The sequence below is a fragment of the Leptolyngbya sp. NIES-2104 genome (genome assembly GCF_001485215.1).
In the GTDB taxonomy this organism is placed as follows: Bacteria; Cyanobacteriota; Cyanobacteriia; order Leptolyngbyales; family Leptolyngbyaceae; genus Leptolyngbya.
On record NZ_BBWW01000001.1, the window covers coordinates 4697519 to 4812861 of the forward strand.

General features: G+C 47.4%; 109 protein-coding genes and 1 other RNA gene (2 of these 110 running past the window's edge). 70 read left to right on the forward strand and 40 right to left on the reverse strand.

All coding sequences use genetic code 11. The features are described 5' to 3' along the window. The 3 genes in view from NIES2104_RS22615 to NIES2104_RS22625 are tightly spaced (each overlapping or abutting the next) and all read left to right on the forward strand, a layout consistent with a single transcriptional unit that may run on beyond the window. Positions 1–712, forward strand: the 3' portion of a protein-coding gene (locus NIES2104_RS22615) for a metal ABC transporter substrate-binding protein (RefSeq protein ID WP_192843619.1). The gene continues 284 nt to the left of window position 1, outside the view; only the last 712 of its 996 coding nucleotides appear in the window; its start codon lies off the left edge, out of view; its stop codon occupies positions 710–712. Then, positions 709–1431: a metal ABC transporter ATP-binding protein gene (locus tag NIES2104_RS22620; RefSeq protein ID WP_059000512.1), complete on the forward strand. Its 723-nt coding sequence runs from the start codon at positions 709–711 to the stop codon at positions 1429–1431. The genes NIES2104_RS22615 and NIES2104_RS22620 overlap by 4 nt, the downstream gene beginning before the upstream one ends. Beyond that, positions 1394–2272, forward strand: coding sequence for a metal ABC transporter permease (locus tag NIES2104_RS22625; protein ID WP_059000513.1), 879 nt, complete (start codon positions 1394–1396; stop codon positions 2270–2272). Before NIES2104_RS22620 ends, NIES2104_RS22625 begins: the two co-directional genes overlap by 38 nt. Here the strand turns inward: NIES2104_RS22625 and NIES2104_RS22630 are convergent. Then, positions 2258–2851, reverse strand: coding sequence for a hypothetical protein (locus NIES2104_RS22630; RefSeq protein ID WP_059000514.1), 594 nt, complete (start codon positions 2849–2851; stop codon positions 2258–2260). The genes NIES2104_RS22625 and NIES2104_RS22630 overlap by 15 nt on opposite strands. Before the next feature lie 108 nt (positions 2852–2959). Between NIES2104_RS22630 and NIES2104_RS22635 the strand changes: the two genes are divergently transcribed. The 4 genes from NIES2104_RS22635 to NIES2104_RS22650 all read left to right on the forward strand — a co-directional run bounded on the left by NIES2104_RS22635 (position 2960) and on the right by NIES2104_RS22650 (position 7316). Beyond that, entirely contained in the window at positions 2960–4123 is a 1164-nt protein-coding gene (locus tag NIES2104_RS22635; protein WP_059000515.1) for a glycosyltransferase, read from the forward strand. 93 nt (positions 4124–4216) lie between these two features. Then, entirely contained in the window at positions 4217–4927 is a 711-nt protein-coding gene (locus NIES2104_RS22640; RefSeq protein WP_059000516.1) for a sugar transferase, read from the forward strand. A gap of 339 nt (positions 4928–5266) precedes the next feature. Continuing rightward, positions 5267–6343, forward strand: coding sequence for a GDP-mannose 4,6-dehydratase (gene gmd / locus NIES2104_RS22645; RefSeq protein WP_059000517.1), 1077 nt, complete (start codon positions 5267–5269; stop codon positions 6341–6343). Positions 6344–6365: 22 nt separating this feature from the next. Further along, the gene (locus NIES2104_RS22650; RefSeq protein ID WP_059000518.1) at positions 6366–7316 is read left to right on the forward strand and encodes a GDP-L-fucose synthase; all 951 of its coding nucleotides are present in this window, start codon (positions 6366–6368) and stop codon (positions 7314–7316) included. Positions 7317–7360: 44 nt separating this feature from the next. Here the strand turns inward: NIES2104_RS22650 and NIES2104_RS22655 are convergent, their stop codons facing one another. Then, the gene (locus NIES2104_RS22655) at positions 7361–8779 is read right to left on the reverse strand and encodes a thioredoxin-like domain-containing protein (protein WP_059000519.1); all 1419 of its coding nucleotides are present in this window, start codon (positions 8777–8779) and stop codon (positions 7361–7363) included. A 9-nt stretch (positions 8780–8788) separates the two neighbouring features. Next, positions 8789–10648 carry a hypothetical protein gene (locus tag NIES2104_RS22660; RefSeq protein ID WP_156427024.1) on the reverse strand — a complete coding sequence of 620 codons (1860 nt, stop codon included), beginning with the start codon at positions 10646–10648 and terminating at the stop codon, positions 8789–8791. Between the two features lie 198 nt (positions 10649–10846). On the opposite strand from NIES2104_RS22660, the gene NIES2104_RS22665 reads away from it, so the two are divergent. The 9 genes from NIES2104_RS22665 (at position 10847) to NIES2104_RS22700 (ending at position 20100) form a co-directional block, all read left to right on the forward strand. After that, positions 10847–11353 (forward strand): MAPEG family protein, encoded by a 507-nt coding sequence (locus tag NIES2104_RS22665; RefSeq protein ID WP_059000521.1) that lies wholly within the window; start codon positions 10847–10849, stop codon positions 11351–11353. Positions 11354–11826: 473 nt separating this feature from the next. Then, positions 11827–14082: a photosystem I core protein PsaA gene (gene psaA / locus NIES2104_RS22670; RefSeq protein WP_059000522.1), complete on the forward strand. Its 2256-nt coding sequence runs from the start codon at positions 11827–11829 to the stop codon at positions 14080–14082. 20 nt (positions 14083–14102) lie between these two features. Next, positions 14103–16304: a photosystem I core protein PsaB gene (gene psaB, locus NIES2104_RS22675; protein ID WP_059000523.1), complete on the forward strand. Its 2202-nt coding sequence runs from the start codon at positions 14103–14105 to the stop codon at positions 16302–16304. Positions 16305–16429: 125 nt separating this feature from the next. Beyond that, positions 16430–17353, forward strand: a complete 924-nt coding sequence (locus NIES2104_RS22680; RefSeq protein ID WP_059000524.1) for a hypothetical protein — start codon at positions 16430–16432, stop codon at positions 17351–17353. A 53-nt stretch (positions 17354–17406) separates the two neighbouring features. Further along, positions 17407–17649 carry a hypothetical protein gene (locus NIES2104_RS22685; protein ID WP_059000525.1) on the forward strand — a complete coding sequence of 81 codons (243 nt, stop codon included), beginning with the start codon at positions 17407–17409 and terminating at the stop codon, positions 17647–17649. Next, a complete protein-coding gene (locus tag NIES2104_RS22690; RefSeq protein WP_059000526.1) occupies positions 17646–17909 on the forward strand; it encodes a type II toxin-antitoxin system RelE/ParE family toxin in 264 nt (87 codons plus the stop codon). The genes NIES2104_RS22685 and NIES2104_RS22690 overlap by 4 nt, the downstream gene beginning before the upstream one ends. A gap of 96 nt (positions 17910–18005) precedes the next feature. Further along, a complete protein-coding gene (locus NIES2104_RS22695; RefSeq protein WP_059000527.1) occupies positions 18006–18992 on the forward strand; it encodes an endonuclease/exonuclease/phosphatase family protein in 987 nt (328 codons plus the stop codon). Between the two features lie 115 nt (positions 18993–19107). Then, positions 19108–19257, forward strand: coding sequence for a hypothetical protein (locus tag NIES2104_RS32470; RefSeq protein ID WP_192843620.1), 150 nt, complete (start codon positions 19108–19110; stop codon positions 19255–19257). 3 nt (positions 19258–19260) lie between these two features. Then, entirely contained in the window at positions 19261–20100 is an 840-nt protein-coding gene (locus NIES2104_RS22700; RefSeq protein WP_059000528.1) for a hypothetical protein, read from the forward strand. 100 nt (positions 20101–20200) lie between these two features. Here NIES2104_RS22700 and NIES2104_RS22705 read toward each other — a convergent pair whose 3' ends face one another. The 6 genes from NIES2104_RS22705 to cax form a co-directional block, all read right to left on the reverse strand. Continuing rightward, positions 20201–21679: a GTP-binding protein gene (locus tag NIES2104_RS22705; protein WP_059000529.1), complete on the reverse strand. Its 1479-nt coding sequence runs from the start codon at positions 21677–21679 to the stop codon at positions 20201–20203. Positions 21680–21785: 106 nt separating this feature from the next. Further along, positions 21786–21965 (reverse strand): 30S ribosomal protein S21, encoded by a 180-nt coding sequence (gene rpsU, locus NIES2104_RS22710; protein ID WP_017291035.1) that lies wholly within the window; start codon positions 21963–21965, stop codon positions 21786–21788. A 145-nt stretch (positions 21966–22110) separates the two neighbouring features. After that, the gene (locus tag NIES2104_RS22715) at positions 22111–23370 is read right to left on the reverse strand and encodes a hypothetical protein (RefSeq protein ID WP_059000530.1); all 1260 of its coding nucleotides are present in this window, start codon (positions 23368–23370) and stop codon (positions 22111–22113) included. Positions 23371–23660: 290 nt separating this feature from the next. Beyond that, on the reverse strand, positions 23661–23807 hold the full coding sequence (locus tag NIES2104_RS33575) for a hypothetical protein (RefSeq protein WP_263971016.1): 147 nt from the start codon (positions 23805–23807) through the stop codon (positions 23661–23663). Between the two features lie 4 nt (positions 23808–23811). Further along, complete coding sequence (locus tag NIES2104_RS33580) at positions 23812–24039, reverse strand: group 1 truncated hemoglobin (protein ID WP_263971017.1); 228 nt, start codon at positions 24037–24039, stop codon at positions 23812–23814. Positions 24040–24108: 69 nt separating this feature from the next. Then, positions 24109–25212, reverse strand: a complete 1104-nt coding sequence (gene cax / locus NIES2104_RS22725) for a calcium/proton exchanger (RefSeq protein WP_059000531.1) — start codon at positions 25210–25212, stop codon at positions 24109–24111. A 438-nt stretch (positions 25213–25650) separates the two neighbouring features. Here cax and NIES2104_RS22730 point away from each other — a divergent pair, with 438 nt between their 5' ends. Further along, positions 25651–28155, forward strand: coding sequence for a DUF3536 domain-containing protein (locus tag NIES2104_RS22730; protein WP_072218119.1), 2505 nt, complete (start codon positions 25651–25653; stop codon positions 28153–28155). Between the two features lie 426 nt (positions 28156–28581). Further along, complete coding sequence (locus NIES2104_RS22735) at positions 28582–28896, forward strand: helix-turn-helix domain-containing protein (protein ID WP_059000532.1); 315 nt, start codon at positions 28582–28584, stop codon at positions 28894–28896. 73 nt (positions 28897–28969) lie between these two features. On the opposite strand, the gene NIES2104_RS22740 is transcribed toward NIES2104_RS22735, so the two are convergent. After that, the gene (locus NIES2104_RS22740) at positions 28970–29950 is read right to left on the reverse strand and encodes an endonuclease/exonuclease/phosphatase family protein (protein WP_082690065.1); all 981 of its coding nucleotides are present in this window, start codon (positions 29948–29950) and stop codon (positions 28970–28972) included. Positions 29951–30533: 583 nt separating this feature from the next. Between NIES2104_RS22740 and psbA the strand changes: the two genes are divergently transcribed. Beyond that, the gene (gene psbA, locus NIES2104_RS22745; protein ID WP_058999974.1) at positions 30534–31616 is read left to right on the forward strand and encodes a photosystem II q(b) protein; all 1083 of its coding nucleotides are present in this window, start codon (positions 30534–30536) and stop codon (positions 31614–31616) included. A gap of 52 nt (positions 31617–31668) precedes the next feature. On the opposite strand, the gene miaA is transcribed toward psbA, so the two are convergent. Next, on the reverse strand, positions 31669–32613 hold the full coding sequence (gene miaA, locus NIES2104_RS22750) for a tRNA (adenosine(37)-N6)-dimethylallyltransferase MiaA (RefSeq protein WP_059000534.1): 945 nt from the start codon (positions 32611–32613) through the stop codon (positions 31669–31671). 124 nt (positions 32614–32737) lie between these two features. On the opposite strand from miaA, the gene gyrB reads away from it, so the two are divergent. Together gyrB and NIES2104_RS22760 are read left to right on the forward strand one after the other, a co-directional pair. Beyond that, on the forward strand, positions 32738–34660 hold the full coding sequence (gene gyrB / locus NIES2104_RS22755) for a DNA topoisomerase (ATP-hydrolyzing) subunit B (RefSeq protein ID WP_059000535.1): 1923 nt from the start codon (positions 32738–32740) through the stop codon (positions 34658–34660). Between the two features lie 4 nt (positions 34661–34664). Next, positions 34665–35291: a Uma2 family endonuclease gene (locus NIES2104_RS22760; RefSeq protein ID WP_059000536.1), complete on the forward strand. Its 627-nt coding sequence runs from the start codon at positions 34665–34667 to the stop codon at positions 35289–35291. Here NIES2104_RS22760 and NIES2104_RS22765 read toward each other — a convergent pair. Beyond that, positions 35285–36061, reverse strand: a complete 777-nt coding sequence (locus NIES2104_RS22765) for an RNA methyltransferase (RefSeq protein ID WP_059000537.1) — start codon at positions 36059–36061, stop codon at positions 35285–35287. The genes NIES2104_RS22760 and NIES2104_RS22765 overlap by 7 nt on opposite strands. An 83-nt stretch (positions 36062–36144) precedes the next feature. On the opposite strand from NIES2104_RS22765, the gene NIES2104_RS22770 reads away from it, so the two are divergent. Continuing rightward, positions 36145–37740: an ABC transporter substrate-binding protein gene (locus NIES2104_RS22770; protein ID WP_059000538.1), complete on the forward strand. Its 1596-nt coding sequence runs from the start codon at positions 36145–36147 to the stop codon at positions 37738–37740. A gap of 245 nt (positions 37741–37985) precedes the next feature. Here NIES2104_RS22770 and NIES2104_RS22775 read toward each other — a convergent pair whose 3' ends face one another. Continuing rightward, positions 37986–41441 (reverse strand): HEAT repeat domain-containing protein, encoded by a 3456-nt coding sequence (locus NIES2104_RS22775; protein ID WP_059000539.1) that lies wholly within the window; start codon positions 41439–41441, stop codon positions 37986–37988. Positions 41442–42058: 617 nt separating this feature from the next. Here NIES2104_RS22775 and NIES2104_RS22780 point away from each other — a divergent pair. The 6 genes from NIES2104_RS22780 (at position 42059) to NIES2104_RS22805 (ending at position 47733) form a co-directional block, all read left to right on the forward strand. After that, positions 42059–42433 carry a hypothetical protein gene (locus NIES2104_RS22780; protein WP_059000540.1) on the forward strand — a complete coding sequence of 125 codons (375 nt, stop codon included), beginning with the start codon at positions 42059–42061 and terminating at the stop codon, positions 42431–42433. Positions 42434–42628: 195 nt separating this feature from the next. Then, a complete protein-coding gene (gene wecB / locus NIES2104_RS22785; protein WP_059000541.1) occupies positions 42629–43753 on the forward strand; it encodes a non-hydrolyzing UDP-N-acetylglucosamine 2-epimerase in 1125 nt (374 codons plus the stop codon). A gap of 86 nt (positions 43754–43839) precedes the next feature. After that, positions 43840–45186, forward strand: coding sequence for a 16S rRNA (cytosine(967)-C(5))-methyltransferase (locus tag NIES2104_RS22790; RefSeq protein WP_059000542.1), 1347 nt, complete (start codon positions 43840–43842; stop codon positions 45184–45186). Beyond that, positions 45179–45592: a TerB family tellurite resistance protein gene (locus NIES2104_RS22795; protein WP_059000543.1), complete on the forward strand. Its 414-nt coding sequence runs from the start codon at positions 45179–45181 to the stop codon at positions 45590–45592. The genes NIES2104_RS22790 and NIES2104_RS22795 overlap by 8 nt, the downstream gene beginning before the upstream one ends. A 165-nt stretch (positions 45593–45757) precedes the next feature. Next, a complete protein-coding gene (locus NIES2104_RS22800) occupies positions 45758–47047 on the forward strand; it encodes a dihydrolipoamide acetyltransferase family protein (protein ID WP_059000544.1) in 1290 nt (429 codons plus the stop codon). A 134-nt stretch (positions 47048–47181) separates the two neighbouring features. Next, a complete protein-coding gene (locus tag NIES2104_RS22805) occupies positions 47182–47733 on the forward strand; it encodes a Uma2 family endonuclease (protein WP_059002022.1) in 552 nt (183 codons plus the stop codon). A gap of 89 nt (positions 47734–47822) precedes the next feature. On the opposite strand, the gene NIES2104_RS22810 is transcribed toward NIES2104_RS22805, so the two are convergent. Both NIES2104_RS22810 and NIES2104_RS22815 read right to left on the reverse strand, forming a co-directional pair. After that, on the reverse strand, positions 47823–48008 hold the full coding sequence (locus NIES2104_RS22810) for a hypothetical protein (protein WP_059000545.1): 186 nt from the start codon (positions 48006–48008) through the stop codon (positions 47823–47825). A gap of 157 nt (positions 48009–48165) precedes the next feature. Beyond that, a complete protein-coding gene (locus NIES2104_RS22815) occupies positions 48166–49467 on the reverse strand; it encodes a CCA tRNA nucleotidyltransferase (RefSeq protein ID WP_082690066.1) in 1302 nt (433 codons plus the stop codon). A gap of 183 nt (positions 49468–49650) precedes the next feature. Between NIES2104_RS22815 and NIES2104_RS22820 the strand changes: the two genes are divergently transcribed. Both NIES2104_RS22820 and NIES2104_RS22825 read left to right on the forward strand, forming a co-directional pair. Further along, on the forward strand, positions 49651–49899 hold the full coding sequence (locus NIES2104_RS22820) for a Ycf34 family protein (protein WP_059000546.1): 249 nt from the start codon (positions 49651–49653) through the stop codon (positions 49897–49899). Positions 49900–50005: 106 nt separating this feature from the next. Next, complete coding sequence (locus tag NIES2104_RS22825; protein ID WP_059000547.1) at positions 50006–51394, forward strand: tetratricopeptide repeat protein; 1389 nt, start codon at positions 50006–50008, stop codon at positions 51392–51394. Between the two features lie 221 nt (positions 51395–51615). Here NIES2104_RS22825 and NIES2104_RS22830 read toward each other — a convergent pair whose 3' ends face one another. Further along, positions 51616–52530 (reverse strand): class I SAM-dependent methyltransferase, encoded by a 915-nt coding sequence (locus NIES2104_RS22830; RefSeq protein ID WP_059002024.1) that lies wholly within the window; start codon positions 52528–52530, stop codon positions 51616–51618. A gap of 180 nt (positions 52531–52710) precedes the next feature. On the opposite strand from NIES2104_RS22830, the gene lexA reads away from it, so the two are divergent. The 4 genes from lexA (at position 52711) to NIES2104_RS22850 (ending at position 55834) form a co-directional block, all read left to right on the forward strand. Continuing rightward, positions 52711–53331, forward strand: coding sequence for a transcriptional repressor LexA (lexA, locus tag NIES2104_RS22835; RefSeq protein ID WP_059000548.1), 621 nt, complete (start codon positions 52711–52713; stop codon positions 53329–53331). A gap of 247 nt (positions 53332–53578) precedes the next feature. Further along, positions 53579–53797 carry a hypothetical protein gene (locus tag NIES2104_RS22840; protein ID WP_059000549.1) on the forward strand — a complete coding sequence of 73 codons (219 nt, stop codon included), beginning with the start codon at positions 53579–53581 and terminating at the stop codon, positions 53795–53797. Positions 53798–53866: 69 nt separating this feature from the next. Then, the gene (locus NIES2104_RS22845) at positions 53867–55207 is read left to right on the forward strand and encodes an AmpG family muropeptide MFS transporter (protein WP_263971018.1); all 1341 of its coding nucleotides are present in this window, start codon (positions 53867–53869) and stop codon (positions 55205–55207) included. A gap of 63 nt (positions 55208–55270) precedes the next feature. Then, on the forward strand, positions 55271–55834 hold the full coding sequence (locus tag NIES2104_RS22850) for a phycobiliprotein lyase (RefSeq protein WP_059000550.1): 564 nt from the start codon (positions 55271–55273) through the stop codon (positions 55832–55834). Positions 55835–55964: 130 nt separating this feature from the next. On the opposite strand, the gene NIES2104_RS22855 is transcribed toward NIES2104_RS22850, so the two are convergent. Together NIES2104_RS22855 and NIES2104_RS22860 are read right to left on the reverse strand one after the other, a co-directional pair. Next, positions 55965–56234 (reverse strand): DUF2171 domain-containing protein, encoded by a 270-nt coding sequence (locus NIES2104_RS22855; RefSeq protein WP_059000551.1) that lies wholly within the window; start codon positions 56232–56234, stop codon positions 55965–55967. A 14-nt stretch (positions 56235–56248) separates the two neighbouring features. Next, positions 56249–56590, reverse strand: coding sequence for a hypothetical protein (locus NIES2104_RS22860; protein WP_156427025.1), 342 nt, complete (start codon positions 56588–56590; stop codon positions 56249–56251). A gap of 166 nt (positions 56591–56756) precedes the next feature. On the opposite strand from NIES2104_RS22860, the gene ssrA reads away from it, so the two are divergent. Next, positions 56757–57146: a transfer-messenger RNA gene (ssrA, locus tag NIES2104_RS30620) on the forward strand. A gap of 40 nt (positions 57147–57186) precedes the next feature. Here the strand turns inward: ssrA and NIES2104_RS22865 are convergent. The 5 genes from NIES2104_RS22865 to glf are packed head-to-tail and all read right to left on the reverse strand — an operon-like array spanning position 57187 to position 63990. Beyond that, on the reverse strand, positions 57187–59031 hold the full coding sequence (locus NIES2104_RS22865) for a glycosyltransferase (protein ID WP_059000553.1): 1845 nt from the start codon (positions 59029–59031) through the stop codon (positions 57187–57189). A 28-nt stretch (positions 59032–59059) separates the two neighbouring features. After that, entirely contained in the window at positions 59060–59809 is a 750-nt protein-coding gene (locus tag NIES2104_RS22870; RefSeq protein WP_059000554.1) for an ABC transporter ATP-binding protein, read from the reverse strand. Continuing rightward, on the reverse strand, positions 59809–60615 hold the full coding sequence (locus tag NIES2104_RS22875; RefSeq protein WP_059000555.1) for an ABC transporter permease: 807 nt from the start codon (positions 60613–60615) through the stop codon (positions 59809–59811). Before NIES2104_RS22875 ends, NIES2104_RS22870 begins: the two co-directional genes overlap by 1 nt. A gap of 32 nt (positions 60616–60647) precedes the next feature. After that, entirely contained in the window at positions 60648–62867 is a 2220-nt protein-coding gene (locus NIES2104_RS31365; RefSeq protein WP_082690067.1) for a glycosyltransferase, read from the reverse strand. Positions 62868–62871: 4 nt separating this feature from the next. Next, positions 62872–63990: a UDP-galactopyranose mutase gene (glf, locus tag NIES2104_RS22885; RefSeq protein WP_059000556.1), complete on the reverse strand. Its 1119-nt coding sequence runs from the start codon at positions 63988–63990 to the stop codon at positions 62872–62874. Between the two features lie 464 nt (positions 63991–64454). On the opposite strand from glf, the gene NIES2104_RS22890 reads away from it, so the two are divergent. Beyond that, positions 64455–65414, forward strand: a complete 960-nt coding sequence (locus NIES2104_RS22890) for an O-methyltransferase (protein ID WP_059000557.1) — start codon at positions 64455–64457, stop codon at positions 65412–65414. 99 nt (positions 65415–65513) lie between these two features. Continuing rightward, a complete protein-coding gene (locus NIES2104_RS22895; RefSeq protein ID WP_059000558.1) occupies positions 65514–65795 on the forward strand; it encodes a hypothetical protein in 282 nt (93 codons plus the stop codon). A gap of 56 nt (positions 65796–65851) precedes the next feature. On the opposite strand, the gene NIES2104_RS22900 is transcribed toward NIES2104_RS22895, so the two are convergent. The 3 genes from NIES2104_RS22900 to psbD form a co-directional block, all read right to left on the reverse strand. Beyond that, positions 65852–66520 carry a hypothetical protein gene (locus tag NIES2104_RS22900; protein ID WP_059000559.1) on the reverse strand — a complete coding sequence of 223 codons (669 nt, stop codon included), beginning with the start codon at positions 66518–66520 and terminating at the stop codon, positions 65852–65854. 135 nt (positions 66521–66655) lie between these two features. Beyond that, complete coding sequence (gene psbC / locus NIES2104_RS22905; RefSeq protein WP_059000560.1) at positions 66656–68038, reverse strand: photosystem II reaction center protein CP43; 1383 nt, start codon at positions 68036–68038, stop codon at positions 66656–66658. Then, positions 68022–69080 (reverse strand): photosystem II D2 protein (photosystem q(a) protein), encoded by a 1059-nt coding sequence (gene psbD / locus NIES2104_RS22910; RefSeq protein ID WP_059000561.1) that lies wholly within the window; start codon positions 69078–69080, stop codon positions 68022–68024. The genes psbC and psbD overlap by 17 nt, the downstream gene beginning before the upstream one ends. A 366-nt stretch (positions 69081–69446) precedes the next feature. Here psbD and NIES2104_RS22915 point away from each other — a divergent pair, with 366 nt between their 5' ends. The 5 genes from NIES2104_RS22915 (at position 69447) to NIES2104_RS22935 (ending at position 74432) form a co-directional block, all read left to right on the forward strand. Beyond that, the gene (locus NIES2104_RS22915) at positions 69447–70013 is read left to right on the forward strand and encodes a photosystem I assembly protein Ycf4 (protein WP_059000562.1); all 567 of its coding nucleotides are present in this window, start codon (positions 69447–69449) and stop codon (positions 70011–70013) included. Between the two features lie 121 nt (positions 70014–70134). Beyond that, positions 70135–70941 carry a peptidylprolyl isomerase gene (locus NIES2104_RS22920; protein WP_059000563.1) on the forward strand — a complete coding sequence of 269 codons (807 nt, stop codon included), beginning with the start codon at positions 70135–70137 and terminating at the stop codon, positions 70939–70941. Further along, positions 70942–72054 (forward strand): beta-ketoacyl-ACP synthase, encoded by a 1113-nt coding sequence (locus tag NIES2104_RS22925; RefSeq protein ID WP_059000564.1) that lies wholly within the window; start codon positions 70942–70944, stop codon positions 72052–72054. A 14-nt stretch (positions 72055–72068) separates the two neighbouring features. Then, positions 72069–73604, forward strand: a complete 1536-nt coding sequence (locus NIES2104_RS22930; protein ID WP_059000565.1) for an FAD-dependent oxidoreductase — start codon at positions 72069–72071, stop codon at positions 73602–73604. Between the two features lie 3 nt (positions 73605–73607). Further along, complete coding sequence (locus NIES2104_RS22935) at positions 73608–74432, forward strand: SirB1 family protein (RefSeq protein WP_059000566.1); 825 nt, start codon at positions 73608–73610, stop codon at positions 74430–74432. On the opposite strand, the gene NIES2104_RS22940 is transcribed toward NIES2104_RS22935, so the two are convergent. Further along, complete coding sequence (locus tag NIES2104_RS22940) at positions 74429–74866, reverse strand: SRPBCC family protein (RefSeq protein WP_059000567.1); 438 nt, start codon at positions 74864–74866, stop codon at positions 74429–74431. The two genes, NIES2104_RS22935 and NIES2104_RS22940, sit on opposite strands and share 4 nt — an antisense overlap. Before the next feature lie 376 nt (positions 74867–75242). Between NIES2104_RS22940 and NIES2104_RS22945 the strand changes: the two genes are divergently transcribed. After that, the gene (locus NIES2104_RS22945) at positions 75243–76967 is read left to right on the forward strand and encodes a mechanosensitive ion channel (protein ID WP_263971019.1); all 1725 of its coding nucleotides are present in this window, start codon (positions 75243–75245) and stop codon (positions 76965–76967) included. A 153-nt stretch (positions 76968–77120) separates the two neighbouring features. Continuing rightward, positions 77121–77864, forward strand: coding sequence for a cell division ATP-binding protein FtsE (gene ftsE, locus NIES2104_RS22950; protein ID WP_059000568.1), 744 nt, complete (start codon positions 77121–77123; stop codon positions 77862–77864). Between the two features lie 16 nt (positions 77865–77880). Here ftsE and NIES2104_RS22955 read toward each other — a convergent pair whose 3' ends face one another. Then, on the reverse strand, positions 77881–78072 hold the full coding sequence (locus NIES2104_RS22955; RefSeq protein WP_059000569.1) for a DUF2949 domain-containing protein: 192 nt from the start codon (positions 78070–78072) through the stop codon (positions 77881–77883). A 271-nt stretch (positions 78073–78343) separates the two neighbouring features. On the opposite strand from NIES2104_RS22955, the gene NIES2104_RS22960 reads away from it, so the two are divergent. Both NIES2104_RS22960 and NIES2104_RS22965 read left to right on the forward strand, forming a co-directional pair. Then, a complete protein-coding gene (locus NIES2104_RS22960) occupies positions 78344–79243 on the forward strand; it encodes a glycoside hydrolase family 19 protein (protein WP_202815107.1) in 900 nt (299 codons plus the stop codon). An 87-nt stretch (positions 79244–79330) separates the two neighbouring features. After that, entirely contained in the window at positions 79331–80113 is a 783-nt protein-coding gene (locus NIES2104_RS22965) for a YdcF family protein (protein WP_059000570.1), read from the forward strand. A gap of 211 nt (positions 80114–80324) precedes the next feature. Here the strand turns inward: NIES2104_RS22965 and NIES2104_RS22970 are convergent, their stop codons facing one another. Continuing rightward, complete coding sequence (locus NIES2104_RS22970) at positions 80325–80687, reverse strand: single-stranded DNA-binding protein (RefSeq protein WP_059000571.1); 363 nt, start codon at positions 80685–80687, stop codon at positions 80325–80327. A 263-nt stretch (positions 80688–80950) separates the two neighbouring features. Here NIES2104_RS22970 and NIES2104_RS22975 point away from each other — a divergent pair, with 263 nt between their 5' ends. The 5 genes from NIES2104_RS22975 (at position 80951) to NIES2104_RS22995 (ending at position 85418) form a co-directional block, all read left to right on the forward strand. Beyond that, positions 80951–81952, forward strand: coding sequence for a rod shape-determining protein (locus tag NIES2104_RS22975; RefSeq protein WP_059000572.1), 1002 nt, complete (start codon positions 80951–80953; stop codon positions 81950–81952). 96 nt (positions 81953–82048) lie between these two features. Next, positions 82049–82894 carry a rod shape-determining protein MreC gene (gene mreC, locus NIES2104_RS22980; RefSeq protein ID WP_059000573.1) on the forward strand — a complete coding sequence of 282 codons (846 nt, stop codon included), beginning with the start codon at positions 82049–82051 and terminating at the stop codon, positions 82892–82894. After that, on the forward strand, positions 82891–83451 hold the full coding sequence (mreD, locus tag NIES2104_RS22985; RefSeq protein WP_059000574.1) for a rod shape-determining protein MreD: 561 nt from the start codon (positions 82891–82893) through the stop codon (positions 83449–83451). The genes mreC and mreD overlap by 4 nt, the downstream gene beginning before the upstream one ends. A gap of 353 nt (positions 83452–83804) precedes the next feature. Beyond that, positions 83805–84893, forward strand: a complete 1089-nt coding sequence (locus tag NIES2104_RS22990) for a beta-galactosidase (RefSeq protein WP_072218237.1) — start codon at positions 83805–83807, stop codon at positions 84891–84893. A 60-nt stretch (positions 84894–84953) separates the two neighbouring features. After that, complete coding sequence (locus NIES2104_RS22995; RefSeq protein ID WP_059000576.1) at positions 84954–85418, forward strand: hypothetical protein; 465 nt, start codon at positions 84954–84956, stop codon at positions 85416–85418. Positions 85419–85756: 338 nt separating this feature from the next. Here NIES2104_RS22995 and NIES2104_RS23005 read toward each other — a convergent pair whose 3' ends face one another. From NIES2104_RS23005 to NIES2104_RS23025, 5 genes are all read right to left on the reverse strand, one after another. Then, entirely contained in the window at positions 85757–86200 is a 444-nt protein-coding gene (locus tag NIES2104_RS23005) for an anti-sigma regulatory factor (RefSeq protein WP_202815108.1), read from the reverse strand. A gap of 297 nt (positions 86201–86497) precedes the next feature. Further along, positions 86498–87088: a J domain-containing protein gene (locus NIES2104_RS23010; protein ID WP_059000579.1), complete on the reverse strand. Its 591-nt coding sequence runs from the start codon at positions 87086–87088 to the stop codon at positions 86498–86500. Between the two features lie 62 nt (positions 87089–87150). Continuing rightward, positions 87151–87744, reverse strand: coding sequence for an ATP-dependent Clp protease proteolytic subunit (locus tag NIES2104_RS23015; protein WP_059000580.1), 594 nt, complete (start codon positions 87742–87744; stop codon positions 87151–87153). Positions 87745–87760: 16 nt separating this feature from the next. Then, positions 87761–88390 (reverse strand): ATP-dependent Clp protease proteolytic subunit, encoded by a 630-nt coding sequence (locus NIES2104_RS23020; protein ID WP_059000581.1) that lies wholly within the window; start codon positions 88388–88390, stop codon positions 87761–87763. An 80-nt stretch (positions 88391–88470) separates the two neighbouring features. After that, positions 88471–89157 (reverse strand): ATP-dependent Clp protease proteolytic subunit, encoded by a 687-nt coding sequence (locus NIES2104_RS23025; protein ID WP_059000582.1) that lies wholly within the window; start codon positions 89155–89157, stop codon positions 88471–88473. 200 nt (positions 89158–89357) lie between these two features. Between NIES2104_RS23025 and NIES2104_RS23030 the strand changes: the two genes are divergently transcribed. The 3 genes from NIES2104_RS23030 (at position 89358) to purF (ending at position 93987) form a co-directional block, all read left to right on the forward strand. Then, the gene (locus NIES2104_RS23030; protein ID WP_059000583.1) at positions 89358–89861 is read left to right on the forward strand and encodes an orange carotenoid protein N-terminal domain-containing protein; all 504 of its coding nucleotides are present in this window, start codon (positions 89358–89360) and stop codon (positions 89859–89861) included. Between the two features lie 227 nt (positions 89862–90088). Then, positions 90089–92419: a phosphoribosylformylglycinamidine synthase subunit PurL gene (gene purL / locus NIES2104_RS23035; protein ID WP_059000584.1), complete on the forward strand. Its 2331-nt coding sequence runs from the start codon at positions 90089–90091 to the stop codon at positions 92417–92419. Between the two features lie 89 nt (positions 92420–92508). Then, entirely contained in the window at positions 92509–93987 is a 1479-nt protein-coding gene (gene purF, locus NIES2104_RS23040) for an amidophosphoribosyltransferase (protein ID WP_059000585.1), read from the forward strand. A gap of 197 nt (positions 93988–94184) precedes the next feature. On the opposite strand, the gene NIES2104_RS23045 is transcribed toward purF, so the two are convergent. Next, on the reverse strand, positions 94185–94523 hold the full coding sequence (locus NIES2104_RS23045) for an NAD(P)H-quinone oxidoreductase subunit M (RefSeq protein WP_059002029.1): 339 nt from the start codon (positions 94521–94523) through the stop codon (positions 94185–94187). Between the two features lie 111 nt (positions 94524–94634). On the opposite strand from NIES2104_RS23045, the gene NIES2104_RS23050 reads away from it, so the two are divergent. Both NIES2104_RS23050 and NIES2104_RS23055 read left to right on the forward strand, forming a co-directional pair. Next, positions 94635–95375 (forward strand): histidine phosphatase family protein, encoded by a 741-nt coding sequence (locus tag NIES2104_RS23050; RefSeq protein WP_059000586.1) that lies wholly within the window; start codon positions 94635–94637, stop codon positions 95373–95375. Positions 95376–95515: 140 nt separating this feature from the next. After that, positions 95516–96352 carry a hypothetical protein gene (locus NIES2104_RS23055; protein ID WP_072218121.1) on the forward strand — a complete coding sequence of 279 codons (837 nt, stop codon included), beginning with the start codon at positions 95516–95518 and terminating at the stop codon, positions 96350–96352. Positions 96353–96690: 338 nt separating this feature from the next. Here the strand turns inward: NIES2104_RS23055 and NIES2104_RS23060 are convergent, their stop codons facing one another. Next, the gene (locus tag NIES2104_RS23060; protein WP_059000587.1) at positions 96691–98376 is read right to left on the reverse strand and encodes an ATP-binding protein; all 1686 of its coding nucleotides are present in this window, start codon (positions 98374–98376) and stop codon (positions 96691–96693) included. 355 nt (positions 98377–98731) lie between these two features. Here NIES2104_RS23060 and NIES2104_RS23065 point away from each other — a divergent pair, with 355 nt between their 5' ends. The 7 genes from NIES2104_RS23065 to larB all read left to right on the forward strand — a co-directional run bounded on the left by NIES2104_RS23065 (position 98732) and on the right by larB (position 107718). Next, positions 98732–100783: a GAF domain-containing protein gene (locus tag NIES2104_RS23065; RefSeq protein WP_059000588.1), complete on the forward strand. Its 2052-nt coding sequence runs from the start codon at positions 98732–98734 to the stop codon at positions 100781–100783. A gap of 119 nt (positions 100784–100902) precedes the next feature. Then, positions 100903–102588: an AarF/ABC1/UbiB kinase family protein gene (locus NIES2104_RS23070; RefSeq protein WP_059000589.1), complete on the forward strand. Its 1686-nt coding sequence runs from the start codon at positions 100903–100905 to the stop codon at positions 102586–102588. A gap of 36 nt (positions 102589–102624) precedes the next feature. Next, positions 102625–102864 carry a hypothetical protein gene (locus NIES2104_RS23075; protein ID WP_059000590.1) on the forward strand — a complete coding sequence of 80 codons (240 nt, stop codon included), beginning with the start codon at positions 102625–102627 and terminating at the stop codon, positions 102862–102864. Further along, a complete protein-coding gene (locus NIES2104_RS23080; protein WP_059000591.1) occupies positions 102861–103250 on the forward strand; it encodes a type II toxin-antitoxin system VapC family toxin in 390 nt (129 codons plus the stop codon). The genes NIES2104_RS23075 and NIES2104_RS23080 overlap by 4 nt, the downstream gene beginning before the upstream one ends. An 88-nt stretch (positions 103251–103338) precedes the next feature. Then, complete coding sequence (locus tag NIES2104_RS23085) at positions 103339–105111, forward strand: ABC transporter substrate-binding protein (protein WP_059000592.1); 1773 nt, start codon at positions 103339–103341, stop codon at positions 105109–105111. Positions 105112–105118: 7 nt separating this feature from the next. Continuing rightward, positions 105119–106927: an ABC transporter substrate-binding protein gene (locus NIES2104_RS23090; RefSeq protein ID WP_059000593.1), complete on the forward strand. Its 1809-nt coding sequence runs from the start codon at positions 105119–105121 to the stop codon at positions 106925–106927. Positions 106928–106944: 17 nt separating this feature from the next. Next, positions 106945–107718, forward strand: coding sequence for a nickel pincer cofactor biosynthesis protein LarB (gene larB, locus NIES2104_RS23095; protein WP_059000594.1), 774 nt, complete (start codon positions 106945–106947; stop codon positions 107716–107718). Here larB and NIES2104_RS23100 read toward each other — a convergent pair. Beyond that, on the reverse strand, positions 107710–108702 hold the full coding sequence (locus NIES2104_RS23100; RefSeq protein ID WP_225895277.1) for an NADPH:quinone reductase: 993 nt from the start codon (positions 108700–108702) through the stop codon (positions 107710–107712). The genes larB and NIES2104_RS23100 overlap by 9 nt on opposite strands. A 75-nt stretch (positions 108703–108777) precedes the next feature. Here NIES2104_RS23100 and NIES2104_RS23105 point away from each other — a divergent pair, with 75 nt between their 5' ends. Then, the gene (locus NIES2104_RS23105) at positions 108778–110919 is read left to right on the forward strand and encodes an ATP-binding protein (RefSeq protein ID WP_072218238.1); all 2142 of its coding nucleotides are present in this window, start codon (positions 108778–108780) and stop codon (positions 110917–110919) included. Here NIES2104_RS23105 and NIES2104_RS23110 read toward each other — a convergent pair. Together NIES2104_RS23110 and NIES2104_RS33585 are read right to left on the reverse strand one after the other, a co-directional pair. After that, complete coding sequence (locus NIES2104_RS23110; RefSeq protein WP_059000596.1) at positions 110916–111434, reverse strand: hypothetical protein; 519 nt, start codon at positions 111432–111434, stop codon at positions 110916–110918. The genes NIES2104_RS23105 and NIES2104_RS23110 overlap by 4 nt on opposite strands. Before the next feature lie 10 nt (positions 111435–111444). Continuing rightward, on the reverse strand, positions 111445–111576 hold the full coding sequence (locus NIES2104_RS33585) for a hypothetical protein (protein ID WP_263971020.1): 132 nt from the start codon (positions 111574–111576) through the stop codon (positions 111445–111447). A gap of 41 nt (positions 111577–111617) precedes the next feature. Here NIES2104_RS33585 and NIES2104_RS23115 point away from each other — a divergent pair, with 41 nt between their 5' ends. Then, complete coding sequence (locus NIES2104_RS23115) at positions 111618–112397, forward strand: photosystem II S4 domain protein (protein WP_059000597.1); 780 nt, start codon at positions 111618–111620, stop codon at positions 112395–112397. Here the strand turns inward: NIES2104_RS23115 and NIES2104_RS23120 are convergent. Further along, positions 112394–113209 carry a serine/threonine-protein kinase gene (locus tag NIES2104_RS23120; protein WP_059000598.1) on the reverse strand — a complete coding sequence of 272 codons (816 nt, stop codon included), beginning with the start codon at positions 113207–113209 and terminating at the stop codon, positions 112394–112396. The genes NIES2104_RS23115 and NIES2104_RS23120 overlap by 4 nt on opposite strands. A gap of 127 nt (positions 113210–113336) precedes the next feature. Between NIES2104_RS23120 and NIES2104_RS23125 the strand changes: the two genes are divergently transcribed. The 5 genes from NIES2104_RS23125 to pth form a co-directional block, all read left to right on the forward strand. Further along, entirely contained in the window at positions 113337–114071 is a 735-nt protein-coding gene (locus NIES2104_RS23125) for a phycocyanobilin:ferredoxin oxidoreductase (RefSeq protein WP_059000599.1), read from the forward strand. Between the two features lie 49 nt (positions 114072–114120). Further along, positions 114121–114603, forward strand: a complete 483-nt coding sequence (locus tag NIES2104_RS23130; RefSeq protein ID WP_059000600.1) for a hypothetical protein — start codon at positions 114121–114123, stop codon at positions 114601–114603. A 75-nt stretch (positions 114604–114678) separates the two neighbouring features. Further along, positions 114679–114873, forward strand: coding sequence for a photosystem II reaction center phosphoprotein PsbH (gene psbH / locus NIES2104_RS23135; protein WP_059000601.1), 195 nt, complete (start codon positions 114679–114681; stop codon positions 114871–114873). 117 nt (positions 114874–114990) lie between these two features. Continuing rightward, positions 114991–115287 carry a TatA/E family twin arginine-targeting protein translocase gene (locus NIES2104_RS23140; protein WP_059000602.1) on the forward strand — a complete coding sequence of 99 codons (297 nt, stop codon included), beginning with the start codon at positions 114991–114993 and terminating at the stop codon, positions 115285–115287. A gap of 6 nt (positions 115288–115293) precedes the next feature. Further along, a protein-coding gene (gene pth, locus NIES2104_RS23145) for an aminoacyl-tRNA hydrolase (RefSeq protein ID WP_059000603.1) crosses the window boundary here: on the forward strand, positions 115294–115343 show its 5' end (the start). 565 nt of this gene lie beyond the right edge of the window; the window shows 50 of its 615 coding nt (coding positions 1–50); the start codon lies at positions 115294–115296; the stop codon falls past the right edge of the window.

Sequence of the window (115343 nt, forward strand, 5' to 3'; positions counted from 1 at the left end):
ATCCACGCCTGCCGATGTGAGAACGCTGTCAGAAAGCAATGTCGTCGTGAAAAACGGTTTGGGAATGGAGGAATTTCTGGACAACACCATCAAGAGTGCTCAAAATCCGAAGCTCAAAATTGTCGATGCGAGTCAGGGAATTAAACCCGTCGGTGAACTGTCTCAAGTTGTTCAAACTGGAAAAGAACATAGTCACGATCATGCTGAAGGAAATCCGCACGTTTGGCTTGATCCGGTTTTGGCAAAACAGCAAGTCGAAAATATTCGCGATGGATTGAGTGCAGCCGATCCAGACAACAAAGCAAAATATGAGGCAAACGCTGCGGCTTATCTCCAACAATTGGCGACCTTGAATCAGGAATTTGAGCAGCGATTAGGAAAATTTCGCGATCGCACGTTCATCACGTTTCACGATGCCTTCCCCTATCTCGCGCAACGTTACAACCTCAAACAAGTTGCAGTGGTTGAAATTCCCGAAGATCAACTCTCTCCGGCAGATGTAAAAGAAACGATCGACACCGTAAAACAATTCCAGGCAAAAGCGCTCTTTAGTGAACCTGGAGTCGATAACAAGCTGCTCGATGGTCTTTCTAAAGATCTCAATGTGAAGCTTCGTCCATTGGATTCTTTGGAAGCTGGACAAACTGATCCTCAGCATTATTTCACGGCAATGAGAGCCAACTTACAAACCTTAGAAGAAGCGTTCAAGTGATTAGCCCGATCGTCAAAGTAGAAGGATTGACCGTTCTAAGAGGACGGTATGTCGCGTTAGAAAATGTTTCGTTTGAGATTCCTACTGGAAGTTCAGCCGCGATCGTCGGTCCAAATGGCTCAGGAAAAAGTACGCTCGTGCAGGCAATTTTAGATCTAATCCCAAAGGCATCTGGATCGATCGAGATTCTCGGTCGTCCGGTTCGTCGCTTGGGAAATTTGCGATCGCAAATCGGTTACATGCCGCAGAATTTCATTTTCGATCGCAGCTTTCCTATTTCTGTTGCTGAACTAGTCGCTTTAGGTCAAAGCGGCGGATATAAAAAGGCTGCAATCTCTCAAGCGCTACGGCGAGTGAATGCTTATCATTTGTGGGATCAAGCGATCGGAACTTTGAGCGGGGGTGAACTTAAGCGGGTTTTGCTTGCCTATTGTTTAGTGACTCCTCGAAAATTGCTTGTCCTTGATGAAGCGTTCGCGGAGGTCGATGTTCAGGGTGAAGCAGAATTTTTTGACTTGCTGAATGAGCTTCGGCATGAAGAAAACTGGACAGTCTTGCAGGTTTCGCACGATCTTGATATGGTCAATCGACACTGTGACTTTGTGCTGTGTCTTAATCGATCGCTGATTTGCACCGGAGAACCAGAAATCGCTTTATCTCGTGATAATTTGCTTCAAACTTATGGATCTGGTTTTAGCCGCTACCGACATCAACACTGATTTGATGAATTTATTGCAGTATCCTTTCATGCAAAGAGCGATCGTTGCAGGCGTTCTGATGGGGTTACTGTGCGGCTTTTTGGGTAGTTTTGTAGCACTGCGGCAGTTGTCGTTCTTTTCTCATGCGGTCGGACATGCGGCACTGGTTGGAGTCGCGATCGGTGTTCTGATTCAAGTCGAACCAACCTGGACATTGCTACCTTTCACGCTTTTATTTGGGGTCGCTGTTCTTTACTTGATCGATCAAACTGATCTTTGGAGTGACAGCATTCTCAATATTGTCTTGTCTGGGGCATTAGCGATCGGGGTAATTCTCACAACTTTTATCAAAGGCTATCGTGGCAATTTAATTAACATTCTGTTCGGTGATATTCTTGCGGTGACTTGGACAGATATTTCACTGACCGCATTGCTTTTAGTTGTTAGCGTTTCCGTTTTGCTTGCAACGCTACGCCAGCAAATTCTATTAACGCTGAATCAAGCGGTTGCGAAAGTTCAAGGGGTTTCGATTCAGTTTCATCGTTATTTGTTTGTGGTGTTGCTGTCGTTAACGGTGGCGGTGGCGATTAAAGCGATCGGCATTCTTCTAGTCAATGCCTTTCTCGTGATTCCCGCTGCGACTGCGAAACTATTGAGTCATCAATTCAAACCTTATCTAGGCTGGTCAGTTGCGATCGGCGGTCTAAGCAGCATTGTCGGAATGCTTGTCTCTGGTGCGCTCAATTTTCCATCGGGTCCGAGTATCGTTCTCGTTCAGTTCTGCCTGTTTCTAATCGTGTTTATCGTGGCGAAATTGGTTTCAAGAATGAGAATCACCGAGCCGAAATCATCCCAGTACTAAGATCAAGAGCATGAGGGCGAGGCAGACGATCGGAAATCCGAATGCGATCGCGCTCATGACGATTCCCAATTTCGATAATGGCTCTTGATTAGGTGTGCCTTGAGGCGACAACAACCGACTCAGAATATAGCGGAATCTTGGATAATAAACGGCTCCCCAAGCTGGCGTTTTCTGAATCAGAAACCCGGTATTCCGCTCTAAATCCAAAGCAGCGGGGACGTAAAACTCAGCGAATCCTAATTTTCCTTGTCGTTCGCACAGTTCTTGGGCATCCGGCTCAACGCGATCGGCAACATACACCACAAGAACCGCGTTTCCAGATTGCAGCCCGCGTGGAATTGGGGAGAGGTTAACCTGTTTGGATTCTGGAATTAAGCGATCGCGATCGTTCATCATCATCGCTGCCGAGAGCTTGTCCACCCGCTGCACAAAAATTGTGTAATTGACATACGTGAGAAAACATTCCCAATAGAACGATCGACGACCAGCAACAATTCTGTCCTGCTCTGCCTGTAAAATTTGAAATCCCAATCGCTCTAATTCTGCCTGTTGACCAATAAGAGAAGGATCGAGTGTCATCAGATTTAACTCCAATTTGTTGTTCGCTATGATACACCCTGAGACTTCTTCCTCAAATCAAGGACGGAGAACGATAGAATTTGTGCGTGATCTTGGAAGAACTTCGCTGTGAATTTAAAGTACGCATTAGTGCATGAATGGCTGACCCCGAAAGCGACAGGCGGATCAGAACTCGTCGTGCAAGAAATTTTGAAACATATTGATGCCGATTTATATGCACTCATCGACTTTGAATCGACGAATCCGAAAAGTTACTTATACCAACGAAAGATTGGTACAACATTTCTCCAAAAATTTCCCCTTGCGCGAAATGGAGTTCAGAAATATCTGCCCTTTTTACCGATCGCGATCGAACAACTTGATCTGCACGAATACGACGTTATTTTGTCCTCGTATCATGCGGTTGCGAAAGGTGTGATCACGGCACCGAATCAACTTCATATTTGTTATTGTCATGCTCCGATGCGCTATGTGTGGGATATGACCTTCGAGTATCTCCGTAATAGTCGTGCAGGTCGCGGAATTCCGGGTATTTTTACGCGATATCTCCTGCATCAATTACGACAATGGGATGTAATTGCATCGAATCGAGTTGATTATTTTATCGCCAATTCTCAACATACGGCTCGAAGAATTTGGCGCTGTTATCGACGTTCCGCAGAAGTAATTTATCCGCCTGTAAATGTCGATCGCTTTCCATTTGAAGCGCAAAAACAAGACTTTTATCTCACCGTTTCACGTCTGGTTGGCTATAAAAAAATCCCGTTAATTGTTCAAGCATTCAATCAGCTAAATCTTCCATTAGTAGTGATTGGAAGTGGAGCCGAATTAAAGCAAATTCAACAGATTGCTAAACCGAATATTCAAATTTTAGGATGGCAACCGGATCACGTTGTAGAGCAGTATATGAAACAAGCCAAAGCGTTTATTTATGCCGCCTACGAAGATTTTGGGATCGCGCCCGTAGAAGCGCAAGCCTGCGGAACTCCAGTTATTGCCTACGGTGCAGGCGGAACGGCAGAAACTGTGAGAGACTTACGAACATCTCAAGATGGAACGGGCATTCTGTTCTCAAATCAAACAGAAGCCGCGATCGTTGAAGCCGTCCATGCTTTTGAGCAACACCGATCCCATTTTCATCCCGAAAATGCGCGATCGCACTCGCTCAAATTTCATCCAGATTTGTTTAAACAGCGGTATCTTGAATTTATCGATCGAGCCTATCAAGAATTTCAAACCCGGATTGATTTCAAAAACGACCCAATTCGCTAAAAATACTTCCGAATTCGGGAGCAAATTTAACGCTAAAAGAGTCTATGGCTTTATGATCAGGACTGTGTGTGGTGTGGAACAGTAAGGAGTAAGATGACTGCCGATAGCCAATTTGTCCCCGGCAAGCGGATTCGGTCGATCTTCAAGCGCGGAAAACCCTTTATTCTCAATACTTGGGATGCGCTTGACGGCGATTTTGCCAAACGTCTATTCGATATTGTGTTTTCGCTCTCCGTTCTCATTCTTTTTTCTCCGATTTACTTAATTTTGGCACTGCTGATTGCCCTGAGTTCTCCAGGTCCAATCTTCTACGTGCAGGAACGGGTCGGAAAAAATTTCAAACGCTTTGGCTGCATCAAGTTCAGAACAATGGTGCGAAATGCAGACGAGCTGCTGCTCGATCTGATGAATTCTTCACCTCAAATGCGTCACGAATTTGAAACGAATTTCAAACTGAAATACGATCCCCGAATTACCTGGATCGGTCGCTTCTTGCGAATTACCAGCCTAGACGAGTTTCCCCAATTCTGGAACGTCCTTGTGGGTGATATGAGCGTCGTCGGACCTCGACCGCTCGTCGTCGAAGAACTGCCGAAGTACGGGAGCCACATCGAAACTGTCCTCACCATCCGTCCTGGAATCACGGGCTTATGGCAAGTGTCAGGACGCAATGACATTCCTTATCCACAGCGCATCCGCATTGATGTGTATTACGCCAGCTTCCGAAACTTCTGGCTCGATCTGTGGATTGTCTTCAAAACGATCGGGGTTGTCATCTTCCCGAAAAACAACGGAGCTTACTAAACCGGAACTTTAAATTTATGCAGTGATCCGGATACCCTCGATCGCTGTTGTAAGGTTTAGCAGTTTGACAGATTGCTTCTCGATCTAAGCAGTCTTGTCGTCAAAAGCTGGAATAGCCATAGAGATTTGCAAGTTTTGCTTCAGCAAAACTTCTTCTCAAGTCCACGGAATCTTGACACACAAACTGAACCTTTCGCGGTAAGGTTGGGTGTTATTTGTGCTGAGCTTAGGGTTAACTAGGAACAGCTTGTTTCGTGTGCTCTAATCCAGACCGTATGAACCAGCTCAGCATCGACAATCTCTAACCGTCTCTGTAATTGCAGGTGAGGAAAGCAAAGAATGACGCAACGTAAACGTGCACTGTTAACAGGTATCACAGGTCAAGATGGCTCATACTTAGGAGAGTTATTACTAGAACAAGGCTACGAAGTTCACGGCATCATTCGCCGGACTTCCACCTTCAATACCGATCGTATTGATCACATCTACGAAGACCCGCACGTTGAAGGGGCGCGGCTCTTTTTACACTACGGCGATCTCACAGACGGTACGACCTTACGCCGCATTCTCGAAGAAGTTCAACCGCAAGAAATCTACAACCTAGGCGCACAGTCTCACGTCCGAGTCAGTTTCGATGCTCCTGAATACACCGCTGATGCCGTCGGAATGGGCGCACTGAGAATTCTCGAAGCGGCTCGTGACTATCAGCAACGCACCGGGTTAGAAGTTCGCTACTATCAAGCGGGTTCTTCTGAAATGTACGGAAAGGTGCAAGCCGTTCCTCAAACCGAAGAAACACCGTTTTATCCTCGTAGCCCTTACGCCTGCGCGAAAGTGTTCGCTCACTGGCAAACTGTAAACTACCGCGAATCCTACAATATGTTCGCGTGTAACGGCATCCTGTTTAATCATGAATCTCCTCGTCGTGGTGAAACGTTCGTGACCCGGAAGATCACTCGCGCTGTCGCTCGAATCGTGGCTGGACAACAGAAGAAGCTCTACATGGGCAACCTTGATGCAAAACGCGACTGGGGTTATGCCAAGGATTATGTCCGGGCGATGTGGTTGATGTTACAGCAAGACCAGCCTGATGATTATGTCGTGGCAACGGGTGAAACTCATTCAGTTCACGAATTTCTCGATATCGCCTTCGGACGGGTGAATCTTGACTGGCACGATTACGTTGAATTCGATGAGCGCTATCTACGTCCGGCAGAAGTCGATCTGCTGATCGGTGATCCAGCGAAAGCGAAAAAGCTTTTGAACTGGGAACCGTCTGTGACGTTTGAAGAGTTAGTGCATCTGATGGTGGATGCTGACCTGCAAGCGTTAGGAATTAACACGAACGGCAACGGAGAATCGAAAGTCGCAGACTACGCAACGATTCGCCAAAGTTTGATTGGGGTGTCTTTTTAGGAAAACTTACTGAAACTAAGCCATGACCTCAACAACTTTAGATCTCCAAAACAAGCGCATTCTGGTGACAGGTGGAGCAGGGTTTCTCGGTCGTCAAGTGGTTCACCAACTGTGTGAAGCGGGGGCTGATCCACAAAAGATTACGGTGCCGCGATCGCAAGATTTTGATCTCCGCAAGATGGAAAATTGCCAGCGTGCGGTGGATCAGCAAGATGTTGTGATTCATTTAGCGGCGCACGTTGGGGGCATCGGTCTAAATCGCGAAAAACCTGCTGAGTTGTTCTATGACAACTTGATGATGGGAACGCAACTCATTCATGCTGCTTACGAGGCAGGTGTACAGAAGTTCGTTTGTGCAGGAACGATTTGTGCGTATCCCAAATTCACACCTGTTCCATTTAAGGAAGATGACATCTGGAACGGCTACCCCGAAGAAACCAATGCGCCGTATGGCATCGCCAAGAAAGCGCTTTTGGTGCAGCTTCAGTCGTATCGTCAACAGTACGAATTCGATGGGATCTACTTGCTGCCTGTGAATCTGTACGGACCTGGAGACAATTTTGATCCGCGTAGTTCTCACGTGATTCCGGCATTGGTTCGGAAAGTGCATGAGGCACAACAGCAAGGATTATCCCAGCTTCCAGTTTGGGGTGATGGTAGTCCAACCCGCGAATTTCTCTATGTCGATGATGCGGCACGAGGAATTGTAGTTGCGACTCAAAAATTTAGTGATCCTGATCCAGTGAATTTGGGTACGGGCGAGGAAATTTCGATTCGTGATTTGATTACGCTGCTATGCGACTTGATGGAGTTCAAAGGCGAGATTGTTTGGGAAACTGACAAGCCGAATGGTCAACCGCGTCGTTGTTTAGATACTGAACGAGCGAAAGAGCGCTTCGGATTTACGGCTGAAGTCGGCTTTGAGCAAGGATTGAAAAATACGATCGATTGGTATCGCCAAAACGCACAGTAGAAGTTTTCTCTGATAAGTGAGGGGCGTTCTTCGGAGCGCCTTTTTTAATGCGGAAAGCAGATCATCGGAGCGCAGAGATTCGGGAAGTCGATCGCTATTATTTCTAAAGTCGCTAAATCCAATTTCCGAATCACATGATTATTTGTATCAGCAATATATAAATGCGTTTCTGTCGCGCTAATTCCAGACGGCTCATTCAGAGAATTTACAACTGTTTGACAAAATCCATTTGAATCAATTCGTTTAATTTTGTGATTATAAGTATCTGTAATCCAGAGATTTCCACTAAATTCAATATCTAAACAATGTTGTAATCTCGCTGTTTCTCCGATTCCATCAACATCACCAAAGTTATACAAATCTCCACCACCGCAGATCGTTTTTACTTGATTTGTTTGTAGGTCAATTGATCGAATCGAACTCGTTTCACTATCTGCTATAAATAACTCTTTTCCATTTGTTGTGATTCCACTCGGTTGAGCAAATGCCGCTCCTTGAATCGCTCCATCGAAACTTGCTTCGGCTCCAGTGCCCGCGAATGTTTGAATCTTATCGCCGCACAGTTCCCAGAGTTGATGTGCGCCTGCCATTGTGATGAAAATACGATCGCCAATTTTCTCCAAATCCCAAGGTGAATTCAAATCAACTTCTAGCGCCTTGCCACCATGCGGATAAATGATTCTGCTTTGGTTCCCAGTCCCAGCGATCGTACAAACAGTTTTAGCCTCTAAATCCACACATCGGATCGCATGATTTCCCGTGTCTGCTACATACAAGAGATGATTATCGATCGTCATTCCTTGCGGCGTTGAAAACTGTGCTTGCTCGAATTCTCCATCGGTTAATCCTGCGCTTCCAGTGCCGATAATATCGAAGATTTCGCCCTCGATCGAACTAATTACAATTCGATGGTGTCCTGAGTCAGCAATAAATAAGCGATCGTCTTTTGCTAAAACTTTTCCAGGAAATGCTAAAGGTGAAATTGGAAATTTCTCAAGTTCAAATGATAAGAATTGAGGCTCGATCGTATTTTTCTCAATCAATTCCTGAATTAATCGGTCGAGCAAATCGCGTCTTCCTTCGCCTGCGATCGAGGTCACAATATAACCTTTCGGATCAATCAGAACAAACGTCGGATAAGCCCGAACTGCATACGATTGCCAAACTTTGAAATCTCGATCGACTAAAACCGGGTGCTCAATCTCATATCGAAGAATTGCTTGGCGAATATTGTCGATCGCGTTCTCATTCTCGAATTTTGCTGAGTGGATGCTGAGGATGGTTAAGCGATCGCCATTTTTTTGCTCTAAATACTTCAAATCGGGCAGGCTATGAATGCAATTAATGCAGCCATAAGTCCAAAAATCGAGCAAAACAATTCGCCCTCTGAACTCTTTGAGAGACAGAGGACGATTCACATTCAACCAAGCTAAATCATTTGGAAACTCTGGAGCGCGAACCATGAGAGCTTGCTATTGGGCACTCTCCGAGGATAACGCAGGCTCCGGAGTAGTCACAGGTTGAGAAATGCGCGGCTTCAGTGGCATTCCTAATCGGCGTTCAAGCTCAGTTTGCGGCTCAAAGTCAGAGGGTGCAGGTTCCTCAACGATGGGAGGCTTTTCTTCCCGAATTGGAGATTCGCTCGGTGCGATTTCTACTGGTGTTTCGATCGCTGGGGTCGAATCAGGAGGCACGATCGACGGTTTCGATTCGGGGCGTTTCAACCGATCGAAAATACTCGACTTCGGTGTTTCCTTAATCTCTGGAGCAGGCTTAACTTCAACAGGTTCAACTTCAACGGGTGCGGGAGCTTCCGGAGCCGCTAAATCATCAGGAATTGGCGTTGGGGAAGGAAGAACAACGGGCGCTTTTGATTCAGGACGTTTAAAGCGCTCAAAAATATTCGGCTTCGGTGCTTCTTCCACTTCTGGAGCGGTTTGAATCGGTTCCGGTGCTTTCTCTTCTTCAGGTTCCGCAATAGAAGGCTCAACGGACGGCTCTTCCTCCACGACAGGTGGCACCACAGGCGCAACGTTCGGACGCTTAAATCGATTAAAGAATCCCCCTGGTGCTTGAACCGCTGGAGCGACAGGCACAACGGGTGTAATCACTTCAGGCTGTTTCGGCTCTTCTGTTGGTTCTTCAATGATTTCAGGTTCAGGACTCGGCTCGATGACAGGCGGAGACGAACGTTTGAATCGATCGAAGAATCCCCCTTTCGGTTTTTCTACCGGAGCTTCTGGCTCAGGCGCGATCGTCGTTGGAGCTTCGATCTCTTTCTCCGGTTCAGGCGATGCTTCTGGAGTCGGCTTGGGTTCAGAATGCTTAAATCGATTGAAGAAACCACCCGGAGCTTTTGGAGCCTCAACAGGTTTCGGAGCTTCTTCAACGGGTTTCGGAGTTTCTTTCGCTTCCGGCTTTTCTTCTACAAGTGGCGCAACTAGAACGGGAGTCGGTTCGGGAGTCGGCGCGACGGGTTCGGGGGCTGGCTTGTAGTTTGGCTCAACGATCGACACCGCCTGATCAAACGAAATCTCACCCCGGACAAGTTTCGACAACGTATCCTGTCCGTTCGGCTCGTAATTGAAAACTCTCGCGGTGTTGTTGTAAACGTTTGGAACCGAATTCCCTTTCTCGTCAATGTATTCGAGTTGAACCCAATTCTTACCCGGTTTGAAGCCTTTTAGATAAATGGGCTGCCATCGATCGACGGTAAAACTATCACCATTCACCGTTACTTTCACGCGCCAATCCGCGACATCATCCTTATCGTCTTCCTGAGCAACAATGTGCAACGGTGCATTGGTCAAATAGAAATCTAATAGAACTGGCTCCGCTCCATACGTTGCTTGTGGACGGCTATAGGTTAGTAGCGGCAGTTTTGGATCAGGATTATTGTTAGGCGTTTTTGTAAATACGTGGAATGTCACTTGAGCGAACGCCCCATCATTCTTAAAGCTTTCGTGCCAAGGACGACCCGCAAGCGCTCGAATTGTATGAGTTCCCGCTGCTAAATCTTTGAATACGACAGGCTGACTGACATCGTAAACCGCTTGATACGGCTGATCATCTAGAAATACATGAAGATGAGGACCCAAGCCTAATTTCTGATCTTTATATAAAGGTAGATCTTTAACGTTGAACTTGACCGAAACGGTATTATCGTCCAGCACTTCATTGGATCGAGGAGAAACGATCGATACCTGCGGCTGATACTTATCCAATAGTGGCTTTAATTGCTGAATCACCTCTGGCGGCGAGGCTTCCGAGATCTTCCCTGCTTTTTTCGGGGCTGCCCAACCGGGAGCAACCGCACTCAGATTAAGTAGCATTGCCAAGACTAATGAGACTGAAAGAGTTCTAGCCGTCCCGCGCCAGCGCATGATCCCAAACACTAGATATTTCTCCCCATCAAACACGCTTTCCCTTCGGCACTATAGCGGAAAATTCAGGACACAAGAGCGCGATCGCAATAAATCCCCGCACTTCCCCTGCTACAGTTGCCTATGTACTGTCTCATAGTATGAGAGATGAGTAATCCTGTTCCAGTTTCAACCCTCTTTATTGGACTCAATGGACTCATTGCTTTCGCGCTGTCTTGCATCGTCGTAATGGAAAGGACAAGCACGAGAGTTTGGCATGGAGAAACGCGATCGGATATTTCAAACCAGCCGAACTACCTTGAAAAACCTGGAAAATGGGCAGCCTTTATCGAAACGTATACGCAAAAAAGCGTCTCAACTAAAGATAAAGATGACGGTTTACTCCAGCGAAAAGTCAGAGCCTTCGGAAACTTCATTGAATATACGCCTCTAGCACTGCTGTTCATCTTGACGCTTGAATTGGCGGACTCGCAACGTTGGCTACTTTGGCTGCTCGGTGGGACGTTGACGCTCGGTCGAATCGCTCATGCTTGGGGTTTGATCAAAACTTATGGACCCTCTCCGGGTCGTGCGATCGGCTTCTTCTTAACGTGGTTTGTGTATCTCGTTGGTGCGGGTGCTTGCGTCTATTACGGAATCCTTGAAATCTTCTAAATCAGTGATTTCTGTAAAAATGGGGCGAGCGACGGCTCGATCGCTCCCCCTCAGCCACTTCTGCAACGATTTATTAACAATAAGATCAAAAAATATCAATCATACCCAATCGATTGAATAGTAATTTCCAATCCTTGAGCAATGTAAAGTTAATCAACAACCTCTTGACTTTTTATTCCTCTATGAACGCTGTAATCCAAGCAGAGTCAAGAAATCCTGAACTTTGAATTATTGTAAATAACCTTCAAAAACGTTTTCATGAAAGACCTATAATGACCCATTGAGAACCCACGAAGGCAACATCCCAAAACACGGGAGCCAAGCTGGACGCTCAGACCAAGCCCGACCGTTACACACCCACTAGGTCTAATACCTCAGTCATACCGTGTAGCTAGGACTTAACAGAAGGGTTTGAGACCAGTCGCCGGATAGGGGGAATACCTCGTTCCTTGTCTAGAGAGAGGAGAGTCTCAATGACAATTAGCCCACCGGAGCGCGAGGCGAAGGCACGGGTCGTCGTTGATAAAGATCCCGTTCCTACTTCCTTTGAGAAGTGGGGGCAGCCGGGACACTTCGATCGAACCCTGTCGAAAGGACCCAAAACCACCACCTGGATTTGGAACCTTCACGCCAACGCTCACGATTTCGATAGCCATACAAGCGACTTAGAAGACGTTTCTCGCAAAATTTTTAGCGCACACTTCGGTCACTTAGCCGTTGTGTTCATTTGGTTGAGTGGAATGTACTTCCACGGCGCTAAGTTTTCAAACTACGAAGCGTGGCTCGCCAACCCCACTGGAATTAAACCCAGTGCTCAGGTTGTTTGGCCTATCTTCGGACAAGAAATCCTTAACGCGGATGTCGGCGGCGGCTTCCACGGAATTCAAATCACTTCTGGATTCTTCCAACTGTGGAGAGCGGCTGGCTTCACAAACAGCTTCCAGCTTTATGTCACCGCGATCGGCGGCTTAGTCATGGCTGGCTTGATGCTGTTTGCGGGCTGGTTCCACTACCACAAGCGCGCTCCCAAACTGGAATGGTTCCAGAACGTGGAGTCGATGCTGAATCACCACCTTTCCGGCTTGTTCGGACTCGGTTCGCTGTCGTGGGCTGGACACCAGATCCACGTCGCACTGCCGATTAACGAACTCCTGGATCGCGGTGTCCCTGCGGACAAGATTCCTCTGCCTCACGAGTTCATCCTGAACCCCCAATTGATGGCAGACATCTATCCCAGCTTCGCAAAAGGTCTTATTCCTTTCTTTACCCTCAACTGGGGCGAATATGCTGACTTCCTCACCTTTAAAGGTGGATTAAACCCGGTCACGGGCGGACTCTGGCTGACCGATACCGCGCATCACCACTTGGCGATCGCTGTGTTGTTCCTCATCGCCGGACACATGTACCGCACCAACTGGGGTATCGGTCACAACATCAAGGAAATCCTTGAGGCGCATAAAGGACCGTTCACCGGAGAAGGTCACAAGGGGCTGTACGAAAACCTGACCACTTCTTGGCACGCTCAACTCGCGATCAACTTAGCAATGGTTGGTTCGTTGAGCATCATCGTGGCGCAGCACATGTACGCGATGCCTCCTTATCCCTACTTGGCAACCGACTACGCAACGCAGTTGTCAATCTTCACGCACCACATGTGGATCGGTGGATTCTTCATCGTCGGTGGTGCGGCTCACGCAGCAATCTTTATGGTGCGCGACTACGATCCGGTTGCGAATCAAAACAACAACCTCGATCGCGTTCTGCGTCACCGGGATGCCATCATTTCCCACTTGAACTGGGTTTGTATCTTCTTGGGCTTCCATAGCTTCGGTCTGTACGTGCACAACGACACGATGCGCGCTTTGGGTCGTCCTCAAGATATGTTCTCGGATACCGCAATTCAACTTCAGCCCGTGTTCGCGCAGTGGATTCAAAACCTCCACACGCTGGCTCCGGGTGGAACCGCTCCGAACGCATTGGCTCCGGCTAGTTACGCTTTCGGTGGTGGAACGATCGCAGTCGGTGGCAAAGTTGCCATGATGCCGATCGCCTTGGGTACGGCGGACTTTATGGTTCACCATATTCATGCCTTCACGATTCACGTCACAGTCCTCATCTTGCTTAAAGGTGTGCTGTTTGCACGTAGCTCACGCTTGATTCCTGATAAAGCTAACCTTGGTTTCCGCTTCCCGTGCGATGGTCCGGGTCGTGGCGGTACTTGCCAAGTGTCTGGATGGGATCACGTGTTCCTCGGTCTGTTCTGGATGTACAACTCCTTATCGATCGCGATCTTCCACTTCTCGTGGAAAATGCAGTCGGATGTCTGGGGTACGGTTGCACCGGATGGAACGGTTGATCACGTCACGGGCGGTAACTTCGCTCAAAGTGCGATTACCATTAACGGCTGGTTGCGCGACTTCTTGTGGGCACAAGCGGCACAGGTGATTGGATCTTACGGTTCGGCACTGTCTGCTTACGGACTTCTGTTCCTGGGCGCTCACTTTGTTTGGGCATTCAGCTTGATGTTCCTGTTTAGCGGACGTGGCTACTGGCAAGAACTGATCGAATCGATCGTTTGGGCACACAACAAGCTGAAAGTTGCACCTGCAATTCAGCCGCGTGCATTAAGCATCATTCAAGGACGTGCTGTGGGCGTTGCTCACTACCTATTAGGTGGAATCGTCACAACATGGGCATTCTTCCTAGCTCGATCAATTTCAATCGGATGAGCGAGGATTAACAAACAGCTATGGCAACTAAGTTCCCAAAATTTAGTCAAGACCTTGCCCAAGATCCCACAACTCGTCGGATTTGGTACGGAATTGCCACCGCTCACGACTTTGAGAGCCACGACGGAATGACGGAAGAGAAGCTTTACCAAAAGCTTTTCGCCACCCACTTCGGTCACTTGGCAATCATCTTCTTGTGGACATCTGGTAATCTGTTCCACGTTGCTTGGCAAGGCAACTTCGAGCAATGGATCAAAGATCCGCTCAACATTCGCCCGATCGCTCACGCGATTTGGGACCCTCAGTTCGGTAAGCCTGCCGTGGAAGCCTTTACCCAAGGCGGCGCGAACTATCCTGTCAACATTACCTACTCTGGTCTGTATCACTGGTGGTACACGATCGGCATGAGAACGAACGGCGACCTGTATCAAGGTTCGATCTTCTTGCTGATTCTGTCGGCAGTCCTCCTGTTCGCAGGTTGGTTGCACCTCCAGCCGAAATTCCGTCCGAGTTTGGCTTGGTTCAAGAACGCTGAATCGCGCCTGAACCACCACTTGGCTGGATTGTTCGGAGTCAGTTCGCTGGCTTGGGCAGGTCACTTGATTCACGTTGCGATTCCCGAATCTCGCGGACAGCATGTGGGCTGGGATAACTTCCTGACCACGATGCCGCACCCGGCAGGGTTGGGACCGTTCTTCTCTGGTAACTGGAGCGCGTATTCCGAAAATCCGGATACCGCAAACCATATCTTCGGAACGGCGCAAGGATCGGGTTCTGCGATCTTGACTTTCCTCGGTGGATTCCATCCGCAAACAGAATCGCTGTGGTTGACCGACATGGCTCATCACCACTTAGCGATCGCGGTAATCTTCATCGTGGCGGGTCATATGTACCGCACCAACTTTGGAATCGGTCACAGCATTCGGGACATTCTGAACGCACACAAGCCGCCTGCGGGTGGTTTGGGTGACGGTCACACCGGATTGTATGACACCGTAAACAACTCGCTGCACTTCCAATTGGGTCTTGCCCTGGGTGCTTTGGGAACGGTGACTTCTCTGGTGGCACAACACATGTACTCGATGCCGCCTTATGCGTTCATGGCGAAGGACTTCACCACTCAAGCAGCACTGTACACTCATCACCAGTACATTGCAGGCTTCCTGATGGTTGGAGCATTTGCACACGGCGCGATCTTCTGGGTTCGTGATTACGACCCAGACCAAAACAAAAACAACGTGCTTGCACGAATCTTGGGACACAAGGAAGCCATCATCTCGCACTTAAGCTGGGTGTCGCTCTTCTTGGGCTTCCATACTCTCGGTCTGTACGTCCACAACGATGTCGTCGTTGCGTTCGGTACTCCTGAGAAACAAATCCTGATCGAGCCTGTGTTCGCACAGTTCGTTCAAGCTGCTCACGGTAAGGCACTGTACGGTTTCAATACCTTACTGTCGAACGCTGACAGCATCGCGTCTAACTCTGGTGCAGCTTATCTGCCCGGTTGGTTGGATGGAATCAATAGCGGCGTGAACTCGCTGTTCTTGACGATCGGACCTGGTGACTTCTTAGTTCACCATGCGATCGCGCTCGGTCTGCACACCACCACCTTGGTCTTGGTCAAGGGCGCGTTGGATGCTCGTGGATCGAAACTGATGCCTGATAAGAAAGACTTCGGATATGCCTTCCCTTGTGATGGTCCGGGTCGTGGTGGTACTTGCGATATCTCCGCATGGGACTCCTTCTATCTGGCGATGTTCTGGATGTTGAATACGATCGGTTGGGTTACGTTCTACTGGCACTGGAAACATCTGTCGATCTGGTCTGGTAACGTGGCTCAGTTTAACGAAAGCTCGACCTATCTGATGGGTTGGCTGCGTGACTACCTCTGGCAGTATTCGGCTCCGCTGATCAACGGCTACAACCCGTATGGCATGAATAACCTGGCGGTTTGGGCTTGGATGTTCCTCTTCGGGCACCTGGTCTGGGCGACTGGATTTATGTTCTTGATCTCGTGGCGTGGCTACTGGCAAGAATTGATCGAAACGCTGGTGTGGGCACATGAGCGCACTCCGTTAGCGAACTTAATTCGCTTTAAGGATAAGCCAGTTGCATTGTCGATCGTTCAAGGTCGGTTAGTCGGTTTGGTTCACTTCGCCGCTGGGTATGTGCTGACGTATGCAGCCTTCCTGATTGCAGCGACCGCTGGTAAGTTCGGTTGATCCGACTGACTGTGGTAGATAAATAAGGAAATCCCTCGCCTTCGGGTGGGGGATTTTTGGTTTGAAGGGGAAATTGCAATTCAAGAAGGGAACAATTAGTCTGTCAATCTCAAGCCCCTTCTGCTATGCAAGTATTTTTCATTCATGGTGTTGCGACTAAAGATGCTGCTTATTCAAAGCGTTTACAGACTCTCTTGAAGGAGGAGTTTTCTAACAGAGACAAGCAACTTCCATATTTTTACGGAAGCTTCTGGGGCACTGTTGTAAATGAGAAGGGCAGGCTGTGGAACTGGGTACATCAAGACCTGAAGGAACTTAAGAAAAATTACCCGCACCTGGACACGAAGGATGTTTTCAGATATCAGGAATTTCGAGAAGATTTCATTTCTGATTTTTTTGGAGATGTTTTAACGTATTTCAACACAGAACGTGGCAGAGACGTAAGGGGGATCATTGCAGAACAGCTTCGTAAATTTCTACAACATCTACCTCAAGATGAAGAACTGCATATCATTGCTCATTCACTCGGTACAGTAGTGCTTTGGGATGTCCTATTTTCTGATCGCTTTTCAGAGGGTGATCCAGCTCATACCATTCGTGAACTGATTCAAGTTCCTGACGCTTCTGTAAATACTTCTAGGATGCGGCTTAAAAGTATTACAACTATGGGATCTCCAGTGCTGTTTTTCAATATGATGCTGGATGTTCAACCAGAAAAAGTGAAAGCCTTTGCTTCTCAGTATCAACCTAGTGAACTTCGCTGGATTAACATCATTCATGCTTCTGACATTATTGCCTATCCCCTTCAATCGGCGATGAATGCTAGATTAATGCCAAACTTCTTTTTCCGCGATAAGTATATTTGGGCGGATAGAAATGGAGCGGAGAAGGCGGCTCGTACTTTTGGTCAAGCTCACGCTGCTATGGGGGTTGGACTTGCCGACGCTCACAGTTCATATTGGACAAGTCGTGGTGCAGCTCGTTTAATTACGGCAAACTTGCTCGACGATCGTGGTGAAATTGATTCTGCTAAAGTAGACACAGAGTAGGTCTATTGGCTCTCGCGCTAGAATTGACTAACTCAGCTTTCAATGAAATCAATATGTCGATCGTCAATCTCCAAGTTTCATTTGAATCGCTAATTGAGGCTGTCACTTCATTAAGCCTAGAAGACAAGCGGAAACTAGCTGATATTTTAGAAGACGCTATCTTCGAGACAGAGGAGGACTTAGAAAACGATCCAGAAGTGTTGGCGGAGGTAGAGGAGGCTCGAAAGGATTATCGAGAAGGTAATTATCAAACAATTCAGGAATATGCTGCTCAACGCTCTGAGCGCGAAACATGAGCTATGCTGTCAATGTGCCAAAAGCTGTTGGAAAGCAGCTTGATAAATTACCGACTGACGTTCGAGAAAGGCTAGTTGAGAAAATTTTATTGCTGACAGATGATGCTCGCCCTGATGGAGTCAAGAAGCTGAAGGGATCTGAGAGCGAGTATCGGCTCAGGGTTGGGAATTACCGAATACGTTACGAGATTGACGATGAAGCGTTGTCTATCACGATATTGAGTTGCAGACATCGTAAGGAAAGTTATCGCAATAAGTAGCGCGATCGGGCAATAAACTTCCTCAATGTCGGCTAAAACACCTGCCAAAATTAAAACCCTCGTGTACAACTGCACAAATGCTTGAGGGTTCATTCGATGACTCAGAATAGTTTCAAGGTTGGAACGTTTAACGTCTACAATCTATCGCTGGCAAACGTTCCTTTCTACAATCAGAAATACAGCGAATCCGTTTATGCTAAGAAGATTCGATGGATTGGGCATCAGCTTGATTCGATGAAAGCTGACGTTGTGGGATTTCAGGAAGTTTGGCAGCAGCAAGCGCTCCAAGATGCGATCGACCAAAGCGAATTTCTTAAAGATGCCAATGTCGTTCTCGCGAAGGAACAAACGACTACACCCTCTGTTGCGATCGCGTCTCGTTTCCCGATAATCAGCCATGAAGCGATCGCTGATTTTCCCGAAGCTGCATTGCTCAAAATTGAAGGGGAAGAGTTAGCGCTAAAACAGTTCTCGCGTCCGGTGCTGTGTGTTCGAGTTGAACTTCGAGAAGGTGTGGAATGCACATTTGTTGTGGCGCATCTGAAATCGAAGCGACCAGACATAGCAGAAGGGGCTGATCCGAATGATCCATTAGAGCAAGCAAAGGGACAAGTTCGATCGCTGATTCGTCGATCGGCAGAATCCGTTGCACTGCGATCAATTTTGATCAATCTGATGCAAGGGAACAATCATCCAGTGATTGCAATGGGCGATTTGAATGATGAAAGCTTAGCTGTGACGACACAATTGATTTCGGGTGAGCCGCCGTTTAGAAGATTGTCGATCGAGCGCAAAAAAGCGGTGTGGGATGTGTTGCTCTATCACGTCAAAGATATTCAGGCACGTCAAAGCTATGGCGATTTCTACTACACCCACATCCACAACGGACATTATGGGAGCCTCGATCACATTTTGGTGAGCCAAGAATTTGTTGAGCAGAACCGCGATCGCGTGGGTCGAGTGGGATATGTTTCAGTGTTCAATGATCATCTAATTGATGAAACGCTGAGCAAAGATGAGGTCGAAGATTGGCAATCGGATCATGGTCAGGTGGTGGCATTGATCGAACTTGCAAAGCTGTAGTTTCATCTAATACAAATCTGCTGCAACTGGAAAATCAACCGATTCCAAAAGGCTATCAAGTGCAGGCTTATCGCTGTCAGAAACGATATGGCTGTGATTGGGTGTGGAGCCGTTAGTGGACAGTCCTGAGATACCAGAAATTAGCGATCGACGATTTCGCCAACTGCACGAATTCTATGAGCCTTGGAAAAATCTTACCCGTGAGGGTAATGGCAGAGAGCAGTCACATAATGCCAAAGTTTTATTAGATAACCAAAGAGGGTAATTTATGCCAGACGGACTTCTAGAAGACGATATTCAGATTAAAGCTCCTGCATTGGATGCCGCTCAACACCCATCACTACGAGGTGTAACGGCTGACAAGGGATCAGGAGTTGTTGGGGTTAGCCACTCTAAAAAGAGTTTAGGACTACTAGGCGGAAGCGATCGTGTTTTCCGTCAGAGTGCAGGTGTGTATGGTGAGAGTATTCAGCAAGGAGTTTTTGGACACTCTACTGATCCGACTGGGACTGGGGTATATGGTAACAGCGTCGGTTCTGGTTTTGGGGTTCGCGGTGAGAGCACTGATGGTATTGCCGTACAGGGACAAAGTTTTGGTGGTGGACTTGCTGGGAAATTTATCGGCAATGTTGAGGTTACAGATAACTTGGTTGTTCAAGGCAGAAATATCAATGCTCTTTTCTCACAGATACAATCGTTGGGAAATCTTGTAGGACGAGTGCAAGGACTAGAAGGGCGAGTGCAAACACTAGAACAGGAAAATCAGCGACTTAAGCAAGAGATTGCAGAACTCAAGAACCAATCATCTGGAGGGAAACTACCAGCGGGTTCTCCAAATCCGCAAATTTCAGTCACGAAGAAAGATGGCAAGTTTGTAGTGACAGGATCTGGGTTTTTAGCAAGTACAACAATTTCTATTCGCGTTGTAGATACAAATCAGCCTCAGAGCTATTTTACATACTCACAAAGTTCAGAATCAGATGGAGCACTAAATTTTCAGCAATCGATTAGTTGTGTCATGGGTGCTTCTCTCTCTTTCAGCGCATCGGATGGGCGTGTCACTTCAGGCAATCAGATTTGGAGCAATATTTTTCGGATCACTTGTTGATCATTAAAGTTGGTATCTCCTCTGCTAGAAATCTTCTTTTGAAGAAAGTTCTATATCGGGTAAATGTATTGATGTGGAACAGCGATCGCGTAACCAAAAGCTATTTCGCATTTGACTGACTTGCTTTCGCTTGTCGATCGTGAAGATCGAGCTTTGCCCGAAGCTCATCTTTAATGCGATTCATAATCGAATCCTCATCCAACGAAGCCAAAATTCTCGTCACAACCGCTTTCGGGCTTTCTGTGCCCCAAGAGGCATCATTGGCAAGATACGCTTTGGTTACTTGAGCGATCGCATAAGTCGAAACCCCCGCCACCGCGCCCTGAGTCAAAGCCACCGATAGATAAGGCGCGATCGACAATCCCCCCGTTGCCGGAGCCGATAACCCTAACAAGCCTTTCAGCGAACTCAATCCCAAGTTCGTCAACAATTCAGTCGCGCTAATGCCACCCATCGCGATCGCAATACGCTGCAACAATTTGATTGCACCTTGTTGAGTCATGTGGATGCCGTAGAGCTTCGATAAGCTCATGATCATTGCAACATCGATCGCGGCACTGCTGATGATATCGAGAACCATGATTGGATTAACCGCAGTTGCGATCGCTTTCGTCATCACACCGTTCCAAATCACGCGATTGGCGTTTTGTTCGCGAATGGAGAGTTTGCGCTGGAGTAAGCGATCGTGAACGTCATCTGCAAACAGCATCGAATTCAGGGCAACTAAAGATTTTCCTTCTCGATGCAAGACTTCAAGGATTTTCAGTTTGAGATCTTGAACTTGCGGTTCTGTTCTAATCATTTGCGGGGACATGCGACCATCAGGACGTTTGACCGCTCGTGCAACTAGTGGAGAAGCCGCCGCCATCACGATTTCATCGGGTGAGAGCAGTTCTTTGACGCGCTCATCGCGGATTTTTTGATAGATGCTCATGCGATCGGCATCGGGGTATTGATCAATCTTGTTGAACACTAAAATGATCGGTTTCCCAACTTCGCGCAGTTCTGAGAGTGCTTGAAATTCGACTTTGGTGATGTCACCGGAAACAATAAAGAGTAAGAGATCGGCTTGTTGAGCAACTTGACGCGCTAAGGCTTCTCTGGCTTCGCCGTTGACTTCATCGATTCCAGGAGTGTCAATTAATTCGATTTGAGAGTTGGTAGTACTGGGGAGTTTGACGCGCAGGATTTCTTGATCGCTGCCCTCGATCGCTTCAGTTGCCACAGTCCACTGAGCGGATTGCTGCGATCGCGTCACGCCATGAATTGCGCCTGTTTCAAAAATTTGCTGACCGAGTAACGCATTGAGTAACGAAGACTTACCGCGCCCGACCATTCCAAAGGCTGCGATTTGAACCACGAGACGATCGAGCTTTTCTAGCATCGTCCCTAGTCCGTGAATTTCTGACTCCAGCCCCGATCGCTCTTGATCAGTTAAATCGAGATTTTCAACTAGCTCCCGTAGCGTCGTTTGAGCCTGTCGATAATTTAGCTCAGCTTGGATCTCATCGAATCCGGAGATCGCTTCGTCTAGCTCCTCATCCAAAGGTTTGCCAGTATCGGAAATGGAGTCAGTCATAAATTCACGGGAGAAGTAATCTGCACTCCTCACATCCTAGCAATGCTGCCGATAAACGGTCTGAGACCAAAAAATCGATCCTTATGACAAGAATCGACTGATACCGTTAGCGGTAGCGGCGATTGCGTCGGGCGACGATCGCTTTGCGCTTGCGCTTTTCCAGCGGGGTTTCAAAATGACGGTGCGATCGCAGATCTGCCAAAATTCCAGCTTTTGAGACTTGGCGCTTAAAGCGGCGCAACGCTGAATCGATGCCTTCGTTTTCTCCTAAAACCACTTGGGTCATGCTTGATCCTCCAATTAAATTCAGATTTGTAGATTCCAACGGACTAAAAATCGCTGTCCACACGGCTGTTCTTGTACAGAACAAGTATGCACAGCTTCTTAAAGAACGCGCAACCTACCATCATGAAGGTTAGCACAAATCTCATCTAAGAGCGCATTAACTGATTCACAAAACACAGATTCAAAGCGCTGAAGTTTGTACTGAGTGCGAGTTGTAGGTTTTCCATTGCGGCAATCAGCCACTGAACGCGATCGCGACTGTAGCTTTCATAGTGATGAAATAAGATCGAAAATCGCTTTTCTAAATAAGGCTTCACCCGCCGACACAGTAGAACAATTTGAAGTAAAAGCTGCGTGGTTGAAGTCGCCCCTAAATTCGAGAGGAGATCGACAAAAACAAAATGCTGGGGTCGATGGACGCTCTCGACAACGAGGAAGTTTAACAATTGGCTGCAAGTCCGCACCATGAGGAAATCGGTGAGCGGCTGTGAGTCGCTTTGTGGATAAGTATTGATTAATAAGTTGCCAAGTTGCTGATTGAAATGGCGCTTTCCGTAGGCGGGATTCACACTATTTGTGAGGTAGTGGTATAGCTCAGCTTTGAATTCTTTGTACGATCGAACTTCCTGGCAATGGGTTAAAAATCGCTGTGCCACCTCGCGGCAGGTATCGTTTCCGTTTACTTTTCCGGTGAATTGATGAAGTGCAGCACTGAGAGAGCGATCGTCTAACAGAGTTGGATTCTGTACCGGGTGAATTTCACGATCGCTAGAATTACGCCGTACCTGATAAGTCACATATTTAGACAGGTCAATCTCGAATTGCTTTTGTCGATCGGCTTGAAGTTGTCGGATCGAAACTTGTTGAATGTCAGGGGTTCCCTCAGCGACAAGGCAATGTTCGTACAGATAAGGATAGCGACGGATGAGCGTGTCAAACGACTCGGTTTCGGTCGGCGCGGGCTGTAGAACGGTTGCGAGACGTTTGAGAGTGAGATATTGCTCAGTTTGTTGAAACTCCTGAATGAGAGTGCGCTGCTGTTTGATGATGCGCGATCGACCAAAATCTGCGGTAACTGGACGGGTCGGAGTCGAGTCGAATGAAGAAATCAGTTCTGCGATCGCGCTCTGATGTTGAGGGCGAGACTGCCAGCGGTTGATCAGAATATGGCAGCAGCGATTCAGGATAAAACGAAATTCTTGCGCGGAAGTGCTGGACTGAATTAAGCGATCGAGGTCTTGCTGAAAAGCGAGGTCTGGATAGCCAGTTCCTTCGACAAACAAGAGGCGAAACCGCTCGTTCAAGGCTTGAGGCGATTCAGTTTGAACCAGATTTAGTAAATGATCATAAAGTCGCTGTTCTTCTGGCGTAATTCCGCGACTTTGATAAATCGATCCAGCATTCATGGTTTCAGCACTCCTCAACCCCAGACTTCAGGAACATCAATTAGATAGGAATCGGACTCGACCGGGGCAAGGTCAAAGTATGGCGATCGTAATGAAATCCGTGAAGACTCAGTGTAACCTGTGTCACTTCATCAAGACTTTACACAAAGATCCGCATTGTCTTCACGTAGCTTTTACTACCGCTCCTGTTTCTAGTTTTCCGCGATTAATGGTTTTGATCCGGATCAGTACCGAGAATCTACCTACGCTTCAAGAATATTAAGCGGAGCAAGAAAATTTTTCAAACGTCACTATGCCAGTTCGTTCAGGACTTCTCGTTTAGTGGCATGAGAAGCCGCGATCGCGCCGACTTCCCCGATCAGTTCATCTGAAACACCAAGCGATTTTAGGGTTGCGACCAAGTTTTCAACCACTGCATCAAAATGAGCGCTACTCAATCCGCTATTTTCCACAAGATGCTGATGCCTCACGAAGCATTCTGCCGTCATATCCAGATGATCCCCCAAAAGCGTAGGTGAGAAATGCCTTCTGATGCTGTCGCTGTTTCTGCATATCGACACCCGTAAAGAAGTGACTGATGCGATCGTCGTCTAAAACTCGCTGATAAAACTGATCCACAGCAGCCTCGATCGCAGCTTTCCCACCGAGCTTTTCGTACAAAGTCGCCATACACTCTCCAAGTTTTCAACAAGAATAGATCGACTTGGGAGCGAATGCGGTGTTTTCAGAAACAGACATTTATGCCATTACAGGATGGAAATAAAAGGCAAGTCCGAGAACTAGATAAGCTGCGAGTAATAACGTTCCTTCAAGCCAATTCGATCGACCATCTGAGCTAATCGAATTTGTAATCAAGACCGCGACTGCAACCGCAACTAATTCAAATGGATTGAAATCGAGATCCATCGGCTGCCCAATAAACCAACCGACGATGACCAACACTGGAGCGACAAAGAGCGCGATTTGCAAACTTGATCCCACGGCAACCGAGAGTGACAAATCCATCTTGTCCTTCATTGCTACGGTTACAGCGGTCGCGTGTTCTGCGGCATTTCCAACGATCGGCAACAGAATTACTCCGGTAAACAGCGCTGTCAGTCCTAGTTTCTCAGTTGCAACTTCCAGACTATCGACGAGCAATTCTGATTCGATCGCAACAAAAATCGTACAGACCAGCAGCACGATCGACCACAGCGCAATATTTGGCTTCTTGCCGTCATGTGACAGATTCGCTTCTGCAAGTTCTTCGTTCCCACTCTCTAAGGTTCCCACGTCATACAAATACGTGTGAGTCTTCATCGAGAATAAAAGCGTGAGAGCGTAAACCGTAATCAGCACGATCGCGACTGCCACCGAGAGCGTTTGTAAAGTCTTCGAGTCAATTCCACTTGAAGTGATATTCACCGCTGTTGGTAACAAGAGCGCGATCACGGCAAGATTCATTGAGGACGCATTGACTCGTGCCACGATCGGCTGAAATTCCTGCTCTTTGTAGCGCAATCCGCCAAGCAGCATCGACAAGCCCATCACCAAAAGTAAATTACCAATGATTGAACCTGTAAGGCTGGCTTTTACGACATCCACAAAGCCCGCATTGAGGGCGACTAAAGCGATGATTAACTCCGTTGCATTGCCAAAGGTCGCATTCATCAAACCGCCTAATGTCGGACCGACTACCACGGCGATCTCTTCGGTTGCAGTGCCCATCCAGGCGGCGAGCGGTAAGATCGCCACAGCAGCCGTTCCAAAGACAACAAGCGCTCCCCATTCGAGGTAGTGAGCCGCGATCGACACCGGGATCATCACGAGTAATGCTGTAAAAACCGTATTCTTGACTGACATGCGCGTTTCGAGAGTGAGGGTTTCGTCCTCAATAGGATACTCACGATCGACGCATTTCGGCAGAGGAATTCCGGATCATTCATCACAAAAAATAAATTTTGGTGGCGCGATCGTAAACTCACATACAAAATTCTTAAGGGATTCTAAAAATCAGTTCAGAGTACGGTTCAATCGAAAGAGATGATTGCAGGACGGTGGATCGGAGCCATTCAATTCATCAATCTGCTTTCACATCAGCATTGTCACAATCTAGCTCTGGCGTGGATTCCACTGGACTCTGAGCTAAGTTGTGGTTTTTTCAGTCTTGTTATGGTGGGATTGCTCGTCTCAGCACGAAGCTGCCTCCGCTCTAGTCTTTTTCTGAGTTTGATACCGTCTGCTGACTCTGCGATTTGGAGATATCGCAGATGAGCATATTTTCAATGTGGAAATTAACCCATGACTTCACTTTCTGATACTTCCTCCCGTTTAGTGCCTGTCGATTTGAATGCTCATGATCCCGTTAGCGATCCCCTCAATACTGCGATCGGGGTTTACGTCACGGTTCACGGGCATTTCTATCAGCCACCCCGCGAAAATCCGTATTTAGATGCGATCGAGCGTCAACCGAGTGCTGCTCCGTTTCACAACTGGAATGAGCGGATTCATCACGAGTGTTATCGCCCGAATGCGTTCGCCAGAGTGCTAAACGATCAGGGTCAACTCTTGGGGATCGTTAATAATTTCGAGTATTTAAGCTTCAATATTGGTCCGACGTTGATGAGTTGGATTGAGCGGCACGATGTTGAGGTCTATCAGCGGATTGTGGAAGCCGATCGTAAAAGTTGCGATCGCTTAAACGGGCATGGAAACGCGATCGCGCAAGTTTACAATCACATCATCTTGCCGCTGGCGAATGAACGCGATAAACGAACGCAGATTCGCTGGGGAAAAGCGGATTTTCGATCGCATTTCGGACGTGATCCTGAAGGGATGTGGTTGGCTGAAACTGCTGTCGATTACCCCACAGTAAAGGTGTTGATCGAAGAGGGGATCAAGTTCATTGTGCTGGCTCCATCTCAAGCAGAACGGTGCAGAGAGCAGAATGATCCCCACTGGCAAGAAGTCGGCGGCGGACAGATTGATCCGACTCGTCCGTATCGTTGTTATTTGCGATCGAATGATCCCGACTCTCCGTATATTGATGTTTTCTTCTATGACGGTCCGATTTCTCGCGATATGGGATTCGATACGGCTCTGAGCAGTTCACACCATCTTGCTAGTCGATTAGGTCAAGCGGTTCGCGGGGATCATCGCCCGACTCAGTTAATTTCAGTTGCAACCGACGGGGAAACCTTCGGACATCATAAAGGAGGTACTGAGAAATGTTTGGCGTATGCGTTTACCAAAGAATTCTCTAACCGGGATTGGACGGTGACGAATTTCGCGCATTATCTCAGTTTGAATCCGCCGACTTGGGAAGTTGAATTGAAGCCTGTGACGGCTTGGAGTTGTTCGCATGGAGTCGATCGCTGGCAAGAAGATTGTGGATGTGGTGGGGGCGGTTTGTGGCATCAGAAATGGAGACGACCGCTCAGAGAAGCACTCGATTGGTTGCGGGATCAGTTGATTCGGGTGTACGAGGAAGAAGGGAAAAAGCGATTTAATGATCCCTGGCTGGCGCGGGATGAGTATGTCCAAGTGATTCGCGATCGCGCTTCTGTGCAAAAATTCCTCTCTCGCCATCAGTCGCACAAATTGAGTAATGTCGATCGCCTAGATGCGCTTCGTTTGCTCGAAATGCAGCGTCACGCACTCTTGATGTATACGAGTTGTGGCTGGTTTTTTGAAGAGCTTTCCCGACCAGAAGGAGTTCAGATTCTCCGGTACGCCTCACGCGCTTTAGAACTTGCTGGAGATGTATCAGGTATTCAGCTTGAGAAAAATTTCATCAAGCGACTGACATCGGCTCCGAGTAATGTCGATTGCTTCAAGAATGGCGCGGAAGTTTACCGGCAGTTGGTGATCCCCGCGCAAATCACTTTCGAGCAAGTTGCAGCACACTACGCGATTTCGTCTTTGTTTACTTCTTACTCACGGGAGCAGCGCGTTTATTGCTACACCGCGAATCAGTTAGATTATCAGATTCAGCGAATGGGATCGGTGACACTCGCGATCGGGCAACTCCAGCTAACGTCAGAAATCACCCGCGAAAGTCAGCATTTCGTCTTCGCGGTATTGCATCTGTGCGGTTGGGATTTCCACTGCTGCATTCAACCGTTTGCAGGGCGGCGGAGCTATACCCAAGTGAAAGAACAGCTTTTCGAGGCGTTGAATCATGGTAGTGCTGCCCAAACGATCCTAAAAATGAATCAAGTGTTTGGAGATGTTGCTTACAGCTTGCAAGACTTGTTTGCGGAAGAGCGGCATCGAATCATGCGGTTACTGAGTCAAGAGACTTTGACGCGGTTGGATCAGCTTTATACGCAGGTTTATCGCGATAACTATGGCGTGTTGATGGCATTTCACCGGGATGAATTGCCAGTGCCGCAAGAATTACAAGTCGCGGCTGAGATCGCATTAGGGCATCGATTGTTGTTGACGCTGCGATCGCTTGAACAAGATTCGGATGAGCCAGATGCGGTGATGATGCACTTGGGGCATTTGGACGCGATCGCAACTGAGGCGATTCATTTACGCTGTCATCTGCAACAGCCCGAAGCCCGCGAGATTTTACAGCGATTTATTGAGCGATCGCTGTGGGTGCTGTTTAACGAGAGTGAGATCGATGGGGCGGAGACTCAGATCCGCGTTCTAGAGCGGTTGATTGTCCTGAGTGGGCAGTTTGAATTGGGTGTTGCTCTATCGAAGAGTCAGGAACTGTTTCATCAGTGGTTAAATCGGTCGCCCTCTCTTACGCCTGCAATTCGAGGTTTGGCTGAGAAATTAGCGATCGTGATTTAGCGAGGTCTATCCGGGGCAGGGCTTTGCTTCGGATAATCAAAAATTGGTTCAAACTTTATTAGATAAGTCGCAATTCTTTGGTTTCCGTTCCTAATTAATGAGTTAAAATTTCTCCCAGATTTTGCCTGAATCTCTAGAAGAAGACCAGAGTTTATAATCTTGCGTTCATTCAAACGTGGTGGGATTTAGTAAGTTATCGACAGGTTAAGCAGTGGCTTCTCGCATCTGCCGATATCGCAATTATTAGCAATGCACTTTCAAAGAATCAACCCCTTGAAAGTGCTTTTTCGGACATAAATTTGGACAAAAATATCGTAATTTCGACCTTTTATTTTAGGACGCAATTCGAGTTCAATAACATTAGAAACGGGTGATTCTACCTAACGATTAGCGATCGCGCATTGTATTTGTTAGGGAGTGTGTTCCATGTCGAAAAGTATCAATTTATATCAGCAGGATGATTGGGGCAATCAACCTGTCGGACGACCAAAAACAATCAACGATGAGTATCTCGCTCGCCTCAAAGAACTGGTGAGCCAGAGTCCGAAACAGTTTGGCTATCCGTTCGATCGCTGGACAGCCCACTGGCTACGAAAACATTTGCTACAAGAAACCGGAGTTGCTATTAGCGATCGACATATCAATCGATTGCTAAAACAAATGGGCTTGTCTACTCGCGCCCGGATTCACATGAGCCGATTCGGCATCACGATCGACAATTTGAATTCGTCTCAAGGTTAATCTGTCCTGAATCCTCCGCGTCTGGAGGGTTCACCCGTTTGATTCTCGCTTCTAACACGCCTTACGGAATTGTTCAAGGCATTTTGAAACTTGCAACGACTGGGAGATGGTCAGAACCTCCATCCGATCCAACGAATGCTTGAATGGGCTGTAGGTCGCCTGTGTGCCAAATATAATCTAGTCGTTGAACCGGAAGCCAGGGAATGCTGCTATTTATTAACGTATGCCCAATTCCCTGACCGCGCTCTTGAAAACTATCTTTTAACACCTTTCGGAGTTCATGATAAGTTTCAGAACTGTCCGTCATATTGCAATCACACAACATCAGAGTTGGCAAGGTTTGTTCTGGAATGTACTTCTTCAAGAACTCTGTTTCTGCGGCTCTTTTTGTGTATCGATCGATAGTCTCCACAACTAATCGATCAAGCGGAATATTATTTGGCGTAAGATGCGTCACTAATACATTAATGTGCTGATTTCCAGCATAAATCGTTGCTTGTAATCCTCGCTCGATCGGTGGACTAGATAACGGTTTGACAGCTTCAAGCGGCAACCGACTAAACAATGCAACGGTATGAAAGCGATCGACCGGATGAATCGCATGATAGGGATAAATCGGCGAAATTGCTTTCAATAAATTAGGAAGTTCTTTCGGTTGTAGCTCTTGTATCCCAATAACATCCACATCCATCGCCCTTATCATCTGAGTAACTTTGGGATAGTCCTGATTGCTCCATAGAAGATTGAACGACATTACCCTAAGCAGGGTGTCTCTTCGTGCAACAGTTGGAAAGTTTAACCTTGGTGGGAACAGCCCAACGAAGAGCAAACAGCCCAACATCAGCCCGATCAACAAACGCTTCCTTCGACTCCAAAACGCCAGTGGTAGAAGAACAACGATCGGTAAAAATAGATAAGGCGCAAATGTATTGAGCAGTGCTAACCACCAGAAGCGATCAAAAAAGAGCGATCGCAAACTCAACCAGAGCAAAAGGCTACCCAGGTAACTCCAGCCCAATACACCAATTGCAGATCGAAAGAAAGCGAACATCATTGCTCCTCATGTGAGGCTGCGATCGTAAATTGCACACTATGCATCGGTCTAGAACGTTACCTTGTCTCTTTATCAATTTCTTAAGTTACGCTTTAAATCAGTAAAGTTCCGAACTGCAAGAACGGCTGCATCGCCTGAGAATTGCTCAGGAAATCATTGAGTAATTCAGGCAAACGAAATCAGTTTTCATAAAGTTCTGCAACGGTACGGATCAGATGAGAATCGACGGCGAAATGGATGTTGGGGAACATTTTCGCGATCGCGTCTCCCTCAAGATCTCGCCACGGCAATCTTTTCGACCCTATTAAGCCCAACCTCAGCCGCTCTCATTTCTGTCGCAACCTTAATTCAGCCCGAATTCACCGAAGCCCTGCACGCCCAAATCTTTCACGAGCTTTTCTCTCAATAGGCAAGGGAAAGGACTCGATCGAGCCGAAATTCGGTTATCGTTCTGACCTACACCTTTAGACGGAGAATCCTGAAATATTTGTTAACATGCTTTACAAATCGAAATCATCTCTGTAATATGTAAAGTGTGGTTAACACCACATTAATCATTCCTTCAAACAGTAATTATCCAACCATGACAACCACCTTACAGAGACGCGAAAGCGCCAACCTGTGGGCGCAGTTCTGCAACTGGGTCACCTCCACCGAAAACCGCCTGTACGTAGGCTGGTTCGGCGTGTTGATGATCCCCACCTTGCTCGCTGCCACCATCTGCTACATCGTTGCCTTCATCGCAGCACCCCCCGTGGACATCGACGGCATCCGCGAACCCGTTGCAGGTTCGTTGATGTTCGGTAACAACATCATCTCCGGTGCAGTCGTTCCTTCATCGAACGCAATTGGCTTGCACTTCTACCCGATCTGGGAAGCAGCATCACTCGACGAGTGGCTGTACAACGGTGGACCTTACCAACTGGTCGTGTTCCACTTCCTCATCGGAGTCTTCTGCTACATGGGACGTGAATGGGAACTCTCCTACCGTCTCGGCATGCGTCCTTGGATCTGCGTTGCTTACTCTGCCCCTGTTGCAGCCGCAACCGCAGTCTTCTTGATCTACCCGATCGGACAAGGCTCGTTCTCCGATGGTATGCCCCTCGGAATCTCTGGAACCTTCAACTTCATGTTGGTGTTCCAAGCAGAGCACAACATCTTGATGCACCCCTTCCACATGCTCGGCGTAGCAGGTGTATTCGGCGGCAGCTTGTTCAGTGCAATGCACGGTTCGTTGGTCACCTCCTCGTTGGTTCGTGAAACCACCGAAGCAGAAAGCCAAAACTACGGCTACAAGTTCGGACAAGAAGAAGAGACCTACAACATCGTTGCAGCACACGGCTATTTCGGTCGGTTGATCTTCCAATACGCATCGTTCAACAACTCACGCGCATTGCACTTCTTCTTGGGAGCATGGCCCGTGGTTGGTATCTGGATGACCGCCTTGGGTGTGTCCACGATGGCATTCAACCTGAACGGATTCAACTTCAACCAATCGATCATCGACTCGCAAGGTCGTGTGGTCAGCACCTGGTCTGACGTGATCAACCGTGCGAACTTGGGTATGGAAGTGATGCACGAGCGGAACGCTCACAACTTCCCGCTCGACTTGGCGGCAGGTGAAGCGGCACCGGTTGCACTGAGTGCACCTGCAATCCACGGCTAATTCTCAACAGAACTAGCACAAAGCCCTCCACGACTGGGGGGCTTTTTCGCGTTTAAATCGCTTTGTAGAACTCTTGAACCCGTAACCAGACTCGATCGACTAAATCAGCCGCATCCGAATCGAACCATTCAATCTCCGAAACTGCCCGAAACCAAGTTCGCTGGCGTTTCGCAAACTGTCGAGTATGTAGTACTGTTAACCGCTCCGCTTCAGATAGTGAAATTTCACTCCGCAAATACTGCCGCATCTCTGCATATCCCAACGTATTTAACAGCGGTAACGCTTCCCCGTACTTTTCACATAGCGTTTTGACTTCCTCGACAAATCCCATTTCGAGCATTTGTCCAGTCCGTTTCGCGATCCGTTGTTCTAAGCGATCGCTATCCAATGCAAGATACAAAATCGGAAAATTCGGCGGCTCTTCTCCTTGCTGCTCTGAAATCGGGCGACCTGTGACGTAAAAAACTTCTAAGGCTCTAAGCGTTCGCACCTGATCATTAGCGTGAATTCGACTCGCTGCGATCGCGTCCACTTGCCGCAGCATTTCATAAAGTGTTTTTTGTCCCAATTGTTCAAGCTGCGATCGCAATTCCTGTTGAGGTGCGACTCTCGGAATTTTCATGCCACGAGCGATCGCTTTAATATATAGCCCAGTTCCACCTACGAGAAACTGAACGCCACCACGATCGAGAACTTCCTGCACTCTCATCTGATAATCCGCCACCGTCAGTGTTTCAGTCGGATCGCAGATGTCGATTAAAAAATGCGGTATGCGATTTTGCTCTTGGAGGGTTGGTTTTGCCGTTCCGATGGTAAACTCTCGGTACACTTGACGCGAATCGGCGCTGAGGATGATCGAACTCATACGATCGGCAAGTTCGATCGCTAATCCAGATTTTCCTGTTGCCGTCGCGCCACCGATTATAATAAGTACAGATGTATTGTTAAAGATTTTTGGTTCATTCTGGAAATTTTGAGTCAAAATAGACCGATCCATCCTACTTTCAAAATTCATCCGAAATTGCTCTAAAACCCCTTATAAGCCATTTGTGCTATAATTTTGGTAGAAATTGCCTTTTGAAGTTTAGTTTCGCTTCCAATTGCCCTAAAGAACGCTTCCTATGACGACAAACTACGATGCCCAACAGATCCAAGTCCTTGAAGGTCTTGAAGCGGTGCGGAAACGCCCCGGTATGTATATCGGTAGTACCGGACCTCGCGGCTTGCATCACCTTGTATACGAAGTAGTCGATAACTCGGTTGATGAAGCACTGGCGGGCTACTGTAAAGCGATCGACATTTCGATCAATGCGGATGGCTCTGTCACGGTTACCGATGACGGGCGTGGTATTCCCACCGGAATCGTTGCCAAGACTGGAAAGTCCGGTCTCGAAACCGTGCTAACAATCTTACACGCTGGCGGGAAGTTCGGCGGCGGTGGCTACAAGGTTTCTGGCGGTCTTCACGGGGTTGGTATTTCGGTTGTAAACGCGCTTTCAGAATGGGTCGAAGTCACCGTCTGGCGCGATAAGCAAGTTCATCTGATGCGATTCGAGCGCGGTGTTCCGATCGGTGAATTGCAGGTGAAGCCCTATCCTCATGCGAGAACGGGAACCTCAGTCACATTTTTGCCGGACAACACGATTTTTACAGAAACGACGCAGTTCGATTACACGACGCTTTCTGGACGCTTGAGAGAATTGGCGTACCTGAATGGCGGCGTGAGAATTACATTTAGCGATCGTCGTCCTGATTTAGAGCGCGAAGAAACCTATTTCTACGAAGGCGGCATCCGCGAATACATTTCCTACATGAATCGCGAGAAGCAACCGCTCCATGAAGAAGTGATCTTTGTGCAGGGTGAGCGCAGCAATATTCAAGTTGAAGTTGCGCTGCAATGGTGTTCTGATGCGTATAACGACAATATCATTGGATTTGCGAACAATATTCGTACCGTTGACGGTGGAACGCACTTAGAAGGATTGAAAGCGGTTCTGACGCGGACGCTCAATACGATCGCTCGTAAGCGCAACAAGATTAAAGAAAACGAATCGAACCTTGCAGGTGAGAACATTCGGGAAGGCTTAACGGCTGTGATCTCGGTGAAAGTGCCTGATCCAGAATTTGAAGGTCAAACCAAGACGAAGCTTGGAAACACTGAAGTTCGCGGAATCGTTGATTCGCTTGTGGGTGAAGTGCTGACTGAATATCTCGAATTTCGTCCGAATGTTTCGGATGCGATTATCGAGAAAGCAGTTCAAGCGTTCAAAGCAGCAGAAGCCGCTCGCCATGCGCGGGAAATGGTTCGCCGGAAGTCAGTGTTAGAATCTTCGACGCTGCCTGGAAAATTGGCGGATTGTGCTTCTCGTGATCCGAGCGAATCGGAAATCTACATCGTGGAAGGTGATTCTGCGGGTGGGTCGGCGAAGCAAGGACGCGATCGCAGATTCCAAGCAATTCTTCCTCTACGCGGTAAGATTCTCAACATCGAGAAAACCGATGACGCGAAGATCTACAAAAACACTGAAATTCAAGCACTGATCACAGCACTGGGATTAGGAATCAAAGGCGAAGAATTTGATGTGTCTCAATTGCGCTATCACCGTATCATCATCATGACTGACGCGGACGTGGACGGAGCACACATTAGAACTTTGTTGCTGACCTTCTTCTATCGCTATCAGCGGATGATGGTTGACCAAGGCTATGTGTATATTGCTTGTCCTCCGTTGTACAAAGTAGAGCGCGGACGCAATCACTACTATTGTTACAGTGAGCGCGATTTGCAAGAACGCTTATCGACTTTCCCGGACAATGCCAGCTATCACATTCAGCGCTTCAAAGGGTTGGGTGAAATGATGCCTCAGCAGCTTTGGGATACCACGATGAATCCTGAAACTCGGACGCTCAAGCGAGTGGAAATCGAAGATGCTGCGGAAGCCGATCGCGTCTTTACGGTATTGATGGGCGATCGCGTTGCACCTCGTCGGGAATTCATCGAAACCTATGGCTCGAAGCTGAACCTGACTGACCTCGACATCTAAGCCTATGAGTGCAACTCTGATTCAAAGTCCCGATCGAGTCATCTTACGAAACATTAGCTGGCAGTCTTACCAGTCTCTTGTGCGTGACTTTGAGTCAGAGCCTTGTTTGCGTCTGACTTACGATCGTGGAACTTTAGAAATTCGGATGCCACTTGATCCACACGAATCCTTTAAGAAATTGCTGGGACGATTGATCGAGGCAGCGACCGAAGAACTTGATCTAGAGATTCGCAGTCTGGGATCTCGGACGTGCGATCGCGAAGATTTATCCAAAGGATTAGAGCCGGATCAGTGCTATTACATTCAAAACGAAGCACAGGTTCGCGGTGTTGCTCAAATTAATTTAGGGCACTTTCCGCCGCCTGATTTAGCGGTTGAAGTGGACATTACTTCGAGTTCACTCAATCGCTTCTCGATTTATGCTGCTTTGAACGTGCCGGAAGTGTGGCGATTTGATGGGGAATCGTTGACGATTTACTCGTTGCAAGCAGGAGAATATCAGATTTGCGATCGCAGTCTTGCGTTACCGATTCTCACCGCAGCGGATGTGATGCGCTTTCTGGGACAGTATTCTAGTATTGGTGAGAATCGTTTGATTAAGCAGTTTCGGCAGTGGGTTCGTAATCACTGACCGCGCTGCCTTCGGGCTTCATAAAGCATTAGAGCAGTCGCGATCGCAACATTCAAAGATTCAACGCCTTCCGCTAACGGAATTGTCGCTTGGACATCCGCGAGGTTTAATAATTCGGGTGAAAGTCCGGCTCCTTCGTTTCCCATCAGAATTAAACTCGGTTGAGAAAAGTCGATTTCCCAATAGGTTTTTGTTGCTGTGGGAACGGTGGCGATGATTTGCATTCCTTGGGATTTCGCGATCGCAATCTCGCTTTTCAAACTAGACCGAATGGACATCGGTAAACGAAACCATTGACCCGCTGACGATCGTAAAACTTTCGGATTTTCGATATCCGCACAGTCTTCATTTAACCAAAGTCCTTCAACTCCAGCAGCAGCGGCAGTTCGGATAATCGTGCCTAGATTGCCAGGATCTTGAATCGTTTCGAGGACTAAACCGAGTTGAGAAAATTCGACTGGGCGAGTGTGAAAATGCTTGATCGTGGCAACAATTCCATCCGGTTCGACGGTGGTGGCGATCGCTTTTAGCACTTCTGGGCTAACGAGTTCCAATCGCTCGGATCGATCGGGCAATTGTTCAAACAAATTCTGATGCTGAGCTTGCCAAGATTCGGTGCAGCAGACCGTGAGAAAAGAGAGATCGATCGCTAAAGCTTCCTCAATTAAATGCGTTCCTTCGAGTAAGAAAACTTGTTGCTCCCGTCGTTCTTTGGTGCGGTGAAGCTTTCGGAGTTGTTTAATTAACGGGTTTTGCAGACTGGTTAACATCTTAGTTCTTGGCACTTAAACGAATTGTAGAGCGTCGCTGGATTCCTGCTACACTCAAAAAACTTAATTTTGGCGCTCTTGTAATGCTGAGAAAAATTTGGCGATCGCTGATCCTCTCTGTTCTCTGCTTGTCCGTTCTGATCGGTTGCACTCCATCTGAAACGGCAACCACCGAAACCGGACGAATTACGATCGGTACCACTGCCACGGTTAGCACACTCGATCCAGCCGATGCTTACAACACGTTTGCAGGCAACTTATTGTATAACTTAGGCGATCGACTTTATCGCTACAAACCGGGTACAGGTGAGTTAGAGCCACAATTAGCAACAGCATTACCTAAAGTGAATGCGGATCGGTTGACTTATACGATTCCATTGCGAAAGGGAGTTGTATTTCATGATGGTGAACCGTTTAATGCAAAAGCGATGGAGTTTTCGTTGAAGCGGTTTATTGAAAATGGTGGAGGACCTTCGTTTTTATTAGCAGATGTGATTGATTCAGTTTCTGCTGTCGGAGACGATCAATTAGTCATTAAGTTACAAAAACCGTTTGCTGGATTCCCTTCACTACTTGCATTTTCGGGCGCATGTGCAGTTTCTCCCAAAGCTTACAAAATTGGAGAGAAAGCTTTCGAGTCGAAAACGTTTGTTGGGACTGGACCTTACAAATTGGTGAAGTTTGGCAATGATTCGATCGTGTTCGATGCCAATGATCAGTATTGGGGTGGTAAACCTGCGAATCGGGGCGTGAATGTTCAGTTTTTCTCAAGTGCTGCAAATTTATTTAATGCGTTTCGGACAGGTGCGATCGATGTTGCAGGTCAAGGTCTTGCGATCGAACAAGTTCGTAATCTCAGAGAGAACGCAAGTGAGAATACTTGGAAGATGCTTGAGCGATCAGGAAGTGGAATCGATTATTTAAGCTTGAATGTGAAATCTCCGCCGCTCGATCGCCTTGAAGTGCGACAAGCGATCGCGGCAATGGTCGATCGTCCCATTCTCGAAAGTCGGATTTTTCGGGGGCAGGTTGAGCCTTTATACAGCTTGCTTCCAAATAGTTTGCGTGAACAGAAACCTGTGTTTAAGGAATTGGGCGATCGCAATATCGATAAAGCTCGAAAGCTATTAACCAAAGCGGGCTATTCTGAATCGAAGCCGCTGCAAGTTGAACTGTGGTATCGATCGAACGTTTCGAGTGATGGACTGGCAGCGACGACTTTAAGAGCGATCGTGCAAAAGTATCTTGGTAATTTGATGCAAGTTCAACTTAATAGCGTTGAATCGGTGACAGCAAACGCGAATGTAGAGAGTGGTGCATATCCGATCTTTTTGTGGGATTGGTCGCCGGATTTTCTCGATGCAGATAACTATATTCAGCCGTTTATGGAATGTGCTAAAGGGTCAGCACAGAAAGGCTGTGAGAAAGGATCAACCGTGGTGCAAGGGTCGTTTTATTACAACGATCGAGTGAATGAATTAATCGATCGAAGTCGCAAAGAACAGAATCCGGAAGCTCGGAAGCGGCTATTTGAAGAGCTACAAACGATTTTGGTGAATGAGGTGCCATTCATTCCGCTGTGGCAAAACAAAGATGTTTTATTTGTGCAGAAGAACATTCAAAATGCGACTTTGGAAGTGACGCAGAAGGTTCCATTTGCAACGATGAAGAAGGTTTAAAGATGTTTGAGCAATCTTCGTTCGTTGCTACATCCCGCCCTGAAATGAATTTCGGGCTAATCGACGAAAGTCCATTAGAAATGGACTAAGAATCTGAAACTCTCTTAGTCTACTTCAGTAGACTTTCCACTATTAGCCCGAAATTCATTTCAGGGCGGGATGCAAACGAGAGCGAAGGGACTGTTTATATCTTTGAGGCAGCCTCGTAGTGACATTACTAGATTGAGTGTCCGCCTCAATCAAAGCTAATTTCGATCGCTCATTTGATGCAATTCACCCATTGCCGCTACGATCGTTTCCGCTTCTCCACTAATCCGCCATAAAGTGCGACTCGCTTCCTTACTCACTAGCTCATATTCACCCCGAAACGCCTCGATTAGTGCTGGAATCGCTGATTTTGCTTCATGACCAATACAGCCAAGTGCATAAGCCGCCACCCATCGAACTTGCCAATCTTCATCCTTCAGTGCAGCGATCAGTGCTGGAATCGCAGGTTTTGCGGCTGAATTAAAACTTGCTAACACCCAAGCTGCACTGCTACGAACATAAGGCGCTTTTGCATCTAAAGCGCTCACTAAAGCAGGAATCGAACTCACACCCAATTTTCCAAGGGTTGCGATCGCTTCACTGCTGACTCGTCGATCGTCATCCCGCAACCGTTCGACCAGTGCTGGAATTGCCGTCCGCGCTTCAGGACCGATATGCCCGATCGCTCTTGCGACTTCCCGCCGAATGCACCAATCGCGATCTTGAAATTCCCGCACTAAAGCAGGCAACACATCTTTAGAAGCAGACCCTAGTTCGCCCAGTTCTCGAATCGCTTCTACGCGAGCGATCGTATCTCCAGCGGAAAGCATCGGAGTGAGTCGTCTCAGGCGTTGATCAACCTGCGATTTGCGTAAGACTTCTGCACTCAGTCCAACTCGCTGCCCTAATTGTTCCATTACAAAGTCGGGCACATCTATCTCAGTACTACGAGTCAGACAACAATCACGCATGGCTAAGAGAAAGCCTTGAATCGTGTCAGGTGAACCGGGCATCGCGTCTGCTTGCATTAACCACTGACTCCACAATGCTCGATCGCTTTGATATTGTTCAACTAAATGCAGCGCTGCCAAACATTCTGCAAGTGGATCGAGCGCGAAACAGATTTGATCTTGAGCCGGACCGATCGCTTGAACAATCCGCAATCGCTTTTCTAAATGTTTTAGTCTAGCTTTAACGGTTTCCTCATCAGCTTCAGTTTGAGATTGTAGTGCATTTAGAATCGCTTCTCGTTTTGTAGGAGCGGGACGGTAATAGTGTTTCAGACATTCCCAAGCAATAATCTTGGTATCTTCGTGAACGGTTAAATTGTCTGGTTCATCTTCTGCGGTGTCGCGATTTAACTCATTGAGATAGCTCAACATTAAGTCTGGAATGTTATCCGGCAAAATGCCTTCACTACCTTCTTTCTTCGCGATCATCTGCTCAGCGTAGAGCTTTGCTAAGAGAACGGTGATGTTTCGCTGTCCGACCATTCTCGATAGCTGTCCGCAGGCATCAAAATATTCTGGATCGGTGAACAGTTCTCGCTTGTGTCGTTGATTGAGATAAGCTTCGAGAAATGACGATAAGCGATTCCCTTCAATTCGGAGCGGTTTTACAGTCGTTTTGGGAACTTCGTCTAGCGTTTCTTCCACTCGCGAAGTCACGATCAGCGCATTAGCGGGAAAATCTGGGTGTCCGGGACGAATTTCTTGACGCGTTTCTTCGCTTAGTTCAGATAAGCGATCGACAATTACTAAAATCCGTCGCTGCCTCAAAAGCTTTTCGAGAAACTCATCGGTAATCGGCTCTGCCGCATCGATTAGAGCTTGCAACTGTCCGCGAATGGCTTCCCGAAATGGACTCTTTTCTCCTGGCAGCTTGAAGTCTAATTCTTGCTCGATCAACACAGGTAACATGCGATGACGACTTAACCGCTCGAATTTGCTATCAGACATTGCCCATTTTGCTAACTGACAGGCGAGACTCGTTTTACCGATACCGCCTTCGCCCCAGATTAGTAAGCATTGCCGCCCATCCCAGAATGTCATGTGCAAATCATAGCTACAGAGTTCTGCGATCGCAGTTCCATCCATCACCACCGGAATCGGAATGTAGACTTTACGATCGCTGACCGTATTCTTATGCGCGAATGCTTCTCGTGCAACTTCAATTTGCTTTTTCACCCAAGAATCTAACACGCGAGGATGATAGTGAAGCCAACCAATAAACAACACAAAGCGCAACGGAATTTTGATACTTCCTCCTAAAGGGCTGGGAATTTCAAAATCTGTATAAGGTTGCAGTGCGTTATTGAGTTTGAGTAACCAGAGCGGACGAATAAGCAATACTATCAACCATAGAGATGGCATCGATAATATATACAGACCGATTAATGCGATCGCAGGATTCGCCTGTGACCACTCTAGAACCCGCTCAAACAGACGGGAATCCTTTTCGTTTCTCAACGATTTGACCGCTCGACGAACCATATCCGTCACATCTTCGTTAAATCGAGCGCTTGGATCTTCTAACGTCGTTAAAGCCATTTCCAAAGCTCCGAAAGCGGTCACTAAATCGGTCGCTGATAACTTTGCCGCTTTATCCTGCAACACGCCTGCCAGTCGAGAAATTGATGCTGCCGCGTTCGTTCGTACACCCGCGTTTTCATCTTTTAGTCCATTGACTAAATCGGGTAACGCCGATCGCGCTTCGAGTCCAATTCGACCGAGTGCAATCGTCGCCTGCGATCGCACATCTTTATCTGGATCTTTTAACGCTTGAGTGAGTTCGGGCACCGCTAATTTTGCATCGGCTCCGATGCGACCGAGTGCGACTGCCGCCCAAGACCGAGTATTGCGATCGGGATGCTGCAATGCCTGTCTGAGTTGCGGAACGGCTGCGATCGCTTCTTTCTCAAAGCTTCCGAGTGTGGATGCCGTTTTCACCCGAATTTCTAAATCTGGATCGCTGAGCAATTTTGCTAAGAGCGGAACGGCTGATTTGGCTTCTACTCCTAACTTTCCAAGCGTCACGATCGCGGCGAGTCGCACGTCTCGTTCTGGTGCATTTAACGCATCGGTCAACGGTGACACCGCTAGTTTTGCCTCGGTTCCGATTGCCCCGATCGCATTAATCGCTTTCACTTGCACAGTTCGATTCGGATCAGTCAATCGATTGATTAGCTCTGGAACTACATCTTTTGCCGCACTGCCAAAATTCCCCAAAGCTTGAACGGCTCCGATTCGGATATCGGCATCTTTATCACGCAGCACGCTTACCAACGGCGGAATGGCTTCTTTTCCAGGCTCTTCGATTTTTGATAACGCCGCCAGAGTCGCTAAGCGAACTTCCTTAGAAGGACTCTCGATCGCTTCCATCAACACCGGAGTTGCAGTCCGGGCGTTTAGTTCACCCAGTGCCCAGATTGCAAATACTCTCGATCGCTGTGGTTCTTTTGAATTCTTCGCAAGACTGACTAAATTATCGATCGCAGGTTTGCCGAGCTTTCTAAGAGCCGCGATCGCCGATTGAGACTGTTCTGTCGCTGCTAATTTGCGAATTTCTGCGGGGCTGGTTTGGGCAGAAACTGCGATCGGACTGAAAGCAACGGTCAAACAAAGTAACGTAACCTGGCTGGCAAATGAGAACAGTTGACGGGTGCGCGATGCCATAGAAAAAGCCTGCAAACGAACTTAATCGATTGCAGGGCTGCAATTCGGATTTGGATGCGAGTGAACTTTACAGAAAAGCTCTCCGTAAAATTCCAGTTCTTCAAACACGATGCAACCCTGACTCCGTAATAGTTCCCAGAGCGATCGACCAAATAACGTTCTCTAGGGCGTGTTTTAAGAGGGGTTCACTTCGTTATCCTCCCGCCCTGAAATAGAATTTCGGGCTAATCGACGAAAGTCCATTTCAATGGACTAAGAGCATTGAAATGGGTTCGGAGTCTACTTTTAGTAGACTTTCGCTCATTAGCCCGAAATTCATTTCAGGGCGAGACAGAATCGGAGCGAAAAAGTTTTAAAGCGCCCCTAACCTGACGCTTCGCGCTCTTCGATCGAATTTCACTTTCGTTAAGTATTTATTCTTAATGCTGAGCCTTTCTGGGGTTCAGTGATTTCACTCAATCGTTTGCATAGATTAATTCAGAGTTTAAACTTTCTTTAATTTGTATTCACCTTTTCTAATCATTTCCCTATACTGATTTGCATGAGAGCGGCAACTGAACCGCCAGCGAACAAGTTTTCGTACTACCAAATAAACCTTATTTACTAGGAGTAAAGTGATGACCTTGGCAAACAGTCAAAGCCTGGAAAATTCTGCTATCTTGTTTAACCTCAAAAGCTTCTCTGTTTGGGTTTTTACGCTGACTGTCTGCATGATTGTGGTCGGATTTCCAATGTTTATTTTGGTGGTTTCGCTTAGTGCTTTAGCAGCATTTGTTCTCGATGCGATTCTGCCGTTTAGTTCGATTCTGTTTGTCTCCGCTCTGGTCATTGGGGTTCATGCGTTCGGCATTATGTTTGCCTCGGCTTGGCTAACCTCCAAAGGCATTCATCCTCAAGAAGTTGAAATGTTCCGCTGGTTAAACGGTAAGGAAAATCCTTTACATACTTCTGTGTATGCGTCCTGCCCGCTGACCTGCGAAATCGCTGAATAAGCGAACTGTCATTCGGTGAACTGGTCTGACTCCCCCGGCTTCGGTCGGGCTTTTTTATGAGAAACAACTTTACATTTCTTAATTCTATTTCGATGCCGAATCCCGAATGATGGGGGTGGCACGATCGAGCAATGCTCCGGATTTTTACGGGCAAAATAGAAAAATTGATCGTTCCTTGTTGTTGGGTGAGTTCTGATGCTTAAGTTGCCGATTCCAGTTTGTCTGATTGTGGGAACGCGTCCCGAAGCGATTAAGATGGCTCCGGTGATTCAGGCGTTTGCACGATCGCCCCTGTTCGAGACGCAAGTTGTGCTCACCGGTCAGCACCGCGAAATGGTCGATCAAGTGATGCAACTGTTCGATCTATCAGCACAGCATGATCTCGCGATTATGCAACCGAAGCAGACCCTGACCGATATTACCTGCTGGGCATTGCGCGGATTGGAGGAACTGTTTCAAACGATCCAGCCCAAAATGGTCTTGGTGCAGGGAGATACAACGACTGCTTTTGCTGCGGCGCTGGCTGCGTTTTATCAGAAAATTCTGGTGGGTCATGTGGAAGCGGGATTGCGAACCGAGAATGTTTTCAATCCGTATCCTGAAGAGGCAAATCGAAGATTGGTTTCGCAAATTACACAGCTTCACTTCGCGCCGACAGCGTTATCAGTTGAGAATTTAAAGCGATCGAACGTTTTGGGCGAGATTCATCAAACCGGAAATACAGTGATCGATGCGCTGCTGGCGGTTGCCGATCGCAATCCTCCCTGTGATATCCCCGGTTTAGATTGGTCGAAGTACCGGACGATTTTGGCAACGGTGCATCGTCGAGAAAACTGGGGGCAACCGCTAGAAGATATTGCCCAAGGATTTCTCAAAGTCCTGAATCAGTTTGAAGATACGGCTTTGCTGCTTCCGCTTCATCGCAATCCGACGGTTCGCGAACCATTGACCGCAATTTTGGGCAATCATCCGCGAGTCTTTCTCACTGAACCATTGGATTATACCGATCTCGTTGGCGCGATGAAACGATCGTATTTATTGCTGACCGATTCGGGAGGCATCCAAGAAGAAGCACCGAGTTTGGGTAAACCTGTCTTGGTGCTGCGGGAAACGACGGAGCGCCCTGAAGCAGTGATGGCGGGAACAGCGAAATTAATCGGGACGGATTCGGACAATATCTTGAAAGAGGCGGGCGAACTATTGAGTAGTTCGATCGCCTATCAAACAATGGCAAATGCGGTCAGTCCGTTTGGGGATGGATTGGCTTCGGAACGCATTGTGCAAATCGTGGAACGCTATTTGTCTGAGCGTTTAAGCTAACGCGAATTCGATGAATGTCTTCGCCGCCAAAAGACCGATCGAATTCGCGTTATTCTGGATAAGCCCTTTCGCCTCTTTGTCGATCGTTGTCCCCGAATCCCCGCCAACTTGCATTTACCGCGCTCCGATCGATTCACAAAGGAGCGTTTGCCGATGTTGCCGTTGATCAAGCGTTGCAGCAGGCTGAGATGTCATTGCTCGATCGACGTTTATTCACCGAACTCGTTTACGGCACGATTCGCCGCCAAAGAACGTTAGATGCGCTGATTGATCAATTCGCCAGAAAGAACAATCAACCGCCCGATCTCCGTTTGATTCTGCAATTGGGACTGTACCAACTGCGCTACCTTGATCAAATTCCCGAATCGGCAGCCGTTGATACCAGTGTAGAACTGGCAAAGCGAAACAAGCTAAGTGGACTAATGGGCGTTGTGAATGGGTTGCTGCGGCAGTATTTGAGAACGCAAACAATTCTGAAAGCTGATCCGCTGGAATTACCGGAACATTCGGGCACCTGTAGCGGAGCGATCGCACGTCTCGGCATCTTACACAGCTATCCGGATTGGATTGTTCAAACTTGGTGTGACCAGTTTGGAATTGCAGAAACCGAAAAGCTCTGTGAATGGATGAATCGTCCACCGCAGATTGATTTGAGAGTGAATACGCTGAAGACGAACATCGATCAAGTCGAAGCAGCCATGAGAGCTAAGAACATTCATGTCGATCGTATTCCAAACGTTCCTAATGCCCTTCGATTGCCTCCGAGCACAGGCGCAATTCAGAACCTACCCGGCTATACCGAAGGCTGGTGGATTGTGCAAGATAGCAGCGCTCAGTTAGTCGGTCACTTGGTCGATCCACAACCTGAAGAAATTGTGGCAGATGCGTGTGCGGCTCCAGGTGGAAAAACCTTGCATTTAGCAGAATTGATGCACGATCGCGGTACGGTATGGGCGATCGATAAAACAGCCTCCCGCCTCAAAAAACTCCAGCAAAATGTCGATCGCTTAGCGTTAACCTCAATTCACACATTGACCTGTGATAGCCGCGATGTGCCGCAATTGAAAGAACAGTGCGATCGCGTTTTAGTCGATGCCCCTTGCTCTGGACTTGGAACCTTAAATCGTCATGCCGATGCTCGCTGGCGACAGACTCCACAAAGTGCAGCAGGACTCGCACAACTCCAGCAAGAAATTCTCACCGAAGCGGCAACTTGGGTTAAACCTCAAGGCGTATTAGTTTACTCAACTTGTACCTTGAATTCGATCGAAAATGAATCGGTTGTGAAACAGTTTTTAGCTCAACACCCAGACTGGTCAATTGAAGTCCCGAATCAATTTTCAGCCCTGACCACTTCAGAAGGTTGGATCAAAGTTCTGCCCCACTGCCACAATATGGACGGATTCTTTATGGTCAGACTAAAACATGGATGAAACAAAAACACTGGTGAAAATCCTAATCGGAGTCGCATGGCTCGATGGCAGAATTCAGCCTGAAGAGCGATCGTATCTTCAGCGGATTGCGAAAGAAAAAGGGGTAGAGAGCGATCGCGAAATTCAGCCGATTCTCTACGAACTGCGATCGGTGAAATCCGAAGAATGCTATCAGTGGGTGCAAGAATACTTAGGCGATGCTCCCACTTCTGAGCGCTGTCATCAATTGATTGAAGAGATCAGCGGATTAATTTATCTCGATGGCTCGATCGATAGCGAAGAAGCAAAACTCTTAACTCGACTGCAAATTCTCGAATCTGAACCCGCTCCAAATTTGCATACGAAAGTCGTAGATGCGATTCGCAAACTTTACCAGCAAGGACTCGCAAAAATTGAAAAGCTTTGAACGTGTGAGAACAGCAGGTACTTTTTCTTGCGATCGGAGGTTTCAAATCCCCACGAGGATTTAAGCAGGCAGTGTGGGTCAGTTCATCGGTTTTCAGACCAATATTCGATACAATCTGATCTGCACTGCTTGTGTTTAGATCTAGACCCATTCTGATTAACCGCCATGATCCATGAAATTTTCATGCCCGCTCTCAGTTCCACGATGACCGAAGGAAAAATCGTGTCCTGGACTAAATCACCGGGCGACAAAGTTGAAAAAGGCGAAACCGTCGTGGTGGTGGAATCGGACAAAGCCGACATGGATGTCGAATCGTTCTACGAAGGCTATCTCGCCACGATCGTGACTCAAGCGGGCGAATCCGCTCCCGTCGGAGCCGCGATCGCGCTTCTGGCAGAAACCGAAGCCGAAATCGAACTCGCCAAACAGCAAGCCACCTCAACTGCTGCCCCCGCTGATTCACCCGCTGCGCCCGCTGCCGCTCCTGAACCTGTTGCCGTTGCCGCTTCGACCAATGGCAGTAGTGCTGCTGCAAAAAATGGTCGAACCGTGGCTTCTCCTCGCGCTCGTAAACTCGCAAAAGATCTGAAAGTCAATCTTGAAACCCTAGTGGGTACAGGTCCTCACGGTCGCATCGTGGCAGAAGATGTCGAAACGGCGGCTGGAAAAACCGTGACGAAGCCTGCGGTTCCTGCCGCACCGACTCCGGTTCCTGCTGTTCCTGCTCGCGTTGCCGCCGTTGCACCGACTCCCAGACCTGCCGCACCCGCGCCCACGCAGCCCGGTCAGATTCAACCGATGAATACGCTCCAAACAGCGGTTGTACGGAACATGATGGCAAGTCTCGATGTTCCTGTGTTCCGAGTCGGTTATACGATTACAACTGATGCGCTGGACAAACTCTACAAGCAGGTGAAATCAAAAGGAGTCACGATGACTGCACTCCTCGCGAAAGCAGTTGCGGTAACGTTGAAAAAACATCCATTACTGTATTCAAGCTATGTTGAAAATGGCATTCACTTTAATGCTGGAATCAATGTTGCGGTTGCTGTTGCGATGGAAGATGGAGGACTGATCACGCCTGTATTGAAAAATGCAGAGCAGCAAGATCTCTATTCGCTGTCTCGTAGCTGGAAAGATTTAGTCGATCGAGCACGTTCTAAACAACTCCAACCCGACGAGTACAGTTCTGGAACCTTTACGCTCTCGAATCTAGGAATGTTCGGAGTTGATACGTTTGACGCGATTTTGCCACCGGGACAGGGATCAATTTTAGCGATCGGGGCTTCTCGTGCGAATGTCGTCGCGACCGATGACGGAATGCTAGGCGTTCGTCGTCAAATGCAGGTGAATATCACTTGCGATCACCGGATTATTTATGGTGCAGATGCGGCTGCATTTTTACGGGATCTAGCGAAATTGATTGAAACGGATGCTCAATCGTTGACCCTATAGAAAATCGAGTCAATCTAAAGAGAACTCCAAACAGTTGAATGCTTGGAGTTCTTTATATAATGCGCTTATGGTCTAGTGCAATTGTTTCGATGCTGCTAGATTTTGCATTCCTTAAAAAATCTGAGTTTGGAATCATGACGATCAGCACACTGAAATGGACGATCGAACACTATCACCAAGCTGTAGAGGCGGGCGTATTCGATGATGTTCACGTTGAATTATTAGATGGAGAATTAGTTGAAATGCCGCCGGAAGGTCTGCCTCATGCCAGTTTAAGCAGTGATGCGGGTGATTATTTGCGCGATCGACTTAGAAATCGCGTCAAAATTCGAGAAGGACACCCCGTAACGTTATCGAACAATTCTGAGCCAGAACCGGATTTAGCGATCGTTCAACCGCTGGGAGAAGTCTATAAAACTGAACATCACCCTTATCCTGAAAATATCTTTTGGCTAGTCGAATACTCAGAATCGAGCCTTGAAAAAGATTTGAAACTGAAAGCGAGAATCTATGCGGCAGCAAACATTCTTGAGTACTGGGTGATTAATCTCAGAACGAGAGAACTGATTGTGTTTCGCGATTCATTGAATGGAGAATACCAGTCGCGATCGACCTTAACCAGCGGCATGATTCGCCCGATCGCTTTTCCAGATGTCGAAATTGAAGTCACACGCCTGATTCGATGAGCATCAAAAATCCCCCAAACTCCTAGAGTCGAGGGATTTTTTTGATCTTATTCATAGCGCGATCGTGTCTGTAACGCTATCAATCCAATCTAGACATCTGCTGCGCCTTCAGAGACTCGGTTCTCACCTTGATCGCCTTCGTTCTCGTCACGGTTGCCATCGAATCGTCTACCCCGGTTGCCAAACCGACCTGTATTTGTCCGTTTGCGGAACTTACGAGCGTACGCTTGGTTACGCAGCGCTTTTTCTTTCTTCTGGTTGCGGCGTTTAGCCATTTTTTACCCCTTACTTGTCACAGTCTTAAACTGAATTTAGACACAGTTGACGATTATATTTCATAACTGAAGGTTTTATCTAGTCCCTTGCAGCGATTCAGGCAGTCAAAACCGTTATCCAGAATACAGCTTAACGGATTTTGTCGATTTACAAACCTTAGACGAAAGATTTTGCAAACTCGATCGCATCTTCACGCGTCGAAATTTTCCCTTCCGCCCGCGCCAACTGCAACGCTGCCAAAATTTTCCCAATCTGCGGACTCGGCGGAATCTGCAACAAACTAATCAAATCTTGCCCGGTTAAAATTGGACTCGGATGCGCGACCGGATCAGCCGGATTGAGAAATCGATCGATCAGCATCGCGACACCTTCAACCGGAAGCTTGATCGCAAATCCCAACAGCGCGATCGCTGGAAATACTGCACCGACACCCTGGAAAAATTGATACTGCTCAGCGAGTGACCAATTGATGATCGCACAATCCGATTTCAACTGCGGTAACGCCTTCAAAGCAGTACAAACCGCTTGAATTTCCGCTCGACTGTACTTCAATCGCCACAATTGCGCCTCTGCCATTTCGGGATCATCAGGTAAAAGACTGGCGAGTTTTGCGATCGTGACCCAAGTCCGGACTGATCCCTTCGCTTCTGAAGCTTTGGGAGTGCCCCGAACTGTTCGGCTCAGTTCTGACCAAAATTCTGTCCAGGTTTCTTGAAGATGAACCGTGACATGATCGATCGCAGCAATTTGAGCCAATTTCTCGATCGACGCACTTGGAAACCAATCGTTCAATAAACCATCTTCCCAAGCCGTCTTAATCCAGTGCGTTCCCCGCGCCGTTCCTAGCAAATAATTCAACTCAGACTGCACTCGTTCCGCTGCAATGCGATTCAAATTTGGTGCTAGTTCTCGAATCGCTTGCTGAGTCTCTAATTCCAGCGAAAATCCAAGCTGAGCCGCTTGACGATACGCCCGCAACAATCGCAGCGGATCTTCTGCCAAATTCTCGACAGAAACCATTCTGAGCCGTTTCTGCTGCAAATCCTCATAGCCGTGGAGCGGATCGAGCAAATCTTTTGTATGGGGATTGTACGCGATCGCATTCACCGTAAAATCGCGCCGCCGCAAATCCGCTTCGAGCGTGTCCCCGACTTGTAACGCAAAATCCGCTGTCCCCTGTTCAAACACGACCCGCGCAATTTGGCGCTCCGCATCGAGCACGACAAACCCAGCCCGATAATGACGAGCGATCGCTTGCGCCGTCTCGACCGCATCCGAGGGCAAAACAAAATCAAGATCAAGATATTCAGAATGTCGATCAAGCAACGCATCTCGCACTGTCCCGCCCACTAAACACGCGGATTTTGGCAACCACTTTAAGCTAAAGGGCCACGTCTCCGGAGATAGAGCAGATGAAACCAATGCCACGTTGCGATAATGTTCTAACTGCAAATTCACGCGCTTGCTAACCTAGATCGAAGTCGTACTGTAACAAAAAAACTGTGTGGGAGAAAACTTTCCCCGGTTCAGCCGCAACATAATGCAACCTGAGATCAGGTGATCATTTGATTGCGCCTGAGCTAGAGTAACAGAAAAGGAAGCGACCTATCCCTCTATTGTGAATCAGAGGAACTGGAAATCATGTGTATTTGCGTCAATTGCCACTATGTCGATCGCTGTACCACTTATAACGCGGTCGAAACCCAGCACGAACAAGCTCATTTAACTGAAACTCCAGATTTTGAAGCGACCGAACCTACGATCAATGTGAATATTCGCGATCGCAGTGACTACATCGAAATGGAATGGGATGTCGTCGGCTGTCTCAGTTTTAAAGAAGAAAAAGGGAAGTGGGCAAAACTCAGACCCGGCGAACTCATCCCAACTTAACAAAGATATCCGTAAATTCCGAATGGTGATGTCAGTTGAAACCTGGTTTGCGGGAACGTTAAGGGCAAAGAGAACCTTAACCGATGCGCGAATCAGGTTTTAAGCTATGCGTTTTATTCGTCTTCCGTTTCATCTTGCCGCGATTGCGGCTTTAGGGCTATCTGTTTCACCTGCGATTGCTCAAGAATCCAAGCCCGCTCCCGAAGTGGCGAACCGACTTCAGCAATCTCAAAACTTCTTCAGCCAGGGCGAAAATCGCGTCCGGGATACTCAATATCGCGAGGCATTAGAAGCCTACAATCACGCGATTCAACTGAATCCGACTTGGGGCAGTCCTTATGTCAGCCGGGGAGCCGTACGATCGAAGCTCGGAGATTACCAAGGCGCAATCCAAGACCTCGACCAAGCCGCGCAACTGAATCCGACCGATGCCCTGATTTACGCTCATCGGGGCAGTGCGCGGTTTAATTTGGGAGACATTGAGGCAGCGCTGGCAGACTTGAACGAAGCGATCTCACTCAATCCAAATTTAGCAATTGCCTACGTAAATCGCGGGTTTATACGGAGTCAATCACGAAGCTGGGATGAAGCGATCGCAGATTTTGACCAAGCCCTGAAAGTCGAGCCGAAATCCGTTCCTGCTCTGGTAAATCGTGGTTTTGCCAAATCACAAAAAGGCGATCAACAAGCGGCTTTAACTGATTTGAATGAAGCGATCAAACTGCAACCCAATTCCGCTGATGCGTTTCTAGCTCGTGGCACCCTCCAGCACGAAATTGGAGATTCAGAAAAAGCGATCGCCGATTTTTCCCAAGCAATTCGCCTGAAACCAAATTTATCCGATGCCTACTACAATCGCGCTCAAGTCAATGCCCAACTCGGTTATCTCGAAGCCGCTGAAGCAGATTTAACCAAATTGGCAACGCTGACTCCCGATCGTGCAACGGTCTTTCATCAGCGCGGTATGATTCGAGCAGCTTTGGAGAATTCCGAAGGCGCGATCGCAGATTACAACCAGGCATTGAAACTTGATCCGAATTTCGCCCCTGCGATTAAGAGCCGAGGAGATTTAAGAGCGGCATCCGGTGACAAACAGGGCGCGATCGCGGATTATTCTCAAGCAGTTCAGATTCAACCAAATTTCGCTGCTGCCCTGACCCAACGGGCAGAACTGAGAGCGAAGTTAGGCGATCGATTTGGTGCAACTCAAGATTTTAGCGCTGCGGCTGATGTCGATAGCAACAATCCAGACGCTTTTGAGAATCGAGGTGAAGCGAGAATGAAAACTGGGGATTTGCAGGGTGCGATCGCGGATTTCAATCAAGCGATTCGCCTCGATTCCAATCGACCGAACGCCTTTTATCAGCGTGGCGTTTTATTGATGCGAATGGGCAATCGGCAAAGTGCGATCGTCGATTTACAACGTGCTGCCGATTTGTATCTGCAAAAAGGTGATGCGGAAGGCTACCGGAACGCATTGGCACAAATGAACTAAATGTAAGTCTCAAATTAAGACATTAAGATAAAATCTAAACGCTAATAGGCAGGTTTTATCTTAATGTCCGACTCCTTACCGCCACTAGAACAGACCGATCTTCATACTTTGTTGTCTCAGTCCCCCTTGAGCGAATTAGACTTTGAGTGCCTTAGTGTTCAGTCTCCTGTTCGCGATGTTGAACTGTCTGTTGATTGCTCGAAACAAGCTTCCTTTCCGAATCAGGAGAATTGAGCAATTAAAGTTCGATGGCGCGGAGAATTACAAGTGAGCGTCGGTTGATTGAACCCTGCTTGAACGATCGCATTTTCCAAATCCAACGCAAAATATTGATCTAAATACGGCTCTGTACTCTTCAATAAAGTCAGAATATAAGGCGGCATTTTGGCGTGAACTTCAGACCGTGGATTCATATCCATCATTGCCAAATGTCCACCGGGACGAAGTAATCTTCTCGCTTCTTGAAGAATCGCGATCGCGGCTTCTTGCGGCAATTCATGAAACAACAAACAAGCCGAAACCAAATCATACGAAGCCGCAGGTAAACCCGTTGATTCCGCTGCCGCATGGAGCCAATGAATATTTTGACGGTCTCCGGTTTGATACTCTGCAACTGCTAGAAAATAGGGCGAAAGATCAACACCTGTTACCGTCGAATTCGGGAATGTTTCTTGCAGCGAAAACGTACTCATTCCCACGCTACAACCGAAATCAACGATATCTTTTGGTGCAGTAGAAATCTGAGTTTTCAAAACCTCGTGATAACTTTCGCGTAAACGTCGATCGCCATCTTTTCCCGCATCTTTCCAAATTCGAGCATGAACCGCATACGCCGCAACCTCTACTTCTGTTGCAGGTTCCCAGCCTAAATTTCCTTTCTCATACGCATGGAACGGACGCAAATAATATTCGGGATATTCCAAACTCGGATTATTTACTTTTTCAAATTCAGTTGACCAATCGCGTTCTTGCAAATCCGCCACAATTTTTGTCCAAGGAACACCGATCGATTCCGCCCGTTTGATCATCATATTTCGAGCACGAACCCTCGCCAGATTGAACACAGGCGGAATCGATAAAAGACCGCTCACGAGGCGGGAAGTCAGTCTAGGCTTGGTTTCGCGAATTGCTGTCATGTTTAAATTTCGGATTTGATCAACAGTTTTAATTTTACAGGGTGCGATCGCTAGACAAATGATCAAAATGACGATACAAATGTTCTGAGAATGATAAACAAATTTACTAGACGAACGTGTAAAATCGTGATACAAGTGTTCTAAAATCCTCTAGTTATTTTGTAATTCTCACAGGAGTTTATGGAACCCCTTACCGAAGCCCAACAACAACTTTATGACTGGCTGGTCGATTACATCCGCGACCACCAACATGCTCCCTCGATTCGGCAAATGATGACCGCGATGAATCTGAAGTCTCCGGCTCCCGTCCAAAGCCGCTTGGAGCACCTCCGCAACAAGGGCTACATCGGTTGGACAGAGGGGCAAGCTCGCACGATTCGGATTCTCAACCCCTTGCCACAAGGAGTCCCGATCCGAGGCGCGATCGCAGCAACGAGCTTAGTTGAAACCTTCCCGGATGTAGAAGTCGAATACCTCGACTTATCGAATCTGCTCTTGAAGCCGAATCATTTCGCGCTGAAAGTCCGGGGTCACAGCATGATCGATGCCTTGATCGACGATGGCGATATTGTGATTTTGCAGCCTGTGAACGATGCGAGAACGATCAAGAATGACACGATCGTGGCAGCACACCATCAAGGCAAAGCAACCCTGAAATACTTTGAGCGCAAAGGAAACAAAGTCATTCTCAAACCGGGCAACCCGAACCGTGAACTGTATCCAATGACCGAAGTTCCCGCTTCAGAAGTCGAAATCCAAGGCGTTCTAGTCGGCGTTTGGCGCGGCTACGGCAAGATCTAGATTGAAACCGACTAAAATTAAGGGGCGTTGGTTAACACCGCCCCTGTTTTTGCTATCAAACCGGAGGCAGAGCGATTCCGACACTGGCACAGAAAGAGAAATGCTACGAGCTATGTTGTCGATTCACCAAAATGTATCTGTTGATCAACCTTGTTCGACTAGATGAGCGAACTGGAAATATCTTTTTCTTAGCAGGTGAAGAAAATATCATCGAAATTTACCCCAACGGGAAATGGAGGTACCTCTGATGAACAAGCCGAACTTTGCTGCAATGAGCCAAAAAGAATTAAGACAGTATGTGATGGCTCATCGAGAAGACGACGAAGCTTTCTATGCGTACGTCGATCGAGTCGATGCTGAAGGAGACTGGACTGAGATGCCTGCTGATGCAGATTTAGATAGCCATGCCGAGTTTCAATCGTGGCTCAGAAAGATTTCGCAATCGTGGAACAATCGAGCATCGTGAACGATCGAGAAACGCAGATCTCGCGCTCTATGCGATGATGGCTAACGTTCTCGATCCCGCTTCAATCCCGTGAATATTCAACCGTATCTTCGAGTGTTTCAGAGTCGAAAAATGGCGGCTCTGATTCTGTTGGGCTTCTCATCTGGCTTACCGCTTTACTTAACTGGAAAAGAGCCGCTTCAAGCCTGGTTAAGTCAAGAAGGAGTTGATCTGAAAGTGATCACAGCCTTTAGCGTGGCGGCAATCCCCTACTCGCTGAAATTCCTCTGGTCGCCGTTGCTCGATCGCTTTGTTCCGCCCTTACTCGGTCGCCGTCGCGGTTGGCTGATTGTTAGTCAGATTATTTTACTTTTAGCGATCGCTTGGATGGCATTTCAAGATACGAGCCAACTCCAGCAAGTCGCTGTCAACTCCGGAGACGCGTGCCGCAATGAAACTGTATTCAGAGGCTTTTGTGAGTTTTGGAATACGATCAAAGCGCTCTCGATTAGTCCATTCTTTTTGGCGGCGTTGGTTGTAGCATTTTTTAGCGCCAGTCAAGATATCGTCGCAGATGCGTATCGGACGGAAGTGTTACAAGAATACGAACGGGGTGCGGGTGCGTCGGTCTTTCTGCTGGGGTATCGGGTGGCGATTCTGGTGGCGGGAGCAATTACGTTTTATTTAGCGGGTGTGATGCCGTGGCGGTGGGTGTATGTGGTCATGGCGCTGCTAATGTCGATCGGTATTGTTAGTTCTCTCATTGCACCGGAACCGACACGAGAAATTCGACCCCCGGAAACCCTAAGAGAATCAGTAGTGTTACCGTTTCAGGATTTTATCGGGAGAAATGGAGCAGGACGAGCACTGGCAATTCTTGTGTTTATCGTGGTTTATCGATTGGGAGATTCTCTGCTGCGAAACGTGGCAACGCCGTTTTTATTAGATAAAGGATTGAAGTTTAGCCCGGAAGATCTAGCATCACCGAGAGCGTTGAGTATTGTGGCGATCATTGTGGGAACGCTGGCAGGTGGCGCGATTATGACGCGAATTGGGGTGAATCGATCGCTGTGGTTTTTCGCCGTTCTGCAAGCAGGTGGAAACTTACTCTACGTTTTACTTGCAGAAGTGGGAAAGAATTTTCCATTAATGATTTTGGCAATTAATCTAGAAAACTTTTGTGCGGGATTAGAATCAGCGGCGTTTGTGGCATTTTTGATGGGACTTTGTAATCCCGGATTGTCTGCAACTCAGTACGCCTTGCTGTCCAGTTTAGCGGCATTTAGTCGCGATATTTTGGTTGCACCTGCGGGACAGTGGGCGCAGTCGATGGGCTGGACGGCTTTCTTTTTGCTGACTGCGGTTTTGGCGGTACCGGGATTATTACTGCTGCCATTTTTTGCACCTTGGAAAGAGCAAAAGGCAGACTGATTTCTCAGGCGACTGAACCTTTTACAATAAAGGAGTGAATAAAACCAGCCATAGGATCGTCTCATGGATATTGTGGAATTTTTTGAACAAAGTGCGGGCAAATGGTCGTCGATGCGAACCAGTCATCATCTCGCGTTTAAGCAACAAGAAGGCGGAAAATCAACGATCGAGATCGAGTTATTAGATAAGACTGATCCGGCTGTGATTCAGCTTTGTCAAATGTACGAAATTGATCCCACAACGGCTTTGTGCGGTGCACGAGTGACTTGGGATGGCACGATGGAATGGGATGAGGAAAAGCATTCGGGTTCAACGGTTCTAGTCCCGATCGCTGATCCAGAAAATTCCAATCAAGGCAAACTTCTCCGTGAGATGGGATATGCAGAAAAGGCTCCGGTTGCAGGGCGCTATGAAATGGCAGATAACAACGAACTGTCACTGATTACGGAATATGACACGATGTATTCCAAGGAGCGGCTGTGGTTTGAAAGTCCGAATGTGCGCTTACGTCACAGCATTCTGAAACGATTTGGTGGTTTTAGTATGGCTTCGTTCTGTTCTGAGGTGAGAATGGGTGGAATCAAGCCCGACCCGCAGACGGCGGATGCCGCAACGACGAATAGTTAGTGCACGATCGCGAAAAAGAGCAAGCCTGAAGAATCAGAACTTGCTCTTTTTCATCTTTAGAAGATTTGTCTGTTCAAACGCTCGAATTGTGAGGAGGTACGATCTGAATGTCGATCGTACCTCTTCAAATTTACGCTCCAGTCGGAGCCTCGTTGCTCAATTCTGCCAGTGCTTGATCAGCAGTTTTATTCAAAAACACAGCACTCTCATCCACTGCCCGAACCCAACTGATCGGGAACCAATGCGGCTTGCCATCAGGAGAATCGAATTTCTTAATCTTGATATAGTTACCTGCCTCAACTGCCTCAACCGTCCCAAGATGAACGTCTGATGCGCCATCTAGTCCACCTGGACCTTCAGCATAAACCGCTAAATCGGCTCTAATTTCAGAAATATCCATGATTGTTTCCTCGTTTATTTGCCTGTCACTTTCTGAGTGAGTTCCCGAACTTTACTCACCGAAGTCTCAATTAGACTGGTCTGAGGCACTTCTTTGCCTTCTGCATCCACAATCCGCTTAAAAGGCTTCGGCATCTTTTCAGGATTTTCTCCCTCTCGCAGACGTTGTTGATAAATCTCTTCTTGAATCCCTGCTGCCTCAGTTTCTTCATAAGCTCGATCGATTTGCTCTTGCGAACTGACTCCACTTGAAGATGCCGCATGAGCAGGCAGAGTGAGAACCCCAAAACTCGTCATCGCAACCAATGCAATGATCGTCGCGATCGTCATGATCCGACGCAATAAAAATACTGGCATAAATAAACCTCGCCACATTTGACTGATTGGCAGTGTAAAAGAACGCGATTGCCATCACTTCTCCTGATAGAGAGACACGATCGCATCACGAGGCAGAATTTGATCATTCATTACGCTCAATTAGTGACGTAATCAAAAACCACACGCTATAATGAGAGAACGTCTTGGGGCTGTAACGGTTTCGACAGGTTGGCGAACGTTCTATCGAGATGCAGGTCGAGAGGGAGTCCACTCTCGTAAATCTAGGCTCAAAACAATAGATGCAAACAACATCGTACCTTTTGCTCGTAAAACTGCACCTGTTGCAGCATAAAACACCTCTAATTCAGGTTCGAGCGCTTACGGTCTGACACCGTTAAAGGCAGTAAGCAAACCCCCAACGGTCGCTCTAGGACTTCACCTCTGGTTGGCGTTCTAGCTAAGACAATACCAGAGCATCCTATTGTCCGGGATAAAGGACAGTTCCCGCTTCGAGGATCAGAGAAGCTAAACCTGTGAACGATCGAGGAATCAATACCCAGTTTGGACACGGGTTCGACTCCCGTCAGCTCCACTTTAATTTACAGCTTGCCTGATGTGCGATCGTACGTCAGGCATTAATGTTTTAGATTCAGATAGGTTTTCCAAAACTCCAGAGTTGTCATCTCAGGGCGCATGTCTCGATATTGTTGTTTGAGGGCGGGAAAGCTGAGAAGTAGCTTCCAAGAAATGACGATCGCGCTCCACAAGACTCGAAAAAACTCAATTCTAGAAAACTGTACTGTAAACCCTTCTCGCGTCGTGGGTTGATAATACAAAACAGTTTTTGCTCTAAAGACATTAACTGGACGATATTGATGAATCGGAGCAATTCGATATCCTTTACTCTTCAAAGCTGTGTCACTAAAAAATAGAAATAAAGGAAGTAAATGTCCATTCAGCGTCGCTAATCTAAACCATCGATGCAGCGTTGTTTCCGATTGTTCAACGCTTTCTTGATACTTACTTTGGATAAATTGTTGGATTGAGTTTCTGACTGGTTTTTCACCCAAACTAATCAACTCTAAGTTCTTTTGTTCAGGATCGATCGATTTAATGTAAGTCGGTCCTGCTAAAAAATCGTTAACCGCCTTTAAGACAAGGTTCGCATTTTTATAGCGGTAACAAAAGGCTTCACGAATACTAAATTTGAAGGCTTGCTTTGCTGCTTGAATCCCACTAAATTCATCTGAAACTAAAGACTTTAGAATTAATTCATTTCGTCGCAAGTAGTAATTGATTAAGGGAGAGTATTTATTTTCTAGTGGTTCATGCCAAACGCAAATACTATTAAGCGTGATAATTTGATACTGTAAACGGATTGGCAATTCCATATCGTCCATTTTGATGAAAAATGGATAAGGTAAATTATCGCGATCGATCACCGTTAACGGAAAACAAAAGAACCACCAGCCATTGTAGTTAATGTATTCTTCTACTTCATTCAATAAGATATTTTCAACTTCTCTTAAATCTAAATCGGGCTTTAAGCAAATCGTGCCATCGTCCCAGATTGCGCCGTTTTCATGCTGAATGTATTTCGTGTCTAGCTTCAACATGCTACCGCCTAGACATAACGTTTTACTGTTAATTAGGCGTTGAAAACTATAGACGCGCTTCACCACTTCTGGATCGATAATGACATCATCATCCATAAATATAATGTGCGTAAATTCGTCTTCGCGTTCCAAAACTTCGATGACACCGCGTGTATATCCACCGCTGCCACCCGCATTTTTATTGGGAATCACATGAATACAAGAGTGATTAAATTCTTTGAGCGTTCTACCGTTATCGATAATGAATATTTCAAAATTATTTTGTGAATCATTTAGTAACGTCGATCGCAAAGCTTGTACATTTCGCTGCACATACGCTTCTCTACGATAAGTACAAATGACGATCGCAATTTTCGGTGTTTTCTGTTCATCAAGCTCTGTTGTTGTTCCGATCCATCCACCCGTGAAAAGACAATTCTCCTCTAAAGCTTCAAGCTCAAGATAAAGTAGTCCTTGATAAGCATGAATATCAATATCAGAAAATAGGCACTCTTCATACAAGGTTTGGTGTTCAAGAATTTTCTGACTCACCAAAACCGGAGAACTTGAGAATTGACCCAGATTAAGAAGTTTAATTCTGAATTTTCCTTTGAATTTTAAGTAGAAATGAATAGCTTTTACGCTAGTATAATTCTTCCATTTATCAACAGAAAAAGCATTGAAGTAAGTATCAAAACTGAGCTTTCCGTTTGGTTTGAATTCAATTTGATTTTGCTCATAATCTAAAAAACAATCGTCATCCAGGCGAATGTATAGCGCTTCGACTGTACAAATTTCTAGGTTTGGTAACACGATCGCTTGAAGCTGAAAGACCTCAGTTTTGTCGTTTGCTTTTAGAAGTGGCGTAATCAACATGTCCGTCATTGTTCTGTCTCCTTGATCAAGTTTTGGCTTAAATCATTGATGCCGTCCAAGTCGATTTCAAATACGCATCAACAACCTGCTGTGCATCACCTGCTTGCTTCACCCTGCCCTTGTCCAACCAAATTGCAGAGTCACAAGACTGCTGAATAAACTGCAAATCATGAGAAACGACAAGAACCGTTGCATCGACCTTCCAGAATTGCTGAATGCGCTGTTTGCACTTATTTCTAAAGCTTTCATCGCCGACCGATAGCACCTCGTCCAAAATCAAAATGTCCGGTCGTACATCCGTTGCGATCGCAAATCCCAATCGTGCTGCCATCCCGGATGACAAGGCTTTCACCGGAACGAAAGCATATTCTTCGAGTTCCGCAAACGCTAAAACAGAATCAATTCTAGTCTTCATTTCTGTCCGGGAAAATCCCAGCAAAACGCCGTAAAGCACAATATTATCGATTACGGATAGCTCTAGGTCAAATCCTGCTCCAAGTTCGATCAAAGGTGCAATCTTGCCCGCAACATTGACCCGACCTTGAGTCGGCTGCAAAATGCCGCAAATGACTTTGAGCAAAGTTGATTTTCCTGCACCGTTTGCACCGATGATGCCGATCTTTTCACCTGCATGAACGACAAAATCAACTCGATCGAGCACTAGCTTTCTGGCAGGACGGCGAAACTTTCCTTCCGCGATCGACAAGAGCGTTTTCTTCAAATCGTAAGAAAACTCTTCTTGAGTGCGTCGCCAAAGCGAAACTTGATTGAGTCGTATAGCTTCCATCACAGCAAATCCATAAACGAGTGTCGCCACGCCTGAAAACAAAAGAAACCGATCGCCCAAAAAATGACTCCGGTTAAGAGTGCCTGCCCGATCAAGTGAAAATCTGGCTGCATTCCTGACAGCGTAACTTGACGAATGCTTTCAATCACAGGCAAAAGTGGATTGAGCACCAAAAAAGCGCGAACCGATGCAGGCACGATCGCGGCTGGATAAAAAATCGGACTACTCAACCACAACACAAATACCGTTAACTCATAGAAGTAAGGTAAATCTCGGAAAAAGACAAACAAAGCACTAATGAGCAGCCCAACCCCAAGACAAACAAGAGCAAGTGCAAGCAACGGCAACACTAACACGAACACATTAAGTAAGCTCTTTGAGTTAATCAGCGTCATGACCGCCAGTAAAGGCAACACTCCCACCATGAATTGAAAGATATTTGCCGCAATCATCGAGGTCGGAAAAACGCTGGTCGGTAGAGCAATCTTATTGAGTAATGCACCATTGTTAACAACACTCCAGAGCGCTTGGTTCGTGCAAGCCGAGAAAAAGTTAATCACTACAAGCCCGGTAAACACGGCTAAAACATAGTTCAGAATCGAATTGCCATAGTAGGTAGCAAAAGCAGTTCCAAAGATAGCCGTATAAACCGCTGTCATCAGCAACGGATTGAGTAATGACCAATACACACCCAGAAATGAGCCGCGATAGCGCACTTTCAGATTGCGACTGACGAGAACTCGCAGCAATTCCCAGTAGTGCTGAAACTGTATCCAAGATGGATTTTTTTTAGCTGATAGAAACATCTCACACCACGCATAAATATGACTTGGCAACCTTACAAAGACGACACATCGATTTGCGGAACCGATGATCCTGCACTCGATCGATACCGTTCCAATCCTGAAGTCCAACCGACCCGAACGCCTGCGATCGCTTGCTGAAGATAATCCACGATCGTGCTCATGGGTAGACGGTGAGTCAACTTAAGCCGCAGAATTCTTAGTCCACATCGATAAACAAGAATTCGGGCTAATCGAATCACTAACACTGGAAATGGCAGACGTTTGAAGCCGTGTTTCAAAGCAAAATAAGTTGTGTTCTTAGCCAGTGAATACCAGCAAGTTAGATGTTTTTGATCAATTCGATTGTGATTTGCGGCTGGATAATGATCGACAACACTGTCTGTGTACTGCACTTCATATCCTGCCTGAATCAATCGCAAACACACATCGGTTTCATCTAGAAAATAGTCAAAAAACTCGTCATACCCATTGATTTTTTCTAACAGGTCTTTACGAAATGAGGCATTTGTCCCCATCAAGCCGTTAAACCAGAATCCGTTAGGGTGATTATAGTTTGTCGCATGGCGCGATCGAATCGATCGAGTTTCACTCAAGACATTTGTGATTCCTCGCTGAAACTGCGTAGGATGACCGGGACGGGTTAAATCTCGTACGGTTCCACCCACGGCTGCACAGTTCTCCCCAAAGCGTAAATAGCTCGTCAGTAATTGATTGATCCAATCGCTCGGAAGCACAGCATCATCATCAAAAAACGCTACAATCTGACCCGCCGCCAGTTTAACGCCAACATTACGCGAGAAGCTGATATTTCGAGTCGTCACCTTTTGGAATTTAACCGCAAATTGACTATGACGACTAAAGCAATCTACTAGCTGACTTGTGGCGGACGTAGTTGAAGCATCTACAATGATGGTTTCAAAATTAGAATCGTTCAACTGCTTGACTGAATTCAGTGCCCGTTCTAAAACGTGCGGACGATCGACTGTGCAAATGATGATAGAAACTAATGGTTTTTGTGGAAGTGACACAACTAACCTCGCTGAATTCTGAATTGCATAAGCTTGCCAATACATTCGCCAAAGTTGACCGAGCGTTCGAGCAACTGCCGTCATCAGTGAAACCGGGTGTAAATCAAGCAACACGCAACCGCTCCCCGTGAAGCAATACACTTGTTGAGCGAAAAGCGCGATCGACAAAGCAGGAAGGCGATAGTGCACGATTGCAATGTCGATCGAGTTCCCTCGACTCGTAACTTCAGGGTTCTGATGCGGCTGATCTAGCTCGATTGTCGGTTGCACCCAAACAGACAGCGATAGATTGAGAAGTTCTGCTAACGAAAGCTCGATGTGATCGAACGGCTTGGGCTTTTTCCCTTGGATGTTTTCGATAAAATCTTGATAGCCTGCTAGTGCGATCGCGCTGAGAAAATAGCGTCCGGTTGCAGCATAGTAAACTAGCCGAGGTACACTCACCAGAATGCGCTTGGAAACCAACTCAGGACGGTGTTTTTGCCAGCAGTAACAGATATTTCGCTCATCGTAATAGCTGATCCAAGCTCTACCCTTGCAGTCTGGAGCATCATGCCAGATTCGCGATCGAGGATTCACAGCAACAATCCACCCCGCTTGTTGAGCACGTAGGCACCATTCGACATCATCAAAGTGCAGAAAATAGTTCTCAAACCCCCCGATCTGTTGAGCAACTCCGCGACGAACTAACACTGAAGCAGCCGCACACACATCAACTTGAATGTACGGTTTGCTCAGAATTGACTCAACAGAATGAGCAGGACAATTGCCAAAATGAATCTTCAAATGTGCTTTTACTGGATCAACAAAGCTACCCACTTCCTGAATGGTCTCAGGTTCCTGCAATTTGCGAATTTGTGATCCGACTAATCCAACTTCAGAATGCGTTTCGAGGGTCTGAACGAGTTCTGTCAGAGTCATCTCATCGAGACAAACATCATTGTCGAGCAGCCATAGATAGTCATAATCTAACGAGCTGACCTGTGCTAACCCATAGGAAAAGCCACCAGAACCACCCAGGTTTTCGCCTGTTTGCAGAACTTGAATGGTGTTGTATTTCTGTTCTAAAAAGTGCTGAGTGCCATCGATCGAGGCGTTATCAATCACGTAAATCTCTAGCTCGATTTCATGCAATTGCAACTGATGTAACGCTTCAATGAGTCGATCGACAGCGTTCCGCTTGTTCCAAGTAACAATAATGCTCGCGACTCTAATCTTCTTCATGGTTCTAGTGACGAATTGCGACTTCAAGCACTTGCTTCTGAACCAATTGCTGATAAAGCGTAAGTGCCTGAGCAATCACCTGATCCATGTTGTAGTACTTATAAGTTGCTAATCGCCCCACAAAATGGACATCAGGGGTTGAATCAGCTAGAGCTTTGTACTTTTTATAGAGTTCGGTATTCTCCGGACGCGGAACCGGATAGTAAGGATCGCCCTCAGCACGGGGAAATTCGTACACAATGCTCGTCTTTGAGTGCTCTTGCCCAGTGAGATATTTAAACTCAGTAATGCGAGTGTAAGGGTGCTCGTTGGGATAGTTTACGACGGGTGCAGATTGATACACTGGACAGTTCAGAGTCTCATGTTTGAACCGGAGCGATCGATAAGGCAGAATGCCGAATTGATAGTCGAAAAATTCGTCAATCGGACCTGTGTAGATCATTTCTCGATACGGAATGATCGGCTGAATCTCGCGATAGTCTGTGTTCAACATGACTTTGATGTTTGGATGCGCCAACAAATTTTCAAACAAGCGCGTATACCCGTGTAGCGGCATTGCCTGATAAGTATCGGTGAAATAGCGATCGTCGCGATTGAGCCGTGTCGGAACTCTAGCCGTCACTGATTTATCGAGTTCTGAAGGATCGATGCCCCATTGCTTGCGCGTATAGTTCCGAAAGAATTTTTCGTAAAGCTCACGCCCAACTTTACTGACCACTACGTCTTCGGAGGTGCGGATATAGTCTTTCGGTTCAGCGACCGTATCAAAAAACTGCTTTAGCTCGAAGGCATTTAAGTTAAGCCCGTACAGTCGATTAATCGTATCGAGATTGATCGGGATCGGGACGAGTTGCCCTTCAACGCTGGCACGAACTCGATGTTCATAAGGTCGCCACTGCGTGAAGTTTGATAGATACTCAAACACCTCGTGAGAGTTGGTATGAAAGATGTGCGGACCATATTTATGAATCAGGATGCCATCTTCGTTGTACTGATCGTAAGCGTTACCGCCGATGTGATTACGACGATCGCAAATTAAAATTCTCTTTCCCGCCTGACTTGCCAAACGTTCTGCAAGCACACTACCTGCAAACCCCGCACCAACAATTAAGTAGTCAAACATTCTAGCCTTATGGGTAAGAAGACTGCGTTACTTTGATTTCTGTCCTAGTGACTTACTACAATGTGCAACAAAAATTTTACAAGTCGAAGACAGCGGAGCAATGATTTCAACTAACAAGAAACCATGTAGTCAAACAAACCTTAAAAATGCCCCCGATCTCTGATCCGTTCTACCAAACTTGAGCAGTTAGATTGCTGATGAAAGTAATAGTTGATACCTTGTTACTTACAAAATTGATCATGAACAATTTGCTGATATCTTGTCAGAAGTACTCACAAACGTCAGAATGCAATTTTTTAGAGTGACATTGATTTAGAACAGTAAGCTTGGTATTTCACTGCTGCCTCTACCCTAAGATATAGCCTCGCGAACAGGAACAATTCTGAGCATCATTCTGTTGATAGATAGACTTTTATAGGGGTATCCCGAAAGAATAGAATCCAAGCTTTCTCAGCGAGAAGATCATGCCTATTAACGTTGAGTACGAAACATTTTACTCAGTTCAAGAACTGTCTCAAATTCTGCATACAACTGATGAGGAAGTCATCGCGCTTTTAACAAGTGGAAGTTTTAGAAGTGATGAGATACAAGGAAGATTGCACCTCAATAAAGGCGATTTGGAGAAATTTTTTGACCACTATTTCGCTGTAAAAGGTATCTCAGACGACAGGCAATATCGAATTCCAAAATACTTAAAATCTTCACCTGAACCTTGGGCGAATACATTGAGTCAAATGTATGAAAAGAAGGTCAATTGCCCCGCTTCTATCTCACCAGAGCAAGGCGAATTCTTAAAAAGCCTCGTTGCTAACATCAATCCGAGTACTGTTGTAGAAATCGGTTGTTTTACGGGAGTTTCTACGATTTGGATGGCAGCAGGGTTAGAGCAGATTGCGAGTTCAGCGGTGATTCACGCGATCGACTTATTCGATGAAATTTTGCCGTGGATGCCCACTCGCCACGGTTGCTTACTTGATCCTTATAGCTATGCGACTGAGCGCGTTGCTGAAGCTCAGCTTTCCCATCGCATCAAGTTCCATAAGATGAACTCGATCGAGGCTGGGCATCGTCTAGATCAAATTGTCGATCGACCGATTGACTTTCTGTTTATCGATGGCGATCACACAAGACAAGGCTGTCTAACAGATTGGATGCTATTTTACCCGCAGGTTAGTGTGGGTGGATATATTGTGCTACACGACATCTATCCAGAACATTGCGGCTGGGAAGGTCCTAGATATGTCTTAGATGAGTGCATTAAAAACAATCATCAGTTTGCCATGACTGAGATTAAGACGAGTCCCTGCAATTTTGGGATGGCGATCGTTCAAAAGTTAGCAGATTCCCCTGTCCCTTCACCCTCGGTGCAACAAATTCCATTGATGACAAAACTACTCAAAAAGTTAAGTCTTCAAGCAAAATAGCGAATTTCGACAGAAAGAATGCAATTCTTCTGAGAGACGACGCGATCGCTGTGGATTGACTACACTGCTGAGCATCCTTGCAACTCTAGAGTAGTCATCATGAAAGCAACCGCAGAACCAACCTTGTTCGATCGCTTCTTCCGTGACCCAGAAGGCAACATTGTCATTGCACAAAAGCCGAATCTGCCAATTCTGATTTGGGGGGCAACGACGGCACTTCAATTTCTCAACTTTGGCGGTAAATTTCAGACCGGGCTGGAACTAGTTTCTTTCGGAATATTATTCACATGGGCTTGGCTGGAAATTTTCCAGGGTGTGAATTACTTCCGTCGCTCATTAGGTCTCGTAGTGCTAGTTGGAATGCTCGCACTTAGTCTTTAATCCTAAAAAAACGATCGCGCTCAGTCTTCTGTAACGCGATCGTTTTTTATTTGAAATTAATCCGAAGTCGTTTCAACCGAAACCATCGCTAACGCAGTGCCTGCCTGAACTCGGACTTCTAAATCCGCATCTTGGGTTAATTGATTTAGCAGAGCGACAACTTGGTCGATCGCTTGCCCTTGTTTTGCCAGTTCTCCCAGTTCAACTGCAACCGACAATCGCACCAAATGATCGGAATCCGTTGCTTGATGCTGGAGTTGGCGCAGTCGATCATCAAAATGATCGAGCTGTCCGACTTCATCAATCACTGAGTAAGCATGATGTGCTTCGGGCTTAGACTCGATCAACAAATCCGAGTCCACCACATCCGAAATTCTCAGCGATGTTGCTAAAGAGATTTCGGGTTCAGCGATCGGCATCATTGGCGGAACTGCGATCGTCGAAACTTCAGAAGCCTTTTGTGGATGGGAAGCCTCGATCGATTCCTGCTCAGAGACTGGAGAACCCATTGAGACTTCAGGAGATTGAACCGGAGCTTCAACAGGCTCGGAGCGTTCAGAATCCAAATCCGGTTGCAATCTTGGCTGATCGGCTTCTTGAGATTTTGCCTCTTGTACGGTCTTAAAGGATTGCGGTTGTGGCTTTAATTTCGTGTAGGTGCGGGCAGCGGCACTGATGGCACCCGCGATCGCAGCAATTACTGTCAAAAATAGTGCAATAGTCATTCTTCTTTACGCTTCAAATTCAATGCTTCTATTGGACAGCAATTGATCTGAGCGAAACATCTGACTTGATGAAGACTTTTTCCAAACAAAAAGCCCCCGCACGAGGCGGAGGCTTAAAGAGGATTTGACTAAAAATTAGTCAAGGTTCGGCATCGACAACACGGGTTCAGTTTCGCGATCGATTCCTTTCTCGAAGCCTGCAACTGCCGCACGTGCGCGACCTGCATGCCACAAGTGACCGACCAAGAAGAAGAAGCCCATGATGAAGTGGAAGCTTGCCAACCAAGCACGGGGGTTCACATAGTTGAACGAGTTGATTTCCGTTGCAACACCACCCACCGAGTTGATCGAACCCAAAGGTGCGTGAGTCATGTACTCAGCCGCACGGCGAACTTGCCAAGGCTGAATATCGTTCTTGATCTTGTTCAGGTCAAGACCGTTCGGACCCCGCAGCGGTTCCAACCAAGGACCCCGGAAATCCCAGAAGCGCATGGTTTCACCACCGAAGATGATTTCACCAGTCGGCGAGCGCATCAGGTACTTACCAAGACCCGTCGGACCTTGAGCAGAACCCACATTCGCACCCAGCTTTTGGTCACGAATCAAGAAGGTCATTGCTTGCGCTTGTGATGCCTCAGGACCCGTCGGACCGTAGAACTCACTGGGGTAAGCGGTGTTGTTGTACCAAACGAAGATAGAAGCGATGAAGCCCATTAAGGACAATGCGCCCAAGCTGTAGGACAGGTAGGCTTCACCTGACCAGACCAATGCACGACGCGCCCAGCCAAACGGTTTGGTCAAGATGTGCCAGATACCGCCTGCAATACAGACGATTCCAACCCAGATATGACCGCCCACGATGTCTTCGAGGTTGTCTACGCTGACGATCCAGCCTTCACCACCGAAGGGAGCCTTGGTGAGATAGCCGAAGATCTTAGCAGGGTTCAGAGTCGGGTTCGTGACCAAACGGACATCACCACCACCGGGTGCCCAAGTGTCATACAAACCACCGAAGAACATTGCTTTCGCAACCAACAACAGCGCACCTGCACCCAACAGGATCAAGTGATAGCCGATGATGTTGGTCATTTGGTTCTTGTCTTTCCAGTCGTAGCCGAAGAAAGACGAGTACTCTTCAAGGGTTTCAGGTCCGCGAACTGCGTGGTAGATTCCACCCAAACCGAGAACGGCAGAGGAAATCAAGTGCAGAACGCCCACAACGAAGTAAGGGAAGGTGTCAATCACTTCACCACCCGGTCCCACACCCCAACCTTGGGAAGCCAAGTGAGGCAGCAAGATCAGACCTTGCTCGTACATCGGTTTTTCGGGGATAAAGTGCGCGACCTCAAACAAGGTCATGGCACCCGCCCAAAACACGATCAGACCAGCGTGGGCGACGTGAGCACCCAGTAATTTACCAGAGAGATTGATTAAACGAGCATTACCAGCCCACCAAGCGAATCCAGATGATTCTTGGTCGCGGTTGCCTGCAAATGAAGGATTAGAGAGCGTTACCACGGGGGAGAACCTCTTCAGGGAATACAAAGTGTTCATGCGGCTGATCCTGAGATGCCATCCACGCCCGGATGCCCTCGTTCAGCAAAATGTTCTTCGTGTAGAACGTTTCAAATTCCGGGTCTTCGGCTGCACGTAACTCTTGCGAGACGAAGTCATACGCCCGCAGGTTCAAGGCAATCCCGATGATGCCCACCGATGCCATCCACAGTCCGGTGACCGGAACGAACAGCATGAAGAAGTGCAACCACCGTTTGTTACTGAACGCAATCCCGAAGATCTGCGACCAGAAGCGGTTCGCGGTCACCATCGAGTATGTTTCTTCCGCTTGTGTCGGGTTGAACGCCCGGAAGGTGCTCGACCCATCGCCGTCTTCAAACAAGGTGTTCTCCACCGTGGCTCCGTGAATCGCACACAAGAGTGCACCACCGAGAATGCCCGCGACTCCCATCATGTGGAACGGGTTCAGGGTGAAGTTGTGGAAGCCTTGGATGAACAGAATGAAGCGGAAAATAGCAGCGACACCAAAACTCGGTGCGAAGAACCACGAGGATTGTCCGAGTGGGTACATCAAGAAGACCGACACGAATACGGCGATCGGTCCGGTGAACGCGATCGCGTTGTAGGGACGAATGCCGACGAGGCGGGCGATCTCAAGCTGACGCAGACAGAAGCCAATCAGACCGAACGCGCCGTGTAGGGCGACGAAGGTCCAGAGTCCGCCAAGTTGACACCAGCGGGTGAAGTCGCCTTGCGCTTCGGGTCCCCAGAGCAGCAGCAAGGAGTGTCCTAAGCTGTCCGCGGGAGTGGAAACGGCAACGGTGAGAAAGTTACAGCCTTCGAGGTACGAGGAGGCGAGTCCGTGGGTGTACCAGGAGGAAACGAAGGTGGTGCCGGTCATCCAGCCGCCGAGTGCCATGAACGCACAGGGGAAGAGCAGGATGCCAGACCAGCCGACGAAGACGAATCTATCGCGTTTGAGCCAGTCGTCGAGGGCATCGAAAATGCCTCTCTGCGCTGGTGCGCGACCTACTGCGATGGTCATGAATCAAAATCCTCTAGCTTTACTAAAATTGCGAGCTGTCTAGAGTGAACGAGTTTATATGTCTACTCATAATAGGAGAAATTAAGAAATTTACAAACCGATACGTGAAATCTCAGCTAAATTTTTTTGAACTTTTCTGCGATCGCGAGTTGAGCCACGGATTTCAGCGTTTCTGTTAAAAACTCACTTCCTGAGAAAGTTCAATTGTCAATAAGTATCTATACTTATGTTTACGCTCACGATACGAAGCGTTGTAGGGAGTATACTGATGAGTGTTGTTTTTAAGATTGTAGAACGCTCTGGGACACGGTTCGGGAGCGATCGACAAAGTAGAAAGTTTTGAAATTTTTTAGGTAGTCAAGCGCTATGGCGACAGAAACCACGTCTTCAGAAAATCTCGTTTTACGACAGTCGGTGTTGGGGGCGCGGCGGTTTAGTAACTATTTTTGGGCGACGATTGTTTCGATCGGGGCAATGGGATTTTTCCTCGCCGCAATTTCGAGCTATACCAAGGTGAATTTGTTGCCGTTCTCTGATCCGACTCAGCTTTTATTCGTTCCGCAAGGGATCGCCATGGGCTTTTATGGAACCGCTGGATTGCTTTTAGCAAGCTACTTGTGGTTATCGATCGTTTGGGATTTGGGCGGCGGATACAACGAATTCAATAAGGAAACCGGGGAAGTGAAGATCTTTCGCTGGGGGTTTCCTGGAAAGAATCGACGGGTAGAGCTTGATCTCAAAACCTCGGATGTGCAAGCGGTGAAAGCGACGTTGAGAGAGGGTGTGAATCCACGTCGATCGCTTTATCTCAGAGTCAAAGGAATGCGAGATATTCCTTTGACTCGAGTGGGGCAGCCGATGACACTGGCAGAACTGGAAAATGAAGCGGCAGGACTGGCTCGATTTCTCAGTGTGCCGCTCGAAGGACTGTAAACTCTAATCTTTAAGACGAAACGAGGTTTGTAGAGGAGAATTCTACAAGCCTTTTTTTGTCGATTCATCTCGGCAATTGTGCGTAAGATGTTAGATGGTTTGTTGGAATAGGTATCTAGAAATGCAGACAAAACTCCAGAATTGGCTAGTGTGCCTTGTAATCGTCTCGATGTTTGCTCTTGTGGGATGTAATGGAGAGCAGGGAACCTCGGCTGCACCCACTGGATCGCCTACTCCAAGTGCTTCCCCGACGGCTTTAGCAACTCCGTCTCCTCAAGCGGGTGTGTTGCCGCGATTGGAAGGAAAAGCGACTGTGGTGATGACAGTGAAGGGTTCGCCGATCACGATGGAAATCGATGGCACGAATGCACCGATCACAGCCGGAAATTTTGTTGATTTGGTGAATCGGAAAGTGTATGACGGATTGGTTTTTCACCGAGTCGTGAGAGAGCCACAGCCGTTTGTGGTGCAGGGAGGCGACCCGCAGAGTAAAGATCCGAATGTGCCGATCGATCGTTTAGGAACTGGCGGATTTATTGATCCAGCGACAAAGCAGGCGCGTGATATTCCGCTAGAAATTACGCCTCAGAATGCGAAAGAGCCGATTTACAGTCGAACCTTTGCGGAAGCGGGGGTGAATGTGCCGCCGAGATTGAAACATACTCGTGGAGCGGTGGCGATGGCTCGATCGATGAATCCCGATTCGGCTTCTTCTCAGTTCTATGTTGCTTTAGCAGATTTGCAGTTTCTTGATGGAAACTATGGGGTGTTTGGCTATGTGACTCAGGGAATGGAAGCGGTGGATAAGATTCAACAGGGCGATCGCATTGAGTCCGCGACTGTGACAAAAGGAATTGAGAATTTGAAAACGGGTGGGGCTACGAGTTCTACCGCGAGTCCGTCTCCGAGTCCAACCACTTCGCCTTAGATGAATGTTGCGGTTACTGGCATTGGATTGGTTTCAGCGTTAGGAGATCTAACGCAAACTTGGGAAAGGTTGGTAGAAGGGCGTTCAGGCGTTCAGCTCTACCAGCCTTTTTCGTCGTTGGAGCCGAAACCGATCGCATTAATCGGAAAGCATCCCGCAGAGATTTTCAGTTTGACTCGGCAAGTGGTTTCAGATGCGGTGAATGATGCTGGATTAGAAATTCCATTGTTTGACTGTGGCGTTGTGGTGGGGTCGAGTCGGGGAAATCAGGCACAGTGGGAACGATTCACGACCGGACAGGGGGATCTTGCAAACTGGTTGAAGACTTTGCCGAATGGGAGCGCGATCGAGACGGCTCAATTGATTCAATCTCAAGGGATTGTTTTAGCTCCGATGGCAGCTTGTGCAACGGGACTTTGGGCGATCGCACGAGGAGCCGAACTCATTTGGAGTGGGCAGTGTGAGCGGGTGATTTGTGGAGCGATCGAGGCTCCGATTACGCCGTTGACGCTGATTGGGTTTGAACGGATGGGAGCGCTGGCGAAAGATGGAGCGTTTCCGTTTGATGTCGATCGACAAGGGTTAGTGTTGGGCGAAGGTGGCGCGGTTTTTGTGTTGGAATCAGAAGAATTGGCGCGACAACGAAAGGCGAAAATTTACGGGCGAGTTTTGGGATTTGGGCTGACCGCAGATGGATATCATGTCAGCGCACCAGAGCTGGGAAGTCGAGCGGCGATCGCGGCTATGAATCAGTGTCTTAAGCGCAGTGGTTTAACGGCAGATCAAATCGATTACATTCACGCGCATGGAACGGCGACACAGTTAAACGATCGTAATGAAGCGCATCTGATTCAACAGTGTTTTTCTCACTCGGTTTGGATTAGTTCAACGAAAGGGGCAACCGGACACACGTTAGGGGGATCGGGAGCGTTGGGAGCGGCGTTTTGTTTGATGGCGTTGAAGCATCAGACTGTGCCGCCGAATGTCGGGATTAGACGTAGCGAATTTGGGATTGCGATCGCACAATCTGCGAAATCAGCAGACCTTGAGAATGTTTTGTGCTTTAGTTTTGGGTTTGGGGGACAAAATGCGATCGTGGCGTTCAGTCGATAAATTATGATGGGTGAATGTCAATCACTGAAGAAGTTTTAGCCAAAATTCCGGGAAGTCCACTGGAAGGGTTACGTCGAGTTGATGCTTTGTGGAAGGCATTGAGAGAAGAGACGATCCCCGTTCCAAATGTGGTCGATACTTGTGGTAGCGATTTAGACTCCGTCGATTGGGATATTGTCATCTGTGGCGGGACTTTAGGAATTTTGATCGGGGCTGCATTGGTTCGGAAAGGTTGGCGGGTGACGCTGATCGAACGTGGAATCCTGAAAGGACGTGAGCAGGAATGGAATATTTCACGACAGGAATTGAATACCTTCATTGAGTTGGGATTGTTGAGTGAAGAAGAGTTAGAAAATGCGATCGCAACTCAATTTAATCCCGTTCGAGTCAGCTTTTCTGAAGGCGCAGATATCTTTGTTAAAGATGTTTTAAACACTGGCGTTAATCCAGTTTATTTGTTAGAAAAACTGAAACAATTCTTTCTTGAAAATGGTGGAAATCTAATTGAGAATACGCCGTTTGAGAATGTAGTGATTCATCCGAATGGCGTTTGTGTAAATCGATCGATTACTGCTCGTCTGATGCTTGATGCAATGGGATATTTTTCGCCTGTTGTTCAACAAGCAAGACAAGGGAAAAAGCCCGATGGTGTTTGCTTGGTCGTGGGGACTTGTGCGAAAGGTTTTACTCAGAATGAATCGGGCGATTTGATTGCATCATTCACGCCGATTCAGAAACAGTGTCAGTATTTTTGGGAAGCATTCCCGGCACGAGATGGGAGAACGACTTATCTGTTTACTTATTTAGATGCAGATCGCGATCGCTTTTCGTTAGAAACTCTATTCGATGACTATTTCAAACTGCTACCTGAATATCAAAACATCGAACTCGATCAACTCGAATTCGTCCGAGCGTTATTCGGTTTCTTTCCCTGTTATCGTCAAAGTCCGCTCAAATTAGAGTGGGATCGAATTCTAGCCATTGGTGATAGTAGTGGCAGTCAATCACCACTTAGTTTTGGTGGATTTGGTGCAATGGTTAGACACTTAAAGCGATTGACGAATGGAATTGATGAGGCGCTACAGTCTGAAATGCTCAATTACTCGGCTTTATCTTTATTGCAACCTTATCAGCCGAATTTATCAGTGACTTGGTTGTTTCAGCGATCGATGAGTGTCGGTATGAATCAAAAAGCGACACCCGATCAAATTAATCAATTATTAGTTGCTGTATTTGCAGAAATGCAGCAATTAGGTGAGCCTGTTTTGAAGCCATTTTTACAGGACGTTGTGCAGTTTATTCCGCTGTCTCAAACATTGCTGAAGACGGGAATTTCTCATCCTGGACTGGTCTTAAAAATTATTCCCCACGTTGGGATCTTTGCTCTGCTAGATTGGATGCTGCACTATTTCAATCTGGCAGTTTTCAGTGCGCTTTATGCGATCGCTCAACATTTCAAGCCTCCTCTATCTCCTACACAGCAATACGTGTGGAATCGATGGGTAGACGCTTGGCAGTACGGCTCAGGAAACGATTACGTAGGATATTAAAGAATGGAATTCTCGCTGGCTCGACAACGGTTTTATCAAGAAGTGCGTCAAGAAGACGAAAAAATTGACTTAGAAAAAGCCGCGCTATATATCGCGCAAGAAGAATATCCAGACTTAGAAGTCGAGAAATATTTAAGCGCGATCGACAAAATGGCAGTGGAAATTCAAGCGAGACTTCCTGAAGAACCGTATCCATTACGAATCGTTCAAACGATTAATCAATATCTGTACAAAGAATTAGGATTCTGTGGAAATTCAGAAGATTATTACGATCCTCAAAATAGTTTTTTGAACGATGTCATCGATCGTAAAACGGGAATTCCAATTTCATTAGCGTTGTTGTATTTAGCGATCGCGAAACGGATTAATTTTCCAATGGTTGGGATCGGAATGCCGGGACATTTTCTGATTCGTCCGGTTGCGAATGACGAAATGGATATCTTTGTCGATGCGTATCACGATGGAGAAATTCTTTTTCCTCAAGACTGTCAAGATCGGCTCAATCAATTAGCGGGTCAACCTGTCGAAATGCGTCCTCAATTTGTGGAAGCAGTGACACCCAAACAATTTTTGGCGCGAATGTTGACCAATTTGAAAGGAATTTATTTGAACCAAGGCAAGATTGGAAAATGCCTGACTACGATCGAACGAATTCTGATTCTGTTCCCGGATACCCCGTTTGAACTGCGCGATCGCGGAATTATTTACTTTCAAACGCATCGCTGGATTGAAGCGCGTCAGGATTTAGAAAGCTATCTCGACAGCGTTCCGAATGCGAACGATCGGGATGTGATTCAGCAATTACTCGATCGCATCGAAGGCAACTAGCGCAACGTTTCCGCGACTCGCTTTAGACGACGAAGCTGTGCCTGCATATCTTCCTGCGTCCACTTTGCCGCGAATTGATTGAAGCCAAAACGAACGATCGGATTCGGAATCTCGAATTCAAACCGATTGAGTAAGCGCGTTCCTTTCTCTTCGGGGCTACACTCCCATCGATCGCGCCCCTTAAAAAAACCCTCGAATTGCCAAACAATTAAGCCGGGTTGCCGTTCTGCAACCACATTGTTCAGCGTCGGTTGCAGAACTGGGACTTGAATCACAAAACGGCTCTTGCTGCCGATCGCGGTTGACCATTGCTCGATCGGCTCACAGCGCAATGCCGGATTTAGCCAGCGGTGCATCAAATTCAAATCGGTAAAACATCGCTCCACATCGGTTGCACTCGCCTGAATCAAAATCGATTGCTCAAAAATCTCCATCAGTCTGCCTCCTAGAACACACCACTTATTTTTCTACACATCAAACAATTTGGGACTGAGATCACAAGACATCTCTCTCTGGAGTGAAGATAAATCAATTTAGGAAGTGGGATACTCGGCACAAACTTGTGCGATTCAGCAAGAAAGCGGGTTAAGCACGAGTTCCGCGCATTTATATTCTCGATCGATTCGCCAAGCACTTCATCGAAAGTTCAAAAAAGTGTTTCCAAGAGCTTTTCTCCAACGAGAGATACGAGTACTCTTAGGATGCAACCGTATTTTTCATGAGATCTGGCGGCTTGCGTTGAACAAATTCCATGGTTTTAACCCTGGGCGTTGTGAAAGGCAGGTGAAGCAATTTCTCTGAAAATCATGATTGTCATCTATCTACAAAAGCGATCGAGAAGCGCTTTATTTGAAAGCGAAAGGGGTTTATCAAAACACCATGAACGAGTTCTGGCAACATATTGAACCGTTGGGGGGAATGCGACTCACGAGGAATCTGGAGTTAGCTCAACTCCCACCCGGAGAAGCACCGTTTGGCTACATTCAAGGGGTCAACGTCGCGAATCTATTAATTCAGTTAGGCGGTGCGCTCCTAATCTTATTAATCGGAGCGCTGATTGCTGCGTTTGTGTCGAGTATCGTGCGCGGATTGCTGAAGAAAACCACGATCGATAATCGGTTGGCAGGTTGGGTTTCAGGCGGACGAGGACAGACAAATTTCAACGTCGAAGGATTGATCAGCTCGATCGTCTTTTGGGTGATCTTGATTCTGGCTGTGGTGGCAGCGTTGAACGTTTTGGGACTCAATACAGTCTCACAGCCGCTCAACAACTTTTTGAATCAAATTTTTGCCTTCCTGCCTCAGTTGGGTGCAGCGGCACTTTTAGCAGGGTTGGCTTGGGTCGTGGCAACGATCGCGAAAACGATCGTCGTTCGGACTTCAGAGTCATTCGGCTTGGATGAGAAAGTCTCTGATCCCAGCGATACCTCTCTGGGTGCAAGCTCATTCCGCCTCAGCGATACGTTAGGAAATGCAGTTTACTGGTTCGTTTTCCTATTTTTCTTACCGCTAATTTTGGGTGTTTTGAACTTGCAGGGTCCGCTCCAGCCCGTTCAAAACTTGCTGAATGATATTCTAAGTGCCCTTCCCAACATTATTAAGGCGCTGGCGATCGCGGCAATTGGTTGGTTTGTAGCGCGGACGGTTCGCGGTATCGTGACGAATTTGTTGGCGGCGATCGGAACCGATCAAATCGGTGCAAGAATCGGGCTGAATCGAGCAAGAGGCGGTCAATCGCTGTCCTGGATCTTAGGCACGATCGTTTATGTGTTGATTCTGATCCCGACCGCGACCGCAGCATTGGACGCATTGCGAATTCCTGCGATTTCTGGTCCTGCGACCGCAATGTTGAATCAGATCTTGAACGCGTTGCCGTTGATCTTTACCGCAGTTGCAATTTTAGCGATCGCGTTTGCAGTCGGTAAGTTTGTAGCGGATTTAGTCTCTAGCATTCTTGCGAGTGTTGGATTCGACAATCTGTTCTACTGGCTCGGACTTCAATCCGCGCCTCCTACGCCAACGGTTGCACCGGAGCAGTACAGCACTGAGTTTCAAACAGGTGAAACGATGCTGCAACCGGAAGGAAAGTCCGGAGTGCGATCGCCGTCTGAAATTGTCGGTGTAATCGTGCTTGTGGGCATTATGCTGTTTGCGACAGTCGCGGCGGTTGATGTTCTGGGTATCGGAGCCTTGGCTGCGTTAGTGGCTGGTTTGCTCGTGATTTCGGGGCGGATTTTGTCTGGATTGGTCGTATTTGCGATCGGCTTATATCTAGCGAATTTTGCTTATCGATTGATCACGAGTTCTGGCAGTCGGCAGGCGAACTTGTTGGGGCAAACGGCGCGAGTCGCAATTCTCGGATTTGTGGCAGCGTTGGCACTTCAGCAGATTGGCATTGCGCCAAACATTGTTAATTTGGCGTTTGGTCTATTGCTCGGTGCGATTGCGGTGGCGATTGCGATCGCGTTTGGTCTGGGCGGTCGTGACGTGGCTGGTGAACAGTTGCGCGAATGGTTGAAAGACTTTAAGCGTTAAACTAACGTTAAATTTCAATAAAGTGCGCTGGGTAAAATCCTCAGCGCACTTTTTGTATTAAGCCAATCAAAATCAATCTCCCGCGATTTCTCGGAGGAAGCAACTTCGATTCAGAGGTAAAAGAAGAGGGTTGATTTCCCGTGTCGATCGTTTATGACTCAGGTTCTGAATCGTCCACCGTCTGTCCCTACCCGTGATGAGTCTCAATCTAAGCCTGCTGAGGCGCTGATTCAACTCCGTCAGGTCAGCAAAACCTATTCAAACGGAAGCTCTGCGCTCACAGGCGTTTCGCTCGATGTGAAGGTGGGCGATTTTTTGTTTATCACAGGACCGTCTGGCTCTGGGAAATCAACCCTTCTTAAATTACTGTATGGGGCAGAACTGCCATCATCTGGGGAAATTTTGGTCGATCGACAAAATCCCGCTCGACTTCGAGGCAATCAACTCGCGTTTCTGCGTCGTCGAATCGGGGTTGTGTTTCAAGATTACAAACTGATCCCACGTCGAACGGTGTCGGAAAATGTTTCGTTTGTGTTGTGGGCGCAGGGTTATTCTCGATCGGAAATTCAACGGCGATTACAGCCCGCACTCAAAATGGTTGGATTAGTTCACAAAGCTGATAGTTTCCCAGAGGAGCTTTCCGGGGGAGAACAGCAGCGGGTGAGTATTGCACGTGCGATCGTAGGAACGCCGCCGATTCTTTTAGCGGATGAGCCGACTGGAAATCTAGATGCTGATAATTCTTGGCAGGTGATCAAGATTCTGAAAAAACTGAACCAGATCGGAATCACGGTTCTAGTAACGACGCACGATGAGAATTTAATTCGGTTAGCCAATCATCCAGTCGTACAGATTCGGAATGGACGGTTATATCAGGTTGCAGGAATGGGCGGATGAGATACCGCATCGGAATTTAGGCTTTCTCCAGCCAATCGAAGATTTGATCCAATTGGTTCAGGGTAATTAAGCCGTATTGCCAAAGCACCATCGGCAGGGGAGCGAGTTCAGGCTGACTGTGTTTCACGGCAAGATCGATCGCGGAAGTTGGAAGCGCCAGTTCTTCCCGAAGAAACTGAATTAAGTTCGATCGCTTTTTCGCTTCCATGTCGCTGCCCTGCTTTATGAGAATCAATTTAACTTATGTAAACAAATTCTAGCAATCTCGTAATCATCCAAAAGTTTAAGATTCTCCTCAGAAAGCGCGTCTCCTCTCTATCCTGAAAAATACGCACACGCTTTTTGAATTCTTCATGAGTTGCCTCGAAATTACGCAACCACTTCATCAAACCCGCTGGTTAACCTGAGAAAGTCAAATGTTTCGGCAGGAAATTAAGACTTGTTGAAACTGATTATTGATTTTCTGAGGAGATCGCAAAATGACAACGCTGCCGCAACTATTGATCTGGAGAAAGCAAGCAGTCGATCGCATTGGGCAATTAATCCTGAGCGGGACTACGAATGATCTTCAGCCGAATGATGCTCACGCAGATACCTTATTGCGGCAGTTAAGTAAGCTTCCGGCACGTCCTGGCGATCGCGCTCCTTACCAAGGCAGTTTCCCGAATGAACCTGTTAGCGTCGCTCGAATCAAAGCGGCGAACCGTTTGAGACAGTTAATTTTGAATATTCGGAACGCTGAGTTTCAACCGCAGGATCAAGCGATCGATAGCGCACTTCGCTTGATGTCATCTCTCCCTGCAAGAACCACTCAGAATCCTTACGCTGCACTATTTCCCACTACGCCACTTCCTGATCTCAGCATTGATCGAATTTTAGAGATTGCGCCGTATGCCGATCGCAGTCGAGTCACTTCCCTCTTACCGCATTTACTTCTGACAATGGCGCAGTCTCAGATTAATACTCCTCTGCGTCAGGCTCATTTTCTGGCTCAATTGATTCATGAATCTGGCTCGTTCAACTACCTTGAAGAAATCGATCCAGGTGACTATCTCGAAGGCAGAACCGATTTAGGCAATACCCAACCCGGTGACGGACGACGCTTTAAAGGTCGAGGTTTGATCCAAATTACAGGACGTACAAACTATCAGGCTTGTGGTGAAGCACTTGGAATTGATTTGATTCAAGCCCCGACTCGGTTAGCAGAATATGATTTAGCGTGTCTAAGTGCAGGCTGGTTCTGGTCGAAAAATCAGCTTAATCCTCATGCCGATCGCAATGATGTAGAACGAGTGACCCGAATCATCAACGGCGGATTAAATGGATTTGAAGATCGACAGTACTATCTTGCATCCGCAAGAGATGTTTTAAGCGTTTAACGAACGAATGCGATGCCTTTGGCACACGCGAACGTGACCGAGGTCTGAAGCAGAGATAGAATACTCACCGACCTCGATCGCAGTCTCATGTTTTTATTTCTTTCTAAACTGCTTCCTATTTTCATTTATCCGCTGGGTTTGAGTTGTCTCTTGCTCATTCTCGCGTTCATCTTGATTTGGAAAAAGCGATCGCGTTTAGCTCTGATCCCCATTACGCTCACCTTCCTCATTCTGTTTTTCAGTTCGAGCAGTTGGATTAGCAATGCGATCGTCGAATCATTAGAGTTTCAATACATCACTCAAGGTGAATTACCCACCGCAGATGCGATCGTGGTTCTCGGTGGTGCAACTGAATCGGCATTACCGCCGCGACCCTGGATCGAAATTAGAGAAGAAGGCGATCGCGTTCTTTACGCTGGAAAACTGTATCGCGATAAAAAAGCGCCTCGATTAATTTTGAGCGGTGGACGAGTCGATTGGCGACCGAGTAGCACTTCAGAAGCGGAAGACATGGCAATCTTGCTCGAAACAATGGGCGTTCCTCGATCGGCAATGCTACTCGAATCTCGATCGCTCAATACTCGCGAAAATGCGGTTTATTCTCAAGAAATTATGAAAACTGAGAAAATCCAGAAAGTTTTGCTAGTCACATCTGCCTTGCACATGCCTCGATCGATGTTGATCTTCAAAAAGCTGGGGATCGATGCAATTCCAGCCCCGACCGATTACACCTCTGTTCTAGGAAATCAATCGACCTTAGAAGCAACAATTCTCGATACGTTACCCGATGCAGACCAAATGCGGCGTACGTCTCGCGCTTTGAAGGAGTACATCGGGATCTTAGTGTATCGCTTGCGAGGATGGGCTTAGAGTATAAAAAGTCTCTTCGCTCTCGTTGCGCTCCCGCCCTGAAATAAATTTCGGGCTAACCGTGGAAAGTCTACTGAAGTAGACTAGGAGCGCATTTCAGATTCTTAGTCCATTTCAATGGACTTGCGCCGATTAGCCCGAAATTTATTTCAGGGCGAGTAATGCAACGAACGAAATCTTCCTAAAGAGAACAGCGCTCTCGAAGTTCAACCTAGAAATCTTCTTCATAAGCCGGAGCATCTCCACCTTCGTTATCGCGCTTCGAGCCGAGAAGCTGTAAGCGATCGACCAAAACCACAGGCGATGATCGCGCTGCACCCGAATTCTTGTCCGCCCAGGTGTCAAACTTCAGCGATCCCTTGATTCCGATCAAGCTGCCTTTGCGAACATAATTCGCGGCGGTTTCTGCCTGCTTCCCCCAGAGTTCGAGATTAAACCAATCGGGCTGATCGCTATTTTTGGTCGGTCGATTCACTGCCAGCGTCAAACGGCATTTGACGCTGCCCGACTCAAAATATTTCACATCGGGTTCACCGCCAACTCGTCCTACGAGCGTTACGACATTTAAGCTCATAATTCACCTGTACTATATTTATCGATCGCCTCCATATTAATCGATCTCCCGTATGGATCGAAGCCCAACGTTAAATTTGTTCTCTCAATCCGTATTTCTCCGCTTGAAACTTCTGGATTAGTCTAGACTCAGGATCGAAACTGTAATAAAATCCACTATCGATCAGCATCTTTGTGTGGCATTGCAATCTTCGGCGTACTCATTGCAGTTTAAGAGGCAGAAATCTAGTGGGTTTTTTCAATCGCTTCTCCCTTTCACGGGACATGGGTATCGATCTCGGTACCGCTAATACTCTGGTCTACGTATCCGGTAAAGGTATTGTTTTATCTGAACCCTCGGTAGTCGCGATCGACCAGGCAGAAAAAGTCCCTCTAGCCGTCGGTGAAGACGCAAAACGGATGCTGGGTCGGACACCCGGTAACGTCGTCGCTCTACGCCCATTACGGGATGGAGTCATCGCGGATTTCGACACCGCCGAGTTAATGCTAAAACACTTTATCCAGCGCGTTCATGAAGGAAAAGCGCTCGTTTCACCCCGCATAGTGATCGGAATTCCCAGCGGTGTGACGGGTGTGGAACGTCGGGCAGTGATGGAAGCGGCTTCGCAAGCAGGAGCGCGTGAAGTTTATCTGATCGATGAACCTGTTGCGGCTGCGATCGGGGCAGGCTTACCCGTGGCAGAACCGACCGGAAACATGATTATTGACATCGGTGGCGGCACCACTGAAGTCGCAGTTCTCAGCTTGCAAGGAACGGTTTTAAGCGAATCGGTACGGGTCGCAGGTGATGAATTAAGCGATGCGATCGTGCAGTACATGAAAAAAGTTCATAACCTCGTGATCGGGGAAAGAACTGCTGAAGAAATTAAGATTCAAATCGGTTCCGCTTATCCGAGTGCTGCTGATGAAGATGTGATGGAAGTGCGCGGCTTGCACTTGCTGTCAGGGTTGCCTCGAACCGTGACGATCAAAGGACCAGAAATTCGCGAAAGTATGTCTGAACCTTTATCGGTCATCGTCGATGCGGTGAAGCGGACTCTGGAGCGGACTCCTCCGGAACTTGCGGCAGACATTATCGATCGAGGAATCATGCTGGCGGGTGGTGGCGCACTGCTCAAAGGGATCGACACCCTGATCAGCCATGAAACGGGAATTGTCGTTCACGTCGCTGCTGATCCGCTCAGTTGTGTTGTGTTGGGTACAGGTCGTGTGTTAGAAAACTTCAAGCAATTGGAGCGCGTGTTTAGCACTCGTCCGCCTCGCTAAATTGTCCTGATTGGGCGCAACTGAGCGTGGAAGCTATATGTAGTCTCACAAGCCGTGAGATGGATAACAATGCCGTCTATTGCCTGAGAACGCCGAATGTACGAATTGCGCCGCTGGTGGGATCGATTTGGAATTCCATTTACTCTAGCCACCCTGGGATTAGGGACGGCTCTTTTGGTTCGTCAAACTCAAGCCGGGTTTGTGATGGAAACTTACCAGTGGCTCACTCGTCCATTTCAGGCGAAAACCCTGACTCCAGAACAGTTGGCGAATACGCAAAATGCCGAGTTACGTCAGCGCTTGATCGAGTTAGAAAGCAAGAATCAGAAATTAGAGGAATTGCTGGGATTGGCTCGATCGAAGAAAGTTGAAGGCTTTCCCGCTGCCGTGATTGGTCGCAGTGCCGATCACTGGTGGCAACAAGTCACTCTTGGACGCGGCTCAAACGATGGGGTCAAAGAAGGCGCTGTCGTGATGAGTCCGGGCGGTTTAGTCGGTCGTGTTACTCAGACTACACCTAGTAGCAGTCGCGTTCTCTTGCTGAGCGATCCATCCAGTCGTGTTGGAGTTGCGATCAGTCGCAGTCGATTTATGGGTTACTTGCGCGGTAAAACTGGAAATCGCGCCGTGATGGAATTCTTTGAAAAGGTTCCGGATGTGCGGAAGGATGATATTGTTACGACCTCTTCGTTTAGTCAGCTATATCCAGCAGGAATTCCGATCGGACGAGTAGAATCAGTAGATTTAACCAAAAGCCCTGCACCCGAAGCCACGATCGAGCTAACGGCTCCGATCAGCTACTTGGAATGGGCGATGATTTATCCGCATTCACCAGCACTAGCAGAACCACAACCCGCACCCAAGCCTGCGATTTCCCCGACTGCTTCACCCTCCCCGGATGCTTCTGTTTCACCGTCCCCTGACGCTTCGCCTACCCCATGACACTTCGTGCGATCGAAAATTTTGTAGATACTTACCCGATCGCCCGTCCCGTTCTGAATGGCGCGGTCACGGTAGCATCGGTCTGGCTTTGTCTCGTTTTGTTACCGCTCCGATTACCCGGAATGGAACTTGCGGGAATTAGCCCAAACTGGCTCTTAATTTGGGTTGTGGCTTGGAGCGTGAAGCGAGTCGTTTGGCAAGGTGCGATCGCGGGTTTAGTATTGGGACTGTTGCAGGATGGAATGACTGCGCCCGAACCGACTCACGCGATTGGATTAATGATTGTTGGCGCTTTGACTTCTAAATTGCAGAAGCAGAAATACGTTCAGGAAGATTTTATTTCAGTCGCGTTGATTGTGTTTTTGATGGCAGTCATTTCAGAAACAGTTACCGCAATTCAGTTTAGTTTTATTGGCGATCGCTCTCTTTCCGAAATTTGGACATATCACCAATTCGTTGCGCTAAGTTCCGCGATTCTCAGTAGCTTATGGGCACCTGTGGTTTACTTTCCATTGAATCGCTGGTGGGAAACAATGAGCGTTCCAGAACAGAATTAGAGCGTGGTTTAAAGTTTTTCGCTTCGTCCACTCCCGCCCCGAATTCTATTCCAGGGCGGGTCAGCAACGCAGTCGGAAGACTTCAAAATACACCCTAATTTTTCAACATCGATCGAAAGGCAGAGGGATTTACTTTCTCTGCTTTTTAGCGTTTAAAGATTTAGTGCATTTCTCAATCTGAGTATCATAATATACTTGCTTCTCCTGAGTCTTCTTTGACAAACTATTCCAGCGATTAAAAGCGAATGCACCTCATCATTCTTTGTATTGATTAGTGCATTCACTAAAGCGTTGCAATGTTTTTCCAGATCTATTCGGGTGTAGTGCTGAGTTCGTTATCATACTTCTCATTCATGAAATCTCATCGAGCCTCCCGAAATCTGACTCGTCGCCAGTTCACTTCGCTTTCGACTCTTGGCTTCCTCAACCTGATGGCAACCAGCGCAGGAGCAACGATCACTTTGCCGAATCTTGTCACTCCGTCGCGATCGCAACTTGGCACAACGTTCAGCCAACTCCAGTGTTGGTACCTTGGGCTAGATTACCGCGAAGCATTTCGGGAGATTTGCGATTTGGGCTTTGAGCGGTTACGACTGTGCGCGTACTGGCATGAACTTGAACCCAGACCGAAGCAGTTTGATTTCAGCACGGTCGATTGGCTACTCGAAGAAAGCGATCGACGCAATATCGAAGTCACGTTAGCAGTCGGGATGAAAGTGCCGCGATATCCAGAGTTTCATTTTCCTGACTGGATGCGATCGCGATACGACACGAAAACAGCACGAGTGATGGATCGCGATCCCGCCATTGCAGTTTTGACTTTGAGAATGCTCGATCGAGTTGTGAGCCACACTCGAAATGCTCCAGCGATCAAGTACTGGCAAGTTGAGAATGAACCATTTACGACGATCGAGATTACGCATGGTCGATCGCTTTCTGAATCGTTTGTGAGAAAAGAAGTGAAATTAGTGCGATCGCATTCTCGCCCTGATCAGAAGATTCTCTTGACGAATGCGATCACGCTTCCAGATGGACAAGGAGAAGAAGACGGTCAAGCCTTCAGAGCGAGTTTGTGGTTAGCAGATGCAGTCGGTTTCAATGTCTATACGAAAGTTCCTCAAGGGGCAACTCAGCAGTATATCGAAGCGCAATCGTCGTACTGGAAGAAATTGCAGGCTTGGCGATCGGACTTGAAACGCTGGGGCAAAGAAGGCTGGATTGCAGAAGCACAAGCAGAACCTTGGGAGCTTAATGAATTGGTTCCGGTATCTCAGATTGAGTATCCGAGTTCGTCACCGATTCAGGCATCAAGTATTGTCGATCGAGTTCAAGCGATCGGCTTTGATCCCGTTCTGTTGTGGGGCTGTGAATATTGGTACTGGCATCGCCGACAAGGGCGCGATCAGTGGTGGCTCGGAATGCGGCAACTACTCGAATCCTAAGGCAGTTGCTCATTAGAGTGGTTATCCTGAAACAGTCAGTATCTTGTCTCTTCAGTGTTCATGAGCAAGCCCGCTCCTCGCCAATCTTCTACGATCAAAATTCTCTGGAGAGTGATCAACCTGATCGGGTTAGCGATCGCTCTTTTTATCCCGATCGTGGATGATCAAACCTTTGGCACAATCAACTATCTAAACATTCTCTCCGTGATGCTGATGTTCCTACCCGGTGTGATTTTTCAAGCGGTTTCGACACCCGGAAAACTTCCTGGATTGTTTCTCTATGTGGGAGGACTTATCAGCCTTATCAGCTTGATTATTTATCTATTGCTAGAGGGGATCGGACTTGTATGGCTGAGAAAGAAGAGAAAAAATCTACGATCGCTCTTTCTGCTAACCATGAGCGGGATCGGTGTGTTTGCCATACTGTTTCTCTGGCAAGGACATCTCACTCATGGTGCCGCGATCATCGTTACTGCTTTGATTTCTAGCTTGGTTCTGGAGTTCGTTGAACTTGTTAACCGTTAGACCGTTCAATGTTCAGGTACTCAGACTCGGATTTCAGCGAGCAAAAGGCTCCAGTCGTTGGCTTTGGTGCTTGAAGATTGGGGAGCGTGGGCGGAGATGCGATCGCACTAGTGATCGGTTGCGCCAACAGTGTAATCAGACACGAGCAACCAGCCAACAAAAATAGCTCTAACCGTTTCGTTTTCATTCTTCTGCATTACGGGCAATCTGCTCTGCCAAGATAGCAAAATTTCGCGGCAATGATACGGTTTCGTTTCAAATCCCGTAACTCACGATCCCCAATGCGAAAATGCACGAATCATTTCAATTAGAAAGATTGACGGCAGAGAAAAGTAGTACTAGACTACTAATGGCAATCGGGCAGGATTGCGAACTTGCTTACAAAGTCTCAGTTCCGTGCCGTCGCGATTCCACTCAACTTGATCGAATACCTGGTACAGAATGTATAACCCTCGTCCAGATTCACCCTCATTACAAGGAAGATGCGCTTCTACTTCTTCTCGACAGCAGCACTCCGGCGCTTCAAATCCGGGTCCTTGGTCGGAAATAATCCACCAATACTCATCAGCGACCATTGAGAATTGAATTAAAACTTTCTTGCCAGGATCGAGGCAATTTCCGTGTTTAGCGGCATTGACGAGAGCTTCTTGTAATCCCAATCGAACTTCTGCTTTCCAGCGACTGGGAACTTTCGACAAAAGAAGGTCAAGAATCGGAATCAGATACAGCGTTGATGGAAAGCTGACCGTATTCCAATTGCGTCCAGCCGGACGAGGAGACATCGCAATCACTCAGAAAACCCCGTTGCTTTCAAATGGATCAACATACAGATCATTTAGCAATTGCACCTGGGAACACTTGGTTACTTCTGATCAAGATCAGATTGGCAATGGTTGAAGAACCGTAGAGTTGTTATCCAGCTTTACTGTCAATCTCGGACTTAAAGAATTAAGCAACCTTGTTATAAGTGTAGAAATTCGTCAAAACTACGCAGAGGTATGTCCCTCGGTGTAGTCCTCTGTATCTATCCTATACCAAAAGTCGATCGCTGATCCACTTATTTTGCCGCTACAACCCGCTCAGCGTCTACGATAGATTTTTTCTTCGAGCTTACGAAAATCTTGTTCGATTTCTGCCCAGAGTCGTCGATTGTGGGGATCAGTGCGGAGAGCCTTCTTCAGATACGATCGCGCTTTTTCGTAATCGCGCTCCGTCATTAAATGCTGTCCCCAACGGTGATAAGTAATTGCCTGCCATTGCCGCACATCGGGATAGTCGGGGAAGCGTTGGGCTAATCCTTCGACCAGAGCAACCGCACGCGGAAATCTTTTGAGCTTGAATAAATCTTGTAATTGCTCGTATGAGGCTTGCAATAATTGTCGATCGACTAAGGAAAGTTCCGGGGCTTCCGGTGTGTGAGTCACTTTGATCGTCACTTTCGGAGGTTCTGCCGATTTCGGTTCTTCGGATTCTTCGGGTTCTGCGGGAACGATCCCCATGAGAAACTGGTACGCTTCGGTGATGCGAATGAAGCGATCTTTTGCGCGATCGTCGCCCGGATTCAAGTCGGGATGGAGTTGACGCGCCAGTTTCCGATAGGCGGCTTTGATGTCTTCGTGGGTTGCTCCTGTCCTTAGCCCTAGTAAGCGGTAAGAATCAGCGATATTCATAGATACAAAAAAGGGCAGAACTTATTGCATTCTGCCACTTCTTTTTGAAATTGGTGTGACGATTAGACGGTTTCGATGACGCGATCGATCAGTCCATATTCCTTCGCTTCAGCGGCAGACATGAAATAATCGCGATCGGTGTCTTTTTCGATCTTCTCAAGCGGTTGTCCGGTACGGTCTGCGAGCATTCCATTTAATTGATGACGCATCCGAATGATTTCACGTGCTTCGATCTCGATGTCGGTCGCTTGTTGTCGTCCGGTTCCACCAAGGGGTTGGTGAATCATGATCCGAGAGTGGGGAAGAGCAACGCGCTTTCCTTTACTGCCAGCAGCGAGGAGAAAGGCTCCCATCGAAGCCGCAAGCCCGACGCAGATCGTGATCACTTCAGATTTGATGTGCTGCATCGTGTCGTAGATCGCCATTCCCGCTGTGACCGAGCCACCGGGGGAATTGATATACAACTGAATCGGCTTGGTCGGATCTTCGGAATCGAGATAGAGCATGATTGCCACAATCTGATTCGCGATATTGTCATCGACATCTTGGCTTAAGAAAATGATGCGCTCTAGGCTGAGACGCTGATAGATATCGATCCATTGCTCGTATGAGCTACCCGGTAAACGATACGGGACTTTCGGAGTTCCAATTGGCATAAGACAAAACTCTCAATTAAACGAGGGCGGGTAGTTGTTTCGGTAGCTCTTTGGTGCTGGAGACAACACGATCGATGAGTCCATATTCTTTCGCTTCGTCAGCGGTGAGATAGAACCGTCGATCAAGGTCTTTCGTGAGTTTCTCAACACTGTGTCCAGTATTGAGCGACAGGATTTCTAGGAATGTACGGCGATCGGCAATCACTTTTTGGGCATCGACTTGGATGTCGGTGGCTTGACCTCTCGATTGTCCATACTGCGGTGACAGAACCAGTTCTGCGTTTGGCAAACTCAGGCGCGATCCTTTTGTGCCAGACGACAACAGCAACACAGCACTACTGGCAGCGATCCCCATACAAATCGTATGAACGGGCGCTTTGATGTACTGCATCGTGTCGTAGATCGCCATGCTTGCCGCCAGCGAAGACACGCCGCCCCCGACTCGCTCACCGTAGGAATTGATGTACAGGTAAATCGGTTTCGTTGCGTCTTCTGAATTGAGATAAAGCAGAAGGGCGACAATTCCATTTGCCGTGTTGTCATCAATTTCGCCATCGAGAAATACAATGCGCTCGAATGCCATGCGGGTGTAGATATCGACCCACTGCACCTGTTGGCTACCGGGAAGACGGTAAGGAACTTGCATAAGGCAGGAAGAATAAGGGGTGTGGGGTGTGGGGTGTGGGGTGTGGGGAAGATTGGAAATATAATTCTCCCTACTCCCTACTAAGTTAGGGCAGCAACAGGTTTCGGGAGTTGCTTCGTACTTTCGAGAACGCGATCGATTAACCCGTATTCTTTCGCCTCTTGCGGAGTCATGTAGAACGTACGATCGGTGTCTTTGACGATTTTCTCGATCGTTTGTCCGGTGTTCTTAGACAGAATGTCGAGGATCGCCGCACGATTTTCGAGCACTTCTTTTGCTCGAATCTGAATATCAGTCGCTTGTCCGCGTGTGCCTGATTTCGGTTGGTTTAGAACAATCGTCGCGTGAGGCAAACTTGCCCGAAAGCCTTTTGTTCCAGCCGCGAGAATCATTGCTGCTGTTCCCACTGCTTGACCGATACAAATCGTATGCACCGGAGGCTTAATGTAACTGAGCGTATCGCAAACTGCAAAAGCTTCAGTTTCAAACCCGATTGTTTCGCCTTCCCAAGAAGTCCCAGTCGAGTTGATGTAGAAAAAGATCGGCTTTTCGGGATCATCGAACTGCAAATATAGAAGCTGCGCGATGATCAAACGGGTGTAGTCTTGGTTGGGGTTTCTGCGATATTCATCGATCGAGTGCAGAGGTCCGCCAAGATAAACGATGCGCTCTTTGAGCATCAACGATGCCAAATCGGGTGGCGGGGTGCGGTAGGACGCATCGCCATAATAAGTCGAGGACTGAACAGCCTTAATCGGTGATTCCATAGCAGTTGCCAGAAACAAATTGCCTATAAGTGGCGGTTTACTCATGGTAGCGCGGACAACGAGGAATATTTCAGCCTGGTCGATTACGGTTTACCGGGCAGACGTACCTCTATCTATAGCGGGGATCAATTGTCCCTCTCTGGCGAGTCGATCGACAAAGACACTTTTGATACGGTTTGGAGGTCGAATGGTAATTTTTTATGACTTATACAACTTCGGGTACAGCAAACGATCTAATCGAAGCGTTTCAGCAGTTGGATGCCGATACTCAACTAGCTCTGTTCTGGTTTATTTATAAGGAGATGGGCGGTGCAATCACGCCAGCGGCTCCGGGAGCAAGTACGGTTTCGCCAGCGATCGCAGAAGGCATTTTCAATCAAATTAAAGAACTGCCGCACGAAGAACAATTGAATGTGCAGCGGGACTTGATCGCTCGTCGCAATACGCCACTGACTCGTGAATATGGTGCGTTGGGCGATACGACAAAATTGCTCGTGTGGTATTTGTTAGCGCAAGGAATGGACAATCAGACGATCATTCCAATGCCAGCGGGATATGAGCTTGCACAAGAAGCACAGGGATTGCTCGATCGAGTAAAACAAATGGAATTCGAGCAGCAGATCACGTTCTTCAGAGATTATGTTGCACCGATGGGCGTTGATCCGACGGTGGGCGACGTGATTGATCCTGAGACTGGATTGTAATTTTCTGAAGCAACAGATCTTCGCGATCGGAGATCTGTTGCTTTTAATTCAATGACGTGAGTTCGATAAGTCTTTCCGCTTCGATTCTGTCTCGCCCCGGAATGAAATTCGGGGCGAATAAACAACAGAGCGAAGGAATTCACCGAACTGACGCTGAATGGAATTAATCAAGAAATCTGCGATCTTTGCCGATAGAATAAGTACCTGTTCTATCCGGGCTAGGGTTTATGTCTGTCCTGTCATCTGCGCCATTCTCCGAGGTCGAAATTGCTTCTGAAGGGATTAAGCCCGAAGAGTACGAAGAGATTGTGCGGCGCTTGGGTCGTCATCCGAATAAGGCTGAACTGGGAATGTTTGGCGTGATGTGGTCGGAACATTGCTGCTATAAGAATTCGCGACCGTTGTTGAAGCAGTTTCCGACTGAGGGCGATCGCGTTTTAGTCGGTCCGGGTGAAAATGCAGGGGTCGTGGATTTAGGCGACGGATTGCAGTTAGCGTTCAAAATCGAATCGCATAATCACCCCTCTGCGGTCGAACCGTTTCAAGGCGCAGCAACCGGAGTCGGCGGAATTTTGCGGGACATTTTCACGATGGGGGCAAGACCGATCGCGCTTCTGAATTCGCTACGGTTTGGAACGCTCGATGATGCCCGGACTCGTCGGATTGTAAACGGCGTTGTGGCAGGAATTTCTCACTACGGGAATTGCGTTGGAGTGCCCACAGTTGGTGGCGAAGTTTATTTCGATCGAGCTTATTCCGGCAATCCCTTGGTCAACGTGATGGCACTCGGATTGATGGAAACGACCGAGATTGTGAAATCGGGCGCGAAGGGACTCGGTAATCCGGTACTGTATGTGGGATCGACCACCGGACGGGATGGAATGGGTGGCGCGAGTTTTGCTAGTGCCGAATTGAGTGAGGAATCGATCGACGATCGTCCCGCTGTCCAAGTCGGTGATCCGTTCTTAGAAAAATCCTTGATCGAAGCTTGTTTAGAGGCATTCAAAACGGGTGCAGTCGTTGCCGCTCAAGACATGGGAGCGGCGGGAATTAGCTGTTCGACCTCAGAAATGGCGGCAAAAGGTGCAGTCGGAATTGAACTCGATCTCGATTTGATTCCGGTACGGGAAACGGGAATGGTTCCGTATGAGTATTTACTTTCGGAATCACAAGAGCGAATGCTGTTTGTGGCAGAAAAGGGACGCGAACAAGAACTAATCGATATTTTTGAAAAATGGGGACTTCATGCGGTTGTTGCTGGGAAAGTGATCGAGGAAGAGATCGTCAGAATTCTGTTTCAAGGTGCGATCGCTGCTGAAATTCCCGCAACCGCTCTGGCAGACAACACCCCGATCTATCATCGAGAACTGATGAGCGAACCGCCCGAATATGCTCAGAAAGCTTGGGCTTGGTCGGATGAGAACTTACCGAATTGTGACGAGCAAGGAATTGATGGACAAAGCTGGAACGATATTTTAGCCAAACTGTTGAACGCTCCTACGATCGCATCAAAGCGCTGGGTTTATCGCCAATACGATCACCAGGTCCAAAACAATACGGTGTTACTTCCAGGTGGTGCAGATGCCGCAGTCGTAAGAGTTCGACCGCTTGCAGATGCTCAAAGTAGTTCGGTTACTCCTGATCCCGCAATTCTAAATAAAGGTGTGGCAGCGACCGTTGACTGCAATCCTCGCTATGTTTATCTACATCCCTATGAAGGTGCGAAAGCTGCGGTCGCAGAAGCAGCGAGGAATTTAAGCTGTGTTGGAGCAGAGCCGATCGCAATCACCGATAATTTGAACTTCGGCAGTCCAGAAAAGCCGATCGGGTATTGGCAACTGTCCGAAGCGTGTCGCGGATTGTCGGAAGCTTGCCGCGAATTTTCTACACCTGTCACGGGTGGAAACGTTTCTCTATACAACGAGACTTTAGATTCTGAAGGTAAACCAGAGCCGATTTATCCGACTCCGGTTGTGGGAATGGTTGGATTTATTTCAGATCTCGATCGCATTGTCGGTCAAAGCTGGAAACACATCGGCGATGTCATTTACTTATTAGGTGCTCCGCTTTCAGATTCGCTCAGTTTGGGAGCCTCGGAATATCTAGCAACGGTGCATCAAACTGTGGCAGGAAAGCCGCCGATCGTTGATTTTGACCTTGAACGTAAAGTTCAAGCTGTTGTTCGATCGCAGATTCGCAGCGGTTTGATTCAATCGGCGCACGATTGTTCAGAAGGAGGAACTGCGATCGCGCTTTGCGAATCTTGTTTCGGTCATCAACTCGGCGCAGACATTCAAATTTCTGAAATTTCCGCTCGAATTGATCAAGTTCTGTTTGCTGAAGGGGGCGCGAGAATCATTGTCTCAGTTAAGCCGGAATCGATCGCAGAGTGGGAAGCGATTTTAACTTCAGAACTCGGCAATCATTGGCAAAAAATCGGCACGGTTGGGGGTGAATCCTTAAAGATTTCCATTGCCCAAAATTCGATTATCGACGCTACGATCGCAGAGTTGTACGCGGGTTGGTCGAGTGCGATCGAGCGGGGGCTGACCGAATAGCTCGCCGTTGTGTGCGATATTTAAGGAAATGTTAAGACTTCGTGTTTTCAACGTTCTGATTGCTGTCTAACTTACGCAAAACCAAGCCTATGCTACCTGACGATCGGTTTTCTGTAGATCCTGCTGAGCATCGTCCTGATAAACCAGAAGAAGCTTGCGGGGTGTTTGGGGTTTACGCGCCAGGTGAATCTGTGGCGAACTTAGCTTATTTTGGATTGTTTGCCTTGCAGCATCGCGGTCAAGAATCCGCTGGGATCGCCACATTTGAAGGAAATCACGTTCATCTTCACAAAGATATGGGCTTGGTGTCGCAGGTTTTCACTGAAACAAAATTGAAAGAGCTTCCCGGCGATTTAGCGATCGGGCACACGCGCTATTCAACCACTGGATCGAGTCGGGTTGTGAATGCTCAGCCAGCAGTTGTGCCATCACGATTAGGAACGCTTGCGCTAGCACACAATGGAAACTTGGTGAATACGGAACAACTCCGTGGACAACTTGCTGAGACGAATCACGACTTTGCTACGACAACGGATTCAGAAGCGATCGCACTCGCGATCGCTGAAGAAGTTAATCACGGTAATGATTGGATTCAAGGATCGATCAATGCGTTTAAGCGCTGTCAGGGTGCGTTTAGTTTAGCGATCGGAACTCCCAACGGTATGATTGGAACCCGCGACCCGAATGGGGTTCGTCCTTTGGTTCTCGGAACACTCGCACAAGAATCGCACAGTGCTCCCCTCCGATATGTTCTCGCATCAGAAACTTGTGCGCTTGATATCATTGGAGCCGATTACGTTCGAGATGTTCAACCGGGCGAACTGGTTTGGATCACTGAAGATGGAATTCAGTCGATTCAGTGGGCAGAACAACCTGCGCGGAAACTGTGCATTTTTGAAATGATCTATTTCGCTCGTCCTGATAGTTTGATGCACGATGAGACTTTGTATAGCTATCGGATGCGAATCGGGCGACAGTTAGCGAAAGAATCGACTGTCGATGCAGACATCGTGATCGCAGTTCCAGATTCGGGAGTTCCAGCAGCGATCGGCTTTTCTCAAACCTCTGGCATTCCCTATGCAGAAGGTTTGATCAAAAACCGCTATGTGGGACGTACCTTTATTCAACCGACGCAGGGAATGCGTGAAGCGGGAATTCGGATGAAGCTGAACCCGTTGAAAGATGTCCTTGCTGGGAAACGCGTGATCATTGTCGATGATTCGATCGTTCGTGGAACCACCAGCCGCAAAATCGTTAGAACGCTTCGAGATGCGGGCGCGATCGAGGTTCACATGAGAATTTCCTCACCTCCAGTAACGCATCCTTGCTTCTACGGCATTGACACAGATAGCCAGGATCATCTGATTGCGGCAACCAAATCGATCGAGGAAATCGCCAAACAAATCGAAGTCGATTCGCTGCAATATCTCAGTTGGGAAGGAATGCTCGACGCGACTAGAGAAAATCAAGACGAATTCTGTTCAGCGTGTTTTACCGGAGATTATCCGATCGGCATTCCTGAAACGGTGAAGCGATCGAAATTAATGCTGGAAAAAACCGCGAAATAGCAATCGCAAACTTTGTAATGCAGATAAAATATGCCTCTGACTGTAGCCTTGGAGCTTGATCGGAGGCATATTTCATTTCTCTAAAACTTAACGTTAAGTTCGACAAAGCTCTTCGCTTCGTTGCTCACCCGCCCCCGAATTCCATTCCGGGGCGGGGCTGAATCGGAGCGAGGAACGCATCGAATTCACGTTAAAATCTACGATTCCGGTTTCACCTGTGGCAATCCCAAACTGTAGTTCACCACTCGGCTCTCCAAGTTGTAAGCAATTTCACCTTTGTTGAGCAGCGATCGCACTAAATGTTCCAAATCCGATCCGATCCGGCGCAAATTGTAATCATTCAGCGATTGACCACTGTAAGACTCGACCAGTTCATCAAACTTGCTGTATATCTTTTGCAGTGCATCTTGGTTCCAGACCAACTCATTATCTGGATCAATATCCAGCGTCAGAACCTTATCGCTTTCGACCAACTCATTGTTCTGCACTTCCGCCGCGAAAATATGAATGTGGCGAGTTGTAGATTTGTGTAACATAAACTGACCTGGATTCACGTAGCTTGCTTATTGAAATTGTAAAGGTACTTCCTGCCAAAAATCTCGATCGCACCAAATCCATCTCTCAATCCTTTCCATTGATTCTCTCCCATGTCCAAAGTTCTCAAGCTGTTATTCATCCGCCACGCTCAATCGATCGGCAACATCGAAAAACGAATGCAAGGTCACGGCGATTACGAACTGTCTCCGCTCGGTCGGCAACAGTCCGAAAGACTCGCAAGACATCTCAAAACCGAATCTTGGCGACCCTCACACGTTTATTCAAGTCCCCTAAAACGAGCGGCACAAACGACAGAAATCCTACTGTCTTACTTTCAGAAGCCGCATTTACCCGCAGCGGTTAGCGATTTGATCGACCCAGAATCAGAAAACTCGATCGAGGACGAACCCGCACCGAGACAAATTCCGCTCCAATATGCCGAAGAATTAAAAGAATTTCAGAACGGAATTTTTCAGGGGTTGACGTGGGCAGAAGCACAATCTCGCTATCCAGATTTGTGCCGAAAATTAGAAACATCTCCAGATTGGATACCAATTCCCGAAGCCGAAACGCTGAACGATGCACGAGAGCGTTCCCGTCAATTTATCGATCGAATCATGCAGCATCATCGCGACGGTGATCAGCTTTGGATTGTGAGTCACAGTTGGATTTTGCAACACTTAATCGCTCAATTACTCGGAAGTGATAGATCCTGGCGATTACGCGCTCACAACACTGCCCTGTTTGAGTTTTGGATTGATCGATCGCGCTGGGAATTGCACAATCAAAATCGATTTAATACGGATTTGTGGCAAATTCGTAGATTCAATGATTTTCGTCATTTGCATTAGAAATTGTGCAATTAACGCTATCTTTTTGTCAGAAAAGACACTTTTTTGAAACTTATGCTTGCTCTTAAAACCAAAACAGGCGATATAGTATCCTAGTGGCTTTCTAGTCAGGGTTATTCGTTAACTAATTAATAGATCCCATGATTGTGAATGCGGTCAACGATATCTACAAGCAAGCTCACCAAGGCAGCGTGGCAGCGATCATTCAAATTTTGAATGACAAATTGTCAGAATCCGGGGTGAGAACTCGCGCCATTTTTGCCAATGGTGTCCTTCAGCTTCTTTGCGAAGCAGCAACGCCCGACCAACTCGATCGAGCGACCTTAACCGAACGCATCCGCAAAATTCTCGAATCGATTTCACCGCGTAACATCCGCCGTGTGAATATCAACAGCCGAATCGTGCGCGAACAGCAGTTACTTTGGTTTGAGGAAATCAATCGCGATCCTGATGGTCAACTGCTTTGGGCTGAAGAAATCTCGCTGAGACGACCGAATTTTGTCAAGGGCATGATTGAGGACTGGCGGGAAACGTTCAGTGAGCGCGATGACATTCCCAAAACGCTTTCACCTCAAGCCGTGCGCGAGAAGCGTCAGTTTACAAAGGGCATTCTCGGTGGCGTGGTGATCAGTGCCGCAGTCCTAGCCGCAGGTTGGGGCGTTTACGCCTGGAATCAAGGCAAACTTTTTGCAGGTGAGCAGAACCAGACTCAAGCGACCGCCCAACCGCAGTGGAAGGAAACGATCAAGCAAGATGGAGATTCGTTTGCTACGGCGGTGCGAGTCGCAGAGCGGGCAGCAAAAAGCGGTAGAGAGGCAAAAACTCCGACTCAATGGCAAGAAGTCGCCGACATGTGGGGAACGGCATCACGCTTGATGTCTGAAGTGCCAAATAGCCATCCTCGTGCAGATGTGGCGAAAAACCGGATGGCTGCTTATCGCAAGAATCAAGAGATTGCGCTGAAAAACGTGAAATAGAAGGTCGCTCGAGCATTTGGCGATCGGTGCGAAATCTTTGTGTACTGTCGATCGTTCTAAAGTGTGCTTCAGGATCATCTCGCTTCGTTCAGTCCCCGCCCCGGAATAAAATTCGGGGCTAATTGTGCGAAGTTCTTTGAAAAGGACTGAAGAGACTAATTTTGGCTTTTAGTCCCCTTTAGTGGACTTCGTTCTGTTAGCCCCGAATTCCATTCCGGGGCGGGCTAACAAGGCAGTGAGAAGGCTTTGAAGCTCACCCTGAAACAGTCACACGCACGATCTGTTTACGTAAAAAACCCATTTACTGGAAAAGCTTCGTTTACGATCGCTAAACTCTCCTAATCAATACTGCGACCTCGAACCGTTTGCGATCGACGTGGAACCGCAACAGGAGCAAGCTCAATTTGACGCTCCTGAACCCGATGGCTCTCAAAATGTTTTTGCCACATTGCAGGTGCGTCTAGGGTTTCTCCACCATGTTTTGTCAATCGTTGGCGGACTTTACACAACACAGGCGTATTCACACACGCACCAGAAATAATGATTTGCCCCTTAGTTAGTGCAGGCAATTCCTTCAGCAAGTCTCGTCCCGCTGCTTCGACTCCGTATTTCAAGCTTTCCTGATCCACGGGATTGACAATCCGCATGAGAAATTGACTCATACACTGAGAAAGCACATCTGCATCAAGCTTTCCAGGACGCTGTGTAATCAGTCCCACTCCTAACCCAAATTTTCGTCCTTCACTAAGAATTGTTCGCAATACTGATTTACATCGAGAAGGTTCGTGTGCGGGTGCGAAACGGTGCGCTTCTTCAATCAGGATAAATACGGGATAGGGCAAGTAGTTCTCATCTTGTGGCGAAATCAATTCCTTCTGAGTACTCATTCGGGCGTGATTCACTTGCCTCAGAACCGCTGCACAAATCACTTGCTGTTCTTCCTGGCTGATTTCATTCATCTGAAGGACGGTGACTTGTCCAGGCTGGAATAGTTCTTTTGGACTAACGGTATGTTCAAGATTGTGGAAATAGTGCGATCGCTCAATTTTCTCTAGCTTCCATTCCAAAGCCGGAGCCGACGATCCCGATCGTTCATTTCCATCATCATCGACTTGCACATCTGCTTCCCGCACTGCCGCGATTAAATCCTGAATTCCCCAGCGGTAGTCACCTTTTCGATGACTTTGAAGAATTCGGAAGGCTTTACTGAGCATCGCTTGTTGTCGATCGCTCATTTCTGGCAGCAACGCCAAAATGTCGTAATAATCGAGCGAAGAGATCCGAATCCGTACGTCGTCTGGAGACAGCACTTTTACCTTGGGCGAGTAGCCGTCCGGAGCCGCAAACGCTGGATGACCCCGCATTTCAGCTAAAGTGCCATACTCGCCATGTGGATCAAAAATCAAAACCGCTGCTCGATTGTGCGGCAATAATAATTCCTCAATCAGAACGCCTGCGGTGTAGGATTTCCCCGATCCGGTTCCTGCCAAAATCGCCATGTGCGTACTCACAAGCTCTTTCACGTCAAGCGCGATCGGGACTGCATTCATCTCACGCAATAACAGCGATCCGATATGCGCTGAACCGACATCTTGCGGCTGACGACGATTGAGAATACTCTGCAACATCAAATCATCCGCCAAAATCACTTTTGATCCTGGGTTGGGACTCTTTCGCGGATTCATGAAACCCAGTGACGGCTCGAAATATCCGATCACATCGACGCTGACTTCATAAATTTCGGGATTGTCATAGGTAAAACCGACCAAAGCCGCGATCGCTTCCGGGCTAATCTCCGTATCCGCAAAAATACGGTCAGGCAGGTGATCGATCAATCGTCGATCGGAGATCTTACCAAGAATTTTACGGAGAGTTCCCGCTTCACGCACCTCGTAATAAACATATTCACCAATGCGGACATACCGATTGTCAGACGTGATGAAAACGTACTGATTGCCGTTGTCACCGGGTCCTTTCACCGTACCCACAACGCTCGTCGGGTTTGAAGCAGGCTTTAGGCTCATAATGAGGAAGAAATCCAGCAGGAATTTCGTTCAAGTGTACTATTAAAACGATTCAGGTCAAGCGATTCGAGCAAATTTGTTCGATTTTTACTTCATCGAATCTTCGTTATTCTTTCCCGATTATCTTGAGAAATTGATGATCTAAAACGCAGGATCGAGGGAATTTACGGATACCTTCCTGGCTGTCAGATTGTAATCTGAGAACAATGGTGTAATAAATTGCAGTAAATGAATCCTAGTATTGGTAAAACCTTACCGATCTAATGATTCAGCGCTACGCTGCTCCCCTTAACTGAGTGACTGAAGCTTTGTGAAGGGAACTTCCCTACAGTGACGCAAACAGGCATGTGACAGGATGCAAGCAAAAGTTTCGCGATCGAGATCAATGGAGTCGCAGGAAGTTGTGGGGCGGGGCATGGATGTTGTCAACACTACAAGAGAAGAAGTGATTCGCCTAGAGTCGGATCGGCTTGCCTCGCTGTCCAATCCTTCCCGTGATGCTGTGCCTCACCCTAACGCCTATCCACCCCCACTCGCGTCGATCGAAACGACGATCGGACGCAAAATCACTCAGGCGCTCAGTCAGGCGACCCGACCTGAGGCTGTTTTGTCCGAAGTTGCAGCGCTGTTGGGGGAAACGTACGGTGTGCAAGCTTGTGTGATTTCGATTCCATCAGCAGGATCAGAAAAATCCTTAACTGCTTGGTTTTCAAAGTCCTATCTGAGCGGAAATCAGCAAAAAGAGTTTCTGTCAAACTACACACTGATTGAAACGGAAACGCTTACTCATTCAGAACTGTTTATTTCTGATTTAACGCTTAGCGAAATCGCTTATGTTTCTAAAGTCCTGCCGATTCGGGCGGTGATGAGTCTGCCTACGCAGTTTCAAGGGCAGACAAACGGCGTTGTGAGTTTGATGTGTGCTCAATCACGTCGTTGGACGGATTTGGAAATTGATACACTGATGCACATTGTCGATCACGTTGCGATCGCGATTTCGCAAATTTCACTCCAGCAAAAAGTCGCCAAGCAAGCGCAATATCAGGCACTGATTCGCAAGGTGACAATGGCGATTCAGAATTCCTTAGAGGTGCCGCAAGTTCAGGTGATGGCACTCGAAGGATTAGCCGAATCGCTAGAGATTGAGCAGGCGTTTGTTCTGAGATCCAAGTTTTGGGACCCACGTCAGAGTGTGCGATCGGATGGCGATCGGATTCCGAAAGCGCGAATCATGGTCGATAGCGAATGGCGACGTGATCCAGCCGAGCCAGAATCACCTCTGAGTCAATCCTTCTGGGTGAGCGATTGTGGGGTTTGCCAAGTCGCAGTTCGCAGTACAGCAAAATCGTTTGTGTTCGGTGCTTCAACAGAATTTCCTTCAGAAACGATTGCGCCAATCTTCGATCCAGAGAAGATGCCCGCTCTCATGCTCGTTCCGTTAGAGAGCAAGAATCGACTGCTTGGATTCATCGCAGTGCAGCAAAGTCGATCGCGCCACTGGCAACCCGAAGAAATCGAACTCGTTGAACTCTTGAGTGCTCAAATCAGTGCCGCAATTATTCAAACTGAAACGCTGCGTCAAGTTGAATCTTTAGTCGAAGAGCGAACCGCACAACTCCAACAAAGTTTAGAACTGCAAGCCAAGCTGTATGAGATTACCCGCAAACAGATCGAGAAACTGCGGGAAATGAATCAGCGCATGGATGAGTTTCTCAGTACACTCAGTCATGAACTCCGAACACCGCTAACAAGCATGATGTTAGCGATTCGGATGTTGCGGCAGGCGAATCTTTCTCCCGATCGTCGTCAGCAGTATTTGAACATTCTGGAGCAGCAATGTGCTCAGGAAACTAGTTTAATCAATGACTTGCTGGCGCTTCAGGAATTGGAAACAAAACAGGTCGCATTCCAGCTTCAGAAAGTCGATTTGCGACAAGCGATCGACGATGTTTCACAGTCCTTCCACCAGCGCTGGGTATCGAAAGGACTCACGCTCGATGTGAAGTTGCCACAGCGATTACCTGTGTTTAACACCGATCGCGATAGTTTCAATCGAATTTTGCTAGAACTGCTGACCAATGCGGGCAAATATGCTGATCCAAACAGCACCGTTCGTCTTCGAGTCACGGTTGAGCCTGGACAACAAATTAAGCTGGCATTATCCAATATTGGATCGGCAATCTCAGAGGAAGAACTGCCGCACATTTTTGAAAAGTTCCGGCGTTGTCAAGGCATGACCCAGAATGCGGTTCCGGGAACTGGGTTAGGGTTGGCGCTCGTCAAGAGTTTGGTTCAGCATTTGAACGGCGCGATCGAGGCAACGAGTGTCGCCACCGCTGATCCTCAATCCTACGAAACTTGCTTCACAGTGACACTGCCGCAGAATCTAGAAATTGCTGGGGCGTAGCTTTTCTTCACAATCCTGACTAGAATCGAACCGAGGCGGATTGAGATTTCAGTGCGTTTTGAAAGTGTGCTGTGCTGCTCTCTTTTTCGGTGAGCGGACTGGGTATAATGTCTGGAGTTATGTTACAAGCTGCTATCCCCCCAACTCGATCGCTACGCTGGCAACGGCAAATTTCTTCTCCACTGGCGCGACAAGTGGACATTTCCGTGTCGGCTGCAAAATTAACTTTCTATCTGTGGTGGGATCGGCAGATTTCAGGCAAGTCCGCTCATCACCGCAATCGACGCGCTCAGTGGTTAGTGGGGACGCTGCTCGATTTAGGTCCGACTTTTATCAAAATCGGTCAATCGCTTTCAACGCGGGCAGATTTGCTGCCGTTGGAATACGTCAAAGCATTAGGACAGCTACAAGATCGCGTTCCTGAATTTGACCCAAATCAGGCGATCGCGATTATCGAATCTGAACTCGGCTATCCGATTCATGTGCTGTATCAGGACTTCGACCCGACTCCGATCGCGGCTGCAAGTTTAGGGCAAGTTCACCGAGCACGACTCCATACAGGCGAAGAAGTGGTCGTGAAAGTTCAGCGTCCGGGACTAGAGCAGCTATTCGCAATGGATTTCCAGATTGTCGGGCGATTAGTGCGCTGGATCGATCGCTTCGTTCCGAATGCCCGTCAATACGATATCAAAGCCATTCACGAGGAATTTTCGGAAATTCTCGGTCGGGAAATCGATTATGTACAAGAAGCGATGAACGCCGATCGCTTTCGACATAATTTCGCGGATCACGATCGTATTGTGGTTCCAAAAATTTATCCGAAGTACACGACTCGGCGCGTGTTGACGATGGAATATGTGCCGGGAATTAAAGTTAACGATCGTCAAAGCTTACTTGCGATCGGAATCGATCCGCGTGAAATTAATCATCTAGGAATTTGTGCGTATCTCAAACAATTGCTGCAAGATGGATTCTTTCAAGCTGATCCGCATCCTGGAAATATGGCGGTCAGTCAGGATGGCAAGCTGATTTTCTACGATTTTGGCATGATGGCAGAAGTGCAGCCGATCAATCGAAATCAGATGGTTCAGACCTTTTTCGCAGTTTTGAAAAAGGATACCGATCAGGTCGTGAGCACCCTAGTGGACATGGGTTTGGTCGAGCCGATGGCGGACATGACCCCGGTGAAGCGGATTGTGAATGTATTAGTCGATCGCTTTGCGGATAAGCCTGTCGAGTTGCAAGCTTTTAAGAGTCTGAGAAACGAACTGTATTCGGTGTTTGAACAACAGCCGTTTCGCTTGCCTGCCAAGATGACGTTTATCATCAAAGCGTTGACGACATTAGACGGGGTAGCGCGTGACCTTGATCCGCAGTACAACCTACTTTCAGCCGCAAAGCCGTTCGTGAAAAGTTTAGCGACGATGCCAGCACGTCAAGGGGGCGGAGTTGGAGAACTTGCGAAACAGGCGAAGAGCTATTTGACGTATCGATTGAATAAGCCGAATCCGACTCAAAGCGCGATCGAGCGACTCGAATCACGACTCGAACAAGGCGAACTCAAGATTCAGGTGAACTCGATCGAGCATAATCGCGCTCTCAAAACCTTGAATCTCTCGGTCAGAGCCTTGCTGTATGCGTGTATTTCAGGATTTGCGGCATTGACTGGAGCGATTTTACTCGTCGGTCAAATCAGCGGTGGAGCAATTTTTGCATTTGCGATCGCGGCGTTTTCTGGTGTGTTTTTGGTGCGATCGCTGATTCGGTTGATGTGGCGCGATCGGGTCGATCGAATGCTGGATTAGGCTCTATCTTGAAATCAGAGCGCTGGAAGCAAAAACATGATTGATTCAGAAACTGTTGAAAAGTTGCAAAATGCTTCGATCGAAGAGCGAATCGCAATGATTGAAATATTGTTGCAATCATTAAAAGCAGATATCAGAAGAGATGATTCTTGTCAATCCGAAACTGTAACTCATTCACAACGTCCCGCTTTTGGCTTCATGAAAGAAACTGGCGAAATTTTGGGTGATCTTGTTACTCCAGTTTTGCCTGAAAACGCTTGGGAAGTTCTTCAGTGAAGCTTTTACTGGATACTCACATTTGGCTTTGGTATGCGCTTGGCAATCCTCAGCTTTCCGAGAATTTGCGATCGCTCATCGCCTTGAACGCAACAGAACTTTGGCTCAGTCCAATCAGCATTTGGGAAGCTCTTCTCTTAGCGGAAAGAGGACGAATTTCTCTTAGATCTGATGCTGTCGCTTGGATCAATCAATCGCTAGAAGCGCTGAAAATCTGTGAGGCTCCTCTTGATCGTCACATCATGATTTTGAGCCGTCAGATTGAACTACCTCATCAAGATCCCGCTGATCGTTTCATTGCTGCTACTTCTATTTATTGCGAGGTGCCGCTTGCCACCGTGGATACAAACCTTGTGGCAGCTTCTTGGTTGACTACGATAAGTTAGCAACGGAATCTCACAGAAATCACCCAGAAATCGCGTAAAGGGTGTAGAAAGGATAGAATCACTCTTCTGAAAAGTGCGCGATCGACGTATGAAATTTTCCGCTCTAACAGGTTTTTGGCGATTCTGGGCACTCGCAATGGTAGCGTTTTGCCTGGGGCTGACCGTGACGGCGTGTAATCCACAAAGCAACAAAACGCAAGCGGCTCAAGTTCCGCAACTGGTTGATAGTACGCTGGGCGATCCTAGAACATTCAATGCGGTGTTAAGCAATGAATCACCAACGCCACTCTCTTTGATGTATGAGGGCTTGATCGCTGAAGATGCGATTACCGGAAAGCTGGAGCCGAATTTAGCGGAAAAGTGGGAAATCTCGCCCGACAAGAAAACGGTTAAATTCACGATGCGCGAAAATCTGAAGTGGTCGGATGGTCAACCGCTCACTGTCGATGATGTGCTGTTTACCTTTCGGGATCTCTACATGAATCCCAAGATTTCGAGCGACATTCAGGACATCTTGAAAATTGGCAAGCAACGAGCGTTTCCGAGTGTTCGCAAGGTCAACGATCGCCAAATTGAATTCACGACTCCCGAACCGTTTTCACCGTTTCTTAGAACTTTAGGGCTGACGATTCTGCCAAAACACGCTTTAGAGAAGTCGGTGACGCAGTTGGGGTCGGATGGTAATCCGCTCTTTCTGACGACCTGGGGAACGGGTACTGATCCGAAAGAAATCGTTTGCAACGGTCCTTATATGCTGGAGTCTTATACGGCAACGCAGCGTTTGATCTTTCGTCGCAATCCGAACTACTGGCGCAAAGACGCGCAAGGCAACCCACAGCCGTACATTGAGCGGATCATCTGGGGCATTGTGGAAAATCGTGATACCGAACTCTTGCAATTCCGATCGGGTGGCTTAGACATCTCAGAGCCGCTGCGTCCTGAAGATTTTTCCATCTTGAAGCGAGAAGAAAAGCGGGGCGGATTCACGGTGTTGATGGGTGGAACGCGCCCGATGACGACCTTTATCGCGTTTAATCTCAATCAAGGAAGACGCAACGGTAAGCCGCTGGTTAATCCGGTGAGATCGAAGTGGTTTAATAACGTCAAGTTTCGACAAGCAGTCGCGTACGCCATCGATCGCGAGAGAATTAACACGAATCTGTATCGGGGGCTTGGCATTCTGCTGAACTCAACGATTTTGCCGATTAGTCCCTACTATTTAGAGGGCGGCAAAGCCTACAACCACGACCCGGAGAAATCAAGACAACTGTTACGGGAAGCGGGATTTAAGTACAACGATCGCAATCAATTATTGGATGCAGAAGGCAATCTAGTTGAGTTCAACTTGATGACGAATTCGGAAAATAATTTGCGTCAGGCAATTATTACTCAGATTAGTCAAGATCTTTCCAAAATTGGGATGAAGGTTAATCTCACTCCGATTAGTTTCAATGTGATGATTGGGAAGCTGGATGACGGTTTAGATTGGGAAGCTTATCTGATTGGAATGGGTGGTGGACGGGAGCCGAATGATGGGTCGAATGTGTGGTTGCCGGATGGTTCTTCTCACGCCTTTAATCAGAAACCGCAGGCTGGAAAAGCACCGCTAGAAGGGCGAGTTGTGTCAGATTGGGAAGAAGAGATTGGGCAGCTTTACATTCAAGGTGCTCAGGAATTTGATGAGGCAAAACGAAAGGAAATTTATGGCAGAGTTCAGAAGATTACTCAAGAACAATTGCCTTGGATTCCGCTCGTGACTGAGAGAATTATGGGCGTTGTTCAGAATGAAGTTCAAGGAGTGAAATTTCCTGAGACGGGCGGCGCGCTATGGAACATTCACGAACTGAGAATTAAAGATTAATGCAGCTATGAGTCGCTCTGAAATAAAATTTCGTCAAGGTCTAGCGCTATTATCTCTTGCAGTAATGGCGCTAGTTTTTCCTCTATTTCTTACGGGTTGCAATCCACGAGACTATAAAACTCAAGCTGCACAGGTTCCGCAATTAGTATTAGTCAGTCCCACCGATCCGAAAACGTTCAATTACGCAAATAATCAAACGTTTCCGAGTGTGTTTCCATTCATTTATGAGGGACTGACAAAAGAGAATGGTGCTACTGGAGAATATGAGCCAGCATTAGCAGAATCGTGGAAGTTTTCGCCTGACAATAAGCGGGTTGTGTTTACATTAAGACCGGATTTGAAATGGTCAGATGGAAAACCATTGACTGCGGATGATGTGGTCTTCACTTATGAAGATGTCGTTTTCAATCCGCAGATTCCAACTGATCAAAAAGAGAGTATTCAGATCGGAACGAAGAAGGTTTTTCCGAAGGTTCGCAAGATTAGCGATCGACAAATCGAATTCATCCTCCCCGAACCCTTCGCGCCCTTACTAGCTGCAACTGCGGCTCCAGATGGCATCATGATTCTGCCAAAACACGCACTGGGTGATGCGGTCACGAAGAAATTACCCGACGGAAATCCAGCGTTCATTTCAACTTGGGGAACAGATACTGATCCGAAGAAAATTATCACGAATGGCGCGTATATGATTGACAGTTATAGCGCTGGACAACGGTTGATTCTTAAGCGAAATCCTTACTATTGGCGAAAAGATCAAGCGGGGACACAGTTACCTTATATCGATCGCATTGTTTGGCAGTTTATCGAAAATCAAGATACTCAACTTCTAAGATTTCGATCGGGTGATCTTGATGTTATGGGAGATACAAGACCGCTACGACCTGAATATTTTTCATTGCTCAAACGTGAAGAAGATCGGGCAAACTTTCAAGTCCTAAATGGCGGTCCCTGGTCAGGCGTTTTGTATCTGACATTCAATTTAACTAAGGCAAAAGATGCAAATGGAAAGCCATTTGTTGATCCGATTAAATCGCGCTGGTTTAATACTTTGGAATTTCGGCAAGCGGTGGCTTATGCGATCGATAGAAATCGAATCAATATAAATCTATATCGCGGCTTAGGAGTCGTTCAGAATTCTCCGATTTCAGTACAAAGTCCATTTGCATTAAAAGAAGGATTGAGAGCTTACAACTACAATCCAGACAAAGCAAGAGAACTTTTGAAGAAAGCGGGATTTAAGTACAACGATCGTGGTCAATTATTCGACTCTGAAGGCAATCGAGTTAAATTCACATTGCTGACGAATTCAAACAATCTCACGAGAGTCGCGATCGGTGCTCAAGTTCGTCAAGATCTCGCTAGAATCGGCATTGAAGTTGATTACAATCCGATCAATTTCAACGTTTTGATTGATAAAACGAATGGCTCTAGAGATTGGGACGCTCACATGATCGGCTTCACTGGGGGAATCGAACCGCAAGGACTCGCGAACCTTTGGATGACGAGTGGTGGATCGCATTCGTTTAATCTCGCTCAGCAACCCGGACAGCCGAAGATTCAGGGCTACGTAGCGAATGATTGGGAAAAAGAAATCGATCGCTTATTTATCGAAGGAGCGCGGGAACTCGATCGAGAAAAACGCAAAGCGATCTACGGCGAATTTCAAAAATTAGTTCAAGAACAGCTTCCGGTGATTCATCTCGTGAATGATTCTGCAATCATGGCGGTGAGAAATCGCGTTCAAGGCTTGAAATACTCTGGTTTACCGAGTTGGGGACTGTGGAATATTCAAGAACTTAGAATAAAAGAGTAAGCTGTGTTTCCCGCAAAATGAGTCAACCCGAAGCAATCAAAGACCTACTCGATCAAGTTTCTCAAGGCAAAATTAGTTCAGCCGATGCGCTCGATAAATTGAAGTATCTGGCGTATGAACCTGTCGGCGGATTTGCCAATATTGACCATCATCGATCGCTAAGAACCGGATTTCCTGAAGTGATTTGGAGTCCCGGCAAAACTCCTGAGCAAATCGCTCAAATCATGGAGGCACTTCGCAGTAAAGCATCGATCGTGATGGCGACCCGAATGGAAGCAGAAGCTTTTGCCTGGGTTAAAGAAATGGTTCCCGATGCAATGTACTATCCAACGGCTCGAATTTGTTCATTAAATCCCGTCCAGCCTCCGATTCATTCAGGAACGATCGGGATTCTCTCGGCTGGAACTGCTGATCTTCCTGTCGCTGAAGAAGCCGCAATTACAGCGGAACTCTGTGGATTTCGAGTGCAACGACTTTGGGATGTGGGAGTTGCTGGCATTCATCGCTTGCTGAGCAATGTTCATGTTCTTTCGCAAGCTGATGTTTTAGTTGTGGTTGCAGGAATGGAAGGAGCATTACCGAGTGTGGTTGCTGGACTGTCTGATTGTCCGATCGTTGCTGTTCCGACGAGCATCGGATATGGTGCAAGCTTCAATGGATTATCTGCATTGCTAACGATGCTGAATTCTTGTGCTACTGGAATTGGAGTTGTGAATATCGATAACGGTTTCGGCGCGGCGATGTTGGCAGGTCAAATTCTCAGAACAGCGGCAAAACTCACGTCAAGATGAGACTTCGACGATGATATTCCCGATCGCAGTTCCACTTTCCATTAGTTCATGCGCTTCTGCGATGCGATCGAGCGGAAATCGTTCTGCAATCTGATGCTTTAATACTCCCGCTTGCAAACAGGTTGTGATGTCGATCGCGGCTTGTTCATGCGCGAATTTTGACATTGCATACACCAAAACGTAGTGCACCGTCAGATTTTTGTAGATGAGCGAATAAATTGGAACTTGAGGCGTAGCTTGCGAATCGGTGGCATAAGTCGCAATCACACCATCACGTTTGAGAATCTTCAAATTTGTTTCTAAATTTGCTGCAAAATCAACCTCAATCACGCGATCGATACCCTTTCCATTTGTGATCTGTTTGACAACTGCACTCACGTCTTCAGTTTTGTAATTGATGACATGATCTGCACCCATCGCTTTCGCAATCTCAGCTTTTTTCTCAGAACTCACCGTCGTAATTACCGTAGCATTACCCCATTTTGCAAGTTGAATCGCATAAGTTCCAACTGCTCCGGCTCCTCCAGTGACTAGAATTGTTTTTCCAGTGACATCACCATCTTTGAATACACAATGATGTGCGGTCATCGCAGGCACACCGAGACAAGCGCCTTCTGCAAACGAAGTCGAATCGGGAAGCGCGATCGCGTTTTCACTCAACACCGTGACAAATTCCGCTGCCGTTCCCAATCCTTTTGGCAAAGTTGCCTCATAAATCCAGACTCGTTCACCGATGCGATCGCGACTCACGCCTTCTCCGACTTCGACAATCACCCCAGATCCATCGTTGTGTGGAATCACACGCGGAAACCGCATCGTCAAACCGCCCCAACCGATCCGCTGTTTCACATCAGACGGATTTACCCCAGAAGTAACAACCTTGACTCGCACTTGCCCAGAGCCAAGTTCTGGAAGATCAACTTCACTGATCGTTAAAACCGTTTTTGCTGCTCCGAGTTGCTCATACCATGCCGCTCGCATCATTATTTCCTCATAAGAAACTAAATTTCTCTCGATCGGGGGCATTCTAAGAACAAGTCGTTGTTTCTTCTTGCCCCCGTGAAACTCCTACACAAATTACCAAAGTTATCGCTCAGCTATGTTCTTGTCGTTCCGTTTGTCACACAAATTTTTATTGCTGTGGGACTGACTGGGTACTGGTCATTACGACATGGGCAACAGTCGATCGAACAGTTAGTCAATCAGCTTAGCAGTGAGTCCAGTAAACGAGTCGAACAGCACTTAGACAGCTATCTAGTTCGACCGCACAAAGTCAATTATGTGAATGCTCGTAGTCTTGAGAAAGGTCTTTTATCACGCGATCTCAGAACGCTAGGACACTACTTTTGGGAGCAGATGCGCGTCTATCAAGACTTTGCTTTTATTAATTACGCTGACCAAGACGGCAACTTTATCGGGATTAATCGGGATGCTCGAAACGTTCTCCAGATGGACATCATTGAGCCGCCGCATCTAGGAACTTACTATCGCTATGACATCGATCAGGGAAAGCCAACCAAACCAGTGACAAAAGTTCCTTATGAGCCGCGTCAGGAAGTTTGGTATACCGATGCGATCACTGCGAGGAAACCTCTGTGGACAAGGATTTACTTCTGGAATGATGACAAAGTGATGGCAATCTCATCGAGTCATCCCGTGTTTAACGATCGACAACAAATCATTGGGGTGGTGGGAGTCGATTATTTGCTCGATCGAATCAATGACTTTCTCAAACAACTGCGCCCTAGTCCCTCCGCTTCCGTCTTTATCCTAGAGCGTGATGGATTGTTAGTCGGAAACTCTAGCGACGAAAGAACCTATACAGTTGAAAACAATCAGCCAAAACGTATCAAAGGATCAGAAAGCAGCGATCGATTAATTCGAGAAACAACGCAATATATCATCAAGAAATATGGAAGCTTAGATCGAATTCGCGAACCAAAGTGGATCAAAACATCGATTAGAAATCACAGTACATTTGTTCAAGTGAATCCTTGGCGCGATCAATATGGTTTAGATTGGCTCGTTGTGATTGCAATGCCAGAATCTGACTTTACCGAGCAGATTCACCGCAACACTCAGACGACAATTTTACTGTGCGCGATCGCATTAATCATCACAACCAGTTTAGGCTTACTCACTGCGCGTTGGATTGCTCGATCGATTGATCGATTGAATATTGCTTCTTCTGCGATCGCTCAAGGCGATTTGCATCAAACCGTACAACTTTCTCAAATTGGAGAATTAGCAACGCTTGCACAATCGTTTAATAGCATGGTGACGCAACTAAGAGCTTCGTTTATTGCACTAGAGCAAACGAATGCAGACTTAGAATCGCGAGTCAACGAACGCACTGAAAAGCTTTCAAATGCACTACAAAGTCTACAAACCGCGCAGGCTCAAATGCTGCAATCCGAAAAGATGTCGAGTTTAGGGCAAATGGTCGCGGGAATTGCTCACGAAATTAACAATCCTGTGACGTTTATTTCAGGCAACCTCATGCATGCAGACAAGTATGCAAACGATTTGATGATCCTACTCGCGCTTTATCAGAAACATCTTCCAGACACGATCGGAGAAATTCGGGACTATCTAGAAGAGTGCGATTTTGAATTTGTATCGAGGGATTTACCGAGGCTTTTGAAATCGATGCAAGAAGGAGCCAATCGCATTCAATCGATCGTACTCAGTCTGCGAAATTTTTCCCGACTCGACGAAGCACAACTTAAAACCGTCGATCTACAGGAAGGCTTAGAGAATACCTTACTTTTATTGCAGCATCGTCTAAAACACACCTCAAAACGACAAGAAATCAAGATCATCAAAGCGTTCCAAAATCTGCCCAAGATCGAATGCTATGCTGGGCAACTCAATCAAGTCTTTCTCAATCTATTAGGAAATGCGATCGATGCTCTAGAAAATATCAACGATCGACCTTTGATCATTTGGATTTCAACTGAAGCTACTGATTCAAGCGCGATTGTTAGAATTCGCGATAATGGTCAAGGTATCCCCAACACGACTCAGCCAAAGATTTTCGATCCTTTCTTCACGACAAAGCCCGTGGGGCAGGGAACGGGTCTAGGATTATCGATCGCTTATCAAATTGTGGTGGGACAGCATCACGGTGCTTTGTCTTGCACGTCGGAAATGGGCAAAGGAACAGAATTCACGATCGACATCCCGATTCACCCGGTCTAACTCACCATTCCCGGCTCTGCGTACCCTTGCAAACTCTCAGGGTCAAAGGCTCTTAAACTCCGCGTCGCCTGCCGAATTAGCGTATCTGAACCCTTCACAACAATCAAATACTTTCCAGCATTCAACCGATTGCGATACGGTAACGCATCACCGCCACCCACCACTAAGCCAACACCGCCCCCGACGAATACACTACCGAGCAATCCAGACAAGCCGCCTAAAATTCCAGCAATCAGCGGACTCCCAATCTCGCCCGCCCAAGCAAACGTATTCAACCCCGTAATCACATTGAACGCGGCTCCACCCAAAAATCCGAAAGGAACCAGCCAAGAAGCCATCAATCGCACCTGCTTTCTCGCCGTTTCATTTGGATCAATTAATCCGTACTCATCTGCACTTTTATAGCCCCGTCCTAAGATCGAAATCTTATCCATCGGCAAGCCTTCGTTTTCCAGCGCCGAATACGCTTCTTCTGCCTGTATACGATCGCTTAATACTGCGACTAAATAACTCATGTTTTATTCCTCAATCCTTCCTCAGCAAGTTTCTCAACTCTCCAACCTCGGTATCCTGTTGTGCCTCTAGCTGGAGTACGATGCCGACTTTTTCCGGCAAATATTCCTTAATGTGGGTCAATCGCGATTTCGTTTGAGTCACACTTTAAGTTCGATAAGATAGAATTTTCATCTCTAATCGTTATGTTACCAAGGGAAGACCTCCTCAAAGGTGTAGAAAATCGAGACACGATCGCACGAGTAATCGACCAAGCCGAGAAAGCGATTAAGACCTGGGAAGTGGTGACGAGCGATTTTCTTTCGCCTCCAGAGTTAGCAGAAGCAGAGCGATCGTTTTCCCGGCTGACTGAAGTTCAATTGATCGCTTGGGGTGGCTATTCACAGGCAGAACGGCAACGATTAGCGATCGCTCGATCAGAAATCCCGCTCGATGCGGCTCAAGTTGAACTCACTGCCCTAGACATTGCTGGAAATTTCTTGTTTGATTCCGCAACGCATCGAGACTTCCTCGGAGCGATTCTCGGCACTGGAATTGTGCGGGAAAAAGTCGGGGACATCATTGTCTTGGGAGAACGTGGTGCACAAGCGATCGTCATTCCCGAACTGGTTGATTTCTTGCAAACCTCGCTCAAACAAGTGCGATCGGTTCCGGTCAAAGTCGAACCGATTCCATTCGAGGAATTGAAGATTCGAGAACCGAAGAAAAAGGAAATTACCACCGTTGAAGCGTCAATGCGGTTAGATGCGATCGCATCTGCGGGTTTTGGGATGTCGCGGAGCAAAATGGCAGAAATGATTTCCGCTGGAGATGTCCGGGTGAATTGGAAAGAGACGAGTTCTGCCAGCTATTCGGTGAAATCTGGTGATTTGATTGCGATTCGCGGCAAAGGGCGGGTTGAAGTCGGCGAGGTCATGGTGACAAAAAAAGACCGCTACCGAGTGCAACTCACCCGGTTTGTTTAAGCGATCGCGTTTCTCACTTGTCCGGCATCGAGCGCCTGAAGTGCCATCATCGCGGATTGTAAGCGCCGTTCTAGCGTTGTCTCGGTCATCCAAAGGAGCCAATCGACAAAGGCAGGACTCAAATCAACGATCGGTTCGAGATCAAATCGGCTGCCTTTACGGGGAAGCTGAGAGGGTGAAATGCCAGTCAGACTGGTCATAATCGTTACTCCCAAGCTGTACAAATCAGAGGCGGTCACGGATCGCCCACTGTACTGCTCTGGTGGCGTGAAATCGTGAGTGTTGACCAGCGTGAACGCAGAGGTGCTATCTTGCCGATTTAGGGTCGTTTTCACAGAGCCAAAATCCACTAGATGAACTTTACGATCGCCGAGCAGAATGTTACTCGGCTTGATGTCCCGGTGCACGATCGAGGGATTGCGCCCTTGTAGATAAATTAAGATGTACAACACTGATTTAGCAATTTGTCTTGCTTCGGCTTCATTAAAAGTCCGTCCGCGTTTGAGACAATCATTGAGCGATCGACCTGCCACGTAAGTTTGCACTAATGCGAGGGCGCGACCTCCTGGAAGGCGATGCTGAAAATAGCCCAAGTACTTTGGAATACACGGATGAGATAAGGACTTCAGTGTTTCTACTTCTCGCTCGAACAGCTTCAAATCATCGGATCGAAGATCTTCATCCGAACAGAGCAATTTCACGACAACCCGTTCTTTCGCGTGTAAATCGTGTGCCAACAGCGTCCAACGTCCTGCGTGTTTTCCTAATTCTCGTTCGACTTGATAGCGATCGCCCAGGATTTGCCCTGCCATATTTTTAACCAATTCTAGAGCCGTTATAGCTTTGATGAATCACCAGTCGCAAGCTGATATCCTTAGAAACATGGGGAATTTCAGCAAAAGTTCATTGTCTTACCTCGTTCTTTACCCCGGATTTAACATGACTTCAATTTCAACCTCGATTCGTCAACAGCAACATCCCTTAATTCGCAATTTAGCCAACATGATCGAACGGGTGTGGCAGCAGCATTTAGATCTGTCGCCTTATCATTTGCCTGAAGATTTGGGGTACGTAGAAGGACGGATGGAAGGCGAAAAACTGGTGATTGAGAACAAATGCTATCAATCGCCGCAATTTCGGAAATTACACTTGGAACTGGCAAAAGTCGGATCGGCGCTAGATATTTTGCACTGTGTAATGTTTCCTCACCCAGAGTATGCGCTTCCGATGTTTGGAGCAGATTTAGTTGGCGGGCGCGGGGGACAAATTAGTTTAGCGATCGCGGATCTTTCTCCAACCAGCCGCGATCGCCAACTGCCCGAAGAGTACCAAACCGCGCTCAAAGCGGTTCCCGAAACCGAATTTGTTCAGCGTCGAGCCGTTCCAGAATGGGGCGATATTTTCTCAGACTTCTGTTTGCTCGTGCGTCCGGGAAGTCCAGAAGAAGAAGCGGCATTTTTAGAACAAGTGCGATCGTATTTGGAAATTCATTGTCAGATTGCGATCGCGACTGATCCAACTCCCGAACGTGCCGCTGAAATTCTTGCTGGACAGCAATACTACTGCTCTCAACAGCAGCAGAATGACAAGACTCGACGAGTTTTGGAAAAGGCATTCGGGGAAGCTTGGGCAGAACGGTATATTACAACCGTTTTGTTTGATGTGCCTGAGTGATGCTCTGGGCGGACGGGAATCTTAAAACAAAGATTTTCGTGGTGCTACTATGCCAAAGGTGAAACCGACTTTACCCTGGGAATGTTCGACCAAAGCGAGTTATGTGCCGCTCACGCATGAAGGCACGATCGTGGGATTTTGCGCTCCGGAGTATGCGAATACGATCGCGAAATCCCTCAACGACAAGGAACTGCTTGAGAAAGCTTTGTATCAAGCCTGCTATGACTTAGTTGCGCGAACCGGAGGATCGCCGGATGCGGTTACTGAATTAGTGCAGAGATATCGCGCAAAAGTCGAACGACCATTACAAGGAAGTGCATTAATTGGAGTTCTACTACGAGAGCGGCAAATTGACCTCGATTTGACCGAAGAGGAATATGCAAAATTCTGTGATTCATATCGATTATCGCGGGCGGAACTACGCGATATTTATCGGGGTGAAGAGGTTGAGAGTCATCAACTCATTCCGATCGCACGAATTTTAGGTAAAACTGTGGATGAGGTCATGGAAGCTTGGAAGGGCGACGAATAATCAGATCTAATTGCACACATTAACGTGGTAGTGTGATTTTAGATATTTGTCGAGACTAACTTATCAAGGTGAGCCATGGCACAGCGGACTCGATTGGGAGACATTCTCAAACCTTTAAATTCAGAATACGGTAAAGTCGTTCCCGGATGGGGAACCACGCCTTTGATGGGCATTTTTATGGCATTGTTTTTGGTGTTCTTGCTGATCATTCTGCAAATCTACAACCAAGAGCTAATTCTCAACGGCTTCGATGTCGATTGGGGCGGCTAATACTCGAAATTTTGTTAGCAGACTTTCCCGGATGCGTCCGGGATTTTTTTTGAGTGGAGTCAGAAACGATCGTAGACCCACCCTTTACAATGAGACTTAGCCCTTACGGAGATTGCTATGAACTTTTTCGGAATTGGTTTACCCGAAATGGTCTTGATTCTGGTGGTTGCGCTGCTGGTGTTTGGTCCGAAGAAACTTCCTGAAATCGGGCGCAGCATGGGTAAAGCAATTCGTAGTTTCCAAGATGCTTCTAAAGAGTTTGAGAACGAATTCAAACGCGAAGCGGATAAATTGACGGAGACAACACCGCAGCCGATGGAAGCGACGTTAGAAGAAAAACCGACATTAGCACCCGCGGAACAGGATCAAGACACCGAAGAACCGATCACCGCAACGACGATCGAGAAAGAATAGATTTCTATGCCCGAAGCACCCGTTATTCCTCAGTTGATTGTCGGTTTGGGAAATCC

What these genes read in the sequence shown, in the direction of transcription:
- NIES2104_RS22625 (WP_059000513.1), top strand. Translation starts at nt 1,394, where the DNA reads ATGGATCTGGTTTTAGCCGCTACCGACATCAACACTGATTTGATGAAT.
- NIES2104_RS22630 (WP_059000514.1), bottom strand. Translation starts at nt 2,851, where the DNA reads ATGACACTCGATCCTTCTCTTATTGGTCAACAGGCAGAATTAGAGCGA.
- NIES2104_RS22640 (WP_059000516.1), top strand. Translation starts at nt 4,217, where the DNA reads ATGACTGCCGATAGCCAATTTGTCCCCGGCAAGCGGATTCGGTCGATC.
- gmd (WP_059000517.1), top strand. Translation starts at nt 5,267, where the DNA reads ATGACGCAACGTAAACGTGCACTGTTAACAGGTATCACAGGTCAAGAT.
- NIES2104_RS22650 (WP_059000518.1), top strand. Translation starts at nt 6,366, where the DNA reads ATGACCTCAACAACTTTAGATCTCCAAAACAAGCGCATTCTGGTGACA.
- NIES2104_RS22655 (WP_059000519.1), bottom strand. Translation starts at nt 8,779, where the DNA reads ATGGTTCGCGCTCCAGAGTTTCCAAATGATTTAGCTTGGTTGAATGTG.
- NIES2104_RS22660 (WP_156427024.1), bottom strand. Translation starts at nt 10,648, where the DNA reads ATGCTACTTAATCTGAGTGCGGTTGCTCCCGGTTGGGCAGCCCCGAAA.
- NIES2104_RS22665 (WP_059000521.1), top strand. Translation starts at nt 10,847, where the DNA reads ATGAGTAATCCTGTTCCAGTTTCAACCCTCTTTATTGGACTCAATGGA.
- psaA (WP_059000522.1), top strand. Translation starts at nt 11,827, where the DNA reads ATGACAATTAGCCCACCGGAGCGCGAGGCGAAGGCACGGGTCGTCGTT.
- psaB (WP_059000523.1), top strand. Translation starts at nt 14,103, where the DNA reads ATGGCAACTAAGTTCCCAAAATTTAGTCAAGACCTTGCCCAAGATCCC.
- NIES2104_RS22680 (WP_059000524.1), top strand. Translation starts at nt 16,430, where the DNA reads ATGCAAGTATTTTTCATTCATGGTGTTGCGACTAAAGATGCTGCTTAT.
- NIES2104_RS22685 (WP_059000525.1), top strand. Translation starts at nt 17,407, where the DNA reads ATGTCGATCGTCAATCTCCAAGTTTCATTTGAATCGCTAATTGAGGCT.
- NIES2104_RS22690 (WP_059000526.1), top strand. Translation starts at nt 17,646, where the DNA reads ATGAGCTATGCTGTCAATGTGCCAAAAGCTGTTGGAAAGCAGCTTGAT.
- NIES2104_RS22695 (WP_059000527.1), top strand. Translation starts at nt 18,006, where the DNA reads ATGACTCAGAATAGTTTCAAGGTTGGAACGTTTAACGTCTACAATCTA.
- NIES2104_RS22700 (WP_059000528.1), top strand. Translation starts at nt 19,261, where the DNA reads ATGCCAGACGGACTTCTAGAAGACGATATTCAGATTAAAGCTCCTGCA.
- NIES2104_RS22705 (WP_059000529.1), bottom strand. Translation starts at nt 21,679, where the DNA reads ATGACTGACTCCATTTCCGATACTGGCAAACCTTTGGATGAGGAGCTA.
- rpsU (WP_017291035.1), bottom strand. Translation starts at nt 21,965, where the DNA reads ATGACCCAAGTGGTTTTAGGAGAAAACGAAGGCATCGATTCAGCGTTG.
- NIES2104_RS22715 (WP_059000530.1), bottom strand. Translation starts at nt 23,370, where the DNA reads ATGAATGCTGGATCGATTTATCAAAGTCGCGGAATTACGCCAGAAGAA.
- NIES2104_RS33580 (WP_263971017.1), bottom strand. Translation starts at nt 24,039, where the DNA reads ATGGCGACTTTGTACGAAAAGCTCGGTGGGAAAGCTGCGATCGAGGCT.
- cax (WP_059000531.1), bottom strand. Translation starts at nt 25,212, where the DNA reads ATGTCAGTCAAGAATACGGTTTTTACAGCATTACTCGTGATGATCCCG.
- NIES2104_RS22730 (WP_072218119.1), top strand. Translation starts at nt 25,651, where the DNA reads ATGACTTCACTTTCTGATACTTCCTCCCGTTTAGTGCCTGTCGATTTG.
- NIES2104_RS22735 (WP_059000532.1), top strand. Translation starts at nt 28,582, where the DNA reads ATGTCGAAAAGTATCAATTTATATCAGCAGGATGATTGGGGCAATCAA.
- NIES2104_RS22740 (WP_082690065.1), bottom strand. Translation starts at nt 29,950, where the DNA reads ATGATGTTCGCTTTCTTTCGATCTGCAATTGGTGTATTGGGCTGGAGT.
- psbA (WP_058999974.1), top strand. Translation starts at nt 30,534, where the DNA reads ATGACAACCACCTTACAGAGACGCGAAAGCGCCAACCTGTGGGCGCAG.
- miaA (WP_059000534.1), bottom strand. Translation starts at nt 32,613, where the DNA reads ATGGATCGGTCTATTTTGACTCAAAATTTCCAGAATGAACCAAAAATC.
- gyrB (WP_059000535.1), top strand. Translation starts at nt 32,738, where the DNA reads ATGACGACAAACTACGATGCCCAACAGATCCAAGTCCTTGAAGGTCTT.
- NIES2104_RS22760 (WP_059000536.1), top strand. Translation starts at nt 34,665, where the DNA reads ATGAGTGCAACTCTGATTCAAAGTCCCGATCGAGTCATCTTACGAAAC.
- NIES2104_RS22765 (WP_059000537.1), bottom strand. Translation starts at nt 36,061, where the DNA reads ATGTTAACCAGTCTGCAAAACCCGTTAATTAAACAACTCCGAAAGCTT.
- NIES2104_RS22770 (WP_059000538.1), top strand. Translation starts at nt 36,145, where the DNA reads ATGCTGAGAAAAATTTGGCGATCGCTGATCCTCTCTGTTCTCTGCTTG.
- NIES2104_RS22775 (WP_059000539.1), bottom strand. Translation starts at nt 41,441, where the DNA reads ATGGCATCGCGCACCCGTCAACTGTTCTCATTTGCCAGCCAGGTTACG.
- NIES2104_RS22780 (WP_059000540.1), top strand. Translation starts at nt 42,059, where the DNA reads ATGACCTTGGCAAACAGTCAAAGCCTGGAAAATTCTGCTATCTTGTTT.
- wecB (WP_059000541.1), top strand. Translation starts at nt 42,629, where the DNA reads ATGCTTAAGTTGCCGATTCCAGTTTGTCTGATTGTGGGAACGCGTCCC.
- NIES2104_RS22795 (WP_059000543.1), top strand. Translation starts at nt 45,179, where the DNA reads ATGGATGAAACAAAAACACTGGTGAAAATCCTAATCGGAGTCGCATGG.
- NIES2104_RS22800 (WP_059000544.1), top strand. Translation starts at nt 45,758, where the DNA reads ATGATCCATGAAATTTTCATGCCCGCTCTCAGTTCCACGATGACCGAA.
- NIES2104_RS22805 (WP_059002022.1), top strand. Translation starts at nt 47,182, where the DNA reads ATGACGATCAGCACACTGAAATGGACGATCGAACACTATCACCAAGCT.
- NIES2104_RS22810 (WP_059000545.1), bottom strand. Translation starts at nt 48,008, where the DNA reads ATGGCTAAACGCCGCAACCAGAAGAAAGAAAAAGCGCTGCGTAACCAA.
- NIES2104_RS22820 (WP_059000546.1), top strand. Translation starts at nt 49,651, where the DNA reads ATGTGTATTTGCGTCAATTGCCACTATGTCGATCGCTGTACCACTTAT.
- NIES2104_RS22825 (WP_059000547.1), top strand. Translation starts at nt 50,006, where the DNA reads ATGCGTTTTATTCGTCTTCCGTTTCATCTTGCCGCGATTGCGGCTTTA.
- NIES2104_RS22830 (WP_059002024.1), bottom strand. Translation starts at nt 52,530, where the DNA reads ATGACAGCAATTCGCGAAACCAAGCCTAGACTGACTTCCCGCCTCGTG.
- lexA (WP_059000548.1), top strand. Translation starts at nt 52,711, where the DNA reads ATGGAACCCCTTACCGAAGCCCAACAACAACTTTATGACTGGCTGGTC.
- NIES2104_RS22840 (WP_059000549.1), top strand. Translation starts at nt 53,579, where the DNA reads ATGAACAAGCCGAACTTTGCTGCAATGAGCCAAAAAGAATTAAGACAG.
- NIES2104_RS22850 (WP_059000550.1), top strand. Translation starts at nt 55,271, where the DNA reads ATGGATATTGTGGAATTTTTTGAACAAAGTGCGGGCAAATGGTCGTCG.
- NIES2104_RS22855 (WP_059000551.1), bottom strand. Translation starts at nt 56,234, where the DNA reads ATGGATATTTCTGAAATTAGAGCCGATTTAGCGGTTTATGCTGAAGGT.
- NIES2104_RS22860 (WP_156427025.1), bottom strand. Translation starts at nt 56,590, where the DNA reads ATGCCAGTATTTTTATTGCGTCGGATCATGACGATCGCGACGATCATT.
- NIES2104_RS22865 (WP_059000553.1), bottom strand. Translation starts at nt 59,031, where the DNA reads ATGACGGACATGTTGATTACGCCACTTCTAAAAGCAAACGACAAAACT.
- NIES2104_RS22870 (WP_059000554.1), bottom strand. Translation starts at nt 59,809, where the DNA reads ATGGAAGCTATACGACTCAATCAAGTTTCGCTTTGGCGACGCACTCAA.
- NIES2104_RS22875 (WP_059000555.1), bottom strand. Translation starts at nt 60,615, where the DNA reads ATGTTTCTATCAGCTAAAAAAAATCCATCTTGGATACAGTTTCAGCAC.
- NIES2104_RS31365 (WP_082690067.1), bottom strand. Translation starts at nt 62,867, where the DNA reads ATGAAGAAGATTAGAGTCGCGAGCATTATTGTTACTTGGAACAAGCGG.
- glf (WP_059000556.1), bottom strand. Translation starts at nt 63,990, where the DNA reads ATGTTTGACTACTTAATTGTTGGTGCGGGGTTTGCAGGTAGTGTGCTT.
- NIES2104_RS22890 (WP_059000557.1), top strand. Translation starts at nt 64,455, where the DNA reads ATGCCTATTAACGTTGAGTACGAAACATTTTACTCAGTTCAAGAACTG.
- NIES2104_RS22895 (WP_059000558.1), top strand. Translation starts at nt 65,514, where the DNA reads ATGAAAGCAACCGCAGAACCAACCTTGTTCGATCGCTTCTTCCGTGAC.
- NIES2104_RS22900 (WP_059000559.1), bottom strand. Translation starts at nt 66,520, where the DNA reads ATGACTATTGCACTATTTTTGACAGTAATTGCTGCGATCGCGGGTGCC.
- psbD (WP_059000561.1), bottom strand. Translation starts at nt 69,080, where the DNA reads ATGACCATCGCAGTAGGTCGCGCACCAGCGCAGAGAGGCATTTTCGAT.
- NIES2104_RS22915 (WP_059000562.1), top strand. Translation starts at nt 69,447, where the DNA reads ATGGCGACAGAAACCACGTCTTCAGAAAATCTCGTTTTACGACAGTCG.
- NIES2104_RS22920 (WP_059000563.1), top strand. Translation starts at nt 70,135, where the DNA reads ATGCAGACAAAACTCCAGAATTGGCTAGTGTGCCTTGTAATCGTCTCG.
- NIES2104_RS22925 (WP_059000564.1), top strand. Translation starts at nt 70,942, where the DNA reads ATGAATGTTGCGGTTACTGGCATTGGATTGGTTTCAGCGTTAGGAGAT.
- NIES2104_RS22930 (WP_059000565.1), top strand. Translation starts at nt 72,069, where the DNA reads ATGTCAATCACTGAAGAAGTTTTAGCCAAAATTCCGGGAAGTCCACTG.
- NIES2104_RS22935 (WP_059000566.1), top strand. Translation starts at nt 73,608, where the DNA reads ATGGAATTCTCGCTGGCTCGACAACGGTTTTATCAAGAAGTGCGTCAA.
- NIES2104_RS22940 (WP_059000567.1), bottom strand. Translation starts at nt 74,866, where the DNA reads ATGGAGATTTTTGAGCAATCGATTTTGATTCAGGCGAGTGCAACCGAT.
- ftsE (WP_059000568.1), top strand. Translation starts at nt 77,121, where the DNA reads ATGACTCAGGTTCTGAATCGTCCACCGTCTGTCCCTACCCGTGATGAG.
- NIES2104_RS22955 (WP_059000569.1), bottom strand. Translation starts at nt 78,072, where the DNA reads ATGGAAGCGAAAAAGCGATCGAACTTAATTCAGTTTCTTCGGGAAGAA.
- NIES2104_RS22960 (WP_202815107.1), top strand. Translation starts at nt 78,344, where the DNA reads ATGACAACGCTGCCGCAACTATTGATCTGGAGAAAGCAAGCAGTCGAT.
- NIES2104_RS22965 (WP_059000570.1), top strand. Translation starts at nt 79,331, where the DNA reads ATGTTTTTATTTCTTTCTAAACTGCTTCCTATTTTCATTTATCCGCTG.
- NIES2104_RS22970 (WP_059000571.1), bottom strand. Translation starts at nt 80,687, where the DNA reads ATGAGCTTAAATGTCGTAACGCTCGTAGGACGAGTTGGCGGTGAACCC.
- NIES2104_RS22975 (WP_059000572.1), top strand. Translation starts at nt 80,951, where the DNA reads ATGGGTATCGATCTCGGTACCGCTAATACTCTGGTCTACGTATCCGGT.
- mreC (WP_059000573.1), top strand. Translation starts at nt 82,049, where the DNA reads ATGTACGAATTGCGCCGCTGGTGGGATCGATTTGGAATTCCATTTACT.
- mreD (WP_059000574.1), top strand. Translation starts at nt 82,891, where the DNA reads ATGACACTTCGTGCGATCGAAAATTTTGTAGATACTTACCCGATCGCC.
- NIES2104_RS22990 (WP_072218237.1), top strand. Translation starts at nt 83,805, where the DNA reads ATGAAATCTCATCGAGCCTCCCGAAATCTGACTCGTCGCCAGTTCACT.
- NIES2104_RS22995 (WP_059000576.1), top strand. Translation starts at nt 84,954, where the DNA reads ATGAGCAAGCCCGCTCCTCGCCAATCTTCTACGATCAAAATTCTCTGG.
- NIES2104_RS23005 (WP_202815108.1), bottom strand. Translation starts at nt 86,200, where the DNA reads ATGTCTCCTCGTCCGGCTGGACGCAATTGGAATACGGTCAGCTTTCCA.
- NIES2104_RS23010 (WP_059000579.1), bottom strand. Translation starts at nt 87,088, where the DNA reads ATGAATATCGCTGATTCTTACCGCTTACTAGGGCTAAGGACAGGAGCA.
- NIES2104_RS23015 (WP_059000580.1), bottom strand. Translation starts at nt 87,744, where the DNA reads ATGCCAATTGGAACTCCGAAAGTCCCGTATCGTTTACCGGGTAGCTCA.
- NIES2104_RS23020 (WP_059000581.1), bottom strand. Translation starts at nt 88,390, where the DNA reads ATGCAAGTTCCTTACCGTCTTCCCGGTAGCCAACAGGTGCAGTGGGTC.
- NIES2104_RS23025 (WP_059000582.1), bottom strand. Translation starts at nt 89,157, where the DNA reads ATGGAATCACCGATTAAGGCTGTTCAGTCCTCGACTTATTATGGCGAT.
- NIES2104_RS23030 (WP_059000583.1), top strand. Translation starts at nt 89,358, where the DNA reads ATGACTTATACAACTTCGGGTACAGCAAACGATCTAATCGAAGCGTTT.
- purL (WP_059000584.1), top strand. Translation starts at nt 90,089, where the DNA reads ATGTCTGTCCTGTCATCTGCGCCATTCTCCGAGGTCGAAATTGCTTCT.
- purF (WP_059000585.1), top strand. Translation starts at nt 92,509, where the DNA reads ATGCTACCTGACGATCGGTTTTCTGTAGATCCTGCTGAGCATCGTCCT.
- NIES2104_RS23045 (WP_059002029.1), bottom strand. Translation starts at nt 94,523, where the DNA reads ATGTTACACAAATCTACAACTCGCCACATTCATATTTTCGCGGCGGAA.
- NIES2104_RS23050 (WP_059000586.1), top strand. Translation starts at nt 94,635, where the DNA reads ATGTCCAAAGTTCTCAAGCTGTTATTCATCCGCCACGCTCAATCGATC.
- NIES2104_RS23055 (WP_072218121.1), top strand. Translation starts at nt 95,516, where the DNA reads ATGATTGTGAATGCGGTCAACGATATCTACAAGCAAGCTCACCAAGGC.
- NIES2104_RS23060 (WP_059000587.1), bottom strand. Translation starts at nt 98,376, where the DNA reads ATGAGCCTAAAGCCTGCTTCAAACCCGACGAGCGTTGTGGGTACGGTG.
- NIES2104_RS23065 (WP_059000588.1), top strand. Translation starts at nt 98,732, where the DNA reads ATGCAAGCAAAAGTTTCGCGATCGAGATCAATGGAGTCGCAGGAAGTT.
- NIES2104_RS23070 (WP_059000589.1), top strand. Translation starts at nt 100,903, where the DNA reads ATGTTACAAGCTGCTATCCCCCCAACTCGATCGCTACGCTGGCAACGG.
- NIES2104_RS23075 (WP_059000590.1), top strand. Translation starts at nt 102,625, where the DNA reads ATGATTGATTCAGAAACTGTTGAAAAGTTGCAAAATGCTTCGATCGAA.
- NIES2104_RS23085 (WP_059000592.1), top strand. Translation starts at nt 103,339, where the DNA reads ATGAAATTTTCCGCTCTAACAGGTTTTTGGCGATTCTGGGCACTCGCA.
- NIES2104_RS23090 (WP_059000593.1), top strand. Translation starts at nt 105,119, where the DNA reads ATGAGTCGCTCTGAAATAAAATTTCGTCAAGGTCTAGCGCTATTATCT.
- larB (WP_059000594.1), top strand. Translation starts at nt 106,945, where the DNA reads ATGAGTCAACCCGAAGCAATCAAAGACCTACTCGATCAAGTTTCTCAA.
- NIES2104_RS23100 (WP_225895277.1), bottom strand. Translation starts at nt 108,702, where the DNA reads ATGATGCGAGCGGCATGGTATGAGCAACTCGGAGCAGCAAAAACGGTT.
- NIES2104_RS23110 (WP_059000596.1), bottom strand. Translation starts at nt 111,434, where the DNA reads ATGAGTTATTTAGTCGCAGTATTAAGCGATCGTATACAGGCAGAAGAA.
- NIES2104_RS23115 (WP_059000597.1), top strand. Translation starts at nt 111,618, where the DNA reads ATGTTACCAAGGGAAGACCTCCTCAAAGGTGTAGAAAATCGAGACACG.
- NIES2104_RS23120 (WP_059000598.1), bottom strand. Translation starts at nt 113,209, where the DNA reads ATGGCAGGGCAAATCCTGGGCGATCGCTATCAAGTCGAACGAGAATTA.
- NIES2104_RS23125 (WP_059000599.1), top strand. Translation starts at nt 113,337, where the DNA reads ATGACTTCAATTTCAACCTCGATTCGTCAACAGCAACATCCCTTAATT.
- NIES2104_RS23130 (WP_059000600.1), top strand. Translation starts at nt 114,121, where the DNA reads ATGCCAAAGGTGAAACCGACTTTACCCTGGGAATGTTCGACCAAAGCG.
- psbH (WP_059000601.1), top strand. Translation starts at nt 114,679, where the DNA reads ATGGCACAGCGGACTCGATTGGGAGACATTCTCAAACCTTTAAATTCA.
- NIES2104_RS23140 (WP_059000602.1), top strand. Translation starts at nt 114,991, where the DNA reads ATGAACTTTTTCGGAATTGGTTTACCCGAAATGGTCTTGATTCTGGTG.